At 70.8% G+C, this 97,706-nt stretch carries 76 protein-coding genes and 1 riboswitch; of the genes, 24 read left to right on the forward strand and 52 right to left on the reverse strand.

The window, feature by feature from the left end; translation table 11 throughout:
* Positions 1-3,679, reverse strand: a 3,679-nt coding sequence (locus ACFQPS_RS17960; protein WP_377360598.1) for a DUF4347 domain-containing protein, incomplete at its 3' end; no start/stop codon positions are given.
* A 758-nt stretch (positions 3,680-4,437) separates the two neighbouring features.
* Entirely contained in the window at positions 4,438-4,908 is a 471-nt protein-coding gene (locus ACFQPS_RS17965) for a hypothetical protein (RefSeq protein WP_377360599.1), read from the reverse strand.
* Positions 4,909-5,410: 502 nt separating this feature from the next.
* On the opposite strand from ACFQPS_RS17965, the gene ACFQPS_RS17970 reads away from it, so the two are divergent.
* The 3 genes from ACFQPS_RS17970 to ACFQPS_RS17980 are packed head-to-tail and all read left to right on the forward strand — an operon-like array spanning position 5,411 to position 7,076.
* Positions 5,411-6,016 (forward strand): sigma-70 family RNA polymerase sigma factor, encoded by a 606-nt coding sequence (locus ACFQPS_RS17970; protein ID WP_377360600.1) that lies wholly within the window; start codon positions 5,411-5,413, stop codon positions 6,014-6,016.
* Complete coding sequence (locus tag ACFQPS_RS17975) at positions 6,013-6,492, forward strand: hypothetical protein (RefSeq protein WP_377360601.1); 480 nt, start codon at positions 6,013-6,015, stop codon at positions 6,490-6,492. Before ACFQPS_RS17970 ends, ACFQPS_RS17975 begins: the two co-directional genes overlap by 4 nt.
* Complete coding sequence (locus ACFQPS_RS17980; RefSeq protein WP_377360602.1) at positions 6,489-7,076, forward strand: periplasmic heavy metal sensor; 588 nt, start codon at positions 6,489-6,491, stop codon at positions 7,074-7,076. Before ACFQPS_RS17975 ends, ACFQPS_RS17980 begins: the two co-directional genes overlap by 4 nt.
* A 62-nt stretch (positions 7,077-7,138) precedes the next feature.
* On the opposite strand, the gene ACFQPS_RS17985 is transcribed toward ACFQPS_RS17980, so the two are convergent.
* Positions 7,139-7,810: a TetR/AcrR family transcriptional regulator gene (locus ACFQPS_RS17985; protein WP_377360603.1), complete on the reverse strand. Its 672-nt coding sequence runs from the start codon at positions 7,808-7,810 to the stop codon at positions 7,139-7,141.
* A gap of 199 nt (positions 7,811-8,009) precedes the next feature.
* Between ACFQPS_RS17985 and ACFQPS_RS17990 the strand changes: the two genes are divergently transcribed.
* The 3 genes from ACFQPS_RS17990 to ACFQPS_RS18000 all read left to right on the forward strand — a co-directional run bounded on the left by ACFQPS_RS17990 (position 8,010) and on the right by ACFQPS_RS18000 (position 13,658).
* Positions 8,010-9,203 carry an efflux RND transporter periplasmic adaptor subunit gene (locus tag ACFQPS_RS17990; RefSeq protein WP_377360604.1) on the forward strand — a complete coding sequence of 398 codons (1,194 nt, stop codon included), beginning with the start codon at positions 8,010-8,012 and terminating at the stop codon, positions 9,201-9,203.
* 113 nt (positions 9,204-9,316) lie between these two features.
* Positions 9,317-12,460, forward strand: coding sequence for an efflux RND transporter permease subunit (locus ACFQPS_RS17995; protein WP_377360605.1), 3,144 nt, complete (start codon positions 9,317-9,319; stop codon positions 12,458-12,460).
* A gap of 211 nt (positions 12,461-12,671) precedes the next feature.
* Positions 12,672-13,658: an esterase/lipase family protein gene (locus ACFQPS_RS18000; RefSeq protein ID WP_377360606.1), complete on the forward strand. Its 987-nt coding sequence runs from the start codon at positions 12,672-12,674 to the stop codon at positions 13,656-13,658.
* A gap of 21 nt (positions 13,659-13,679) precedes the next feature.
* Here the strand turns inward: ACFQPS_RS18000 and ACFQPS_RS18005 are convergent, their stop codons facing one another.
* The 5 genes from ACFQPS_RS18005 to ACFQPS_RS18025 all read right to left on the reverse strand — a co-directional run bounded on the left by ACFQPS_RS18005 (position 13,680) and on the right by ACFQPS_RS18025 (position 20,728).
* Complete coding sequence (locus ACFQPS_RS18005) at positions 13,680-15,152, reverse strand: hypothetical protein (RefSeq protein ID WP_377360607.1); 1,473 nt, start codon at positions 15,150-15,152, stop codon at positions 13,680-13,682.
* A gap of 125 nt (positions 15,153-15,277) precedes the next feature.
* A complete protein-coding gene (locus ACFQPS_RS18010) occupies positions 15,278-16,300 on the reverse strand; it encodes an aspartyl protease family protein (protein ID WP_377360608.1) in 1,023 nt (340 codons plus the stop codon).
* A 169-nt stretch (positions 16,301-16,469) separates the two neighbouring features.
* The gene (locus tag ACFQPS_RS18015; protein WP_377360609.1) at positions 16,470-17,930 is read right to left on the reverse strand and encodes a PepSY-associated TM helix domain-containing protein; all 1,461 of its coding nucleotides are present in this window, start codon (positions 17,928-17,930) and stop codon (positions 16,470-16,472) included.
* A gap of 29 nt (positions 17,931-17,959) precedes the next feature.
* On the reverse strand, positions 17,960-18,523 hold the full coding sequence (locus tag ACFQPS_RS18020) for a hypothetical protein (protein ID WP_377360610.1): 564 nt from the start codon (positions 18,521-18,523) through the stop codon (positions 17,960-17,962).
* Between the two features lie 30 nt (positions 18,524-18,553).
* Positions 18,554-20,728: a TonB-dependent receptor gene (locus tag ACFQPS_RS18025; protein WP_377360611.1), complete on the reverse strand. Its 2,175-nt coding sequence runs from the start codon at positions 20,726-20,728 to the stop codon at positions 18,554-18,556.
* A gap of 366 nt (positions 20,729-21,094) precedes the next feature.
* Here ACFQPS_RS18025 and ACFQPS_RS18030 point away from each other — a divergent pair, with 366 nt between their 5' ends.
* The 3 genes from ACFQPS_RS18030 (at position 21,095) to ACFQPS_RS18040 (ending at position 27,993) form a co-directional block, all read left to right on the forward strand.
* A complete protein-coding gene (locus ACFQPS_RS18030; RefSeq protein WP_377360612.1) occupies positions 21,095-23,239 on the forward strand; it encodes a methyl-accepting chemotaxis protein in 2,145 nt (714 codons plus the stop codon).
* A 531-nt stretch (positions 23,240-23,770) separates the two neighbouring features.
* Positions 23,771-25,465, forward strand: coding sequence for a methyl-accepting chemotaxis protein (locus tag ACFQPS_RS18035; protein ID WP_377360613.1), 1,695 nt, complete (start codon positions 23,771-23,773; stop codon positions 25,463-25,465).
* 209 nt (positions 25,466-25,674) lie between these two features.
* The gene (locus tag ACFQPS_RS18040; RefSeq protein WP_377360614.1) at positions 25,675-27,993 is read left to right on the forward strand and encodes a glucose/quinate/shikimate family membrane-bound PQQ-dependent dehydrogenase; all 2,319 of its coding nucleotides are present in this window, start codon (positions 25,675-25,677) and stop codon (positions 27,991-27,993) included.
* 26 nt (positions 27,994-28,019) lie between these two features.
* Here ACFQPS_RS18040 and ACFQPS_RS18045 read toward each other — a convergent pair whose 3' ends face one another.
* The 3 genes from ACFQPS_RS18045 to ACFQPS_RS18055 form a co-directional block, all read right to left on the reverse strand.
* Positions 28,020-31,160: an efflux RND transporter permease subunit gene (locus ACFQPS_RS18045; protein ID WP_377360615.1), complete on the reverse strand. Its 3,141-nt coding sequence runs from the start codon at positions 31,158-31,160 to the stop codon at positions 28,020-28,022.
* A gap of 6 nt (positions 31,161-31,166) precedes the next feature.
* Positions 31,167-32,366: an efflux RND transporter periplasmic adaptor subunit gene (locus ACFQPS_RS18050; RefSeq protein WP_377360616.1), complete on the reverse strand. Its 1,200-nt coding sequence runs from the start codon at positions 32,364-32,366 to the stop codon at positions 31,167-31,169.
* A 131-nt stretch (positions 32,367-32,497) separates the two neighbouring features.
* Positions 32,498-32,965 carry a MarR family winged helix-turn-helix transcriptional regulator gene (locus ACFQPS_RS18055; protein ID WP_377360617.1) on the reverse strand — a complete coding sequence of 156 codons (468 nt, stop codon included), beginning with the start codon at positions 32,963-32,965 and terminating at the stop codon, positions 32,498-32,500.
* A 119-nt stretch (positions 32,966-33,084) separates the two neighbouring features.
* Between ACFQPS_RS18055 and ACFQPS_RS18060 the strand changes: the two genes are divergently transcribed.
* Positions 33,085-33,543: a hypothetical protein gene (locus ACFQPS_RS18060; protein WP_377360618.1), complete on the forward strand. Its 459-nt coding sequence runs from the start codon at positions 33,085-33,087 to the stop codon at positions 33,541-33,543.
* 13 nt (positions 33,544-33,556) lie between these two features.
* On the opposite strand, the gene ACFQPS_RS18065 is transcribed toward ACFQPS_RS18060, so the two are convergent.
* The 25 genes from ACFQPS_RS18065 to ACFQPS_RS18185 all read right to left on the reverse strand — a co-directional run bounded on the left by ACFQPS_RS18065 (position 33,557) and on the right by ACFQPS_RS18185 (position 66,667).
* Positions 33,557-36,505: a ligand-binding sensor domain-containing diguanylate cyclase gene (locus ACFQPS_RS18065; protein ID WP_377360619.1), complete on the reverse strand. Its 2,949-nt coding sequence runs from the start codon at positions 36,503-36,505 to the stop codon at positions 33,557-33,559.
* A 212-nt stretch (positions 36,506-36,717) separates the two neighbouring features.
* Positions 36,718-37,890 carry a hypothetical protein gene (locus tag ACFQPS_RS18070; RefSeq protein WP_377360620.1) on the reverse strand — a complete coding sequence of 391 codons (1,173 nt, stop codon included), beginning with the start codon at positions 37,888-37,890 and terminating at the stop codon, positions 36,718-36,720.
* A gap of 66 nt (positions 37,891-37,956) precedes the next feature.
* On the reverse strand, positions 37,957-38,442 hold the full coding sequence (locus ACFQPS_RS18075) for a PAS domain-containing protein (protein WP_377360621.1): 486 nt from the start codon (positions 38,440-38,442) through the stop codon (positions 37,957-37,959).
* Complete coding sequence (locus ACFQPS_RS18080; RefSeq protein ID WP_377360622.1) at positions 38,432-41,413, reverse strand: CheR family methyltransferase; 2,982 nt, start codon at positions 41,411-41,413, stop codon at positions 38,432-38,434. The genes ACFQPS_RS18075 and ACFQPS_RS18080 overlap by 11 nt, the downstream gene beginning before the upstream one ends.
* Positions 41,410-43,542: a bifunctional diguanylate cyclase/phosphodiesterase gene (locus ACFQPS_RS18085; RefSeq protein WP_377360623.1), complete on the reverse strand. Its 2,133-nt coding sequence runs from the start codon at positions 43,540-43,542 to the stop codon at positions 41,410-41,412. The genes ACFQPS_RS18080 and ACFQPS_RS18085 overlap by 4 nt, the downstream gene beginning before the upstream one ends.
* 589 nt (positions 43,543-44,131) lie before the next feature.
* Positions 44,132-44,686, reverse strand: a complete 555-nt coding sequence (locus ACFQPS_RS18090; RefSeq protein WP_377360624.1) for a hypothetical protein — start codon at positions 44,684-44,686, stop codon at positions 44,132-44,134.
* An 80-nt stretch (positions 44,687-44,766) separates the two neighbouring features.
* On the reverse strand, positions 44,767-45,819 hold the full coding sequence (gene cobD, locus ACFQPS_RS18095) for a threonine-phosphate decarboxylase CobD (RefSeq protein ID WP_377360625.1): 1,053 nt from the start codon (positions 45,817-45,819) through the stop codon (positions 44,767-44,769).
* A 108-nt stretch (positions 45,820-45,927) separates the two neighbouring features.
* Positions 45,928-46,725 (reverse strand): ABC transporter ATP-binding protein, encoded by a 798-nt coding sequence (locus tag ACFQPS_RS18100; protein WP_377360626.1) that lies wholly within the window; start codon positions 46,723-46,725, stop codon positions 45,928-45,930.
* Positions 46,722-47,774: a FecCD family ABC transporter permease gene (locus ACFQPS_RS18105; protein WP_377360627.1), complete on the reverse strand. Its 1,053-nt coding sequence runs from the start codon at positions 47,772-47,774 to the stop codon at positions 46,722-46,724. Before ACFQPS_RS18105 ends, ACFQPS_RS18100 begins: the two co-directional genes overlap by 4 nt.
* A complete protein-coding gene (locus ACFQPS_RS18110) occupies positions 47,771-48,673 on the reverse strand; it encodes an ABC transporter substrate-binding protein (protein ID WP_377360628.1) in 903 nt (300 codons plus the stop codon). The genes ACFQPS_RS18105 and ACFQPS_RS18110 overlap by 4 nt, the downstream gene beginning before the upstream one ends.
* A gap of 2 nt (positions 48,674-48,675) precedes the next feature.
* Positions 48,676-50,610: a TonB-dependent receptor plug domain-containing protein gene (locus ACFQPS_RS18115; protein ID WP_377360629.1), complete on the reverse strand. Its 1,935-nt coding sequence runs from the start codon at positions 50,608-50,610 to the stop codon at positions 48,676-48,678.
* Between the two features lie 198 nt (positions 50,611-50,808).
* Positions 50,809-51,004: riboswitch (cobalamin riboswitch) on the reverse strand.
* A 125-nt stretch (positions 51,005-51,129) separates the two neighbouring features.
* Positions 51,130-51,450: a hypothetical protein gene (locus ACFQPS_RS18120; RefSeq protein ID WP_377360630.1), complete on the reverse strand. Its 321-nt coding sequence runs from the start codon at positions 51,448-51,450 to the stop codon at positions 51,130-51,132.
* Positions 51,451-51,600: 150 nt separating this feature from the next.
* Positions 51,601-52,647 carry a sulfate/molybdate ABC transporter ATP-binding protein gene (locus tag ACFQPS_RS18125; RefSeq protein ID WP_377360631.1) on the reverse strand — a complete coding sequence of 349 codons (1,047 nt, stop codon included), beginning with the start codon at positions 52,645-52,647 and terminating at the stop codon, positions 51,601-51,603.
* Between the two features lie 10 nt (positions 52,648-52,657).
* Positions 52,658-53,638: a sulfate ABC transporter permease subunit CysW gene (gene cysW / locus ACFQPS_RS18130; RefSeq protein WP_377360632.1), complete on the reverse strand. Its 981-nt coding sequence runs from the start codon at positions 53,636-53,638 to the stop codon at positions 52,658-52,660.
* The gene (gene cysT / locus ACFQPS_RS18135; protein ID WP_377360633.1) at positions 53,623-54,471 is read right to left on the reverse strand and encodes a sulfate ABC transporter permease subunit CysT; all 849 of its coding nucleotides are present in this window, start codon (positions 54,469-54,471) and stop codon (positions 53,623-53,625) included. The genes cysW and cysT overlap by 16 nt, the downstream gene beginning before the upstream one ends.
* Positions 54,472-54,622: 151 nt before the next feature.
* On the reverse strand, positions 54,623-55,642 hold the full coding sequence (locus tag ACFQPS_RS18140) for a sulfate ABC transporter substrate-binding protein (RefSeq protein ID WP_377360634.1): 1,020 nt from the start codon (positions 55,640-55,642) through the stop codon (positions 54,623-54,625).
* 394 nt (positions 55,643-56,036) lie between these two features.
* On the reverse strand, positions 56,037-58,466 hold the full coding sequence (locus ACFQPS_RS18145; protein WP_377360635.1) for a methyl-accepting chemotaxis protein: 2,430 nt from the start codon (positions 58,464-58,466) through the stop codon (positions 56,037-56,039).
* Between the two features lie 179 nt (positions 58,467-58,645).
* Positions 58,646-59,116 carry an RrF2 family transcriptional regulator gene (locus tag ACFQPS_RS18150; protein WP_377360636.1) on the reverse strand — a complete coding sequence of 157 codons (471 nt, stop codon included), beginning with the start codon at positions 59,114-59,116 and terminating at the stop codon, positions 58,646-58,648.
* 141 nt (positions 59,117-59,257) lie between these two features.
* On the reverse strand, positions 59,258-60,070 hold the full coding sequence (locus ACFQPS_RS18155) for a heme ABC transporter ATP-binding protein (protein WP_377360637.1): 813 nt from the start codon (positions 60,068-60,070) through the stop codon (positions 59,258-59,260).
* Complete coding sequence (locus ACFQPS_RS18160; protein ID WP_377360638.1) at positions 60,067-61,158, reverse strand: FecCD family ABC transporter permease; 1,092 nt, start codon at positions 61,156-61,158, stop codon at positions 60,067-60,069. The genes ACFQPS_RS18155 and ACFQPS_RS18160 overlap by 4 nt, the downstream gene beginning before the upstream one ends.
* 2 nt (positions 61,159-61,160) lie before the next feature.
* Positions 61,161-62,078, reverse strand: coding sequence for a heme/hemin ABC transporter substrate-binding protein (locus tag ACFQPS_RS18165; protein WP_377360639.1), 918 nt, complete (start codon positions 62,076-62,078; stop codon positions 61,161-61,163).
* Complete coding sequence (locus ACFQPS_RS18170) at positions 62,075-63,169, reverse strand: hemin-degrading factor (protein WP_377360640.1); 1,095 nt, start codon at positions 63,167-63,169, stop codon at positions 62,075-62,077. Before ACFQPS_RS18170 ends, ACFQPS_RS18165 begins: the two co-directional genes overlap by 4 nt.
* A gap of 29 nt (positions 63,170-63,198) precedes the next feature.
* The gene (gene hemP / locus ACFQPS_RS18175; RefSeq protein WP_272912050.1) at positions 63,199-63,318 is read right to left on the reverse strand and encodes a hemin uptake protein HemP; all 120 of its coding nucleotides are present in this window, start codon (positions 63,316-63,318) and stop codon (positions 63,199-63,201) included.
* A gap of 99 nt (positions 63,319-63,417) precedes the next feature.
* Positions 63,418-65,532, reverse strand: a complete 2,115-nt coding sequence (locus ACFQPS_RS18180) for a TonB-dependent hemoglobin/transferrin/lactoferrin family receptor (protein ID WP_377360641.1) — start codon at positions 65,530-65,532, stop codon at positions 63,418-63,420.
* A gap of 397 nt (positions 65,533-65,929) precedes the next feature.
* On the reverse strand, positions 65,930-66,667 hold the full coding sequence (locus ACFQPS_RS18185; protein ID WP_377360642.1) for a creatininase family protein: 738 nt from the start codon (positions 66,665-66,667) through the stop codon (positions 65,930-65,932).
* 276 nt (positions 66,668-66,943) lie between these two features.
* Here ACFQPS_RS18185 and ACFQPS_RS18190 point away from each other — a divergent pair, with 276 nt between their 5' ends.
* Positions 66,944-67,948, forward strand: a complete 1,005-nt coding sequence (locus ACFQPS_RS18190; RefSeq protein ID WP_377360643.1) for an SLAC1 anion channel family protein — start codon at positions 66,944-66,946, stop codon at positions 67,946-67,948.
* A 62-nt stretch (positions 67,949-68,010) separates the two neighbouring features.
* Here ACFQPS_RS18190 and ACFQPS_RS18195 read toward each other — a convergent pair whose 3' ends face one another.
* Both ACFQPS_RS18195 and ACFQPS_RS18200 read right to left on the reverse strand, forming a co-directional pair.
* On the reverse strand, positions 68,011-68,451 hold the full coding sequence (locus ACFQPS_RS18195; protein WP_377360644.1) for an OsmC family protein: 441 nt from the start codon (positions 68,449-68,451) through the stop codon (positions 68,011-68,013).
* A gap of 114 nt (positions 68,452-68,565) precedes the next feature.
* Entirely contained in the window at positions 68,566-68,961 is a 396-nt protein-coding gene (locus ACFQPS_RS18200; protein WP_012568968.1) for a rhodanese-like domain-containing protein, read from the reverse strand.
* A 182-nt stretch (positions 68,962-69,143) separates the two neighbouring features.
* Here ACFQPS_RS18200 and ACFQPS_RS18205 point away from each other — a divergent pair, with 182 nt between their 5' ends.
* The 3 genes from ACFQPS_RS18205 to ACFQPS_RS18215 all read left to right on the forward strand — a co-directional run bounded on the left by ACFQPS_RS18205 (position 69,144) and on the right by ACFQPS_RS18215 (position 71,109).
* The gene (locus ACFQPS_RS18205; protein ID WP_012568967.1) at positions 69,144-69,851 is read left to right on the forward strand and encodes a Crp/Fnr family transcriptional regulator; all 708 of its coding nucleotides are present in this window, start codon (positions 69,144-69,146) and stop codon (positions 69,849-69,851) included.
* Positions 69,852-70,060: 209 nt separating this feature from the next.
* Entirely contained in the window at positions 70,061-70,588 is a 528-nt protein-coding gene (locus ACFQPS_RS18210) for a cytochrome b (RefSeq protein WP_377360645.1), read from the forward strand.
* 188 nt (positions 70,589-70,776) lie between these two features.
* Positions 70,777-71,109 carry a hypothetical protein gene (locus ACFQPS_RS18215; protein WP_377360646.1) on the forward strand — a complete coding sequence of 111 codons (333 nt, stop codon included), beginning with the start codon at positions 70,777-70,779 and terminating at the stop codon, positions 71,107-71,109.
* A 34-nt stretch (positions 71,110-71,143) separates the two neighbouring features.
* Here the strand turns inward: ACFQPS_RS18215 and ACFQPS_RS18220 are convergent, their stop codons facing one another.
* Together ACFQPS_RS18220 and ACFQPS_RS18225 are read right to left on the reverse strand one after the other, a co-directional pair.
* Positions 71,144-71,497 carry an RNA chaperone Hfq gene (locus ACFQPS_RS18220; RefSeq protein ID WP_377360647.1) on the reverse strand — a complete coding sequence of 118 codons (354 nt, stop codon included), beginning with the start codon at positions 71,495-71,497 and terminating at the stop codon, positions 71,144-71,146.
* A 137-nt stretch (positions 71,498-71,634) separates the two neighbouring features.
* Positions 71,635-73,461, reverse strand: coding sequence for a tetratricopeptide repeat protein (locus tag ACFQPS_RS18225; protein WP_377360648.1), 1,827 nt, complete (start codon positions 73,459-73,461; stop codon positions 71,635-71,637).
* A gap of 501 nt (positions 73,462-73,962) precedes the next feature.
* Here ACFQPS_RS18225 and ACFQPS_RS18230 point away from each other — a divergent pair.
* From ACFQPS_RS18230 to ACFQPS_RS18240, 3 genes are all read left to right on the forward strand, one after another.
* Entirely contained in the window at positions 73,963-74,466 is a 504-nt protein-coding gene (locus ACFQPS_RS18230) for an RNA polymerase sigma factor (RefSeq protein ID WP_377360649.1), read from the forward strand.
* Positions 74,467-74,562: 96 nt separating this feature from the next.
* On the forward strand, positions 74,563-76,065 hold the full coding sequence (locus ACFQPS_RS18235) for a helicase HerA domain-containing protein (protein ID WP_377360650.1): 1,503 nt from the start codon (positions 74,563-74,565) through the stop codon (positions 76,063-76,065).
* Between the two features lie 90 nt (positions 76,066-76,155).
* Entirely contained in the window at positions 76,156-77,103 is a 948-nt protein-coding gene (locus ACFQPS_RS18240; RefSeq protein WP_377360651.1) for a FecR family protein, read from the forward strand.
* Positions 77,104-77,128: 25 nt separating this feature from the next.
* Here ACFQPS_RS18240 and hutX read toward each other — a convergent pair whose 3' ends face one another.
* From hutX to ACFQPS_RS18255, 3 genes are read right to left on the reverse strand one after another with little or no spacing between them, the layout of a single operon-like run.
* Positions 77,129-77,626: a heme utilization cystosolic carrier protein HutX gene (hutX, locus tag ACFQPS_RS18245; protein ID WP_377360652.1), complete on the reverse strand. Its 498-nt coding sequence runs from the start codon at positions 77,624-77,626 to the stop codon at positions 77,129-77,131.
* A complete protein-coding gene (gene hutW, locus ACFQPS_RS18250) occupies positions 77,623-79,119 on the reverse strand; it encodes a heme anaerobic degradation radical SAM methyltransferase ChuW/HutW (RefSeq protein WP_377360653.1) in 1,497 nt (498 codons plus the stop codon). Before hutW ends, hutX begins: the two co-directional genes overlap by 4 nt.
* 31 nt (positions 79,120-79,150) lie before the next feature.
* Entirely contained in the window at positions 79,151-79,327 is a 177-nt protein-coding gene (locus tag ACFQPS_RS18255; protein ID WP_377360654.1) for a hypothetical protein, read from the reverse strand.
* A 285-nt stretch (positions 79,328-79,612) separates the two neighbouring features.
* Between ACFQPS_RS18255 and ACFQPS_RS18260 the strand changes: the two genes are divergently transcribed.
* From ACFQPS_RS18260 to ACFQPS_RS18275, 4 genes are all read left to right on the forward strand, one after another.
* Complete coding sequence (locus ACFQPS_RS18260) at positions 79,613-82,351, forward strand: TonB-dependent receptor (protein ID WP_377360655.1); 2,739 nt, start codon at positions 79,613-79,615, stop codon at positions 82,349-82,351.
* A 99-nt stretch (positions 82,352-82,450) separates the two neighbouring features.
* A complete protein-coding gene (locus ACFQPS_RS18265) occupies positions 82,451-83,338 on the forward strand; it encodes an ABC transporter ATP-binding protein (RefSeq protein WP_377360656.1) in 888 nt (295 codons plus the stop codon).
* Between the two features lie 10 nt (positions 83,339-83,348).
* Positions 83,349-84,020: a hypothetical protein gene (locus tag ACFQPS_RS18270; RefSeq protein WP_377360657.1), complete on the forward strand. Its 672-nt coding sequence runs from the start codon at positions 83,349-83,351 to the stop codon at positions 84,018-84,020.
* Complete coding sequence (locus ACFQPS_RS18275; protein WP_377360658.1) at positions 84,020-85,291, forward strand: DUF4857 domain-containing protein; 1,272 nt, start codon at positions 84,020-84,022, stop codon at positions 85,289-85,291. The genes ACFQPS_RS18270 and ACFQPS_RS18275 overlap by 1 nt, the downstream gene beginning before the upstream one ends.
* 130 nt (positions 85,292-85,421) lie before the next feature.
* Here ACFQPS_RS18275 and ACFQPS_RS18280 read toward each other — a convergent pair whose 3' ends face one another.
* Genes ACFQPS_RS18280 through exbB form a run of 3 tightly spaced genes read right to left on the reverse strand, consistent with a single transcriptional unit; the run spans position 85,422 to position 87,493 of the window.
* Positions 85,422-86,225, reverse strand: a complete 804-nt coding sequence (locus ACFQPS_RS18280; protein WP_377360659.1) for an energy transducer TonB — start codon at positions 86,223-86,225, stop codon at positions 85,422-85,424.
* The gene (gene exbD / locus ACFQPS_RS18285; protein WP_377360660.1) at positions 86,222-86,644 is read right to left on the reverse strand and encodes a TonB system transport protein ExbD; all 423 of its coding nucleotides are present in this window, start codon (positions 86,642-86,644) and stop codon (positions 86,222-86,224) included. The genes ACFQPS_RS18280 and exbD overlap by 4 nt, the downstream gene beginning before the upstream one ends.
* A 6-nt stretch (positions 86,645-86,650) precedes the next feature.
* Complete coding sequence (gene exbB, locus ACFQPS_RS18290) at positions 86,651-87,493, reverse strand: tonB-system energizer ExbB (RefSeq protein ID WP_377360661.1); 843 nt, start codon at positions 87,491-87,493, stop codon at positions 86,651-86,653.
* A 435-nt stretch (positions 87,494-87,928) separates the two neighbouring features.
* Here exbB and ACFQPS_RS18295 point away from each other — a divergent pair, with 435 nt between their 5' ends.
* Positions 87,929-89,947: a methyl-accepting chemotaxis protein gene (locus ACFQPS_RS18295; RefSeq protein WP_377360662.1), complete on the forward strand. Its 2,019-nt coding sequence runs from the start codon at positions 87,929-87,931 to the stop codon at positions 89,945-89,947.
* Between the two features lie 16 nt (positions 89,948-89,963).
* Here the strand turns inward: ACFQPS_RS18295 and ACFQPS_RS18300 are convergent, their stop codons facing one another.
* The 4 genes from ACFQPS_RS18300 to ACFQPS_RS18315 all read right to left on the reverse strand — a co-directional run bounded on the left by ACFQPS_RS18300 (position 89,964) and on the right by ACFQPS_RS18315 (position 93,166).
* A complete protein-coding gene (locus tag ACFQPS_RS18300) occupies positions 89,964-90,566 on the reverse strand; it encodes a hypothetical protein (protein WP_377360663.1) in 603 nt (200 codons plus the stop codon).
* A complete protein-coding gene (locus tag ACFQPS_RS18305; protein WP_377360664.1) occupies positions 90,563-91,087 on the reverse strand; it encodes a hypothetical protein in 525 nt (174 codons plus the stop codon). The genes ACFQPS_RS18300 and ACFQPS_RS18305 overlap by 4 nt, the downstream gene beginning before the upstream one ends.
* A complete protein-coding gene (locus ACFQPS_RS18310; protein WP_377360665.1) occupies positions 91,087-92,037 on the reverse strand; it encodes a hypothetical protein in 951 nt (316 codons plus the stop codon). Before ACFQPS_RS18310 ends, ACFQPS_RS18305 begins: the two co-directional genes overlap by 1 nt.
* A gap of 91 nt (positions 92,038-92,128) precedes the next feature.
* Positions 92,129-93,166, reverse strand: a complete 1,038-nt coding sequence (locus ACFQPS_RS18315) for a cytochrome-c peroxidase (protein WP_377360666.1) — start codon at positions 93,164-93,166, stop codon at positions 92,129-92,131.
* 383 nt (positions 93,167-93,549) lie between these two features.
* Here ACFQPS_RS18315 and ACFQPS_RS18320 point away from each other — a divergent pair, with 383 nt between their 5' ends.
* Complete coding sequence (locus ACFQPS_RS18320) at positions 93,550-94,122, forward strand: manganese efflux pump MntP (protein WP_377360667.1); 573 nt, start codon at positions 93,550-93,552, stop codon at positions 94,120-94,122.
* A 144-nt stretch (positions 94,123-94,266) separates the two neighbouring features.
* On the forward strand, positions 94,267-94,929 hold the full coding sequence (locus tag ACFQPS_RS18325) for a carbonic anhydrase (RefSeq protein ID WP_377360668.1): 663 nt from the start codon (positions 94,267-94,269) through the stop codon (positions 94,927-94,929).
* Positions 94,930-94,948: 19 nt separating this feature from the next.
* Here ACFQPS_RS18325 and ACFQPS_RS18330 read toward each other — a convergent pair whose 3' ends face one another.
* Together ACFQPS_RS18330 and ACFQPS_RS18335 are read right to left on the reverse strand one after the other, a co-directional pair.
* Complete coding sequence (locus ACFQPS_RS18330) at positions 94,949-96,958, reverse strand: protoglobin domain-containing protein (RefSeq protein ID WP_377360669.1); 2,010 nt, start codon at positions 96,956-96,958, stop codon at positions 94,949-94,951.
* A 276-nt stretch (positions 96,959-97,234) separates the two neighbouring features.
* Positions 97,235-97,706: NAD-dependent epimerase/dehydratase family protein (locus ACFQPS_RS18335; RefSeq protein WP_377360670.1), on the reverse strand; the 472-nt coding region annotated here is incomplete at its 5' end.

The raw sequence follows: 97,706 nt of genomic DNA on the forward strand, positions 1-97,706 counted from the left end.
TGCCGGTGTCGCTGGCCAGCGCCAGGGTCGGGGTGGTCGGAACCGTGTTGTCCAGGGTGTATTCGCCCCCGGAATTTACAAGGCCGTTCAACAGGGGATTGCCGGCAAGATCTGTGATACCGTGGCCAGTTTTCAACGACAGTCGCACAAAGCCATTGTAATCAGCTATATCGCCACCAGAGACCTTTACCGTGTATTCGAGGGCGTTGGCACCATTGATGAGATCGAAATCGGCAGCGACGACAGCACCGCCAATGCCGACCATCTCGAAATCATCGACCGTGACATTGGCAACTTTCTCGCTGAAATTCAGCGTGATAATCAACTCGTCGGCATTGGTGAGATCGTCGGACGGCGTGCCGCGTGATATCGTCAGTTCCGGCAAAGCGGCCCATGTATTGTCGAAATCATTTTCGTCGTACCGGTCGATGACGATCGTCGCGCCCTTTGCGGATAGGTCCGCTGGCGCACCGGAATTCCCGGCGGCGTCAATCTGTCGGACGATGATATCGGTACTGCTGTAGGTGCCGTTCTTGAGCGCGAAGCCGATCCCCGTGCCGGTGGTCCAGGACGCCCCCCCGTTGGTGGAATACTTCCAGGCGGCGCCAGCTTCCAGATTGCTGACAGTAATGACATTGTCTTTGGTAATGCCGTCGCTGTCGGACGCGCCGGTATCGGTAAAGCCCAGCGTCGGTGCCGCCGGCGCCGTGGCATCAATGGCGTCGTTCGACTGGCTGATCGGCGTCGTCCAGGCGTCGGAGATGTTGCCGGCGGCATCCTTGAGCACGATGTGGACGGGGATGTCGCCCCCTGCCGCGCGGTCGCTGTCGCCCTCGCTCACCGTGTAGATGGCGGTGTAGGTGCCGCCGCCCTTGTCCTGAAGATCGGTCAGGGCGATGCCGTTCAGGCTGCCGCCGTGCAGCGACAGCCCGGCCTCCCCGGCCGTGATGGTGACGGTGATGGTGTCGCCGATCTTATAGGTCTGGTCGGGAATGCTGACGCCGGTGATGGTCGGGCGCACGCCGTCCACCTTGACATCGGCGAGGCTGCCGATGGTGCCGAGCGGCAGGGCGGCGGCGATACCGCCGGTGGTGCCGGTCAGCGTGCCGCCATTGGTTTGCAGGCTGGTGTCGGCCAGGGTGAGGCCGTCGGCATCCGCATCGCCCGTGCCGACGGTGTAGCTGAAGGCCAGCGCGGCCGAGCCGCTGCCGGAGACATATTCGGCATATGTCGTCGTGCTGCCGACGGTCAGGGCGATGCGCGGCGTGCCGCCGCTGGTATCCACCGTCACCGCCTGGTCGAAATTGACGGTGAAGGTCAGATTGTCACCGATCTTGTAGGTGCCGTTGGGCGGCAGCGTGACCGAGGTTACGTCCGGCTGCCCCACGACACTGACGGTGGAGGTCAGGTTCAGGCTGGTGCTGTTGTCGCTGGCACCGCTGTCGGTCAGGCCGGTGATGGTCACCACCCGCGCCGTCGTGCCGGGATTGGTGCTGGTGCTGCTGAACTGAATACCCTTATTAACGAGGGAATTAAAGCTGTTGGTGCTGTAAACAAGGCCTGTGACCGTCACGGTGGCGGTGCTTCCCGCCACAGCAACGGTTCCAGTGCCGGTGGCGACAGTATAGGTGCCGTCGCTGTCGAGCGCCATATTCACGCCGGCGACCGACAAGATGTCGCCGGCGCTGACATTGCTGACGGTCAGGGTCAGGCCGGTCAGGGTCTGGCCGGCATCAATGGCGCTGGAACTGGTCCCGGTGAACAGGGTCTTAGCGCTGCCCCCTTCCGTAAAGGTGGGGTTGGCGCCGGTGGCGGTCAGGGTCGGCGCTTCATTGACGTTGGTGACCGTGACGTTGACGGTCTGGCTGTCGGCCCCGCCATTGCCGTCGGACGCCTTGACGATCACTTCATACGTATTGTTGGCGCCATTGTCGCCCGGAGCTTCAAAATCCGGGGCGGATTTGAAGGTCAGGGCGCCGGTGCTGCTGTTGATATTGAAGAGGTTCTGATCCGCGCCGCCATCGATGGAATAGGTGATGGTATCGCCGGTATCGACATCGGTCGCCACCACGGTGGTGACGGTCGTGGTGTTTTCGGCGACCGTGACAGCGGCCGTGGCGCCCCCGCCGTCGGACGTGATGACCGGCGCGTCGTTCACGGCGGTGATGTTCACCTGCACGCTGCCCAGCGCCACCGACCCGTCAGCGTCGGCGGAGGACAAGGTCAGGGTCGCCTTGTTGGAGCCGTTCGCATCGGGCGTGGCCTGGAGATAGGTCACCGTGCCGTCGACCTTGAGGAAGGTTGCGATGTCGCCCGGGGCCCCCGCCAGCGTCAGCGTGCCGGTCCCGGTGCCGCTCACGGACACCCCGCCCCCCGAACTGGCCGACAAGGTGCCGGTATCGGCCGAGATGGTGAAGATGACGCTGGGGCTGTCGCTGTCGGCGAAGCTGGCGCTGGTGAATATCGTGTGCAGGCTGCTGGCGACATCCTCGGTGATGGCGACCGTACCGGCGATCCCCGTCATGACGGGAGCATTGGCACGGACGATGTTGGAGAGGATGATACTGTCAAGAAGAGCTTCGATTCTATCAGCGTCGGTCAGCGTGAGCTGAAACGACGTTATGAAATTCATGCCGGGAGTGCTGATCGTCTGATATTTAGATGCTCCCCCCGTATCTGAATAGTTGACGGCCCCGGTGATGTCTGATCTGCCCGAGGCGGAAATGACGTAGCCAAGATCATCCCCTTCCGTGGCGGAGGGGACGCTTTCTTCATTGGACAGGTCAATGGAGCTCAGCGTGAAGAAATAGCCATCCACAAGACTGAAAGTGATCGTGGCTGTGCTCTGATCGGGCGCTTGCCCCTTGGTCAGAAGGAGTGCCGACGGCGAGCCATGGGCAAGCGCTGAAATCTCAACAGTGCCGTAACTTGCGACATCAGCGAAATCCATCTTGAGCGTATAGCCATCCTGGGTCCACAGCATGTCGCCAGGATCGGCACCCTCACCAGGATTTGTTTCGCCCGTTCCGCCATCAAACGTGAAGCTGGCATCGGCGAGCGTCCCCTGAAAAGCACTCACCTGCGCCGGAACGAGCGGGAACGGCCCAAGGCCATCGGGGCGGCCAGGGTACGCCAGCGCCCACGTTCCGCCGAAACCCTCGTTACCCGTCAGATCCACGGACGCGGCGACAGTGGCACCGGTCAGGTCGGCCAGCCGGTCCACGAAGGCCGCCCCCGTTTCCCCCTTCGCCACCTCGCAGCCATAGACCAGCAGGTCGCCGTCATCGCCCAGCGCCGCCCCCAGGGCGGCAAGGTCGGCAGCGCGGGAGGCAGCAGTGGCGCCATCCAGCACCAGCGAGCCCAGGATCAGCGTCCCGGCGGCGCCGTGGGAGAAGACATGGATGGCATCATAGCCCTGCCGTGTCCGCGCCCAGGCCGCCATTCGCGCCAGCCCGTCCCCGACCGTGTCCAGCAGCACGACCTCGATACCCGGCCTCACGCCGGCGGCCAGGGTGCGCCAGTCGGCGATACCCTGGTCGATGAAGGCCACCTCCCGCCGGTCGGCATTCCGCGATGTTTCCCATCCGGCGACGACGGGAACGGGGAAAGCCCCGGCAACGGACGGGCGGGCGGAAACCGCGTCACCGGGAATCGCGGAGGAGAAGGCGTCCAGGCTCATGGAACAGGGGCTCCGGCAGGGATGACAGGAAAGAAGGGAGGTGAGAGAACGGACCAGGAAACTGTTTCTGTGAGATGGCCCGGAGGTAGTGCCGGGCAGGAATGGACAGACCGTCCGTCCATCGGGACTTATCTTGCAATAACGTGTTAACCATGTTCGTATTTTGACTAAGAATTAGTACACCCCAGAAGGGGGTCAGGCAACCCGCTTCTCCTACTTTCGCGTCAACCAAGAATTGATGTTTCTGGGGCGCTCTTCCTGCACCGGCAGCAACGAGCGCGACCTCCTCCCCTCCCTGACCGATCCGGCCCCCTGTCTCCCGTGCGATCCCGTATCCGTCATGGCGGCGTGCCTGGCCGGGGATGGAAACACCCCGCCTGAACCTGCCCGCGCCTGTCCGTCCGGCGGCATGGAGGCCCGACATCTGACGGGTGTCCGGGCATCGGCAGGCGACGAAGGGGGACCCCGCCTTCGCCCCCCGCCCCAGGAATCCGGACAAAAAGAAACCCGCGCCGCCGGGCGTCCCCGATGGCGCGGGTCAGTTGATATTGGCAGTTGGAACAACGCGCTCACCAGGAATCGGCAAGCGCTTTCAGTAGATCAACAGACAGAACAAATATCAATCTCTATTTTCTGCCCGATTGCCTTGTTGAATATTTACCAACTCTGGAAAAATTGCAAATAAAAACCCTACACACGCTTGAATTCCGCGTGCGGTTTCTTCAGATCAGATTTTCCAGGATGAGCAGACGCCCAGGTCAGGCAGCGGGCGGTCCCCGCGGCGCCGGACGCAGTCCGGCCGACCGGGAGAGCGCGACAGAGCGACGCACCGAAGGGGCGGCCCGGAGGTGGAGCGGCGGACGCACCACCGCCGGCGCCACAGGCAGCAGGGGCTCGCCCCCGCCCGGCCCCGGCATGCTGCGCTCGATCACGCGATCCGCGCGCGCGTCCGGCAGGATCAGGGGATCGTCGGAGGTTGCGGCCAGCAACGCCGCCCCCAGCGCAGCCGGCTGGCAGGCCGGAAGCGTCGGCGGCAGGGCCGCGAAGAAGACCCAGAGGAAGACGACCAGCCAGTCGAACAGACCACGGCGCCCGCGGCCGCCCGCCGACGGCGCCTGCGCCGTCCCGGACTCCCTGCCGCGGCCATGGACCGCAGCGTGCGCCCGGTGCCATCCAGGCAGCCCAGGCACACCGTTCTCGCCAACGCTGGCCGGGGCGGTGAGCGTCACTCTCAGGGAATCCGTCGATTTCTATGACTTAAGGAGTAGGCTGCCAACAGGTCGCAGGCAAGAGCCCGCCCATGCACGCGACGCCTTCACAGCCTTGCGGAAACGCCATGCGTGACCCCGGCCCACCGACGGCAGCGGAAGCGGCCGACGGCGGCACAGGCCGGGAGATCGGGAAAGGTGGGCGGCCGCCCCCGGAGGGGAGGTCGGGGCGGCCGCCCGCGGCACAGGCGGCGGGGCATGGCCGACCGGCGCCGGGACTGATCCAGGAAGGGAAACCCGGCACCGCGGGATCGGGGCGGCGCCGGACCGACGCTGCGTCGGCACAACCTTGTACGCGCCCTCGGAGGGAAACCCGACGCGGGAAGGGGAAATTCTCCCGGCGCCGGTACCCGCCCGGCACCCCGGACCGGCGTGCCCTCGTCCGGGCGGGCGGAGCCGCCGGCGTCAGGAAGTCCGCATGCCGCCGTATAAGAGAGCGACAGGGATACGGAGGCGGTCGATCGTGGATGCGAACGTCCGGGGCGCGCCCGTCCTGGTGACGCGGGACGGGCCGACCGACGAGGAGCTGATGGAGCAGGTGTCGGCAGGCGACCGCGCGGCCTTCGCCGTGCTCGCCCGGCGGCACGCGCCCCGCGCCCTCGCCCTGGCCCGGCGCCTGGGATGCGGCGCCGGTGAAGACGAGGACGTGGTGCAGGAGGCGATGGTGCGTGTCTGGCGGGCGGCGGAGCGGTGGAACCCCGACGGCGGGGCGCGCTTCACCACCTGGTTCCACCGCATCGTGCTGAATCTCTGCCTGGACCGGCGCCGCCGTCCGGCAGGGCTGGCGCTGGAGGAGATCGCCGAGCCCGAAGCGCCCGAGCGCCCGGCGCCGCAGCGGATCGCCGAGCGCCAGACAGCCGACCTGCTGTCGCAGGCGCTGGACGGGCTGCCGGAGCGGCAGCGGGCGGCCATCGCGCTCTGCTATTACGACGATCACACCGCGGCCGAGGCGGCCGCGGTGATGGGAGTCACGACGGGCGCGGTGGAACAGATGCTGACCCGGGCGCGGCGGGCGCTGCGGGGAAAGCTCCGGATGCTGGGGGTGATGGGGGCGGAGTGGGTGCCATGACGGAAACGGAATTCGAGACGATGGCGGCACGCTACGGTGCCGACATCGACCGCTGGCCGGAGCGGGAGAGGAATCCCGCGCGGCAACTGCTGGCGCGGTCGCCGACCGCGGCCGCGCTGCTGGAGCGGGAAAGAGCGCTGGACCGGATGCTGGAGGCGGTGCGGGTTCCGGTTCCGCCCGACGCGGTGGAGCGCGTCGTGAGCGGCGCCCTGGCGGCCACATTGCCCGCCACCCTGGCCGCCACCCTGGCAGACGCGCCGACCGGCACGGTGCGCGCCCCCGCACCGCGACCGACGGGGCTGCCCTGGATGGCGGCGCCGGCCGGACGCTGGCCCCAGGCCGGGCTGCTGGCCGGGGCGCTGGCGGCGGGGCTCGTGCTGGGCGTCGTCCGGCTGGACAGCCAGACGGCGGCGGGCGGCCCTGCCCTTCTCTATCCGCCCCTCACCCTGACAGCGATGGCCGGTGACGTACAATGACCATGACGCGCAAGGACTGGGCCCTGGCGGGGTCCGTCGCCCTCAACCTGTTCCTGGCGGGGGCGCTTCTGCCACCGCTGCTGTTCGGGCCGAAGCCGCCCCATTTCCGCCCGGACCCGGAAGCCATGGCGCAGCGGATCAGCCGGGGGCTGCCCCCGGCGGATGCCGCGGTGTTGCAGACGGTGCTCCGCCCCCGCGACGGCTTCCGCGACCTGGAGAAGCTGATGGAGGCGAACATCCGCGCCACCGGGGCCGCGCTGACCGCGGAGCCGTTCGATCCGGCGGCCCTGCGGGCGGCGCTCGACCGCGGCACGCAGGAGCGGGTGCGGTTCGAACAGCGCCAGCACGAGTCCATGGTGGAGGCAGCGGCCAAGCTGTCTCCCGAGGGCCGCAGGCGGCTGGCCGAGCTTCCCTTCCTGCTGGGACCGCGGCGCAGCCCCCCGCCCCCGGACAACACGGGAAGCGCCGAAGCCCCCCCTCCCGGGAGGCCGGAACCCGCCGGCGTCGCTCCCGGCGCCCCGGACCCCCATGGTCCGGGCGATGCTCAGCCGCCCCAGGGAAGCCCCGGCGACAGCGGGCGTTGAGGCGGGGGAGCCGGGGCCGACCGGCGGACGCAGCCGCCCGGCCCCGGGATGGCTCAGAACGATCAGGCGACCCCGGCCAGGGACGGGGTCGGGCAGCCGGGGCGGAGCGGCATGTCCGCCCCCTGCCCCTTCGCCGCCTGTGGACAGCAGGCCGCCCCGGCCAGGAAAAGCCGCACGGCACGGCGGATATAGAGATCCTCCTTCTCCGGATCGATCATGCGCTGCGGATCGACCAGACGGTCGAGAAAGAGCCGCCCCACGATCATGCCCAGAAAGGCCCGGGCTGCCATCGCCGGGTCCTCGATCCGCAGCAGCCCCTTGGCGCTCAGCCCGCGCAGATAGTCCGCCACCCGCGCCGCCGTCATGTCCGGCCCCGTGGCCAGGAACGTCGCCGCGACTCCCGGCACCCGCCCGCCCTCGGCGACCAGCACGCGCAGCACCGACAGGGCGTCGTCATGCAGCATGGCACGCAGGAAACCGCGCGCAAGATGGGTCAGTCCCTCTTCCGGGCGGAGCGAAGGGTTGGCCGCCACGCAATCCAGGTTTGCCTGGAACCGTTCATGGTGTGCTTCGAGAACGGCCCGGAACAGGCCCTCCTTGTCCCCGAACTGCTCATAGAGCGTTGCCCGGGAACCGCCCGCCAAGGCGATGATATCGCTCAGCGTCGTCTTCTCGAAACCCTTCTCGACGAACAGGCGCGTCGCCGCGTCCAGCAGGGCATGACGACGCGCCACGCTGCGCGGGCCGGCACATGGACCGGCCCGGTGTTCCCCGACCATCAACTCCCCTCCCCTTGCGGCGATGCCCCATACAGGCTATTTAAGTCCCCCAAGCAATGTACTGTACGGGACAGTTCATGTCCATGGGCCGCGACGCGACAAAGCGGCAGCCTCTGGTCAGCCTGCCCGAACTCGAGACAGAACAGGTTTCCCCATGCCCCGAGTGAACAAGGCGCTGACCTCCGCAGCCGCTGCTGTGATCCTTCTGCTCGCCGCCTGCGGCGAGGCTCCACAGCAGGCCGGCGGGCCGCCCGGCATGGGGCCGCAGGGCCCGGTGGAGGTTGCCGTCGCCACCGTGGAGACGAAACCCGTCCCGGTGACGACCGAACTTCCCGGCCGCACGGCGGCGTTCCGCATCGCCGAGGTGCGGCCGCAGGTGAACGGCATCATCCAGAAGCGACTGTTCCAGGAGGGGGGCACGGTCAAGGCGGGCGACCAGCTCTACCAGATCGACCCCGCCCCCTACGAGGCGACGGTCGCCAGCGCCAAGGCCGAGCTGTCCGAGGCCGAGGCCAACCTGAAGACCCAGCGGGCCAAGGCCAAGCGCTACCGCGAGCTGGTGAAGACCAGCACCGTCAGCCAGCAGGCGCTTGACGACGCCATCGCCGCGGAAGGACAGGGGGAAGCCCGTGTCGCCGCCGCGCGCGCCTCTTTGCAGAAGGCGCAGATCGATCTCGGCTACACGAAGGTCTATGCGCCGATCTCCGGCCGGATCGGCAAGTCCTCGGTCACCGAGGGCGCGCTGGTCACGGCCAATCAGGCCGCCCCGCTGGCGACCATCCAGCAGCTCGACCCGATCTATGTCGACATCACCCAGTCCGTGTCCCAGCTCATGCGGCTGCGGCGCGACATCGCCGAAGGGCGCGTGCTCTCGACCAACGGCCGGACCCCGGTGACGCTGGAGATCGAAGGCGTCGAATACGGCACCCCCGGCGAATTGCAGTTCGCCGACGTGACCGTGGATACCGGCACCAACTCGGTGCTGCTCCGTGCCGTCGTGCCCAACCCGAACCAGGAGCTGCTGCCGGGCCTGTTCGTCCGGGCCCGGGTGCTCCAGGGCGCGCGGGAGGACGCGATCCTGATCTCGCAGCGGGCGGTGGTGCGCCAGCCGAACGGCAGCGCCATGGTCTGGGTCGTGGGCGACGACGGCATCGTCAACCCCCGGCCGGTCCAGGCGGCACAGGCCATCGGTTCCGACTGGCTGGTCACCGGCGGGTTGAAGCCGGGCGAGCGGATCGTGATGGAAGGCCTTCAGAAGATCCGTCCCGGCGCCCCGGTCAAGCCGGTTCCCGTGGCCGCCGCGCAGGTGGCGACCGGTCAGCCTGCCGCGCCGCGGCAGGCTGACTGACCCCCGGGAAAACGGCCCGACAGAGCGTCAGGCATATCCGCGCCGGCAGGCGCGCGGCAGACATCTGGGCGGCCCGTGACGTCTGACGTCCCGGGCGCGCAAAGGACACCGACATGGCCAAGTTCTTCATCGATCGCCCGATCTTCGCCTGGGTCATCGCGATCGTCATCATGCTGGCCGGCGCGCTTGCGATCCTGCGACTGCCGATCGAGCAGTACCCGACGATCGCGCCGCCGGCGGTCACCATCACCGCCTCCTACCCGGGTGCCTCCGCCAGTACGCTGGAGGACACGGTCACCCAGGTGATCGAACAGAAGCTGACCGGTATCGACTATCTCCGGTACTTCTCCTCGACCAGCGACTCGCAGGGCAATGTCAGCATCACCCTGACCTTCGAGCCGGAGGCCGATCCGGACATCGCCCAGGTCCAGGTGCAGAACAAGCTGCAACTCGCCATCCCGCAGCTCCCGCAGGAGGTGCAGCAGCGTGGCCTGACGGTGACCAAGTCGGCGCGCGACTTCCTGATGGTGGTGGGCTTCGTGTCCACCGACGACTCGATGACGGAAGGCGAGATCTCCGACTACGTGGCCTCGACCATCCAGGACCCGATGAGCCGCGTTCCCGGTGTCGGCACCGTGATCGTCTTCGGCCCCCAGAATGCCATGCGCATCTGGCTGGACCCGGAGCGGATGAATTCCTACGGGATGACGGTCACCGACGTCATCAATGCCATCGAGGCGGAGAACGCCCAGATTTCCGCCGGCCAGCTCGGCGGCGCCCCGTCGGTCCCGGGCCAGCAGCTCAACGCCACCATCGTGGCCCAGACGCGCATGCGCACGGCCGAAGAGTTCGTCGGCATCCTGCTGCGCGTGAACGCGGACGGCTCGCAGGTGCGGCTGAGCGACGTGGCGCGGGTCGAGCTGGGCCAGGACAGCTACGAGATCAAGGGCCGCTACAACGGCAAGCCGGCCTCCGGCCTCGCCATCCGTCTCGCCACGGGGGCCAATGCGCTCGATACGGCAGAGGCGGTGCGCGCCCGCGTGGCGGAACTGAAGCCCTTCTTCCCGGCGGGGCTGGAGGTGATCTATCCGCTGGACACCACCCCCTTCATCAAGCTGTCCATCGAAGGGGTGGTGCATACGCTGCTGGAAGCCATCGCCCTGGTCTTCCTGGTGATGTTCGTCTTCCTCCAGAACTTCCGGGCGACGCTGATCCCGACCATCGCCGTGCCGGTCGTGCTGCTCGGCACCTTCGGCATTCTTTCGGCCTTCGGATTTACGATCAACGTCCTGACCATGTTCGCCATGGTGCTGGCGATCGGCCTGCTGGTGGACGACGCCATCGTCGTGGTCGAGAATGTCGAGCGCGTGATGGCGGAGGAGAAACTGCCCCCGCGCGAGGCGACGCGCAAATCCATGGAGCAGATCACCGGGGCGCTGATCGGCATCGCGCTGGTGCTGTCGGCCGTGTTCGTTCCCATGGCCTTCTTCGGCGGCTCGGCGGGCGTGATCTACCGCCAGTTCTCGCTGACCATCGTCTCGGCGATGGGCCTGTCGGTGCTGGTCGCCCTGATCCTGACGCCGGCGCTGTGCGCCACCATCCTGAAGCCCCACGCCGATGGCGGCCACGCTCATACCCGCGGCCCCTTCGGCTGGTTCAACCGGGGCTTCGACCGCAGCCTGCGCGCCTATCAGGGCGGCGTCCGCGGGGCCGTCAACCGGCTGGGCCGGTATGGCATCGCCTATGTGCTGATCCTGATCGGGCTGGGCGTGCTGTTCTCCCGCATGCCGACCTCGTTCCTGCCGACGGAGGACCGCGGCCAGCTCTTCGTGCTGTGGACGGCGCCGCCGGGCGCCACCCTGGAACGCACCCTGGAGACGGCGAAGACCGTCGAGAAGCATTTCCTGGAGACGGAGAAGGACGCGGTCGAAGGTCTGTTCACGGTCAGCGGCTTCAGCTTCGCCGGCCGTGGCCAGAATGCCGGCATGGCCTTCGTCCGCCTGCGCGACTGGGAGCTGCGTGACGCCCCCGCCCTGAAGGCGGAAGCCGTCGCCGGCCGGGCCATGGGCACCCTGATGCGGGTGAAGGACGCCATGGTCTTCACGATCATGCCCCCGTCCGTGCCCGGCCTGGGCAATGCCACCGGCTTCGAGATGCAGCTCGTCGATCGCGCGGGCGTCGGGCACGAGGCGCTGATGCAGGCCCGCAACCAGCTTCTGGGCATGGCGGCACAGGACCCGCGTCTGGCCGGCGTCCGCCCGAACGGCCTGGACGATTCCCCGCAGTACCGCGTGGACGTGGACCGGGAGAAGGCGCGCGCCCTGGGCCTGTCGCTCGCCGACATCAACCGGACCCTCCAGACGGCCTGGGGATCAAGCTACGTCGACGACTTCATCGACAATGGCCGCGTGAAGCGGGTCTATGTCCAGGCGGATGCCCCCTACCGCATGCTGCCGGGGGACATCGACAACTGGTATGTGCGGAATGCGTCCGGCCAGATGGTCCCCTTCTCGGCCTTCGCAACCGGGCACTGGACCTACGGCTCGCCGCAGCTGGAACGCTACAACGGTGTGCCGTCGGTGAACATCCAGGGCTCGGCCGCACCGGGGATCAGCTCCGGCGAGGCGATGTCCGTGATGGAGGAACTGGTCGCCAGGCTCCCCCCCGGCATCGGCCTGGAATGGACCGGTCTGTCCTATGAGGAGCGGCTCACCGGGGCACAGGCGCCGGCGCTGTACGCCCTCTCCACCCTGGTCATCTTCCTCTGCCTTGCGGCGCTGTATGAAAGCTGGTCGGTGCCGGCGGCGGTGATGCTGGTCGTGCCGCTGGGCGTGTTCGGGGCCGTCGTTGCCGCCCTGGGCCGCGGTCTGCCCAGCGACGTCTATTTCCAGGTCGGCCTGCTGACGACGATCGGCCTTGCCTCGAAGAACGCCATCCTGATCGTGGAGTTCGCAAAATCGCTCTACGAGCAGGGCATGGGATTGATCGAGGCGACGATCGAGGCGGCACGGCTGCGCCTGCGACCGATCCTGATGACCTCGCTGGCCTTCATCCTGGGCGTGCTGCCGCTGGCCATCGCCAAGGGGGCCGGTGCGGAGAGCCAGAACGCCATCGGCACCGGCGTGATGGGCGGCATGATCGCGGCCACCGTGCTGGCGATCTACTTCGTGCCGGTCTTCTTCGTCGCGGTGATGAAGGTGACCACCCGCTGGCGCGGTGCCCCGACACCGCAACAGCAGCCCGGCGCGGCCGACTGAGGCCACGGGCGGACATCGGGTGACAGGGAACGGCGGCCGGCCTCCGGCCGCCGTTTCCGTTCCGGCCCTCCCCGGTGAAGAACGGAAGGACCTGTGCGGAAGGAGGGGGACGGGGACATCCACGCGGACGGGACCCGGCGGTTAAGGTCCCGGCAACGGTCCGGGCTGTAGGGAATCTGTAACACTTCCGATTTCCCGCCCCGGACCGCCGATGAACGCCGCCCTGACCAAGGCAACCCTGACGGCCCGTCGCCTCGCCCGGGTCCGCGCCCCTGCCCCGATCCCCCCGGTCGCCGGATCAGGACCCGGGCCGGAAGTGGCGCCCACCCGCGGCGAGCGCATTCCCCTGCGGCAGACGCCGCTGCGCGCCTGGCTGGCGGTGCCCGTGCTGGGCGGCGCCCATGTCTGGTCGGACGTCTTCGTCATCGGCGAATGGCGGGTACAGCACCATGCGTTGACCGGTCAGCACCGCCTGCTCGATCCCGGCCGCGGCACGGTGCTGTCCGGCAGCCGGGCGGACTGTCTGGCCGCGGTCCCGCGCGGTCTGCGGGTGCCGGCCCACGTCGTCATCCTGCTGCACGGGCTGGGCTGCGGGCATGATGCCATGGAGCCGCTGGAGTCAGCGCTGCGCCGCCACGGGCGGCACGCGGTCAATCTCGGCTATGCCAGCCTGTTCCGGGGCATGGAGGAGAACACCCGGGCCCTGGGAGAGGTGCTGGACGCCCTGGCCGACCACGGCGCCCGCGAGGTCTCCTTCATCGCCTACAGCCTGGGCGGGCTGATCCTGCGCTGTTCGCTGCGGCCCGATGCGGCGTGGCGGCGGCGGTTGGACTGCCGCCGCGCGGTGCTGCTGGGCACGCCGAACCAGGGCAGCCAGCTCGCCGCCCGGCTGGTCGCCACCTCCCTGCTGGGGGTCGCCGGCCCGGGCGGTCTTGCCACCCTGCCCCGGCATGCCCGCTCCCTGCCCGTCCCGGACTTTCCCTTCGCCGTGGTCATGGCCGGACGCGGCGACGGGCGCGGCATCAATCCCTGGCTGGACGGCGACAATGACGGCGTCGTGCGAACCGCCGAGGCCTGGCTGGACGGGGCAGAGGACGGACTGTTCGTGCGGAGCGATCACTGGAGCCTGCAACGGCGCCCGCCGGTGGCCGATGCGGTGCTGCGCTATCTCGACGGCGGACGCCTCGCCACCGCCTGACAGGGCGTGTCGCCGGCGGGTTCAGGCGTGCAGATCGCTCTCGGAGAAGCGGAGCATGTGCTCCGGTGTGGCACGGAGCGGCCCCACGGCAGGACCGTAGATGTAATCGACCCCCGCTCTGGCAAGGGCCAGGGCCGTCTCCCCGTGCCGGACACCCCCGGCATAGAGATGCAGGCCCCGCCTGTTCAGGGCGGCGAGGAGGCGCAGAACCTCGGGCAGGCGGGCCGGTGTCTGCACCGGCAGCGGCAGGTCCATGCCGACCATGGAGAGGCCGCCCGTCACCAGCGGGGCGGGATCGATCTGCCCCAGATCGAGGTGCGCCAGCACCGCCCGGCTGAAAGGCTTCAGCATCCCGACCAGTTCAGCCAGCCGCCCCGCCGGCACGCCGGGTCCCAACCCGTGCAGCCAGAACAGGATGAAGGGCGTCAGGTGGCGGGGCGTCTCCCGGCAGATGTCCATGTAGGCGCTTCGCCGCCCCGCCTGCGCCAGCGTCTCGACATGTACAGGCACGGAGATCAGGAGCCGGAAACGGTTCTCGAACAGCTCGGCCAGAACGGACCGTGCCTCCATCAGCACGAGCCCGTCCAGCGAGGCGATGGAGTCCGGCCGGTGGTCGGACAGTACCTCATAGCCGACACCATGCATCCCGCCCGACCCTTCGCGGACGGCGCGGGCCAGATAGGTGGTCACGGCACCGGCACGCACATCCCACACCGGCTCGTAGCGCAGCTCGATGGGCGGCGGCACGGGAAGCGACGATGGCTGCGGCGCGCCCGGAACCGGACGGGCCTCGCCCGCTCCTCCGGGCTGGGGCACGGCAGCCCCCGCCAGCGGTCCGGGCGCGCCCCCGCTGCCCAGGCCCCCGCTGCCCGTCGGCACCTCGCCCGCAGGGGCCTGGGCAGCGGGAATCTGGGCCGCCGGTAGACCCGGGGTCGCTGCCGGGGAAGCCGCCGCAGGGGGGACCCGTGAAGCGGGCGCCGTCTCATCCATCATGCTGTGCAGCGGCACCCGTTCGACGGCCAGCGACCGCGCATCGATGAGGACCGTCTCGAAGACAAGACCGGTGAGATCGGGCGTGCCCAGCAGGAGAGCATTCAGCCGGGCGATGAAGCGGGCACAGCGGGCCTGTGCCTCCGCCTTGTCCAGATGGGCGAAGACGACGATGTAGTGGTCGTCCTCGAAGCGGAACCAGAGATCGTCCGGCCCCGACAGCTCGACCAGCATGTGCTCGGCCAGCATCTGCACGCGGGCGGCTGCGGCCGGCCAGCGCGGCCCCAGATGGGCCTTCAGCACGTCCAGCCCGATCAGGTTGAGACAGGCGGCCGAAGCCTGGGGATGTTCCTCGATGAAATCGCGCAACCGCCGACGCAACGCCGCGGACGTCCAGAGATGCTCGTCCGGATGACGCTCATCGCCGGCGGCTTCGGTGCCGAGCACATCCTCCAGCCACGCCGTGAAGCGGCGGACGAACGGTGTCAGAACACCATAGGGCATGGGCCGCTCCCCGGTCGGAACCGATGCCGTCCCGGCCTCCCTTTCATGCCGGGCGCCATTCTCCTCAAGAGTAGCGCGCCGGCAGGCTTCTGTCGCGCCCCACGGGCCATCTCCGAAGCAGAGGATCAGGAGTCCGACGTGTCCTCCTCACCCGGCGGCGGCACCGTCTGGAGGATCGGCTTGCGGCCGTTGTGGGTGAAATAGACGCGGCGCTGTGAATTGGAGATGAGAACGCGATGCGCCAGGAACCAGTCGGCCCCGATCAGCATCTGCGGCAGGTCCTCGACCTGGACGTTCAGGCGGGAGAACCGCGGTTGGTAGCGGCTGTAGCGGTGCATCGGCACGATGCGCAGCTTGGGATTGCGGATCATCTCATCGCCGATCTGCAACGTCTCGAAGGTGGCGACATGGTTCCTGACGACCTTCTTGCCGATGCCGACCGACGCGCCGGCCTCCACCACATCGGGGCTGTCCTCCGTGACACCCAGGCGACGGGCGGCATCCGCGTCGATGACGGTCGTGCTGGCGCCGGTATCCAGGATCGCCTTCACCGGCTTTCCGTTCAGCAGGACGGTGATCTCGGCCCGGCCCTTCGTGTCGTTCAGGTCGGCCAGCATGAACTGCTGCGGCGACCAGTGGGCCAACGCCGTCCCGTCACAGTCCTGGGGAGCGTAGAACGCCATCTTGCCACCGGCGAGATCGACCTCGATGTCGAACTCGGAGAAGACATCGTAGCCCAGCAACATGCCGATCTCGGCATTGCCCAGCGCCTGCTCACCGGCAACGAGCCAGCGGCCGTCCTTCACGACATGGTCGCCGATCCGCAGCTCCTCCACCCGGGCCGCCTTGGGCCGGGTGGCGCCGCCGACCCCGTACATCATCAGGCCGTTGACCTGGGTCATCCTGAGATCGAGGCGCTCGACCAGGTCGCGCCAGAGAATCGTCTGCTGAGCGCCGGTATCCACCAGGATGCGCATGGGCGTGCCGTTGATGGCGCCATCGGTAAGGGGCTGCGGGCCGTGCATGGTGATCGGCAGATGACCGGCGGCCCGGAGCTTGCACGCCTGCGCCGGGGAGGAGACGACGGCAAGTCCGAACAGGAGAAGGACCAGGGCGGGCCGCAACGCCGCCTTCCAGACAGAACGCATTTCCACCCCCACGCCAGGATGAGGACCGGCGGGAGCGCCCGCGCGGAACGCTCCCGTTCATCCGAGCATACGCATCAGGGGCACAAAAGCAATCATGACGCGATTGCATTCAAACGCATGCTACCTTTGAGAAGTATCCCGCGGCACCGCCCCTGCGCGGCAGCCCGGGTCAGGCCCCCTGGGCGGAGACGGTGGCGGCCGCCGGCCGGCGCGCCCCGCGCAGGCGGAGCCCCGTCAGCAGCAGGCCGGCCGCGATGGCGAGCAGGGTCAGGTTGACGCCGAGCGCGGCGCCGGTCAGGGCGTCGCCCCCGAAGCGGAGCCCATGCGCCAGCACGACCAGCAGGATCGCGCTGCCGCTTGCCAGCAGCAGGCGGGCACGGGTGCGCGCCTCGTCATCCCACCACTGCGCCAGCCCGGCCGTCGCCAGCAGGGTCCCCCAGAACAGCGCGACGGAGGCGATGCCGGTGCCGAGCGACAGCAGCGCCGTCAGCGCCAGGGCCAGCGGGGCGCCCCAGACGGCGCCCGCCCAGACGTTGTTCCAGGCATCCCGGCGCCGCCGCTTGACCAGCCAGAGATTGACCCCGGTGACGGAGACGACCGTCAGCGCCAGCCCGAACAGGGCATAGACGATCTTCACCGGCAGCCCGCCGAAATGGCCGAAATGCACCCGGTAGACGGAGAACAGGACCTGCTTGCCCGCCTCCCCGTCGGCGAATCCGGCCGGCCCCAGATACGCGCCGGTGGAATCGAAACGGTACTGCTCGGCATAGATCAGCCGGTCGGGATGCTGCGCCCCGACGATCATGTACTGCTGCGGCGTGCCGACATCCTCGACCGTCACGTAGAAGGGCCGGGTGCCAGGGGCGATGGCGGGCATCGCGGCCAGCGCCCGGTCGATGCCCAGCGGGCCCGGTGGCTGCTCCAGCGCCGGCTCCGCCCCGAACACGGCCGCCATCGCCTTTTCGGTATCGCCGCCGAAATAGGTCCCGGCGAAAAGCGGCAGCAGCAGGGTGGCGACCCCGAAATAGGCCCCGGTGACCGCGATCACCAGATGGAACGGCGCGCCCCAGACGCTGAGCCGGTTGTGCAGGTCGGCCTGTTCGAGCTGGCGTGACCCGCGCAGCCGGAGCGCGAAGGCGTCCTTGAAGATGCGCGGGTGCGCCACGAAGCCGGAGACGATCAGACCGCAGAGCATCGCCCCCAACGCCCCGACGACGATCAGCCCGAGCGTGGACGGCAGGTGCAGATAGACGTGCAGATGCTCCAGCAGGTGCGTCCACTCGTGGCTGACCGCTCCGGCGATCGTACCGTCCGGGTTGACGGCCCAGCCCTCGGTATCGGAAGCGATGAGCAGGCGCGGCATCTCCTCCGTCGGCAGCAGCACGTACATGTGGTGGGTGTCCCCGACGCCCCCCGCCATCACCGTGCCATAGGCGCGCGCGACCATGGCCGGGTCGTAGGCGGTGAACTCCGGCACGTCGGGCTGCTCCCAGCGCTCGAACTCGTGCACGAAGACGATCAGCGCACCGGACAGGCAGATCAGGTACATCAGGAACCCGGCCAGCAGCCCCAGCCAGGAATGGCTCGACAGGGAGCGGCGGACCAGCGCGGGCGAGGGCGCGAAGGGCATGGGGACCTCCTTGGCCGGAGCGGTCTCGGTCAGACGACGATGGCGACGCCGCCGACCAGGGCGGCGGCCACCATCCCCAGGACAGGGCGCAGCGGCCGCGGATCGGCGGTGACCCAGTAGGCGGCACAGCCCCAGACCACCGGCATCAGCAGGGCGGACAGGGCCATGCGGTCCACGACGGTCCAGGGCAGCAGGCGGGACAGCCCGACGGTGGCGACCGCGGCGGCGGCGGCGGCGGCGGGCACCGCCAGGACGAACAGCAGCAGGTGGCGCCGGACGCCCCGGCCCGGTCCGGTCTCCGCAGCCTCGGCGCCGCCGGCGACGGCCGCCTGACGCCGGGGCCGGCGCAGTTCGGCCGCGGCCAGGACGCCGGCCCAGCCCGCACCGGTGAGGGCCAGCAGCGCGTAGGCCGTGCCGAACTCCGCCCCCGCGGCCCGGACCCAGGGCAGCAGCGACACCGCCAGCAGCAGCCAGCCCGCGGCGACCAGCCAGCCGGCGCGCGCCGGCCGGCGCCGCCAGCAGAGGTACAGCAGGCCCACCCCCGCCCCCGCCGCCGCGACGGCGGCCAGCGCCATCGGCATCGCTTCAGGCATCGTCCCTCCTCCCATGGCCGGGCCCGTCTCTTAGAAGTCCACCGCGGCGGACAGGATGAAGGTGCGCGGCGTGCCGAGCACCAGGTAGTTCGCCCCCGGATAGCCGCCGGCGGAGGCCCAGTAGTCCTTGCCGGTCACGTTCTCCACGCGGCCGCGCAGGGCGACGGCCCGGCCCGCCAGATCGACCTCGTAGCTGGCGCCCAGGTCGAAGCGGGTCCAGGACGGCAGGCTGGTGGTGTTGGCGGCGTCCGCATACTGCGACGCCGTATGGACCATCCGCGCATCCACCGTCAGGCCCGGCAGTACGGGCACGTCCCAGGCGACGTTCACGTTGAGCTGGAGGTCGGGCACGCCGATCGCCGTGTTGCCCTCGTTGACGCCGCCGGCCGTGCGGGTCAGCTCGGCATCGATCCAGGTCAGCCCGCCCAGCAGGCGCACCCCCTCGACGGGTTCCCCGAACAGGCTCAGTTCGAGGCCGCGGTTGCGCTGCTCGCCCGAAACGGCGAAGACATTGTTCTCCACGACCGAACTCGGCAGCGTGATCGTGAAGGCGCTGAGCGTAGCGCCGAAGCGCCCGGCGTCGTACTTGGCCCCGATCTCGTACTGTTCGGCCGTATAGGGGCTGAACGCCTCGCCCGCGTTCAGCACCGGGCTGCCGCCGCTGGTGGCCGGGGCGATCTCGCCTGGGCGCAGGCTCTCGGCATAATTGCCGTAGAGGGAGATCTGATCCGTCGGCTTGTAGACGAGGGCGACGGTCGGCGTGACCGCGTCGTCGTCGTAGCCGGACAGCCGCGCACCGGTATTGTAGTCGTAGGTCTTCGTCTCGATGCTCTGGTAGCGGGCGCCGACCGTCAGCAGCACCGTGCCGTCCAGGAACGACAGCATGTCGGCCAACGCCACGCTGCTGTTGTCGCTCCTCTCGGTGACGCCCGGGTCGGACAGGTCGCCGCCGACGAAGAAGTCCGGCGCCGGGGCCGCCACGGCGACCGGCCGGTAGAGATTGCCCGCGAACCCGGCGAAGCTGGAAAAGGCGTAGGCGTTGCGCGACTTCAGCGAGACCGCGGAGGCCGAGAGGATCACGCGGTGCCCGACCGGGCCGGTGGCGAAGTCGCCGCGCACGCCGGTGTCGGCGGAATAGACCGTGTCCTCGCGCGCATTGTCGAAGCGGTAGGTGCTGGTGGTGCCGTCGGCCGTCGCGGTCGGGTTGGCCAGGACGTTGTCCTCCTTGCCGTCGCGGGCGCCGAACGCGGCCCAGGCCGTGATCCGGTCGGTCAGGTCGTATTCCGCGCGGACGGCGCCGAAGAGCTGTTCCTCGTCGCTGTAGGTCCAGGGCTGGGCGAAGTTGCCGGCGGCATCGGGCGCCGCCGGAATGGCGCCCAGCGGGGTGACGCTGGGCCGCGGCGCGTCGATGTGGTGGTCCTGGTAGCCGATGTCGGCGGACAGCCGCAGCCGCTCGCCCTGATAGTCGGCGCCGAAGGCCAGCACGCTCAGCTCGCGGTCCTGCCCCTCCACCGACGTCTCGCCGTCGCGCCGCACGGCGTTCAGCCGGATGCCGGCGGCGTCGCCCTGGCCGAAGCGGCGCGCGACGTCCACGGCGGCATAGCCCTGGCCGTCATTCTCGAAGCCCAGGGTGACACGGTTCAGCGGGTCCCTCGGGGCGCGCTTCGGCACCAGATTGACCGACCCGCCGGCGGCGCTGCCGCCGGGGGCGGCACCGTTCAGGAAGGAGTTGGCGCCGCGGAAGACCTCCACCCGCTCCAGCAGTTCGGCGGCGACGTACTGGCGCGGCAGGATGCCGTAGACGCCGTTGTAGGTCATGTCGTCCGAATAGACCGGGAATCCGCGGATCACATAGAGTTCCTGGAAGTTCCCGAAGCCGCGGGCGACCCGCACCACCGGGTCGTTCTGCAACACGTCCGCCACGCTCTTGGCCTGCTGCTGCTCGATCAGCGCCGAGGTGTAGGCCGTGGTGGCGAAGGGCGCGTCCATCATGTCCAGATTGCCCAGCAGGCCGGCGCGCCCGCCGCGGGCCACCTGGCCGCCGGCATAGGCCCCGGTCAGCCCGACCTGCGAGCCGCTGCCGATGACGATGATCTCCTCGATCTCCTGGTCGTTGGCGGGCGTGGGCGTGGACTGGGCGAGAGCCGGTGCGGCGAGGCCGATCACCAGGGCCAGGGCTGCGGAACCGGAAAGGACGCGCGTCATCCGAGGGGACTCCAGGAGCGTATCGGGAACGTATCGGGCGCCGGCCGTCGGCGCCGCATGTGCGAACGCTTCTAAATTGCATACTTGAGGAGACGGCGCAACGCGCTTCTGGCTGCATCGGCCGGATAATCGGACCACCACGCGCAATCAGTCCGATCTCGTCCGTATGTTTCTTTATCCGGTCCGCACAACGCTCCGTAGTCCGGACCGCCCCCGTCCTCCATCTCCCCATCGGGATAGATAGGGGCCGAATCCGGTAGACCTAGTTTGCTCACGGAACCGATCGGGACGGCGGCATCGCGGCCGACGGCGACGGAATGACGGGGGACGCCAGTGCGCGACAATGGGCCGGTCACAGGTCGGGAAGTGGAACTGCGCGACGACGAGCTTCTGGTGTCGCGCACCGACACCGGAGGGCGCATCGTCTTCGTGAACCGGGCGTTCATCGAGATCAGCGGCTTCTCCCGGGAGGAGCTTGTCGGCGCGCCGCACAATCTCGTCCGCCATCCGCACATGCCGAAGGAAGCCTTCGCGGACCTCTGGGCCACGATCAAGGCGGGCCGCCCCTGGGAGGGGCTGGTCAAGAACCGCTGCAAGAACGGCGACCACTACTGGGTCCGCGCCAACGTCACCCCCCAGGTGGAGAACGGGCGCGTCGTCGGCTATGTCTCCATCCGCTCCCGCCCCACCCGGGAAGAGATCGCCGCGGCGGAGGAAGCCTATGCCCGCTTCCGCGAGAATCGCGCCACCGGCGAGCGCATCCGGGAAGGCGCCGTCGTCGCCGCGGGACTGGGCGCAAGGCTCCGTCGCTTCGCCCGCAGCATCACCGGGCGCCTGACCGCGATGGTCGCCATCGGCATGGTGGCGGGCGGCGTCGGCGCCTGGTCGGGTCTGTCCGGCATGGCGGACAGCAATGCCCGCCTGCACACGGTCTATCACGAGAACATGCGTCCGGCCCTTGATCTGGGCGCCGCCCTGGACCTGATGCGCGCCAATCAGGAAGCCGTCGTCGCCATCGCGCTGGCGCTGCGCACGGGATCGGCGCCCGAGACGATCGCCCGGCAGGTCGCACAGGTCCGGAGCACGTCCGAGGCGATCAACGCCGAACTGGCCGAGTTCGGAACGCACGGCTTCGGAACGACCGAGGCGGCGAAGCGCTTCGTCGAACGGCGGGCGCTCTACCGGCAGGAAGGTCTGTCACCCGCCCTGGAGCACGCGGTCCAGGGGGATGCCGATGGCGTGGACAGGTTGCTGGAGACGAAGATCAGGCCGCTGTTCGAGGTGGCGGTCCAGGACGGCCGGGCTCTCCAGGCGGAACTGGCGCAGGCCGCAGGCACGGCGTTCGACGATGCCACGGCCGCCTTCCGCAGCCGCCTCTGGGAAACGGTGGTCGTGGTCGGCCTGCTGGCCGCCCTGATGGTGGGGCTGGGAGCCGTGGTCCTGGGCGCCATCCGGCGGCCGCTCACCCGCGCGGAGGTGGATTTCGACGCCCTGGCGCGCGGCGACTTCGCCCGTGCCATCCCGAATTCCCCCGTTGCGGAGTTCACCCGCCTGAGCGCGCAGATGCGCAGCCTGCGCGCCAAGCTGGCCTACGGTCTGCAAGAACAGGCCGAACAGCGCCAGGATGCCGAGGATGCCCGGCGCGCCGCCCTGCTGCGCATGGCCGATACGGTCGAACGGGAGGCCGGCAGCGCCGTCGCCACGGTGTCCGAGCGGACCCGCCGGATGACCAGCCGTGTCGATGGCATCGCCGGCGCCGCCGGCCGGGTCACGGAAAGCTCCGGCACCGTGGCGTCCGCCGCAGCCGAGGCATTGACCAGCGCCAATACCGTCGCCGCGGCGACGGAGGAGCTGTCCGCCTCCATCCGCGAGATCACGGCGCAGATCGGTCAGGCCACCAGTGTCACGCGGGAGGCGGTGAAAGCCGGGACCGACACGCAGCAGACCATCGGCGCGCTGTCCGACGCGGTCAGCCGCATCGGTGAATTTGCCACCATCATCAACGACATCGCCGGGCAGACGAACCTGCTGGCGCTGAACGCGACCATTGAGGCCGCCCGCGCCGGTGAGGCGGGCAAGGGCTTCGCCGTCGTGGCGCACGAGGTCAAGTCGCTGGCGAGCCAGACCTCACGCTCCACGGAGGACATCCAGCGCCAGATCGACAGCATCCAGGCCGCGACCCGGCTGGCCGTCGAGTCCGTCAGCCGCATCTCCCGGCGGATCGAGGAGGTTGACGGCATCTCCACCGCCATCGCCGCGGCGATCGAGGAGCAGGCGGCGGCAACGGGGGAGATCGCCCGCAGCGTGGCAGAGGCGGCCGAAGCCGCCCGCAACGTCTCCACCCGGATCGCGGACGTGTCGGAGGAGGCGTCAGCCACCGGCAGCGACGCCGCCCGGGTCCGCGACGAAGCCTCCGAAGTGGCGACCAGCGTCGAGGATCTGCGCCAGGTGATCGTGCAGGTGGTGCGGTCGGCCACGGTTGACCGGGACAGCGCCGACCGGGCTGCCTGAAACGGGCAGCCTGAAACGGGCAGCCTTACCGCCCGCCGCTGCACCCACGGTCAGACAGCGGAGCGGACCCGCCGCCGGAAGACCGGGGGCCGAGCCATGCATCCGGGGCCCGACTGATACCAGGTCGTTTCATACATGCCGATGCATCTGCCCGACCTGCGATTGATCTGGATCAAGCGCAGAAGTCATGAGCCGACTTAATAATATCCCCACCGCAAGAGTAGATTAAGGTTAAAATTTTATTAACCCTTCCCTTGGCCATCCCTTCGGACTGGGGACGGGATCCGCCGTCATGCCTCCCCCCAGAAACGGGCCTGACACCGGGTCCGGGAAACGCAGCGTTCCGATGCCCAGTGCTCTGATCCCCAGTGTTCCGATGCTCCTGGCCCTTCAGCATCCCGCCCCGATCCATCCCCGACAGCACCGCCGATGACGACCTGACCCGGACGCTCCCCGCGCCCCCGGACGCGATGGTGCGCCCGCCGCCCTGTCCCCAGCCCCGTTCCCACGCCCCACTCCCGGAGATCCCGCATGCGCGACAACGGTCCCGTCACCGGCAAGGAAGTGCCCATGCCCGAGGGCGCCTTCATCGTGTCGAGGACGGATCTCAAAGGCCGGATCACCTTCGTGAACCAGACCTTCGTGGAGATGTCCGGCTACAGCGAGAAGGAGCTGCTCGGCGCCCCGCACAACATCCTGCGCCATCCGGACATGCCCAAGGTCGCCTTCGCCGATCTGTGGGCGACGATCCAGGCGGGCAAGCCGTGGGAGGGCGTGGTCAAGAACCGGCGCAAGAACGGCGACCATTACTGGGTCCGCGCCAATGTCACGCCCGAGGTCGAGGGCGGCAAGCTGGTGGGCTACATCTCCATCCGTCAGGCGCCGACCCGGGCCCAGATCGACGCCTGCGAGGCGCTCTACGCCGACATCCGCACCGGCCGCGCCAAAGGCATCATGCTGAAGGAGGGCGAGGTCCGGCCCACCACGCTGACCGGCCGGACCGGGCGGACGCTGCGGAGCATCAGCGGCCGCGCCCTGGTCGGCTTCTCCGCCTACGCGGCGCTGCTGCTCGCCGCCATGGCCTGGAGCGGCGAGCCGGGGGTCATCCTGCTGCTGGCGGCTGCCCTGGCGGCGGGGGCCGGCGGCATCTTCGGCGTGCTGCGGCTGACCAAGCGGGAGCTGGACCGCGCCCAGACGCACCTGGAGGCGACGGCGCGGAACGACTTCCGCCACGACGTCGAAATCCCCACCTGCCCCGACTTCATCCCCCTGGCCGGCCAGATCCGCGCCCTGCGCGCGCGGCTGGCCTACACCCATCTGGAACGGGTCGAGCTGGAGACCAGGGCGGCGCGGGACCGCGAACAGGCGCTGCGCCGCATGGCGGAGACGGTGGAGCGGGAATCCATCGAGGCTGTGAAGACCGTCGCCTCGGACACCGATGCCATGGCGAGCGACGCCACCGGCATGTCCAGCGCCGCCGACCGGGTCAGCCATGACGCCAGCGGCGTGGCCGCGGCGGCGGAGGAGGCGCTGGCGAACGCCAGCGCGGTCGCCGTGGCCACGGAGCAGCTCGGCGCGGCGATCCAGGAGATCGCCCGGCAGGTCGCCAGCGCCGGCGCCGTCACCGAAACGGCCGTGGGCGAGACGCAGGCGGCGGCCGAGGTGATCGACGGACTGTCCCAGGACATCGAACGGATCGGCACCATCGCCCAGTTGATCCGCGACATCGCCCAGCAGACGAACCTGCTGGCGCTGAACGCCACGATCGAGGCGGCCCGCGCGGGCGAGGCGGGCAAGGGCTTCGCCGTCGTTGCCGGGGAGGTGAAGAACCTGGCGCTCCAGACCGCCCGCTCCACCGAGGAGATCACGGCCAGCCTCGCCGCCATCCAGCAGCGCAGCACCGACGCCGTGGCCGCCGTCCACCAGATGACGACCAGCGTGTCGCAGATCCACGAGATCTCCGGCGCCATCGCCCTGGCGGTGGAGGAGCAGCGCAAGGCGACGCAGGAGATCAGCGACAGCGTCGGCGAGACGAGCAACGCCGCCCGCGAGGTGGCACGGCTCATCAGCGCCGTCGCCAGCACGGCGCGCGAGACCGGCAGCCAGGCGGCCCGTGTCCATGCCAAGACCACGGATGTGGCGGACAGCGTCAACGCCCTGCGTCAGAAGATCGTCACCATCGTCCGTGAGGCGACGGACGAGGTCGGGCAGCGCCGCAGCGCCTGACCACTTTCCCTCCGGCCGCCCTCCTTTGACGTCCGGCTCCAGCGGGGGCGGGAACCTTCCGCGGTTCTGCGCATTGACCAGGGCGCGGCCCTGCACCGAGCCGCGAGCGCCGGCGTGCAGCCGCCGCGCGGTCCCGTCGCGGACCGGCCGTCCCTGCCCCGCCGGAACCACAGCGACGACGAGAGCGTCCGGCACCGGAGCGAATGCCGATGATCCTCTCCCTCGTCCTGCTTGTCCTGATCGGACTTCCCCTGGCCGCCGGCGGTGTCTGGCTGATCTCGCTCGGCGGAAGCTGGTACTACCTGATCGCCGGCCTGGGGTTCCTGGCGACCGCGGCCGTGCTGCCGCGCACCGGAAACCTCGCACGGCTGCTGTTCGCCGCCGTCCTGGTCGGCACCCTTGCCTGGGCCGTGACGGAAGCCGGGCTCGACTGGTGGCCCCTGGGCACCCGCGGCGGGCTGGTCATCCTGGCGGCCGTCTGGCTGCTGACGCCCTGGGCCACCCGTGACGCGCCGGGCTGGGGCTTCGGCCGGATCGCGCTGGGCCTTGCCGTGCTGGCCTCCGTGGCGACGGCCGGCCTCGCCCTCACCCGGGACGAGCACCGCCTTGCCGGCCGGCTGGACCCGGCGCAGGCGATGCAGGCGGCGGCAGACGATCCCTCCCCGATCGACGACACCGTGCCGCCGGGCGAATGGCACCATTACGGCCGCACCCTGAAGGGTCGCCGCTATTCGCCGCTGGACCAGATCACGACCGGCAATGTCAGCCGGTTGCAGGTGGCCTGGACCTACCGCACCGGCGACGTGATGCGGCCGGGCGACGTGACGGAGACGACCTACCAGGTCACGCCGCTGATGGTGGACGGGCTGCTCTATCTCTGCACGCCGCACAACCTCGCCATCGCCGTGGACGCGGCGACCGGCGAGGAGCGGTGGCGTTTCGACCCGATGGTGGGGCTGGAGGACAACCGGCAGCACCAGACCTGCCGCGGCGTCTCCTACCACGCCGATCCGGATCTCGCCGGGCAGAGCTGCGGCGCGCGGATCTTCCTGCCGACCTCCGACGCCCGGCTGATCGCCCTTGATGCCGCCACCGGTGCCGTCTGCGCCGGGTTCGGCAAGAACGGCGCGGTCGATCTCTGGACCAACATGCCGAACCAGAAGGCCGGGTTCTATTACTCCACCTCGCCGCCCGTGGTGGCGCGCGGCCTTGTCGTCATCGGCGGCGCCGTGAACGACAACTACGCGGTCCAGGCGCCCTCCGGTGTCATCCGGGCCTACGACGTGGACACGGGCGATCTGGTCTGGAACTGGGACTCCGGCAATCCGGACCGCACCGAGCCGCTGCCGCCGGGAGAGACCTACACGCCGAACTCGCCCAACACCTGGTCGGTGATGAGCGCCGACCCGGATCTGGGGATGCTCTACGTCCCCCTGGGCAACCGGACGCCGGACCAGCTCGGCATGGGGCGCAGTCCGGCGGTCGAGCGGTTCTCCTCCTCCGTCACGGCGCTGGACCTGGAGACGGGTCAGGTGCGCTGGGTCTTCCAGACGGTCCATCACGACCTCTGGGACATGGACGTGCCGGCGCAGCCGCTGCTGCTCGATCTCGACATGCCCGGCGGCCGCGTCCCGGCCATCGTCGCGCCGACCAAGCAGGGCGACATCTACGTGCTGGACCGCCGTACCGGCGAGCCCGTCCTGCCGGTGCGGGAGGTGCCCGCCCCCGGCGGCACGATCCCGGAGGATTTCAGCGCCCCGACGCAGCCCGTCTCCGGCCTGAGCTTCATGCCCCAGCCGCTGCGGGAGGAGGACATGTGGGGCGTCAGCCTGCTCGACCAGCTCGCCTGCCGGATCCAGTTCCGGTCGCTGCGTTACGAGGGGCGCTACACCCCGCCTTCCACCCAGGGAACCCTGGTCTATCCGGGCAATTTCGGGGTCTTCAACTGGGGCTCCATCGCCGTGGACCCGGTGCGGCAGGTGATGGTCGGGATGCCGACCCATCTCGCCTTCACCTCGCAGCTCATTCCGGCCGACCGGATCGGAGCCGACCAGGAGGTGAACACCGGCGAGGCCGGCCTGAACCTGAATGTCGGCGGCCCCTACGGTGTCATCATGCAGCCCTTCCTGTCGCCCTTGGGCCTGCCCTGCCAGCAGCCGCCCTGGGGTTATGTGGCCGGTGCCGACCTGCGCACCGGCGGGATCGCCTGGATGCACAAGAACGGCACCATCCAGGACGCGGCCCCGGTTCCGGTGCCGATCCGGATCGGCGTGCCCGGTCTGGGCGGCCCGGTCATCACGGCGGGCGGCGTCTTCTTCCTGAGCGCCACCATCGACAACTACCTGCGGGCCTACGACCTGACGACGGGCCGGCAGATCTGGGAGCACCGGCTGCCCGCCGGCGGGCAGGCGACGCCGATGACCTACATGATCGACGGCCGGCAGTACGTGGTGCAGGTGGCCGGCGGTCATGGCTCCATCGGCACCGACACGGGTGACTTCGTCGTCGCCTTCACCCTGCCGCGCTGACGGGCCCCACGCCGATGGGCCCCGTCCTATTCCGCCGCCTGCCGCCGCCGGTCCTCGGCGGGGCGGCGGCGGGCCCGTAGCGCCAGCCGCTCGATCAGGACGAACAGCAGCGGCACGAAGATGATGCCCACCAACGTCGCCGCCAGCATGCCGCTGAAGACGGTGATGCCGATGGACCGGCGGCTGGCGGCCCCCGCCCCGGAGGCGACCAGCAGCGGCACGACACCGAGGATGAAGGAGAAGGCGGTCATCAGCACGGCGCGGAACCGTGTCCGCGCGCCGTCCACCGCCGCATCGATCACCGACAGGCCGTGCTCCAGGCGGGTCCGGCTGAACTCCACGATCAGGATGGCGTTCTTCGCCGCCAGCCCGACCAGCAGGACAAGGCCGATCTGGGCATAGACGTCCAGCGGCGAGGCCGTGAGCAGGAGCCCGCCCAGCGCCCCCAGCAGGGCAACGGAGACGGAGAGCACCACCGCCAGCGGCAGGGTCCAGCTCTCGAACTGGGCCACCAGGAACAGGAAGGCGAACAGGAGCGCGAGGCCGAAGACCAGGACCGCCTCGCCCCCCGCACGGATTTCCTGATAGGAGAGGCCGGACCATTCGTAGCCGAAGCCGTCGGGCAGCGTTTCCGCCAGCACGCCCTCCATCGCGGCCAGCGCCTCACCGGAAGTGCCGCCCGGCGCCGCCCCGCCATTCACCGTCGCCGCCAGAAACTGGTTGTAGCGGCTGATGGAATCGGGCCCCAGGGCGGTTTCCACCGTGACCAGACTGGACAGCGGCACCAGCGCGCCGCCCTGGGCCCTGACATGCAGGCGCTGGATGACGCTGGCGGTGTCGCGGTACTGCGGCGCATCCTGGACGCGGACCTGGAAGACCCGGCCGTACAGGTTGAAGTCGTTCACGTAGGCCGAGCCGAGATGGGCCTGCAACGTCCCGAACACATCGCCCGGGGTGACGCCCAGCGTCGCCGCCCGGGTGCGGTCCAGGTCCACGAACAGGTGCGGCACCTCCGCCGAGTAGGTCGAGAAGACCGCCTGCAACGCCGGGTTCTGGTTGGCCGCGACCAGCAGCCCGCGCAGCACCGACGCCAGTTCCTGCGGCGACTGCCCCGACAGGGCCTGGAGGCGGAGGTCGAAGCCGCCGGTCGCGCCCAGCCCGGGGATCGAGGGCGGGTTGAAGGCAACGATGTTCGCCTCCGGCATGGCCTGGAAGCGGGGCGTGAGCGCCCCGATCAGGGCCTGCACGTTCTCCTCGTCCGACCGCTCGGCCCAGGGCTCCAGCACGACGATGGCAAGGCCGGCATTGGACCCGCCGCCGCCGAGAAGGCTGAACCCGGAAACGGTGATGACATCGGAGACGCCCGGCGTCTCCTGCGCCATGGCCGCGACCCGGTCCACCACCTCCTCCGTCCGGTTGAGGGCGGCGGCGCTCGGGAGCTGGATGTTGACGAAGAAATAGCCGGCATCCTCCGCCGGCAGAAAGGCGGTCGGCACGGCCCGCAGCGACACCCAGGCGCCGGCGACCACCAGCGCCAGCGCCCCCGCCACGACGATGAGGTGCCGGCCCAACCGCCCGACCAGCGCGCCGTAGCCCGCCCTGGTCCGGTCCAGCACCCGGTTGAACAGTCCCAGCGGCCCCCGGCGCCGGGGCTGGTGCCCCGGCTTCAGGATTAGGGCGCAGAGGGCGGGGCTGAGCGTCAGGGAGACGAGGCCGGAGATCAGGAAGGCGACCGTGATCGTCACGGCGAACTGGCGGTAGAGCTGGCCGGTGATGCCGGGCAGGAAGGCGACGGGGACGAAGACCGCCGCCAGCACCAGGGTGGAGGCGACGATCGGCCCCGTCACCTCCCCCATCGCGCGGATGGCGGCGGTCCTGGAGTCCAGGTCGGGCGCATCGCCCATGACGCGGTGGACGTTCTCCACCACGACGATGGCATCGTCCACGACCAGCCCGATGGCGAGCACCAGCGCGAACAGGGTGACGGTGTTGGCGCTGTAGCCCAGCACCAGCAGCACGGCGAAAGTGGCGATCAGGGACACCGGGATCGCCAGCGTGGGGATCAGGGTCGAGCGAAAATCCTGAAGGAAGAGGAAGGTCACCCCGACCACCAGCACGAAGGTGATCGCCAGGGTGAGCGCGATCTCCTCGATGGTGGCGGAGACGAAGCGGGTGGTGTCGAACACCACCGCGTAGTCGAGGCCGGGCGGGAACTGCCCGGCCAGCCGCTCGATCTCCGCCCGCACGGAGTCCGCGACATCCAGCGCGTTGGCGTCGGGCGACTGATAGACGACCAGCGTGGCGGAGGGCTGGCCGTTCAGCCGGGCACTGGCGTTGTAGGTCTGCGCCCCCAGCTCCACGTCGGCCACGTCGCCCAGCCGGACCAGGGCGCCGGCCTCCCCGACCCGGACGACGACCTGGCGGAACTCCTCGGCGGTCTCCAGCCGGCCCTGGGCGAGGACGGTGAGCTGCTGGCGCTGGTCGGTGCCGGTCGGCGGGGCGCCGATCTGGCCGGCCGGCGCCTGCACGTTCTGCGCTTCCAGCGCCGAGACGATGTCCCCGGCGGTGACGCCCAGCGACGTCATCCGGTCCGGATACATCCAGATCCGCATGCTGTAGGTCAGGGCCCCCAGCACCTGCGCCTCGCCCACCCCTTCGATGCGGGCGACACGGTCGCGCAGGTTCAGGCTCGCATAGTTGCTGATGAAGAGGGAATCCAGCCGTTCGTCCGTGGCGAACAGGTTCACGGCCAGCAGCATGTTCGTGGACTGCTTGCGGACCGCCACCCCCTGACGCGCCACGGCCGAGGGCAGCAGGGCCGTGGCGAGCTGCACCCGGTTCTGCACGTTGATGGCGGCAAGGTCCGGGTCGGTGCCGACCTCGAACGTCACCGTCAGCGTGTAGCTGCCGGCATCGGTGCTGCTGGAGGACATGTAGAGCATGTCATCCACCCCGTTCACCTGGGCCTCGATGGGGGCGGCCACCGTTTCCGCCACCACCTGGGCGTTGGCGCCAGGATAGGTCGCGCTGACCTGCACGGCCGGCGGGGTGATCGGCGGGAACTGCGCGACCGGGATGGCGCGCAGGGCCAGCAGCCCCGCCACCACCAGGACCAGCGACAGCACGATGGCCAGGTTCGGCCGGCGGACGAAGATGTGCGAGATCATGTCGGTCTAGCCCTGCCCGCCGGAACCGTCGGCGGCGGGCGCGGCGTCACCGGCCGGAGGAGCCTCCGACGCCGTATCGGGCACGGGGCGGACCGGGGCGCCGGGGCGGGCCTTCTGCTGCCCCTCGACCACGATCACCTCGCCGGGGTCCAGTCCCTGCTCGACCGCGAACAGCCCGTCGGACTGCGCGCCCAGGGCCACCCGCCGCATCCGGGCCACGTTGTCGGCATCGATGACCAGCACGAACGGTCCCTCGCGGTCGCGCTGCACGGCGCTGACGGGAACCGCGGGGCCGCTCTCCACCGCCTGCGGCCGGACCAGCACCGTGGCGTACTGGCCGGGCAGCAGCAGCAGCCCGGGGTTGGGGAACAGGGCGCGCACGGTGACCGTGCCGGTGCCCGGATCGACCCGGTTGTCGATGAAATCGACCCGGCCGCGGTGGGGATATTCCGTCCCGGTCGCCAGCCGCAGGGTGGGCACGAAGCGATCGGCGAGCTGGGCCAGGGTCTCCGCTCCCGTCTGCTGCATGACCTGAAGCACCTGCCGGTCGGAGACGGAGAAGGTGACGCGGATCGGATCGAGATCGACGACCGTCGTCAGCACGCCCGTCTCCGGCGTCACCAGATTGCCGGCGGTGACCGCGGTGGCCCCGATGCGGCCGGCGATCGGGCTGGCGATGCGGGTGTAGGAGAGCCGCAGCTCCGTCTGCTGGAGCTGGGCCTTGGCGGCCAGCACGTCGGCCTCCGCCGAGGCGAGCGCGGCCTGGGCCTCGTCCAGGGCGGCCTCGCTGACGGTTCCCTTGGAGCGCAGCGCCTCCGCCCGGCGTGCAGCCTCCGACGCCTCGGTCAACTGCGCCTGGGCGCGGACGAGCTGGGCCTCGGCGGCGGTTTTCTCGGCCTCGTAGGAGGCCGGTTCGATGACGTAGAGAAGCTGGCCCGCCGCCACGTCCGTGCCCTCGTCGAAGGCCACCACCTCCAGGGTACCGGACACGCGCGGCCGTGCCTCGAAACTGGCGACCGCCTCGGCGCGGCCGACGAACTCGGCGGGCGGGGCGATCGGCGCCGTCCCGACCTCGGCGGTCACGACGGCGGGCGGCGGACCGCCGGCCCCGCCGGGAGCCTGTGCGAGCGCCGGACCGGGGGCGACGACAAGGAGGAAGGCAAGGGCGGCCCGGAGCGGCCGTCCGGTGCGGGCGGAATGGATCATGGGCGCGCCTTGGCTGCCAGGAAACCGGGCAGGACTCCGGGGCAGGGAACGGACCTGCGCGCCTGCAACAGCCGGAAGGGCGAATCCGCACGGACCATCGTGCGATCCGACCCGAAAAAACCGGCCTACCCTCAGCCCTCGCCGTCCGAATTATCGAAGGGGACGACCCCGTCCGCGCGCATTCCTTCCACCACCCGGGCGATCAGGTCGATGAGCTGCCGCCGTTCCGGCTCGGACAGCGGCGCCAGCGCCGCCCGGTTCACCTCCTGCGCCGCGGCCGTGGCCGGTTCGCGCAGCCGGCGGGCCGTCTCCGTCAGCCAGACCTGTTGCGCCCGTCCGTCGCCCGGATGCGGCCGGCGCACGACAAGCCCGTCGCGCTCCATGCGGGCCAGGGTCTTCGCCATGGTCGCCTGCTCCACGTCCAGGCGCTCGACGAGATCGCGCTGGGTCAGCCCGTCCTGCCGCCACAGCTCGATCAGGGTCATGAACTGCGCCGGGGCCAGCCCCAGCGGGCGGATGCGCTCCTGCAACCGGATCGCGAAGAGCCGGGCCAGATGGTTGGCGAGATAGCCCGCCGAGGTCGTCTTGTCGAAGGTCATGCGGGGACAGTGGTCTTGCATAGCAGGCCATGCAATGATATATAGCATGCTATCTATTTGGACGGACCCGTTCCCGCCGGCCGATCCCCGGTCCGGCCCCCTGCGGAAGGACCCTCGCCATGCGCGCTCTCGCCAAGATCATCCATCCCGTTGCCGGCGCCACCGCCCTGCTGCTGGTATCGGGGTTCCTCGTCGCCACCCTGCTGGCGGAGCTGGCGGGCACGCCGGCGGACATCGTCGCCGTGAAGACGGCGATCCCCTGGCTGCTGCTGGTGCTGATCCCGGCGATCGCGCTCGCCGGCGGGTCGGGCTTCCGCCTGGGGGCCGGATGGACGGCGCCCCTGGTCGCGGCGAAGCGCCGACGCATGCCGCTGATCGCGGCGAACGGGCTGCTGGTGCTGGTTCCGGCCGCCCTGTTCCTGGCGGCGAAGGCGGAGGCCGGTGCCTTCGACACCACCTTCTACGCCGTGCAGGCGGTGGAGTTGCTGGCCGGCGCCACGAACCTCGTGCTGCTGGGACTGAACGTCCGCGACGGCCTGGTCCTGGGCGGCCGGCTGCGGCGCCGGACGGCCGCATGAACGGCGGCGCGGGTCAGGCCGGACGCGCCTGATCCAGCCAGCCGGCCCCGTCCTCGGCGAAGGCCGCCTGGTTGCGGCCCCGTCCCTTCGCCGCGTACAGCGCCGAATCCGCCCGATGCAGGATGACGTTGACATTGGCATCGTCGGGGCGCAGCGAGCTGCCGCCGATGCTGGCCGACAAGGGGATGGCGGTGCCGTCGAAGGAAACGGGTTCGGTACGGATGACGTCCAGGATGCGCTGGGCCACCTGCACGGCGCCTTCATATCCGGTGTCGGGCAGCAGCACGGCGAATTCCTCGCCGCCCAGACGGCCGAAGCGGTCCACCGAGCGCAGCAGCCGGCCGACCCGGTCCGCCATCGTCTGCAAGGCGGCGTCACCGGCGGCATGGCCATAGGTGTCGTTGACGCGCTTGAAGTGGTCGAGGTCGATCTGCAACACGCTGAACACGCGGCCATAGCGGCAGGACCGGTCCCACTCCGCCTCCAGCGCTGCCCAGAAGGCCCGGTGGTTCAGGATGCCGGTGAGCGGATCGGTATTGGCAAGCTGCTCCAGCCGACGGTTCGCCAGTTCCAGCTCCCGGGTCCGCTCCGCCACCTCCTTCTGCAACTGGGCCTGACGGCGGCGCAGCACCGAGGTCCGCACCTGCACGATGGCCACCACCAGCACCACACCCAGCATCACCATCAGCGCGTGGAAGGCGTTGGTCTGATACCAGTCGGCCTCGACCCGGACATCCAGGGCGAAATCGTCCTTCCCCCAGGGTTCGCCGGGACCGACCGCCTGAATCCGCAGCACATAGTCGCCGGGCGGCAGATTGGTATAGGCGGCACTGCGGTCGGCCGGTCCCCGTTCGGTCCAGTCGCTGTCGAACCCGTCCAGCCGGACACGGTATCGCATCAGGTCGGTGGCGACATAGCCCAGGGCGGCGAAATCGGCGGAAAAGCTGCGCTGCCGGCCCGGCAGCACGAGCGGCGGGGCCATCCGGGTGCCGTTGTAAAGCCCGACCGGCTGCTCCACGCCGCCCGCCCGCAGGGCCGTCAGCCGTACCGGCGGATGTGTCCGCCGCGGCCCCAGCTCGGCCGGCTCGATCACGGTCAGGCCGCCGCCGGCACCGAACAGCATGTCCCCGGCCGGCGTGGCGGCACCGGAGCGCGCCCAGTAGGCGGGAAGCGAGACGCCCTCCGCCGCTCGGAAGGCCGTCGCCGTCAGATCGGGGGCGATGCGGCCGATACCGTCGGCGGTGCTGATCCAGAAGGCCCCGGTGCGATCCTCCAGGATCTCTCCGATGTTGTTGTTCGGCAGCCCGTCGGCCGTCGTCAGGATACGGAAGCGCGTCCCGCCCCCCGGCTCGCCGACGGCCAGACCGCTGCCCATGGTGCCGACCCAGGGGCGCCCCTGGCTGTCGAAGCGCACCACGCTCAACAGTCCCTCCGGCAGCGACGCCGGATCGGCGGGATCATGGCGCAGGACCTGAGCGGTGCAGGTCCGCGTATCCACCGCATGCAGCCCGTCGGGCGTACCGGCCCAGAGCCGCCCGTCGGGTCCGTTCAGCAGCGACATCGCATTGGCAAGACCCGCCGCGGCGTCCGTCCCGTCGGCCGCGACGCAGCGGAACCGCTCGACCGCCTTCCCCGACGCCCCCAGGACGAACAGGCCGGACCGCCCGCCCATCAGCAGCCGTCCGTCCCGCAGCAGCAGCGAGTGGACGACGCGATCAAGGTCCGGCATGGCCGGTCTTTCGACGGTGCGTCTGACCGGATCGATGATCACCAGACCGTGCTGCATGCCGACATAGTAGCGCCCTTCATGGGGCAGAACGGCCAGCACGGCCCCGTCCGGCAGCAGATCCCCCGGCGGCAGGCGGTCGATCACCCCGTCGTGCGGGTCCAGGATGTCGATACCGCCGCTGAGGTATCCCACCACCACCCGGCCCCCGGGGAGGGAGTGGACCGCCATGATGTCGGCCCCGCTCAACCCCTCGCGGCGCAAGGGCGAATAGCGGATGGAGGTCACGCTGGCGCGGGAGGCATCGACGCGGGAAAGGCCGTTGCGCGTCCCCACCCAGATCACGCCACCGGGATCCCGGAACAAAGCGAAGAGCACATCGTCGGCGAGGCTGAGATCGTCCGCCCGGTCGTGGCGGATCGGATGCGTCCGCCCCGTCTGCACTTCCAGTTCGACCAGACCGCTCCGCAGCGTGGCGATCCAGAGGCGGCCACCGCCGGCATCGACCAGTCGGACGAGGCCGCCGCGCGGGAACGTCAGATCCTGTCCGTCCACCCCTTTCACCGGCGCAAGGCCATCCGCACCGCCGCGCCAGATCTGGTCATCGTCGGAGGTCGTCACCGCGACATAGACCCGGTCGGCAGCATCCTTGCCCAGCACCCGGGCCGCCGCCCCTTCGGGCAGCCCGGAGACGGGCTGCGGGCGGTCGGCGTCCGGGGCGACCCGCGCGAGTCCCCCCTGGGTGCCGATCCAGACGGTGCCGCCAGCGTCCCGCAGCAGCGAGCTGATGCGCGGGTCCGGCACGCCGTCGATCACCGTGGTGAGCGTTCCGTCGGCGGCCCGGTGGGCGAGGCCGCCCCGGGTGGCGATCCAGAGCCCGCCCCGCCCGTCGTCGGAGAAATCCTGCACGAGCGGATGCGGCAGGATACCCTTCTCCGGCGGCAGCGGGATGAAGCGGTCGCGGGTTTCGTCATACCAGGCGGCACCGGCACCCGCCGTCCCGACCCAGAACCGACCGCCGCTGTCCAGATACAGGGCCAGGATGTAGGCGTGCGGCAGCCCCGCGGGATCGGAGGGGGAGGCAAGATAGGTCCGCAGCCGGTAGCCGTCGTACCGCACGAGCCCGCCCTGGGTCCCGGCCCAGATGAACCCCTGCGCGTCCCGGGCCACCGCGGTGACGATGGGGTGGGGCAGACCATCCCGTTGCCCCACACTCTCGAAGGCTGGGGTCGCCATGCTCTGCCATGCGTTCTCCGCGCGGGACGGTGGCGCACAGGCGAGGGCCGCAAGGATGCAAGCGACCACAGGGATGATGCGGATTTTCATGATGACGGATGCAAGGGCCGACGGGGGCGGACATAAGAGTACAGGTCCCCGGTCGTTTCCAGTCCTTCGGAACATATGGCCCTGCCCTGCGCAGAAATTTCAGGTCGTCCTCACGGGCCGTCTCAGGGCGTGACGGGGCCATCGGATCTACCGCGCGGGCGGCCCGCCGGCGGGTCATCCGGCGGCGGCCGGGTCCGTCGTTCCACAAGCCGGAAGCCGAGGGTCCGGCTGAGCGCCGTCTCGCACGACGAATCCGGGCAGAGCGCGATCAGCCGCTCCAGTCCGAACTGGAGCATCCAGTCGGGAATCCGCGGTTCCCAGGCGCCGGTCGCCTGATCCAGGCCGCGCATGTCCACCTTCAGGTAATCCGCCGCCGCCAGCGGCAGGAAGCCGGGGTCGGTGTTGCGCAGGGACAGGTGGTCGAAGGCGATGCGGCAGTCCCAGAGCCGCAGGACATCCACCGCCTCCTCCAGCCGCTCGCGGGTCAGGTCGGGGTCCGTGATCGGCAGCTCGATGATCAGATTGACGCGCTGATCGAAGCTGAGCCCGCGCATGAACTCCTGGAAGACAGGTTCGACCACGGTCCCGGCCAGCAGGTTGATGCTGTGCGGCGATTGCAGCCGTGTCGGCTCCGTCTGGAAATGCCGGATGATCCGGCGGTCCAGGATGGGGGAGATCTGCTGCAACAGCCAGGGGTCGTGGCGCAACGGCACGCCGATGGCGCGCTCCAGGCTGTCCAGGGCGACCGTGACCTCGCTGAACAGCAGCGACCAGGCCCCGTCGGCATCGTGCCGCCAGACCGGCGATTCGCGGACCACGGCGGCGATGTCGGCCCGTGAGAGCACCTGCTCATAGGCGCCCAGCCGGTGGATCGCGGCCAGCCGCTGCGCTTCGGCCGGGGTCAGGGCGCTCGGCCGGGGATCGTCCGCGGCGGGCAGCAGCCGGCGCAGGTGGGCGACGAAGCGGGCGGTATCCGCCGGCAGATGGAAGACGGTGAAGCGCGGCGCCGTCAGGTGCTGCCCGGCAAAGTCGGACGCCACCGCATGGAGCTTCTCGATGAACGGATCGGGCGATGTCCCGTGGAAGAGGAAGACCTGCGAGTAGGGACCGGTATCCACGATCTCCGGCGTGAAGCGGCCGGCGAAGCGGTCCACCAGTTCCATCACCGCCCGCCGGAACAGGGGATTCTCGGCGTGCGGGACTTCCCACAGGTCCAGGGCGACGGCGACGCCGCCGGCCTGACCGGACTGGACCTGGCGCAACAGATCCGCGGTGCCTGTGAGACCCCCTCGCATCGGCCTAGTCCAATCCAGAACGGGTGCGGCAGGCAAGGGCTTTCTCGCGCAGGTGGGCGCGCCCTGTCAGGTCCGGGCCTGGAAGATGACCGCATAGTTCATGCGGCCCAGACCCGAATGCAGCGGGACGACCCGCAGCCGGTAGGAAACCGGCGCCTGAAGGTGCAGTCCGGCGTCGATGTCGGCCACGCCGCCCTGGACCAGCGCCCGGGTCACGGACGAGCGGGTCGGGGCGTCCAGGAAGCGCACCAGCGAGCTGTCCCGGACCCGGATCAGGGCCGGCAGAGTCTCCTTCGCCGCCCGGTTGGCGTCGACGATGACCAGATGGTCATCGACGATCACCACGGGCAGCGGGAAATGATTGAACATCGTCTCGAAGCGCTGGAGCTGGGTGACGGCCCGCAGTTCCGACTCGCGCAACTGTTCGTTCTGGAGGCGCAGCTCTTCCTCGCGGACGTTCCATTCCTGGACCAGTTCCTCCTTGGACAGCTTCGTCGGGTCCATGCTGATCCGGTCGAGGCTCCGACCGGTGGTGTCCGGGTCAGGCTTCATGGGACTCGACCTCCTCCTCGTTCGCACCGACCAGCGACGTGATGTTGATATGGCTGACCACTGCGCCGCCCCCGCTGCCTTGCAGGGGCGCCGCATGCATCAGGAACCAGCGCTTCTCGGTCGGTGAATGGCAGGGATAGCGCAGGGAGAAATGGTCGATGCCGCCGCTGAGCACGGCACGCAGCCCGGCCGCCGCCTTGGCGGCGTAGCGGTCGCGGGGCACGGCGCCCACGCAGGCATCGAAATAGTTGGTACCGACGCCGACCCGATCGGCGTCTCCCTCGTTGGCCGCGGCGAACCTGGTCCAGGCGGAGTTGACGAACTGGATGTTCCCGTCGCCGTCCAGCACGGCGAGATGTTCGGGCAGGGAATCGATGAGGTTCTGGAGACTTTCAAGCTGGTTCAGCTTGGTGATGTCGATGAAGGCGACGACCGCACCCAGCACGGCGCCGTCGCCGTCGGAATAGGGCATCATGCGGATCAGATAGTCGGTGCCGTCCCGGGTCCGCCAGTAGACCTCCCGGCCGGACCGCTGCTGCACCACCGCCCCGAGATCGCGCGGTAACGTCGCATAGCCGATCTTGTTCGAGAAATCGCCGAGCGGGCGACCGATGTCGGTGTCGCGGAAATCGTAGATGAGACGGGAATCCGGGGTGAACCGGGTCAGGACGATCTCCGAATCCACGAAGATCGTCGGGATTGCCGCCGCCCGCGCCATCAGGTCCAGATCGGCGTTCGCCTTCACCAGAAGCTGGATCTTCTCCTGATACTCGCTGTTGACCGTATAGAGTTCCTCGTTGACCGACTGCAATTCCTCGTTCGTCGATTGCAGCTCCTCGTTGGAAGCCAGAAGTTCCTCGTTGGCCGCCTGCAATTCCTCGTTGGCCGCCTCCAGTTCCTCGATGGTGGACTGGAGGTGTTCCCGTGTGATCGCCAGTTCCCCTTCCAGCATCTCGATGCGGGCGCTGGGAACCTCCGGGGCGTCAGCCGGGTCCGGAACGGCGGTCGGCGCCTGCACAGGCAGGAAGGTCACGACCATCAGCTGATCCAGCGGCGCCTCGTGCGCCACCGGCGCCGCCCGGATGCGGAAGGACTCGACAGGGCCGTCGGCCGGACGCCCGAGAGCGATCGGGGCCGAGAACACGGGGGCACGGTCCCGTCTGGCCACCGCCAGGACCTGAAGCAGGGTCGCGCTGGCGCCAGGCGCCATCATGCGCGCCGGGTCCAGGGTCGCCTGCCCCTTCGGCAGCCGCAGGAAGCGGGAGACATCCCCGAACACATGCGCGATCTCCCGCGTTTCGGTCAGCAGGATGCTGGGCGGCAGCAGGGTATCGATCAGCGCATCCTTGATCCGGTCCATCGGCGTCGCCGGGTCCGCCACACCGGGAGGCCGGGAGACGACGTGCAGAGCGCGATCCATGCGCCCGATCTGCAATGCCTCCAGCGACAGGGCTCCCGGCCGCAAGGTCCGGAAGATCTTGTTCTTGGAGGAGAGGATCATGAAATCGCGCGCCGCCGGTCCCAGGCTCTCGCTGCTGCCCAGGAACAGGATGCCCCCGTCCGTCAGCGCGTACTGGAAGCGCTTGATGACCTTCTCCTGGAGGGATGCTTCGAAGTAGATCAGCGTGTTGCGGCAGACCAGCAGGTCGACCTTGGTGAACGGCGCATCGGTGATGACGTTGTGCCGGGCGAAGATCACCATGCGCCGGATCGCCGGGCTGATGCGGTACATCTCCCCCTGTCGGACGAAACAGGCCTCCAGCCGCTGCGGTGACAGTTCGGCCTCGATGGTCGCCGGATAGAGCCCGGCGGAGGCGACGTCGAGATAGTCCTGCACCACGTCGGTGGCGAAGATCTTGACCTCAAGGCTGAGGCCCGCCGCCTGCATCGCCTCATGGACCAGGATGGCCAGGGAATAGGCTTCTTCCCCCGTGGAGCACCCGGCCGACCAGATCCGTAGCGCTTCCCCCTTCGCCTTGTGCGCCAGCAGATCGGGCAGGAGCTTCGCCAGTTCGTCGAAGGCGGGACCGTCGCGGAAGAAGCGGGTGACACCGATCAGCACCTCGCGGCGCAGCGTCTGCAATTCTGCGGGATCGCCACGCAGGAGCTTCGCGTAGTCGGTCAGGCTGGCGCAGTGGCGGATGGTCATCCGGCGGTGGATGCGGCGGACGACGGTGGACTGCTTGTACTGGTCGAAGGGGATGGCCGTGCGGGTGCTCAGATCCTCCAGGATCGCACGGTATCCCTCCTGGTCGGGGCCGGACGCCCCGTCCGGGGCATGCAGCAGCACCGGTTCGGGCACCTGGCCGTGCAGGTAGTCCAGCACGCGGCGGGCAAGCTGCCGCGCATCCCCCTGCTCGTCCACGTAGCCGGTGGCGATGGCGCTGCGGGGCATCCCGTCGAACTGCGCCGAGGAGGGGGTCTGCGCCAGCGTCAGGCCCCCGACGCTGTTGATCGCCACCACGCCGCGCGTGCCGTCGCTGCCGGTGCCGGACAGCACGACGCCGATGCAGTTGTTCTTGAACACCTCGGCCATCGACGAGAACAGGATGTCGATGGGCAGGCTGACGACGCCGGGGGTCTTCGGGCGCAGCGCGAAGCGGCCGGCCGGCGTGATGCGCAGCGTGACCGAGGGCGGGATCAGAAAGACCTGTCCGGCCACGAGCGGCATGCCCTCCTCGATCACGTTGATCGGCAGGCAGGTGCTCCGGGTCAGCAGATCCGGCATCATGCTCTTGTGGTCGGGCGACAGGTGCTGCACGACGATGAAGGCCGCCGGGCGCGCCTGCTCCGGATCGAGCGCCGAGAAGAAATCCTGCAACGCCTCCAGGCCGCCGGCCGAAGCCCCCAGCGCGACGACGAAGTCCGGACGGCTGTGCAGGGAGACCGGCGCCGGCCCGCACCGGAGACGGGGCTCCGGCGCCTTGGCTGCCGTCGGCAGAGCGGGGACGGAGCGGCGGCGCGTGGTCAACCGTTCCCCCTGATCATCTGAAGGATCAACGTGCGCCCGACCGGGCGGCAGAAATGGTAGCCCTGGGCCATTTCGCAGCCGAGTTCCTTGAGCAGGCGGGCCTGTCCCGCCTCCTCCACCCCTTCGGCCAGGGCCACGGCATCGAGCCCGCGGGCGAGCGCGATGATGGACTCCACGACCCGCCGCTCGCGGCCGTTCGTCTCGATCCCGTTGATGAAGACCTTGTCGATCTTGATCTTGTCCACCTGGATGTGGGTCAGGTAGCGCAAGGACGAGTAGCCGGAACCGAAGTCGTCGAGGGCGAGACGGACGCCGCTCTGTTGCAGCATGGACTGCACGACGTCCAGCGCCTCCGACGCGGCCAGCAGGGACCGCTCGGTGATCTCGATCTCGAACTTCTCCGGGTTGAGGCCGCTCGCCTTGATGGCGGCGATGAAGTCGCGCACATGGTCCACGTCGGCGAATTCGACGGGGGAGAAGTTGATGGAGATGACCGGCAGCTCCTCGTCCGCGAGCCCCATGGCCTTGACATCGGCGATGACGAGATCGCGCACGGCGCGGCCGAGCCGCTGGGTCAGTCCCATGTCCTCGATGGTGGCGATCAACCGTTCCGTGCCGATGCCCATCTGGCCGCTGAGATCGGACCGGACCAGCGCCTCCACCCCCATGATGCGCTGATCCGCAAGCCGGACCTGGGCCTGATAGACCACCCGCAGGCTGTCCCAGAACGCCGGGCTGGAGACCAGCCGCGACAGGCGGATCTCATCCATCTGCCGCTCGGTCGCCTGCCGCTCGAAGAAGGCGAAGTGGTTGCCGCCCTGGGCACGGGCCATGTGCAGGGCGGATTCCGCCTCCTCCAGGGAGGTTTCGGGCCGCGGCCCGGAGGCGGACAGGCTGATGCCGATCCCGGCGGTCAGGAAGCCGATATCCTCATCGGGCACGGCCACGGCACGCACGGCCGAGAGCAGCTCCTCGGCGAACTGGCCGGCCTGGGCGGGGGTCAGGGCGCCGTGCCTGACAAGGCAGAACTCGTCGCCGCCGGTGCGGGCCAGGAGGTCGCCCACCTCCAGCCGCAGGGTCAGCTCGTCCGCCACCTGGCGCAACAGCCGATCGCCCGCATCCACGCCGATCTTGGCGTTGACGCTGCTGAACTTGTCGAGGTCGAGCGCGAACAGCGCGATCTGGCTGCACCCGCCGGGACTGCCCTGGATCTCCCCCAGATGATCCAGCAGGGCGGAGCGGTTGGGCAGCCGTGTCAGGGCGTCGTGGGACGCCAGCCAGCGCGCACGGTCGGACAGGCCCCGCTCGGACTCCCGGTCCAGGGCGATGCCGAGCACCTGCTGGAAGGTCCCCCGCTCGTCGCGGTCCACGCTGCCGAACAGGCTGTACCAGCGGAGCCGCCCGTCGGCCGTCGCCAGCCTCACATCGACCGACAGCGGCGCGCCGTCGGCAGCACCCTCCATGGCCGAGGCGAAGGCCGGCCTGTCCTCCGCGGCGATCAGGGCGGAAAGGTCCGGCGGCTGCGCCGGATCGTAGCCGAGCGCCATCAGGAAATCGGATGAGGGGCGGAAGGCGCCGTCGATGCCGGCCGTCCAGTCCTCGCCGCCGATCGACGCGATGCGGGCCCGCTCACGCCGCCGGTACAGGAGCGCGGCCCGCATCGCGGCGAAGACGCCGCCGACCCGTTCCAGGACGGCCATGTCTTCCGGATCGTAGGGGGCGGGCTTGTTGCCGACGCCCAGGACGAACGGGGCCGGCCCGGTCTCCAGAACGGGGACGCCGAGATGCCGCCACAGCGCGACATGGCCGGCCGGTTTCACCTGGGGGGATGTCTCGCCATTCCGGGGAAGCGCACCGGCGTCCCGCACGGCCGCGCCCACGGTGTTCTGGACAACGGCGCGGCCGCTGCGCAGGCAGTCTTCCCAGAGGCCGCCCGCGGCACGGTGGTGGACGTCCGGTGGCGGAGAGCCCGTCCCCGCGGGTCGGGACCACATCGCCGTGGTCGCCGTTCCATCCAGCGGATCGAAGAACTGTAGGTAGCTGACCCCGCTTCCTGTCAGGGCCTCGGCCCCCTCCAGGACGATCCGGTCAAGGCCGGGAAGATCCCCCCCCAGGAACGCCGCGGTCATTCTGTCCAGAAGGGAATCGAGTTGCTTCGCCATCACGTCGGCACGCTTCGCTACCCAGGATCGTTCTTCGCCTTTTCCGGCCAGCGGCAGCGCCATCCGCCCTGTCGGACATCCGGCACAGTCCCGCGGACATGAGAACAGGTTACCCCAGAAAGCTGCCACTGCCCACGACAGCCTGTGGTTAATTGAAGGGACACGACTTCTACGAGCGGCAGTGCCGGCAGGGATACCGGATTCCACAATCGGAAATAGCCAGCATCCTGCTCCGCCGCCATGTCACCCTCGACGACACATCGCCATCGTATCGGAGAGTTACCACAGGAGCGTATGCCCGTTGGCACGGATCGGCCGGTCCCGTCCGCCACATCGGGGCGGAGGGATGGAATCAGAACAGAATCAGATCGGAAATGGGAATGCCGCCCCTCACGGCGGCATGGGTACCGCCGTGGGGGAGACATGGGGGCATGAAGGGGGGATGGCATCCGACCGGCATCCTGCCCACCTGGCCCGGGGCCCGGGGCCCGCGGCCCGGGGTCCTGTCCCGGATATCCGGAACCCCCTCGCCGTCGCTGGCAGGGGGCTCGACCCGTCAGGCCCTGGTGTCGACCAGACCGCCGGAGAGGAGCTTGCTCAGATAGGCGGCCGCCGTGCCGGAATCGGTGCCCTCCTCCTCCGCATTCTGCTTCAGGAGGCTCAGCGCCGTCTCATAGACGGAGGTGGTCGCCGAACTGTCGGACTCCTCCTCCGCCCCGCCGGCAGCACCGCCTGGGGGCATCCCGCCGCCCGGAGGCGGTCCGCCCGCGCCGCCGGGGGGTGGTCCACCAGCCCCGCCGGGAGGCGGTCCGCCGGCCGGACGATCGCCCCCGCCCAGGGACTGGGCGAGTTCGTCGAACGTCTTCGCGATCAGGTCGGCATCGTCCTCGCTGAGCGTCCCGGCCTCGACATCGGCCGCGAGTCTGGCGGCCAGCTTCTCCTCGAAGGAAGTGCCCTCCGACTCCGCATCCGTTCCGGAGGTCGTGGTGACGGTGTCCGCCACGGTCGTGGTGGTCTTCTCGTCGTCGGTCGTGCTCGTGCGCTTCAGGGAGGACAGGAGCGCCTGCTGGAGCAGGGACGTGCTCCCGTAACCGGAAATGGAACTGGCCATGGGGTTCCTCGGCGTTGGTGGAGCGCGCCGGACGGCACTCCTCAGCCCTTACACGCCGCAGATCCGCCGCCCTGACGCCCTCAGGTCCGCCAGACCGTGCCGCGGACGACCTGCCGCAGCCGATCCCGCGCCGCATCGTCCGGCGGCAGGCCGAAGCGCAGCAGGTCCGGCCGGTCCGGGAAGCGACGCACCCAGAGGCCGGCGGCGGCCAGCGCCCCGCACAGGGTCGCGGCGGCCGGGGTCCGCGCCAGCCGGAACAGAGGCGTGCCGCCCACGATCTCCAGCCCGGCCGCCGCCAGGAGATCGGCATCGAGCGATGCCGCCGCGGCCTCCAGCCGGAGGCGGGTCGCCGCCGTCCAGGCATCGTCCTCCAGGGCGCGGCGGCCGATCTCCAGCGCCGGACCGGAGACGCTCCAGGGGCCGAGCGCCGCCTCGACGGCCGCCAGGAGGGCGGTGTCCGCCAGGACGAACCCGAGCCGCAGGCCCGCCAGCCCGTAGAACTTCCCGAAGCTGCGCAGCACGACCAGTCCCGGCACCCCCGCCGCCGGGGCGACGCTGGCATCGGGACAGGTGTCGGCGAACGCCTCGTCCACCACCAGCCAGCCGCCGCGCCGGGCCAGGGCCGCCGCCAGCTCCAGAAGTCGAGACGGCGGGTGCTGGCGGCCGTCGGGGTTGTTCGGGTTCACGACGACGCAGACGTCGGTGCCGTCCGGCAGGGCGTCGATGCCGGGAACGGCCGTCACCTCATGGCCGGCCGCGGCCCAGCAGTGTGCATGCTCGTTGTAGGTGGGCGACTGCACCGCGACCCTGGAGGGGGGACACAGCCGCGGCAGGAGCTGGATCAGCGCCTGGGTGCCCGGCGCCGCCGCGACCCGGCCCGCGTCCGGAACCCCGTAGCGCCGGGCCGCCGCATGGCGGAGGGCGTCCAGGGCCGCCGCACCGGGCAGACGGGTCCAGCTCTCCGGCTCCAGCGGGCCGACCGGCCAGGGCCAGGGATTGATCCCCGTGGACAGGTCGATCCAGGGCAGGGGCGCCTGCGGCCAGGTCCGGCGGGCCGTGTCCAGATCGCCGCCATGCGGCAGCGGGCCTGCGCTCTGCCCTGCGGTCGCGGTGTCGCCGCTGTCCCCGTTCATGCTTCTTCCCCGGCCGGCGGAATGCCGGCACTGCCCATAAGCCAGCGCCGCGGCGCCGTCCATACCCGGCCGCGGGCCGGCGGGCGGAACCGCGCGCGCCGCATCGTCTCAGCGTCTGGCAGCCGCCACGTCCGCCCGCCGCCAGGCGAGCGCGTAGGGCTGCCCCTCCCGGACCCCGCGCAGCAGTTCGATGGCGTACACATCCTCCAGCCGGCCACCGGCGAGCAGCGTGGCCGGATCGCTGTCCGCCACGATAGCGCCGCCCTCCGCCATGAGGCAGAGGCGGGTGCAGAAGCGCAGCGCCAGCGCCAGCTCGTGCAGCACCACCATCACCCCCATGCCCTCCGCCGCCAGCCCGGCCAACAGCTCCATGAGCTGGAGCTGGTGGTAGGGGTCGAGGCCCGCCGCCGGCTCGTCCGCCAGCAGGTAGTCGGGCTCCACCGCCAGGGCGCGGGCCAGCATCACCCGCGCCCGCTCGCCGCCCGACAGCGTCGTCACCACGCGGTCGCGCAGGCCGGCGACGCCGCAGCGGGCCATCGCCTGCTCCACGGCCGCCGCGTCCGCCCCGCCGCTGCCGCGCCAGGGATCGGCATGCGGCAGGCGGCCCAGCGTGACCACGCGCTCCACCCGCAGCGGCCAGTGACTGCCGGCCTGCTGGTCGAGGAAGGCCAGCCGCCGGGCCCGCTCCGCCGGCGGCAGCCCGGCCAGCGGGCGGCCGTCCAGGCTGACCTGCCCGCGGTCGGGGCGGGTGAGGCCGGCGAGCGTTCCCAGCAGGGTCGTCTTGCCGGCCCCGTTGGGGCCGATCAGCCCGACCAGCTCCCCCGGCCGGAGCTGCACGGAGACCCCGTCCAGCACCGTCCGGCCGCCCAGCGCGACCCCCAGGTCGCGTGCCTGAAGCCCCGTCATCGCACCTCCGCCCGCAGCCGGTTGAGCAGGAGCAGGAAGAAGGGCGCCCCGATCAGGCCGGTGACGACGCCCAGCTTCAGCTCGTCGTTGGTCGGCACCAGCCGCACCAGGATGTCCGCGGCCAGCAGCAGGGCGCCGCCGGCCAGGGCGCTGGGCAGCAGCAGGCGCCCCGGCTCGTGCCCGACGAAGGGCCGCAGCAGGTGCGGCACCACCAGCCCGATGAAGCCGATCGCACCCGTCACGGCCACCCCCGGCCCGACGGCCAGCACCGTGCCCAGCACGATGCGCCGGCGCAGCGCCGCCACGTCCACGCCCAGGCTGGCCGCCGTGCGCTCGCCCAGGCCCAGCGCGTCCAGGCTGTGCCGCTCCCGCGCCAGCATCGCCATCCCGACAAGCAGGAAGGGAGCCGCCAGCAGCACATGGTCGCGCGTCCGGTCGGTCAGCGAGCCCAGCAGCCAGAAGGCGATCTCCAGGGCCGCATGCGGGTTGGGCGCGAGGTTCAGGGCCAGCGAGGTCAGCGCCCCGGCCAGGGTCTGCACCGCCACGCCGGCGAGGATCAGGGACAGCACGCTGGCCTGCCTTCCTGCCAGCATGAGGATCAGTGCCATGCCGCAGCCTGCCCCCGCCATCCCGGCCAGCGGCATGGCGAGCGCAAGCTGGGCGGAGAGCCCGAAATAGAGCACCAGCACGGCACCGAACGAGGCGGAGGCGGACGCCCCGACAAGGCCCGGATCGGCCAGCGGGTTGCGCAGGAAGCCTTGCAGGGCCGCCCCCGCCATGCCCAGGCCGGCCCCCACCAGCGCCCCCAGCAGGGCGCGCGGCAGGCGCACCTCCTGCGCCACCAGCACCACGGCGGGATCGCCCCGCCCCGCCAGCCCCGCCAGGATCTGACCGGGCGGAACCGGAGCCGGGCCGACCAGCAGGGAGACCAGGAACAGGGCGGCGAGCAGCAGCCCCAGCCCGGCCAGCAGCAGCCCGTCCTCCCGCGGCCGGGCAGCGCCCGGCAGGTCACCGCGCAGGCGGGCGCGGTCGGCAGCGGCGGCGGTCATGACGCCCCTCCCCCGCCGCGGGCGGCCTCGCGCAGCAGCGCGACCCCGTCGATGGAACCGGGACCGGCGCAGAGCCAGTACTTCAGGGGGAAGGACACCTCCCGCATCCGCCCCGCCAGCGGGCGCAGCGCGGGATGGTCCAGCACGGACTGGCCCACGCCGGGCCGGTCCGGCCGGCGGCTGTCCACCACCAGGACGTCCGGCGGGTCGAGCGCGAGCTGTTCCACCATGACCCGGCCGTTCGGGCGGGTGGAGAGACGCCCCCCGATGTTCGTCAGACCGGCCGCGGCCATCACGTCGTTGACGATGCCGCGGGAGCCGGGAACCTCGCCGCCCGGCCGGTACAGCATGGCGGTGCCCAGGGCGGGCGCGGTGCCCGCCCCGGCCAACCGGGCCTCCAGGCTGCGCCGCAGCGCCCGGCCCCGCTCCGGCTGCCCGACCGCCGCCGCCACGGCGTCGATCTGAGGCAGGATGCCGGCCAGGGTCACGGCACCGCGCAGCCGCAGCACCGGGATGCCGAGATGCTCCAGCATGGCGACCGTGCGGCCGCGGGTGAAGCCGCCATCGACCACCAGGTCGGGCTTCAGCATCAGGATCTCCTCCGCCGTGCCGCCATGCCGGTGCAGACCCGAAGCCTGCGCCGCGGAGGGCGTCAGGTTCGGGTCCGCGGCAAGGCGGCTCAGACCGGCGATCTGCTCCCGCGCGGCGAGCGCCAGCACGAACTGGTCGGCGCAGAGCGAGAGCGAGACCACACGGCGGGGCGCCGCAGTCGCCCCTTCTGTCGCCCCGCCCGTCGCCCCGGCCGCCGGACCGGGCAGCCCCAGGACGGACAGACCCGCGACGACGGACAGGACGACAGCGAGCGGCAGGCGGAGGGCGGCGGCGATGCGCCGGCCCATGCTCAGAACGCCGCCTGGATGCCGATATAGGCGGAGCGGCCGGGCGTGTTGTAGTTCAGGACCTCCTGGTAGTCCTCGTCGAACAGGTTCTCGACCCGGCCGAACAGGCTCAGGCTGTCCGTCAGCTCCCAGCGGCCCAGCAGATTCACGACCGTATAGCCGTCCACCCGCGGCGAGGTGGCCGACGCGCGGTCGAGCTGCGAGGTGACATGGCGCAGGTCGGCGCCCAGCGTGACCGCGTCCGTCACCGTCACGTCCGCGCCCAGGTTGAACGAATGGCGCGGCCGCCGCGGCAGATCGCGGCCGTTGTCCCGGTTCTCCGTGTCCAGCAGGGTGTAGTTCGCATCCAGCGAGAGCCAGGAGACCGGCTGCACCGCCAGCGTCGTCTCCACACCCTGGGTCCGGGCGCGGCCGATGTTCACGTAGCTGGAGGTGAAGGCGATCAGGTTGCGGTAGCTGTTGCGGAACACGGACACGCCCGCGGTCACCTTGCCGTCGAAGAGGGTCTGCTCGACCCCGGCATCGGCGCCCCAGCTCTTCTCCGTCTCCAGGCGCCGGTTGCCGTAGGTCGGATCGAAGAGCTGATACAGGCTGGGGGCGCGACGGGCCGTGCCGTAGCTGGCGCGCAGCGTGGTACCCACGGGGGACAGCGCGTAGGCCGCGGTGGCGCGCCAGGTGGTGTCGCCGCCGAACTGGTCGTTATGGTCGTGGCGGGCGCCCAGGGTGACCGACAGCTCCTCGGTCAGGGCGGCGAGATACTGGCCGAAGACGCCCCAGGTCTCGACATCCGCATCGACGCCCGGCGTGGTGACGCCCCGGCTGCTGGTGGTGGTCGTCTCCGCCTTCTCGCGGTCCCAGGCGAGGCCGACGGTGGCGACATCCGCCCGGCGCAGCTTCAGGCTGGACATCAGGTCAACACTGAGCTGGTCGCTGTCGAAGGTCGAATAGCGATACCAGCCCTTGGGCTCGTCGAAGTCGCGGTCCGTCCGGCTGGCACCGACCGACAGGGTGGTCTCCAGCCGGCCGTCCAGGGCCGTGAAGAACGCACCGGCATGGCCGAACAGGGTCTCCTTCTCCTGGAAGGCGGGACCGTCGCTGCTGGTGCTGGGATCGAAGTCGGTGTCCAGCCAGTCCCAGCCGGCGGAAAGGTCGAAGCGCAGCGCCTCACTGGCGCGCCAGCCGAGCCGGCCGCGCACGGAACGCATCTCCGAACCGTCCTTCTCGTCGCCCGCACCGACACGGGAGAAGCCGTCCGTCTTGTAGTTGCTGCCCGAGAGCGAGTAGTCGATATCGCCCGAGCGGCCGGACAGGGACAGGTTCTGCCGGAAGGTGTCGTAGGCCCCGGCCTCGACCAGTCCGCGCACGGTCAACGGCCCGTCGCCGCGCCGGGTGATGATGTTGATGACGCCGGCCATGGCATCGTTGCCGTAGAGCGCGCTCTGCGGCCCGCGCAGCACCTCGATCCGCTCGATGTCGTCGCTCAGCAGGGCGTTGAAGTCGAAGTCGCGGCTGGCGCTGGAGCTGTCGTTCATCTCCACCCCGTCGACCAGCACCTTGACCATGCTGGTTTCGGAGCCACGGATCCGGACGTTGGAGGTGGCGCCGACGCCGCCGTTGCGTGAGATGCTGATGCCGGGGACGCGCTTCAGCACGTCCAGGACCTGCGACTGCTGGCTGCGCGCGATGTCGGCCGCGGTGACGACGCTGATGCTGCTGCCGACGCGGTCGATCCGGGTGGGCGTGCGGGTCGCGGTGACGACGATCTCATCGACCAGGGGGTCGCGCCCCGCGCTTCCGGTCTGGGCCTGGGCCTGCACCGCCAGACCGAGGCAGGAGGCGGCGGTCAGGCCGGCGAGCAGCGCGCGCCGGTGGCGACGGGCCGACAGGGGGGCCGACAGGGGGGCCGACAGGCGGGACGACAGGGGGGACTTGGGCACTTCTCTGGCTCCGTTCCACAAGGGTGCGAAATCGGAAGCAGGGCCCGACGGCCGGCGCGGCGGGACTGCCGCGTCGGGGGGATGACAGGCCGGTCCGGCGCCGCCATGGCATGCATGGCGGCCACACGGGCACGCTCCTTCCGAAGCGCCGGCACGAAACGGAAATCCGCCCCGCCAGGACACCCCGCCCAACGGCCGTGCGACGCATTTCCGAAGGCAGGTCTCCTGGCTTGCGGGTCACCACGCTCGTCCGGCCTTCCCAGTTTCCCAGTGGCCATGGATGGACGAGCGCTCGCCGCTCACAGTTGCGGGGGCAGCCGCGGCCTGGGGCCTTGCGACCCGCACCGCGTTCCCTTTTCACCCCTTCCGGGGCACCTTCGGCGGGCTGAGGGTTAGCCTAGTCGGGAGAGCAGGACAAGAGATGAACCGCGGTGTTCCGAAACCTGTGGCAGCGGCGACACGCATAGCCCGATATGCCCAGCACCCACGCCCCAGGACCGGGGACCGGCCGGCGGCGGATCAGCCCGGAAGACCGCCCATCGGGAACGGACCGCCCGCCGCGGGCGCGACAGAGGCGGCGTGAGCGGGCATGGCGGAGGCCGCATGCGGCGGCACGATGGCGACGAAGGGATCGCGGGCGCGCAAGGACCAGATCGCCCCGGCGGCTTCGGGGGATTCGGGGGCGGAGGCGAGCACCACCGCCGACGGCTGGGTGGCGTCGAACAGACGGACCGCGTCCTGCCAGCCGCCGGTCCCGACGACGGCAAGCCGACCGCTCTGGCACTGCGCCCGGGCGGCCGCCAGATCCTCTGCCTGTGATCCTATGATGATGACACGCACCGCACAGCCTCCGAGCGCGTTACTCCCCTAGTGAGGCGTAACTACGTTAACATGCCGCTAACGCGGTGTCTGCCGTTTGATTCGCACCTCTCGGCTCGACGGTCGTGCGCCAGGGGCAGGCGCAGGGCCTGACGGAAACGGGGCCAGTCCTCAGGCCGGGAAGATGTTGACGTGGCGCAGCCTGACGCCCACCGCGGCCCCGGGGGTCAGCGCCCCGACATCGGCCGTGCGGCGGTCCAGCAGCGCCTCCATGACCTGTCCGTCCAGATCGAGGTCGAGCCGCAGTTCCGGACCGACCGGCTGCACCGCCCGGACCCGGGCGGACAGGCTGCCCGGACCGGCGGCGGGCAGCACCTCCACATCGTGCGGCCGGACGAAGGCGATCCCGGGGCCGCGGGTCCAGGCGCCGGGCGGCAGGGCCAGGGGCAGCCCGGCGATCTCCGCATGGTCGCCCTGGATGGTGCAGGAAAGCCGGGTGCCGCCGCCCAGGAAATCGCAGACGAAGGCCGTGGCCGGCCGGTCGTAGATCGCCGCCGGGGTGCCGACCTGCTCCAGCCGCCCCTGGTGCAGGATGGCGACCCGGTCGGCCAGTTCCAGCGCCTCCTCCTGGTCATGGGTCACGAACACGGTGATGACGCCCATGCCCTTGTGGATCTCCCGCAGCCAGCGCCGCAGCTCCTTGCGTACCTTGGCGTCCAGTGCCCCGAACGGCTCGTCCAGCAGCAGCACCCGCGGCTCCGTCGCCAGCGCCCGCGCCAGCGCCACCCGCTGACGCTGGCCGCCGGAAAGCTGGTTCGGATAACGGTCGGCAAGCTGCGCGAGCTGCACCAGCTCCAGCAGCTCCAGGACCCGCCGGCGGATCTCCGCCTCCGCCAGCCTCGGGCGCCGGCGTGCGACCCGCAGGCCGAAGGCCACGTTCTCGAACACCGTCATGTGCCGGAACAGGGCGTAGTGCTGGAAGACGAAGCCGACACGCCGGGCATGCGGCTCGGTCGCCGTGGCGTCCTGACCGTCGATCAGGAGCCGGCCGGAATCGGCGAACTCAAGCCCGCCCATGATGCGCAGCAGGGTCGTCTTGCCCGACCCGGACGGACCCAGCAGCGCCACCAGCTCGCCCGGGGCGATGGTCAGGTCCACATGATCGACCGCCGTGAAACCGCCGAAGCGCTTGGTGATGCCGGACAGGACGATGCTCATGGGCAGCCTCTCAATGCCTGCGGGTGGCGGCCAGCTCGGCCCCGAACCGCCATTCCAGCAGCGACTTCGCCACCAGGGTCACGATCGCCAGCAGCGCCAGCAGCGAGGCGACGGCGAAGGCGGCCACGAAGTTGTACTCGTTGTAGAGGATCTCGACATGCAGCGGCATGGTGTTCGTCTCCCCCCGGATGTGGCCGGAGACGACGGAGACGGCGCCGAACTCCCCCATCGCCCGGGCGTTGCAGAGCAGCACGCCGTAGAGCAGACCCCACTTGATGTTCGGCAGCGTCACCCGCAGGAAGGTCTGCCAGCCGTTGGCGCCCAGGGTGACGGCCGCCTCCTCCTCGTCGGTGCCCTGCGCCTGCATCAGCGGGATCAGCTCGCGCGCCACGAACGGGAAGGTGACGAACAGGGTCGCCAGCACCAGCCCCGGCACGGCGAAGACGATCTGGATGTCGTGCTCGCGCAGCCAGCCGCCGAACCAGCCGTGCGCCCCGAACAGCAGCACGTAGACAAGGCCGGAGATCACCGGCGAGACGCTGAAGGGCAGGTCCACCAGGGTCAGCAGCAGCGACTTGCCGGGGAAGCGGTGCTTGGCGATGGCCCAGGCGGCGCAGACGCCGAACACCATGTTCGCCGGCACGGCGATGGCCGCCACCGTCAGGGTCAGGCGGACGGCGGCCAGGGCGTCGGGCTCGACCAGCGCCTCCCAGAAGGGCCCGAAGCCCCGCCGCAGCGCCTCCACGAAGACGGCGAGGAGCGGCAGCGCGATGAACAGCACAAGGAAGCCCAGGGCCGTCCCGCCGATCAGCAGCTTCACCCAGATCGGGTCTTCCAGCACGCCGCGCCGCCGCGCCGGTGGCCGTTCGATCACGACAGGATCGTCCAGGAGCGTCCCGCCCCTGGCCGCTGGCGCGGTCCGGCCCGGAATGGCGGGATCGGCATCATAGGGAGAGGTGGTCACGGGCGGTTCCTTCACAGACCGGCCCATCGCCGCGTCCAGCGTTGCAGCAGGTTGATGACCAGCAGCAGGACGAAGCTCGCCAGCAGCATGGTCACGCCGATGGCGGCCGCCCCGGCATAGTCGAACTGCTCCAGCCGGATGACGATGAGCAGCGGCGCGATCTCGCTGACCATGGGCATGTTCCCGGCGATGAAGATGACGGAGCCGTACTCCCCCACCGCGCGGGCGAAGGCGAGCGCGAAGCCGGTCAGCAGCGCCGGCAGGATGGTGGGCAGGATCACCCGCACGAAGGTCTCCACCCGGGTGGCGCCCAGGCTGGCGGCGGCTTCCTCCAGCTCCTTGTCCAGATCCTCCAGCACGGGCTGCACGGTGCGGACGACGAAGGGCAGGCCGATGAAGGTCAGGGCGACGACGACGCCCAGCGGCGTGAAGGCGACCTGTACCCCGAGCGGCGCCAGGAACTGCCCGATCCAGCCGTTGGGAGCATAGAGCGAGGTGAGCGCGATACCGGCCACCGCCGTCGGCAGGGCGAAGGGCAGGTCCACCACGGCATCCACCAGCCGCTTCAAGGGAAAATCGTAGCGGACCAGCATCCAGGCCACGGCCAGACCGAAGACGGCGTTGATGCTGGCGCCCAGGAATGCGGCCCCGAAGCTGAGCCGCAGCGCCGCCAGCACGCGCGGCTGCGTCACCTGGTCGAGGAATCCAGCGATGCCCAGTTCCCAGGGACGGGCGACCAGGGCCGCCAGCGGAACCAGGACGATCAGGGTCATGTAGAGGAGCGTGACGCCGAGCGTCAGGCCCAGCCCGGGAATGACCGACCGACGCGGCCGGGCGAAGGGCTGCCAGAGGACGGTCATCGCAAGTCTCCCGGTGGTGGGGGCTGCCCGATGACGGAAACCCCCGGCGCACCGCGGGTCGCGGTCCGCCGGGGGGTCCATTGCGTGCAGATTCCGATACCGTCCGTCAACTCTCGAATCCCGGAGCCACGGCATCCGACCGGAAACGGGCTCAGCGCCCGTCGGGTCGGTAGATCTGATCGAACACGCCGCCGTCGGCGAAATGCGTCGCCTGGGCCCGCCCCCAGCCGCCGAACTGGGAGATTTCCACCAGCTTCAGGGCGGGGAAGCGGTCCTTGTACCGGTTGGCGAGCTGCGGCAGGCGCGGCCGGTAGAAGTGCTTGGCGACCAGTTCCTGGCCTTCAGGGGTGTAGAGGAAGGCGAGATAGGCCTCGGCCACCGCGCGGGTGCCCTTACGGTCCACGTTCCGGTCGACCACCGCCACCGGCGGCTCGGCCAGGATGGAGAGGCTGGGCACCACGATCTCCACCGTGTCGGGACCCAGTTCCTCGATCGCCAGGAAGGCCTCGTTCTCCCAGGCCAGCAGCACGTCGCCGATGCCGCGCTGGACGAAGGTGGTGGTGGCGCCGCGGGCGCCGGTGTCGAGCACCGGGACGTTGCGGTAGAGACGTTCGACGAAGCTGCGGGCCGCTGCCTCGTCCCCGCCGCCATGCTCCAGGGCGTAGGCCCAGGCGGCAAGGTAGTTCCAGCGCGCCCCGCCCGAGGTCTTGGGGTTGGGGGTGATGACCTGGATGCCGGGCTTCACCAGATCGTCCCAGTCCTTGATGTTCTTCGGGTTGCCCTTGCGGACCAGGAAGACGATAGTGCTGGTGTAGGGGGTGCTGTTGTCCGGCAGCCGCGTCTGCCAGTCCTTCGGCAGCAGGTCCGTATTCTCGGCGATGGCGTCGATGTCGTAGGCCAGCGCCAGGGTGACCACGTCGGCGTTCAGACCGTCGATGACAGAGCGGGCCTGCTTGCCCGAGCCACCATGGCTGGTCTTGATGGTGACGGTGGCGCCGGTTTCCCGTTTGTAGCGCTCGGCGAAGACCTTGTTGAATTCCTTGTAAAGCTCCCGCGTCGGATCGTAGCTGACGTTCAGGATCTCATAGGATTTCGGCTGTGCCACCGCGGCAGCGGCGGCGATGCCGATGGCCAGGGCGGCGGCCGCGGCCGCGCGTGCAAACCAGCTCATGGGTCACTCCCTTGTCCGGCCAAGCGGGAGAACCGGGAGCCTCGCGGTGCCGGACGACGGGAGGGGAGATGCCGGCGGGGCCGGGCGGGGACCGCCGCCCGTGACGCCGCTGCCGGGGTGCCCTCCACAACCGGGCACCACGAACCCGCTTCGTGGCGCTTTAGCGTTTGGTGTCGCGGCGCAAGCTGCACATCAAAGGGCCGCGGCCGGTCGATGGACCGACAGGATCATGCTGACGGCCAATCCCCATCCTGTCAATAGGATTTGAGGCGAAGATTGGCCGCACGCTGCATGTGATATGTCGTCACAGCGATCAACCCGCCGCCCCCGCCGGGGTTCCGGACCCCGACGGCAGCGGCAGCGGGAGAGGCAGGGCGCCGCCTGTCCGCCGCCGTCAGGCGGCGTTGGCGTAACCGGCAAGGCGGGCCGGAACGCCGTCCGGCAGGCGCGGCTCGAAGGCGACGTGCAGGCCGGTCGCGTCGGCCGCGCGCACGGTGAAGGGCACCGGCTCCGGCAGGCCGGGCAGATGCAGCAGCCCCTCGCTGCCGATATCCGCCTGCGCCCCGGCCAGCGTGGCGCCGCCGACGGACAGGTCGCTCACGCGGACCTCCTGCCGGCTGCCACCGACCAGCCGGGCCTCGCAGGGGATGTCCACGGCGAAGCGCTGCTCGGTCCGGCGGTCCGCCTCTCGGGTGGAGGTCCGCACCACCCGCACCAGCACCTGACGCAGTTCGCGGATGCTGTCCGCGACGCTGCCGGCATTGGCCCGGACCGCCGCCGCCTGCTGCCCCGTCTCCGCGGCGTCGCGGGCCACGGTGCCGATCAGTTCCGACACCTGCCGGGCGGCCTGGGTCGTCTCCACGACGTTGCGGCTGATCTCGCGGGTGGCGGCGCTCTGTTCCTCCATGGCGGCGGCGACGGTGGTGGACACCTGATCCACCTCGCCGATGCGCTGGCCGATGCTGGAAACCGCGGTGACGGCCGCGGCGGTCGCGCGCTGGATCTCCGTGATCTGCGCCGTGATCTCGTCCGTCGCCTGCGAGGTCTGGTTGGCCAGCAACTTCACCTCCCCGGCCACGACGGCGAAACCCTTGCCCGCCTCCCCGGCGCGGGCCGCCTCGATCGTGGCGTTCAGCGCCAGCAGGTTGGTGCGGGCGGCGATGTCGTTGATCAGCCGGGCCACCTCGCCGATCCCGGCGACCTGCTCGGAAAGGGCGCGGATCGCCTCCGCCGTGTTCTGGCCCTCGGCCACGGCGCTGCGGGTGATCGTGCTGGCATGGGTGACCTGGGTCACGATCTCGTTGATCGAGGCGGACAGTTCCTCGGCCGCGCTGGCGACCGCCTGGGCGTTGGCGAGCGCCTGATCGGCGGCTGCGGCGACACCGCCGGCAGCGCTGCTGACGCGATCGGCGGAGTTCGCCATCCCGTCGGCGTCCCGGGCCATGGCGCCGGTCCGCTCGGCCACCGCCTCGACGGCGGCGTTGCTCTCGCGCTCGACCGTCTCGGCCATGGAGAGGACGGCGCGCTGGCGCTCCAGCGCGGCACGGCGGGTCTGCGTCTCCGTCTCCTCGGCGGCGAAGGCAAGCCGGGCCCGCAGCGAGCGGAGCTGGGCCGTGACCGGCCGGAACTCGGCCGCGGGCGGCAGGGCGATGGTGTGGCCCCGGTTGCCGCGCGCGATGGCCTCGAAATGCCGGCCCAGGGTGGCGAGCGGCCGGAGCACGGTGCGCAGCAGCAGGGTCGCAGCCCCGGCCGCCACCGCGGCGCCGATCAGCAGCAACGCCGCGAACAGCCAGACGACCGTGCCGAAGCGACCGCTGACCCTGGTGTATTCCTCGGCGGCGACCCGCACCTGGAGGTCCGCGAGACCGTTCAGCGCGCCGACGACCGGCGCCACCTCCTGGTACAGCCGGTCCCGGATGAACAGGTCCAGCGCAGCCCGGTTCCCCTGCCGCAGCAGGGCGAGAAGGTCGGTGATGGCACGGTCGGCCCGCAGCAGGGGGGCCTCCGCCCCGGTGACGAGCCGGGCCTCCTCCGCATCGAGGCTGGTGGCCTTGAAGGCGGTCCAGCCCGTGGCGAGGACGCCCTGGGCCCGCTCGACGGAGGCGGCTCCCTCCTCCAGGGACAGGCTGCCGCTGCGCGCCTTGTTGGCGGCGTCCACGATGGCGACGGCGACTTCGTCCGACACCTGCTTCAGGTCGCGCAGGGCGACGACCCGGTCCTCGTAGACCGTGCGCAGCCCCTCCTGCGCGTCGGAAAGACCTTGCAGACCGATCCAGCCCAGGGCGGCGACCAGCAGGACCATGGCCGCGAAGGAGGCGACGAGACGGCCGGTCAGGCTGGCCGCGGTGCGGCGGACCCAGGCGGACAGCCCCTTGCGCACGGGCTCACCGCCGACGACGGCAATGTCCTTGGCCGTGCCGGCACGGATCGCGGCATACAGGCGCTCCGCCGCCTCGACATCCGCCCGGGCGGGCCGGGTGCGGATGGAGATGTAGCCCTTCACCTCACCGCCCTCGACCACGGGGGTGACGTTGGCACGGACCCAGTAATGATCGCCGTTCTTGCAACGGTTCTTGACCAGCCCCTCCCAGGGCTGGCCAGCCTTCACCGTGGCCCAGAGGTCGGCGAAGGCCTCCTTCGGCATGTGCGGATGGCGGACGAGGTTGTGCGGCGCGCCCAGCAGTTCCTTCTCGCTGAAGCCCGATATCCTCACGAACGCATCGTTGGCGAAGGTGATCCGGCCCGCCGTGTCGGTGCGGGAGACCAGCAGATCCCCGTCGCCGAGCATCACCTCACGTCCCGTCACGGGCCCGTTGTCGCGCAAGGCGGCCTCCTGTCGTCTCTTTCAGGTGGAAAAAGTCAAAGGGTCTATAGCGGAAGGTGTTATTTCCACCTAAGCATAAGTTTGTATGTCATCCATAACCTTTGGATAGGCAGGCTGGCACAAGGTTTGCGGGTGGCGGTTTGCGGGTGACAGGACGCCCCCGGCGGCCCCCGACGCCGTCAGATCACGAAATCGAGGGGTGTGCCCAGGGTCCGCCGGCGGCGGGCGGCTTCGGCCAACGTGCAGCGGTCCAGCACCTCGGCCATGGCGTCGCGCGCCTTTACCATGGCCCAGCGGATCACGCACTCGTCCGGGTTGCCGCAGTCCTCGCAGGGCTCGAACCGGTTGCGGCTGGCGCAGCGGATCGGGGCGATGGTGCCCTCCACCACCCGGATGATGTCACCCATGGAGACGTGCTCCGGCGCCTTCGCCAGACGGTAGCCGCCATCGCGGCCGCGGACGCTCTTCAGCAGCCCCGCCTTGCGCAGGTCCAGCAGGATGGCTTCCAGGAACTTGTGCGGGATGTTCTCCGCTGCGGCGATGTCGGCGATCCGGGCGCAGCCTTCCTGCTCGGAAAGCCCGGCAAGGTGGACCGCCGCCCGCAGGGCGTACTTGCAGCGCTGTGACAGCATGGACGAGGAGGAGGCCATCGATACCGCTCCCGGAAGGCTCCCCTCTTTGTGGGGCTCCGGTGCCGTCGCATCAATGGGGGATTGCGCCATCCGCCTGCCGGGCGGCGCAGCGTTGCCGCCGCAACACAGGGTGGTGCCCAAGGCCCGCTCCCCGGGTCGCTACTCCGCCGCCTCCGCAAGTGCAGGCGGCGGGACCGGGGGGTGGATGTAGATGCGCGGCGCGCCGGTGATGCGGCAATGGTCCACCCAGGCGTCCAGCTCGAACACCGTGCGGATCGTGTCGGGGGTCAGCACGGCGGTCGGCGGGCCCAGGGCGACCAGACGGCCGTCCGCCAGCAGCATCACCCGGTCGGCGTAGCGCGCGGCGAGGTCCAGGTCGTGCAGCACGGCGGCCACCGCCATGCCCTGCCGCGCGAGATCCGCCGCCAGCCGCAGCACCAGATGCTGGTGCCGCGGGTCCAGCCCGGCCGTCGGTTCGTCCAGCAGCAGCACCGCCCGCAGGTCCGGGCGGTCGGCGGCCCAGGCCTGGGCCAGGGCACGGGCCAGATGCACCCGCCGCCGCTCGCCCCCCGACAGCCGGGTCACGGGCCGGTCGGCCAGATGGGCGGCGTCGGCCGCGGCCAGGGCGCGGGCCACCAGCGCCGCGGCCGCGGCCGGCGGCAGGTCGCCGACGCCCCAGCCCACCACCTCGCGCGCCGGGAAGGGAAAGGCGACGCTGATGTCCTGCGGCAGCACGGCCCTTCGGCGGGCCAGATCGACCGGCCCCAGGCGCCAGACATCCGCCCCGTCCAGCGTGACCCGCCCCCGCGCCGGCCTGAGGTCCCCGGACAGCGCCCGCAGCAGGGTGGACTTGCCGGCCCCGTTCGGTCCCAGGATGACCGTGAAGGCCCCGGGATCGAGGCTGACATCAATGCGGTCCAGCAGGGTCCGCCCGCCCTGCACGATGCGGAGATCGCTTGCCGTCAGGGTCATCCGCGCAGCCCTCCCTTGCGATGGAGCAGCAGTCCCAGGAAGAACGGACCGCCGATGGCGGCGGTCAGCAGGCCGATGGGCAGCTCCGCCGGTGCCACCAGCGTGCGGGCCACCGTGTCGGCCAGCAGCACCAGCAGCGCCCCGCCCAGGGCCGCGGCGGGCAGCAGGATGCGGTGGCCGGGGCCGGCCAGCAGCCGGATCAGGTGCGGCACCACCAGCCCGACGAAGCTGATCGGCCCCACCGCCGCCACCGCGGCCCCCACCATCACCGCGACGCCGAGGATGGAGACGGTCTTCATCCGGCGGATGTCGAGGCCGAGATGGCGGGCCGCCTCCTCGCCCAGGCTGAGCTGGTCGAGACCCCGCGCCATGGCCAGCAGCGGCACCAGCGGCAGCAGCAGCAACGGCACCGCCACGGCCAGGGCCTTCCAGTCGGACACGGTGAGGCTGCCCATGGTCCAGAAGGTCAGCGCCCGGAGCTGCTGGTCGTCGCTGAAGAAGGAGAGGATGCCGATGCCCGCCCCGGCGATGGCGTTGACGGCGATGCCGGCCAGCAGCAGGGTCGCCACGTCCACCTGCCCTTCCACCCGGGCAAGGCTGTGGATCAGCAGCGTCGTCGCCGTGCCGCCCACGAAGGCGGCCAGCGGCAGCGCCCAGACCCCCAGCAGGGCCGCGAGCGGCCCGCCCAGCACGATCATGGCGACAGCGGCCAGGGCGGCGCCGCTGGAAACGCCGATCAGGCCGGGATCGGCCAGGGGATTGCGGAACCAGGCTTGCAGGACGGCACCGGCCACGGCGAGCGCCGCCCCCACCGCCAGCGCCATCAGGATGCGCGGCAGGCGGATGCCGGTGACCACCGCCACCTCGTGCAGGGTGGCGGGGTCCGGTGCCACGAGGCCCAGCCGGACACCCAGCGACCCCAGCACCCGGTCCGGCGGTACCGGAAGGGCGCCGATGCCGAGCGCGAGCACGACGCCCACGACCAGCGCCACGGCCAGCCCCGGCAGCAGCAGGCTTCCCCGCCGGACCCGGGATCGCTCCCGGCCGGCGTCACCGGCGCGCGCGGCCCGCCTCGCGCCCACGGCCATGGTCACCGGGGGACCTCGGCCGCCTGCGCCGGCAGCTCCGGATGGAAGGCCGCCACCATCACCCGCACGGCCTCCCCGATGCGGGGACCGAACCCCAGCACCAGCAGCGCGTCGAGGGAGACGAGGCGGCCGTCCCGCACGGCGGGGGTCAGGGCGAGCGCGGGGTGTGCGGCGATGCCGGCGAGCCCGCCCTGGCGATCGGCAGCCTGATGCGTCACGACGATGACCTGCGGGGCCGCCAGGACGGCGGCCTCCGGGGTCAGCGGCTTCAGCCCGGTGACCCCGGCGAAGGCGTTGACGCCGCCGGCCAGCGCGATGGCCGCGTCCGCCGCCGTGTCGCGCCCGGCGGCCATCAGCCCGCCCTGGCCCGTATCCATCACGAACAGGACCCGCGGCCGCTCCCGGACCGTGGCGAGACGGGCCGCCTGGATCTCCAGGTCGGCGGCGATCCGCCCGGCCAGCGCCTCGCCCTGGGCGGGCACGCCCAGCGCCTGGGCGACGGCGCGGACCTTGGCCAGCACGCCCTCGGTCGAATGCGCGTCGGGCACCGTCACCACCGGCACCCCGGCCGCACGCATGGCGTCCAGCACCTGCGCCGGGCCGGCGGTGCTGCTGGCGAGGATCAGGTCCGGCCGCAGCGACAGCAGGCCCTCCGGCGTCAGGGAGCGCTTGTAGCCCACCTTCGGCAGGGCCGCGACCTCCGCCGGCCAGGAGCTGGTCGTATCCGTCGCCACCACCCGGCCGCCCTGACCGAGCGCGTAGACGATCTCCGTCACCGCACCATCCACGCTGACGATGCGGTGGGCGGCGGATGGATCGGCGGCAGCCGGACCGGGGGTGGACGGGTCGGCGGCCGCCGGGCCGGCGGCCAGCAGCAGACCGATCAGCGGCGCGACGGCCGCCCGCAACAGGGATCTCATGCCGCGATCTCCGGTTCCGGCAGGTCGGCCAGGATGCCGCGCCAGGTCGCCCGCTCCGGCTTGCCGCCGCGACGCTCCCCGAAGAGCTGGAGGAACTGACGGTCCTCGGCGTCGAACAGCTCCAGCGAGGTGACGACGCCCTCCCGCGTCGGCTTGCGCACGACCCAGGCGCTGGCGATGCGGTCCTGCCGGACATGCAGGTTGAAGCGCGGGTCCAGCACGTTGATCCAGGGACCCGTCGGCTCGATCCGCTCGACCGGGCCGGTATGGATCTGGATGCAGCCGGCATTGCCGGCGAAGACCATGATCGGCACCTGCCGCTGGGCGGCGAGGCGCAGGCAGAGCGCCAGCGCCTGCACCGACACGGGCCGCGCGAAATCGCTGCCGATCAGGCGGAACGCCTGGTGCCGGCCGATGCCGAATTCGCGCAGCATCGGGAAGAAGTCGTGCGCGTCCTGAAGGTTCTCCCAGTGCCGGCGGAAGCCGGCCAGATCGATCTCCGCATCGGGGCGGTCGGGCGGCGGCACCGGCAGGGGCAGCACCCCCATGCCGGGGGTCTGGTCGGGGGCGCGGAACCGTTCGACCAGCCGGTCGAACGCCGCCCGGTCCGTCGCCGCCGTCACATAGACCTTGTGGACGGCCGTGCCGTCGATGTCGAAGAACTGGAGGCTGTCGCGCAGGCCGCTCTTCACCTCCTCGCGCACGGCGAAGCCATGGCGCCAGTGGTTGAGGAAGAGGCGCAGGTCGATCTCCAGCCCCAGCACGAGGCCGCTGCCCGGCCCGATCGAGACCGTCTCGAAGGTGCCGTGCTTCTCATGCACGGCATGCTCGTTGCGGGTCAGGGTCATCACCTCGCCCAGCGTGGGCAACTGCTCGATGAGCCCGCCCCAGCCGTTGGCCGCGGTGCCGGGGTCCAGGCGGACGACGCGCGCCGCCCCCGGCCCCTCGCCCACCCGGGCGGCGACCAGTTCGCCCTCGCTCACGCCGAGCCGGGCGGCGGCGTCGCGGGCCCGCAGCCCGGGCGTCGTCTCCAGCAGCCGCAGCCATGCCGCCTTCAGGTCCGGCAGCGAGCCGGTCAGTATCTGATCCATGCGCCTCTCCCTCTCCGTCGTGTCGGCCGTTATTTCGTCAGGATCAGCTTGCCTTGGCTGGTCCTGCGCAGGCGGTACTCCTCCCCCTCGTGGACGATCACGATCTCGCGCCCGCCGCGCAGCAGGTCACGGCTGTCGATGCGCGGCATACGCGGGACCCGTCCGGGGTCCGGAGGACCGGATGGCGCCCGGGGGCCGGTCCGGGCGTCGCTCTCCGAGAGCATGGGTGTCTCCTTCTCCTGCATGCTTCAGAAGCTGACCCCCGCAGCCACCTTGAAGGTCCGGCCCCGCTCGGGGATGCTGGACAGGTGGCGGCGGTAGGCCTTGTCGAAGATGTTGTCGATGCCGAGGTCCAGCCGCAGGGCCTCCCGCGGCTGCCAGACGACGAACAGGTCGTGGATCACGTAACCGGCGGTGGGCTCGGCCGTCGCCACCCGGTCCTGTTCGTCGGCCAGGGTCGTGCGCCAGCCCGCGCTGAGGTCGTACTCCGGCAGGGTGCGCCCGGCGGTCAGCACCAGCCGGTCGGCCGGGATGGAGTCCAGCGACAGGCCGGTATCGTCGTCCTCGCCGCGCAGCAGCGAGCCCGACACGCTGCCGAACCAGGTCGGGCTGTCGTAGGTCAGCTCGACCTCCATGCCCTTGATGATGGCGTCCTGCACGTTGCGACGGGTGGTCTGGCCCTGGGAGATCAGGACCGCCTGCTCGATGAAGTCGTCCACGTCGTTGCGGAACAGGGCGGCCTTCAGCAGCAGCCGGTCGCGCGCCAGGAAGACATCGTCGAAGTCCAGATTGCCGCCGATCTCGACCGTGGCCCCGCTCTCCGGCTCCAGGTCGGGGTTCGGGACGAAGAAGTTGTTCGGGATGATGCAGGGCCGGCCCGGGATCGGGCAGACGCCGGGGAAGTGCAGGCCGCTGTTGTACAGCTCGGTCAGCGACGGCGACCGGAAGGCCGTGGCATAGCTGGCGTACAGCGTCATCCAGGGGGTCGCGTCGAACGCCGCCCGGAGGCTGGGCGAAACCTCGGAATCGGTGCGCCCCTCCTGCCCGTCCGCCGACTGGTCGAAGCGGTCGTAGCGGATGGCCGGGGTCAGGGTGAAGCGCTCGGCGAACACCGTCTCCGCCTGGGCGAACAGGCCCAGCACCTCGCTGTCGGCATCGGGGAACTGCGGCCGCGGCCCGCCGTCGCGGGTGCCGCGCTGCTCGTCCCGGTAGGCCTCGATGCCGTAGGTCAGGGCCACCGCGGCGGGGCCGGCCGTGAAGCGGCTGGTGTTGGCGAGGTCGATGCCGACGGTCTCCAGTTCCGTGTCGTCCGCCCGCCGCTGGCCGATCCTGTCCTCGTCCAGTTTCGTCCGGTTCCAGTAGACGGTGCCGCGCATGTCGAACCAGGGACCCGACTGCCCCTCATAGGCCAGGGTCGCCGTGTCCTGGCGGGTGATCCGGTCCACCAGGATGCTGAGGTCGTTGGTGTCCGGGGCGGACGGCAGTTCCTGGTCGTTGCGGTAGCCCTGCCAGGACAGCCGCAGCCGGTGGCCCGGCTGCACCGCCCAGTCCATCTTGACGAGGCCGCTGACCAGATCGTCGCCGGTGTAGGGGATGGTCAGATCGGAGCCGGAATCCACGTCGCCGCTGTTGCGGTAGGTGGCGCTGGCCAGAAGACCGACCGTGTCGCTGGGGGCGCCGTAGCCGGTCAGGCTGGCGACGAATTCGTCACCGTTGTCCTGCCAGGACAGCCGGGCCCGCCCGCCCGCCGTGTCGCCGTCCCGCAGCAGATCGGCGGGGTCCTTGGTGGTGAGGGCGATGACGCCGCCCAGCGCCCCGCTGCCGTACAGCGCCGATGCCGGCCCGCGGAGCACGTCCACCTGCTTCAGCAGCGAGGGATCGAGGAAGGTCCGCCCCTTGTGTCCGGCCTGGAAGTTCTGCCGGGCGCCGTCCAGGCGGATCAGGATGCGCTCGTCGCCCAACCCGCGGATGCTGGGCTGTTCCGCCGTCGTGCGCGGACCGCCGGCCATTTCCACGCCGGGAACGTCGCGCAGCAGGTCATCCAGGCTCTGGGCCTGACGGCGCAGGATCTCCTCCTCGTCGATGACGGTGATGGCGGCCGGCACCTCGATCGCCGGACGCGGCGTGCGGGTGGCGGTGACGGTGATCCGCTTCAGGCGGATGACCGGTTCTTCCTCGGCCGGGGAGGACGCGGCAGGATCGGCCGGCGGCGTGCCGCCGGGCTGGGCCGTGCCGCCGGACTGAGCCGTGCCGCCGGACTGAGCCGCGGCGACAGCCGGGACGAGGGCACCCGGCACGAAGGCGATGGCGAGCGTGAGCAGGGGAGCGAGGGCCGAAGACCGGCGAAGACGTCGAACCGACATGCGAGACTCCAAACGGGCTGCCCGACCGGATCGAAGGCGGGTCGGCAGGGTTCGGCGTTCTGGCTGGCGTCCGACGGGGACCATGGGGCCGGGGCCGTCTCGGCTGGCTTGAACCAGGATTTGACCGTAGTAATGCGAGTTGTTCGCATTATCAAGTACCATGTTTGCCTGTTGTCCGCCAACAGAACATGCCGCCGACGGACGCATTACCCGATCCGGGGGTCGCTGCGGGCGAAGGGGGTGGGGCAGGTACAGGCCGCACGGCCACCCCCGCCGGACGGCGGGGGTGCCGGTACAGGGAACGGCGGACAGGGCCAGGCGGTACGGGACCCGGCGGTCTGCGGGGCGGTGCCAGGGACCGGCGGGGAAGGCAGCCCCCTCCCCGCCGGCCGGACGGTCAGGCGCGCGCGGCGAAGCCGGCGTGGCGCTCCGCGAGATCGGCCACCGCCGCTTCGATCAGGGCGGCGCCGTGGGCGGGGTCGGACAGGCCGGGGTTGGAGCCGATGCGGCCGTCGGGGAAGTGGCGGCGGAAGTCGGCCGCGTCGGTCCAGGGCCGGGCCGCCGGGGCGGGGCCGAACTCGGCGCGGCGGACCTGGTCGGGATGCACCGCCCAGGTGACGGAGATTTCGCTCGCCGTGCCGTGGCTGCCGTCCTGGTCGCCGTAGAGCGTGCGGGCCAGATCCTTCACCCGGTTGCCGTCCCACCAGTTCACGATGCTGCACACGGGCGGCACCGAGCCGCCGCCGAAGGAGCTGGCGGCCGCGATCTCCTGGAACGCCATGTTCACCGTGGCGACGTTGCCGCCATGGCCGTTGACGAACAGCATGTGGGTGAAGCCGTGGCGGTGCAGGCTGGCCACCACGTCGGCCACCACGGCGGCCAGGGTGGAGGGGCGGAGCGACACCGTGCCGGCGAAGGCCAGATGGTGGTGCGCCATGCCGACCCCCAGCGTCGGGCCGACGCAGGCGCCGACCGCCTCGCCCAGCTTCCAGGCGATCGCCTCGGCCGTGATGGCGTCGGTGCCCAGCAGGCCGGTGGGGCCGTGCTGTTCGGTGGAACCGATGGGGATGATGATGTCCGTCCGGCGCTGGAGGTAGGTCTCGACCTCGGGCCAGGACATGAGTTGAAGACGCATGGATCTGCTTTCCGGTCTCAGGGGAGCCGTTCGGGTTCGATCCGGCGATTTGGCGCCGCCCGGCCGCGCTCCGCAAGCGGCGACCGTCACACCCCTGCCCTTCGCCGCGGAGGCTGCCGATCACCCCGTCCCGCCTCGATCCCGGTCTTCCCCGCGTCATTTCCGCGCCGGTCTTGCGAAACCGCAAAACGAACCGTGACCGACCCTGCCAGGATCGGCCAGTTCCTGACAAAGCCCGCCCCTCCTGCCCGCCCCCTCCTGCCCCGCGAGCGGCCCATGACCGTCCTTCCCGCCTCCCACGCGCCGGCCTCCTGGGTCGCCCATGTGCCCCTGCCCCTGTTCGCCACGGTGATGGGCGTCGGCGGACTGGGACTCGCCTGGCGCAAGGCGCACACCGTCCTGGGCCTGCCCGCCGCCGTCGGCGAAGGGCTGCTGGCCCTGGCCGCGCTGCTCTTCGTCGTGGTCGGCGTGCTCTACCTGCTGAAGGTGCTCCGCCATCCGGAGGAGGCCGCGGCGGAGTCCCGCCATCCCGTGCGGGTGAACTTCTATCCTGCCGCGACCATCGGCCTGATGATCCTGGCCGGCGGCCTGCTGCCCTACCACCCCGCGGTGGCCGAGGGGCTCTGGCTGGCCGGGGCGGTCGGGCAGATCGCGCTGGCCGGCCTGATCATCGGGCGCTGGATCACGCGGGAACAGCAGATCGCCACCGCGGGGCCGGCCTGGTTCATCCCCGTGGTCGGCAACATCCTGGCCCCCGTCGTCGGGGTCCCGCTCGGCCATACGGAGCTGTCCTGGTTCCTGTTCAGCGTCGGGCTGCTGTTCTGGCTGGTGCTGTTCCCGGTGGTGCTGAACCGCATCCTGTTCCACGGGATGATGCCGGCCCGGCTGCTGCCGACGCTGGCGATCCTGGTGGCGCCGCCGTCGGTGGGGTTCCTGTCCTGGCTGGCGCTGAACGGCGGCGTGCTGGACGCCGCGGCCCGTATCCTGCTGGGGCCGGCGGTGTTCCTGGCGGCGATCCTGCTGTCGCGGGCGCGGTCCTTCCGGAACCTGCCCTTCGCCGTGTCCTGGTGGGCCTTCACCTTCCCGTCGGCGGCGCTGGCGCTCGCCTGCCTGCGCCTGGCCGAGCTGCACGGGACGGTTCAGGGCGGGGTGCTTCAGGGACCGGCCTGGGCCGCGGGGCTGGCGGCGGTCACCCTGCTGCTGGCGACGGTCATCGTGGCCACGGTGGCGGCCCGCACGCTGATGGCGCTCCTGGGCGGCACGCTGTTCTCCCCGGAGTGATGGCCCCCGCCGGCACCGGGGCGGGACAGGAGGGCCGGTCCGCGGGGACCGGCCCGGCCCGTTCAGGCGGCCACGCCGACCGACGGCTCCAGATGGAGTTCCGCGTTCAGCGAGTTGGTGATGAGGCAGGTGCGCTCCGCCTTCGCCAGCAGGGTCGTCGCGCGCTCCGCATCGGCCTCGGCCTTCACCAGCAGGCGGGGCTTCACGGTGAAGCGGGTGAACCGGGTGACGCCCTCGACACGGTCGAGCACGCCCTCGACATCGACCTCCAGGCTCTCCCACTCCAGCTTGGAGGCGCGGGCGATGGCGCGGAAGGTCAGGATGTAGCAGTCGGCGACAGCGCCGACGAACAGGGTCTCCGGCGACCAGAAACCGTTCGGCCCGCCGAACTGCGGCGGGGCGGCGGTGTCCAGCGCCGGCACGTCGGCCTCGGCCTCCAGGCGGACATTGCCCTGGGCGGTGCCGGTGGCCTTGGTCAGATAGATGTGGGGGAGGGCTTGCATCCCTGGAACCTCGTCAGATCCGGTGGGGCGGGATTGGATGGATGGTCCATGATCGCACCGCGGCGGGGCGGCCGGATTGAGAATCCGCAAGGCCGGCGGCCCCGCCGCACGGCGTCAGGCCTTGGCCGCTTCCGGCTTCCAGACCGGGCCGCCGGTGGCGAGGTCGGTGGCGATGTAGGGCAACCCGGCCTGCTTCCAGGCCGCCATGCCGCCGACCATGTGGGCGACGCGGGTGAAGCCCGAATCGATGCAGCGCTGCGCCACAATGCGCGAGCGCATGCCCGAGCCGCAGTGGAACACGATCGGCCGGGCCCCCTCGGCGACCGGCAGGTAGCGGGGCTCCAGGAACGGCATCGGCGACAACAGGGCGCCCTGGATGTGCTCCAGCGCGTATTCGTGCGGGGTGCGGACGTCGATCAGGGTGATCTGGCCGGCCTCCAGGGCGGCGCGGACCTCCTCCGGCGTGTAGTTGGCCAGTTCGGCCATGCCGAAGGATTCGATCTGGGGCATCTTTCTCTCCCTTGCTGTGACGGCCCGCCGGCCGGCGGGCCCGGTGGCTGTTGTCCGGGCGGTCACCCGCCCGTCCCGGTGGGACCGGCCGCGACCACGGCCCGGTCGAGCGACAATGCAGGGCCTTGCCCGATGGCGGGCAGGATGCATAAGTCAGGGATGGATGGCATCGGAGATTCGCGGTGAGGGCTCCACAGATCGAGGCGGCCTGGAAGGGGCTGGCGGCGTGCCAGACATGCGGCATCCGCCATCTGGCCCTGTTCGCCGATCTCCAGGAGTCCGACTTCGCCCACATCCATACCCCGATCGAGGAGCTGCGCTACGAGGCCGGCAGCCAGATCTACGGCGTGGACGACCCGGCGGAGGCCGTCTTCACCGTGCGTCGCGGTCTGGTCAAGCTGGTCCATCTGCAACATGACGGCACCCAGCGCATCGTCCGGCTGATCCGGTCGGGCGGCGTCGCCGGGCTGGAGGCGCTGCTGCGCCCCGGCTATGCCCACAGCGCCGTGGCCCTGCAACCCGTGGAGGTCTGCCGCATTCCCGTCACCGTCGTGCAGCGCTTGCAGGCGGAGACGCCGCGCCTGCACTTCCGGCTGATGGAGAAATGGCACGAGGCCCTGAGCATCGCCGACGACTTCCTGACCGACCTGTCGGTCGGCAGCGTGCGCCAGCGGCTGGCGCGGCTGCTGCTGCTGCTCTCGGAAGAGGCGCCGCAGGCCCCGGTGCGGCTCTTCTCGCGGGAGGATCTGGGGGCGATCCTGGCGGTGACGCTGGAGACGACGAGCCGCACCATCGCCGAGTTCAAGCGCACCGGCGCCATCCGGGAGGTGGGCTACAACCTGGTCCTGTGCGACCGCCCGGCTTTGTCGGCCATCGCCGAACAGGCCTGACGGACGCCGGCCGGGACCGGGCGGGATCGGCCGGGGGCGGTGGATCAACCGCGTCTCCGCTCATGCAGAACCTGATACATCGCATCGCAGGATAGGGAGGCCGGGGCCGCTCCGCCTTGCGGAATGTCAAGGACGGCACGCCCCCGGCGGGTCTATGCCGCCCCTCGTCCGCAGCCCCGTCGATGCAGGATCGCCCCATGAACGGCCCCATGAACGACAGATACCCGACCGGCATGATCGTGATCCACTGGGTCATGGCCGCCACGATGATCGCCGCCTTCATCCTCGGCAAGGTGATGGAGGAGATGCCCGACGGGCCGGAGAAGATCGGCGCGCTGGGCTGGCACGCGCTGGCCGGCCTGCTGGTGGTGGTGCTTGCGGTTCCGCGGTTCATCGCGGTTCTGCGCGGGGCCGCCCCGCCGACCGAGGGGCCGCGGCGCGACGTGATCGTCGCCAAGGCGGTGCAGGGCGTGCTCTATCTGACGATGCTGGCCCTGCCCGTTCTGGGCGTGACCGCCGTCCTGACCAGCGGCGCCCAGGTCTCCGTCGCCGGCCTGGTCGATCTGCCGGCGGGAGCACCGTCGGAGTCGCTGCACGCTCTGGCCGGGGGCATCCACGGCGCGGTCGCCATGCTGTTCCTGCTGGCGCTGGTCCTGCATGTCGCCGGGGCGATGAAGCACGCGCTGATCCTGCGCGACGGCACGCTGGCACGGATGATCCCGTTCCTGCGGCGCTGAGCCCCGGTGAAGACGGTGGCGGGTGAAGGCGCCGGCGGGCGGCAGGTGTGACGTTCGGGCGTGACCTTTCCGGGGCGCCCGTCCCCGCTTTGCCCCCGCTTCGCCCCGGGTCCCTCCGGCCCCGGTGAAGGCCCGTTAACCAATGGCATGGCAGGGTGAGGTTCTCACGCCTCCCCCGAGCCCATCCCATGCAGGACCTTCTCACGCTGACCTATGCCGTCGGCGGCATCGCCGCGGCAGCCTTCCATGTGCCGCAATGGCTGCGGCTCTGGCGGACGCCCGCCCTGGTCGCGGGCATCTCCCCCTGGTCGTGGCTCGGCTGGTTCGGGATCAGCCTGAACAGTCTGGCCTACGCGCTGCTGGTCAACCATGACCGGGCGCTGATCGCCATGTCCGTCCTCACCATCGTCTGTCAGGCCGTGATGCTGAGCCTGATGGCCCGCGCGCATGCCAAGGTGCGGACGGCACAGCGGGCCGCGACGGACGACCCGGCCGCATCGCTGGGCGCAGCGGTTCCCTGACGGATGGTGCGGTGCCCGGAGAGAGCGCCGCCCGTCACTCCTCCGCGGCGAGCGACAGGCGCGTTCCCTGGCGGACCAGCTTGAGCTTCTTCGGGGGGTCCGCGGGACGCGCCGGGGCCGGAGCGACCGGGGCCGCAGCCGCAGTCCTGTCAGCCGAAGAGGAGGGATCGTACAGGCTGAGCGGCGACGAAGGAACCAACGTCGTCACGGCATGCTTGTAGATGAGTTGCAGGCCCCCGCCATGACCGGTCAGGGCAAGGCTGTAGGCATCGTGCGCAACGATACGCCCGACCAGTCGGACCCCCGTGACCAGGAACACGGTGACCTCTGTTCCTCCGGTCCGCAGTACATCGAGAACTTTGGACTGAAGGGCTTCCGAAAACGCCATAGACCTGATGACTCCTTGTATTCCGGGCACCCTAGGGCGATCGGACTATCGGAGCAATGCGTCACCTTTGCAACGGGTTCGCACGCGGACCGGGGCCGCGCGTACCGCGTGGACAACCGCCCGCCCCCGGAACGCCGTCATGCGTTGTCGGCGGGGACTGCCTCGAAGGCCACGGTGACGCAGGGCCCCTCTCCCGGGGCCGTCCCGTGCCAGAGGAAGGACGGGAACAGGATCAGCCGGCCGGGTCGCGGCGGCACCAGAAGGGTGGGCTCCAGCCCCGGGTCGGTCCCGAAGGGGGGGCGGCCGAAGCTCAGACCGCCGGCGCCGGCCGGCACATCGACATGGTAGACGCCGTAGAGCCACCCCTGTCCCTGGTCGAGATCGGCCGCACAGCCCCGGCGGCGGCCGCGCACCGACCAGGCGTCGGCGATGCGCAGGCGGGCCGGCCGGGAGCGCAGCACCGGATGCTCCGGATCGAGCGGAAGGGCGGCGAGATGGCGGTCGAGCGCCGCCGCGATCTGCCGGCGCAACGCCTCCAGCGGGGCGGGCAGCGCCGGCCGGGCGAACAGGTTGCCCACCGTCCGGGACTCCGCCAGCGACGACGGGCCGGCAGCGGCCTCCGACACGGCATGCAGCGGCAGGAGCGCCTCCAGCAACGCCCGCCGGAATCCGTCGGGACCACCCTGGCCGGGCGGGGGGGCCAGATCCTCCACCCGGAGCAGCGCCGCGGGATCGGCAAGGCGGCGCCAGGCCGGATCGCCCAGGCAGCGCAGGGCCGTCGCCAGCAGCGCCACGGCCCGGGGGCGGCCGGATTCCGCGGCCCGCCGCGCCAGTGCCAGCGCCGCCTGTGGCCGGCCATCCCGCAGCGCGGCCTCCGCCCCGGCCAGCAGGGCCCCGACGCAGGCCGGGTCGATCGCCAGCGCCGCCTCCGCCTGCGCCCACGCCTCGCGCGGCCGGTCCAGACGGAGGTGCAGCGCCGCCGCCCCGGCTCGGGTGGCAGCCTGCCGCACGGGGTCCCCGGTGCCGTCGGCCAGCAGCGGGCCGAGAAGGTCAAGAGCGCGCGCGGGGTCGCCGAAGGCTGCCTCCCCCTCCGCGAGCAGGCGGGCACGATCGGGGGAGGCCGGCAGCGACAGTTCCAGCTCGCGGTAACCGCGGATCGCCTCCCCCTGCCGGCCGAGGCGGCAGAGGAAGCGGCCGAGCCGGGCATGGGCCTCGGCATCCAGCGGGGCCAGCGCGGTGGCCCGGCGGAAGGCGCGCAGTGCGTCCGCGGCGGCCCCCGCCTCGGCACTGACCCGCCCCAGACCGGTCCAGAGATCCGCCCGGTCCGGCTCTAGGGCCACCGCCCGGCGCAGCCAGACGATCGCCTCTTCCGTCCGGCCGAGGGCGAGCAGGGCGAGGCCCTGGGCCTGGGCGAGCGTCGCGGAGGTCCCGCAGCATACCGACGCCCGACGCAGCACCTCCAGCGCCTCCGACGGCCGCCCGGACCGCAGGAGGAGCGCCCCCAGGTCGGCCGGGGCGCCTGGATCGGCCGGCGACAGGCACAGCGCGGTACGCAGGGCGGCCTCCGCCTCCTCCGTCCGACCGAGCGCCTCCAGGGCCCCGGCCATGGACCGGAACGGAGCCGCCCTGTCGGGCGCCAGCATGGCGGCACGGAAGAGCAGACCGAGCGCCTCCGCTGCGCGGCCCTGCACCAGCATCAGGGCGCCGAGGTCGCCGAGCGGTTCCGGATCGTCGGGCGCCGCCGCCACCGCGGCGCGCAAGAGCCGCACGGCCTCCTGCCCGTCACCGCCGTCGCGCGCCACGAGACCGAGCAGGTGCAGGGCCTGGGCATGCCCGGGTGCCAGATCAAGCACCTGCCGGCCGAGGCGCCCGGCCAGAATCAGGTCTCCCTCGCGCCGCGCCCGCAGCCCCAGCCGAAGCAGTTCCGGGAGGGAGCCGGCGGCGGTCTGTTCCGGTCGCCTCATGGCCTCACCCCGCCGAGGGACCGCCACACAGCCCGTCGCGGCCGGTCCGTCGGATCGAAGAACGGGCGCGCCGAGGAACGTGCGAACCGCAGGGTGGAAGAAACGCATGACGGAAGCATGTCTGATTTTAACAATGACCCAGAAAGACTTCAATATTCCCGGATCCCATAAGAAGCCGTTTACTGTAGAGGATCGTTAACCATAAATTCTCGCGCCAGGATTCCGGGCGACGACTTCCGCCGGACCGGGCCGGTGCAGCCCAGCGACCGCGGCATCGGGGGCGCGGATCGCCCAGGACCTTCCCAGGTCCTGCACCGACCCGGTCGATATCACGCGCGACTCCGGGGCGGCCGGCGCCCGCTGACACTGGCGCGGCCTCTGTGACTTTGCCACAGCCCTGCCCTGCGGCACCGTGCTTGCCGAAATGGCGTCGAAGTCATAATCATTCGCAAATCAACACACCGCCGTCCCCGGCGGACCGGTGCCCGCCTGCCTGCTGCGATGATCCAGACCCCCGCCCCGTTCGACACCCTGTTCCAGACCCGACGGCGCGCGCTGTATGCCCTGGCCTTCCAGCGCCTGGGCTCGGCCGCGGACGCCGAGGATGCCGTCCAGGACACCTATCTGAAGTGCCGTGACGTGGCCTGGGGCGCGGTCCAGAGTCCCGAGGCGATGCTCACCCGCATCCATCTGAACGTGATCCATGACATCCGCCGCCGCCGCCGGCGCTCGGTCGAACTGGCGGACGCCGACGGGCCGGAGGCCGTCTCCGTCCCGGCCGCGGCGCCGGACCCGGAGGAGACGCTGCTGGCCCGTCGGCGGCTGCGGGCGGCGCAGGCGGGGATCGACGCCCTGCCGCCGGTCTGCCGTCGGGTCTTCACCCTGTGCCGCATCGACGGCCTGTCGCACGCGGACATCAGTGCGGCCACCGGCCTGAGCCGGCCGGCGGTGGAGAAGCACATCGTCCGGGCCATGCAGCGTCTCCGCCGCAGCATCCGCGACTGACCGTTCCGGGAAAGCACACCCGCTTCCCGTCCATGGCCCTCCCCGTGCGCGTCCGGCTGCGCTATATCCGGCCCCTCTCGCAACGAAGGACACGGGATGAAGGTCGGCATCGACATGGGCACGGCTGCCGGCGACGGCAGGCCGGTGGAGATGGACCTGGAGGAGCTGCTGGCGACCCGGCTGCTGGTGCAGGGCAATTCCGGCTCCGGCAAGTCGCACCTGCTGCGGCGCCTGCTGGAGCAGTCGGCGCCCTGGGTGCAGCAGTGCGTCGTCGATCCCGAGGGCGACTTCGTGACCCTGGCCGACCGTTTCGGCCATGTCGTGGTGGACGCCGCGGCCCACACCGAGGGCGCCCTGCAACGGGTGGCCGCGCGGGTCCGCCAGCACCGCGTCTCCGTTGTGCTGAACCTGGAAGGGGCGGAGGTGGAGATGCAGATGCGTCTGGCCGCCGCCTTCCTGGGCGGCCTGTTCGACGCCGACCGCGACCACTGGTATCCGATGCTGGTGGTGGTGGACGAGGCGCAGCTCTTCGCCCCGGCTGCCGCCGGCGAGGTGTCGGACGAGGCGCGCAAGGCCAGCCTGGGCGCCATGACCAACCTGATGTGCCGCGGCCGCAAGCGCGGCCTGGCCGGCGTCATCGCCACCCAGCGTCTGGCGAAGCTGGCGAAGAACGTGGCGGCCGAGGCCAGCAACTTCCTCATGGGCCGCACCTTCCTGGACATCGACATGGCCCGCGCCGCCGACCTGCTTGGCATGGAGCGGCGCCAGGCGGAGATGTTCCGCGATCTGGCGCGCGGACACTTCGTGGCGCTGGGCCCCGCCGTCAGCCGCCGGCCGCTGCCGGTCCGGATCGGCGGGGTGGAGACGTCCGGGCGCGGCGGCACGCCGAAACTGATGCCGCTGCCGGAGACGCCGCAGGCCGACGCCCGCGACCTGATCCTGACGCCGGATGCGGAGGAACTGGCCTCCCCGGTGCCGCTGCCGCCGCGGCGGCCGCCGCCCCCGCCGCCGCAGGACATCAACGCGCTGCTGCGCATGGCGCGCCCCCGCCCCGCGGCGGAGAGCGCGGAGACCCAGGCCGAGGCGGACCCCGCACAGCTCGACGCCGTGCTGCGCGAGGTGCTGGCCGATCCGGACAGCGCCTTCCGCAGCGATGCGGTGCTGTACCAGGACTTCCTGGTCCGTTGCCGGATGAGCCGGGTGCGGGGGGAAAGCCTGGACCTGCCGGCGTTCCGCCGCCGGGTCAGCGTGATCCGTGCCGGCGTGGATCTGGAGTCGGCGGAAAGTCCCGACTGGGAACGGGCCGTGGCCGCCGCGGCGACCCTGCCGGAGGAGATGCAGGGCGTCTTCCTGCTGCTGGCCCGGGCGGCGATGGAGCGCGCCCCCTGCCCCTCCGACGCCCAGGTCGCCCGCGCCTGCGGCAGCCGCTCCCCGGGCCGGGCGCGACGGCTTCTCTCCTACATGGAGCAGCGCCGCGTGATCGTCCTGCGCACGGCGCTGGCGGGAGAGCGCATCGTCGCCCTGCCCGGCCTGGGCTGGCAGACCCGGCCCGGCGATCCGGCGGCGCCCGACCCGGCCGGCGATCCCGGCCCGGTCTGAGCGGCGACGGAAATCGCGGTCCGGAGTATCCGGATTCCGCCGGCTGCCGCGTCTTAGGTGTTGAAGCAAGCCCGACGGCCCACGACACCCATGCTGACCCGACTCTTCCCCTTCCTGGACCGACGCCGTGCCGCGGCCCGCGCCGAGGCCGGCCGCTGGTGGCTGCTGATGCGCGACGATGCGACCGCGCCCCAGCTTCTGGCCGCGTTCAGCGACTGGCTGGAGGCCGACCCGGCCCATCCCGCCGCCTTCGAGGAGGTCTGCCGCCGGCTCGGCCCGCCCGGACCGGCACGCTCCCCCCGGCCGGCGGCGCCCCCCCAGGCGGCGCCGCGGCGCGCGTGGCGCCCGGCCCTGGCGCTGGCGGCCGTGCTGACGGCCGCCGTCATCGCCGCCCATGGGCCGGCACCGCGGCCGGACATCGCCGTACCGCCCGGACAATGGCAGGAGGACCGGCTGGCCGACGGCAGCGTGGTCGCGTTCGGGCCCGGCTCCCGCGGCTGGCTGCGGTTCGACGAACGGCTGCGGGAGATCCGGCTGGACACCGGCAGCGTCATCGTCGAGGCCGCCCCGGACCCGCAACGGCCCCTGGTGGTGGAGACGCCACACGGCAGCGTCCGCGTCGTCGGCACCCGCTTCCTGGTGGTCGCCGACGGCTCGCGCACCGGGGTCACGGTCAGCCACGGCGCGGTGGAGACGGTGGCCGCCGCCCGGCCGGAGGAGCGGCGCATCCTGCGCCCGCCCGACCATGTGCAGCTCACCCCGACGGGGATCGTGGAACCGGCGCCGGGTGCTGTGGCGGATACCGCGGACGAGGTGCGCCAGGGCTGGCGCAGTTTCGCCGCGGCACCGCTGGCGGACGTGGCGGAGGCGCTCGCGGCGGCCAGCGGCGAACGCATCCTGGTCCTGCCGACCGCCCCGGCGGCCGCGGTCACCGGGCGCTTCCGGATGCGGGACGCCGGCCCCACCCTGGCGCTGCTGGCCGACGCCTACGGCCTGCGCCGGCTGGAGCCCTGGCCGGGCACGACGGTGATCTACTGACCGTCCGTCCCTGCCCGCCGGCCTGTCACGCCGCCACGCTCAGCAGACGGGCCTCCAGCGCGTCGAACGCGGCGATCTGTTCGGGAAGAAGCTGTCGCCTGGCGTCGCGGCCGAGATAGACCTTGAACATGCAGGCGCCCCCGGCGTCGTAGAACTGCACCGAGCGGGTCTCCGTGGAGAAGAGCCGGCGGCGCACGAAGGCGACGCGGATGCAGGCATCGACCTTCAGGTGCCCGCCGATCGGCTTGCCTTTGAAGTTGTACATGCCGTGGGCCACCGTGCCGCCCTTCAGCGGGGCCTTCACCTCAAGGATCACGGGGCCGGTATTGACGATGAGGGTGATCTCGCCCCAGCCCGCCATGTCGTCCAGCACCTCCACCATCAGGTGGCCGGGCAGGGACGTGACCTCGCCCGCGGGCAGGGCGTCGAGGACGGCGAGCGGCGTCGTGCCCGCGGCGCGGGCGATGTCTTCGAGGGCGGCGGTCGGGTTCGCGGCGAGCGCCTCGGCCAGGGTGGCGGTCATCGGAGTTCCTTCATGTCGGGGTGCTGGGCAAGCCAGCCCAGAAGCCGCCCGGTCATCGCCACCTGCCAGAAGCGGCCGGGCCGGGTGAGGCGGTGGAAACGGTGCTCCGGCGCCAGCAGGCCGGCCTCCTGCCACTGCGCCAGCAGCGGCGCGAGGTGCGCCGCCAGCGCCGTGCGCGGGGCGGGACAGAGCGCGGTGAAGGCGGCCTCGGCGCGGGACAGGTCCAGCAGCCCGCGCTCCATGCCGTACCGGATCGCATGGCCGACGGCCGACCCCGCCCCCTGCCGCATCATGCCCCGGGTGAGGCAGTCGCCCGATCCCGAGCGGGCGGCGTAATCGTCGAGATCGGTGGTGATGCGGTAGTTGCAGCCGCCCAGGAACCCGCCGGCCCCGGCGCCGAAGGGCAGGCAGTCGGCGCCGGTCTTGACGGCCAGATTGTAGACGTTGCGCTCGCGCAGGCTGCCCTGCCAGTGCGTGGTCGAGATCGACACCATGCCCTCTGCCTCGGCCGCCGCCTCGCCCGCGGCGAAGTAACGCCCCAGCTCCTCCGGCGCGGCGACGCGCTTCTTGCCCTTCTCGATGGCGCTCAGCAGCGGCGTGCCGGGGATCACGTTCAGCGAATAGAGGTCGAAGCCGTCCAGCCCCAGCGCCGCGCAGAGCCGCACGTCGGCGGCCACGTCCTCGGGCGTCTGGTCCGGCAGGCCGTAGATCAGGTCGGCGACGATGGCGCCGCGGTCGAGCGCCACGAGCCCTTCCAGCTCGGCGATGAGCTGCCGGCGCGGGGCCTTGCGGCCGAGCGGGCGGCGGATGGCGTCGGAGAAGCTCTGCACGCCGAAGGACATGCGGGTGACCCCGGCGTCGAAGGCCGCACGGGCCTTCTCCAGGCCGAAGGAATGGATGCGCCCCTCCAGCGTGATCTCGCAGTCCGGGGCGAGCGGCAGGTGGGTGTGGATGGCGCGCACCAGCCGGGCGATGTCGGGACCGGACAGCGCCGTGGGCGTGCCGCCCCCCAGATAGACCGCCTGGAGCGGCGGGCCGTCATGGGCGGGGGTGCGGGCGAAGGCGGCCATCTGGGCGATGACCGCATCGACATAGGGCGCCCCCGCCTCGGCCCGCCAGGGATTCTGGTAGAAGCCGCAGAACAGGCAGTGGTTCTCGCAGAACGGCACATGCACATAGGCGACGGCGCGGCGCGTCCGCCCGCTGGCGTACAGCCGGTGCCAGAGCGGGACGATCTCGTCCTCGGGCACGGTGTCCATGGCGCTGGCCGGATGCACCGGGCGGCGGCCGGGGAACGCGGTGGCGAGCGGGTCGCCGCCGGTCCGGGCGAAGAAGGACTCCAGCGGCGGCGCCTCCGCGGCGGCCGGCGGTCCCGCAGGATGCCTTCCGGGATGCCCCCCGGAATGCCCGGCAGGAGGTCCGGCCGGCCCGGGGGCACGCTCCGGGGTCGCGGGCGCCTGCGATGCCCGCGGATGCACTCCCGCCTGGGTCATGGTTCACCTCCTCCCGGAACGCCGCGCAGCCTCAGCCGCAGCGGTTCACTTCGATGCTCGCGTGCCGGATGCCCAGGCCGGCGGGGATGCGCGCGGTGGTGCTCGGGCGACTGCGGCGCGTGGGTGACGATGCTGAGAATGGCAAGGCCGGGCGGCCCTGACCGAAGTTGTGGCCGTGGGTCCAGCGGTCCATCGAATGGCTGTGCATGGGAACGCTCCCGGCGGTCAGCGACGGCGGCGGCGGACGGGCCGGCACCTGTCCCGGCCCCGCCCGCCCATCACGACCGCGAGGCTAAGGTCCGCGATCGGGACACGTCAACTGCTTATGCGACGCATTCGCAAGATTGAGGTGGGGCGCTCAGGACATGGCCCGCACCCCGCCCGTGCGGTCCGCCCCTCCCCCGGGTCGGGTGCAAAAAAGTATGTCCGGATTTGACGCGGCGCAGCGTCTTGGCTGCGAAGGATACGCAATTGCATAAGAAAAGGGGGTCCCATGCGCGATCGCGTTGGCCGGGTCCGGCGTCTTGCCGCCAGTGTCGTGCTGCCGATTTCACTGCTGGCCTGCCAGGGAACGGCCCTGGCGCAGGATGGCGGCGCGCAACCGGGCGCCGCCGTGCCGGAGACCGTCAGCCTGGACCTGCCGGCGCAGCCGCTGCATGAGGCGTTGCAGGCCTTCTCCCGGCAGACGGGCATTCCGCTGACGATCCTGCCGGACACGCCGTCCGACGTGCGCTCCACCGCCGTCTCCGGCCGGATGAGCCCGGACGTGGCCGTCGGCCGCCTGCTGGCCGGACGCGATGTCCCCTTCCGTTTCGCCGAGGGGGCCCTGATCGTCGGCCGCGGGGTCGCGGCGGGAGACACCACGGTGCAGGTGCTGGACCCGGTCCGGGTCGTCGGCATTCCCGAGCAGTTCAGCCTGCCGGCCGGCGAGACCGGCGCCACCGTGATCGGCCGTGAGCTGATCGGGGCGATGGGCACGCCGAACCGGGACCCGATGCGCCTGCTGCGCGCGACGCCCAACGTCGTCTTCGCCGACGACCTCTATGCCGTGGGGAACGCCGCCGGCAACGGCACGCTGACGGAGCAGGACCTGTCGCCGGCCCGCATCAGCATCTCCGGCGGCAAGGACTACGACAACAAGTACCTGATCGACGGGCTGGACAACGGCTCGATCTTCGACGTCACGGAGACGAACGAGGCGCACGCCGACCATATCGGCATCCACAACCCGCTGGCGCTGTTCACCAATGCCGACCTGCTGGACGAGATCGCCATCTACGATTCGAACGTCCCGGTCCGGTACAGCGGCTTCACCGGCGGCGTCGTCTCGATGAAGCTGCGCGCGCCGCGGGATGTCTTCGGCGGATCGGCCAGCATCTCCCACCAGCGCGATTCCTGGGTCGACTACCATTACGAATGGGAGACGCCCGACGCCACGGCCGAGGCGCCGAAGTTCAAGAAGACGTCCTATGACGCGCTGATCGACATTCCGTTGCTGCCGGGCCTGCGCAGCATGGTCGGCGCCTCCTATGTCGAGGCGGAGCAGGACCGCGTCCGCACGGCGAACTACGACGACGGCACCCGGCCGGCGACCAAGAGCACCAGCGCCACCTATCTGGCCGGGATCTCGGCCGATCTGAGCGAGGCGCTGGTGCTGGACGTGAAGGGCCTCTATTCGCCCTACACGCAGGAATACACCCGCTGGAACATGGCGAACGACCGCCAGGAGACGACGAAGGACGCCTACCAGGTCAACGGCGACCTGCGATACACCGGCAGCGCGGTCACGGCGAAGCTGACCGCCGGCTACAGCCTGAGGGAAACCGAGCGCGACGCCCCCGACACCGCCTACACCTGGCGCCGCACGGGCAGCAAGACCAGCGTCTGCGCCGGCGGGACCCAGTGCGTGGAGGGCGGCTACGGCGACATCGCCGACAGGCAGGAGAACGTCGAGATCAAGGGTGAGGCGGCAACCACCTTCCTCACGGTCGACTGGTCGGCGGGCTTCGACTTCAACTGGACCGAGGGCACCCGCAAGCGCGACGACGAGGCGGTCCATTACTTCTCGCCGACCGTCAGCAGCGCCATCGTCTGCGCGGATCCGAATGATCCGGGCTGCATCGCCGGCGAACAGGTCCTGACCCGGCGGAACTTCTATCCGCAGCGCGACTACTCGGCGGACGTGTCGACCTACGGCCTCTGGCTCCAGGCCGACAGGACGCTGGAGGTGGGCGCCGACTATCTGAAGAGCATCGACCTGCGGGCCGGCCTGCGGGCCGACTACGGCGACTTCTGGGAGAACCTGAACTGGTCGCCGCGCCTGTCCACCACCTTCAACCTGCCGGCCGATGTCGGCCTGACGCTCGCGGCCGGCCGCTACTACGGGACCGACACGCTGGTCTATGCCTTCTATGCCAGGGACCCGGCCGTCGTCAGCGAGACCCGCGTCGCGGCGAGCCGCAACGTCTACAGGAACGAATGGGTCGTCACGACGCCGTCCTACCCGTACATGGCCGCCGAGGTGGACACGCCCTATTCGGACGAGCTGACGGCCGCCCTGACCTTCCCGCTGCTGTGGGGTGAGGGGCGCGCCAAGTACATCGACCGCGACACCCGCGACGACATCGCCATGGAACTGGCCTCGGTCGATGGCCGGACCGTCCGCCGCCCCACGAACAACGGGCGCATCGACTACCGGTCGGTCAGCCTGGAATGGGTGAAGACGCTCGACAACCACGCCTTCATGATCAACGGGACGTGGTCGGACACGGACCGCAACATCCTGAACTATCTCGCCACCCCGGACGACGAAGGCACCACCAACGTCTATTACGAGGGACGGGTCGTGAGCCGCGGGGACCTGTCGCTGATCGCGGACACCTATGGCCAGCCGGTCACCATCAACGCGGTCTGGACCGCCGACTGGTTCGACGACCGGCTGTCGACGAACGTCACCGGCAAGTACCGCTTCTCCCACGATGAGATCGTCGCCACGGACAAGACCATCCGGGTCAACAACTCGACCTACTACATCTATGAGAAGCGCACGAACCACGGCACCTGGCGGTTCGACCTCAACGCCGTCTACCGGATCGAGACCTGGACGGACCAGCATCTCGATCTGACCCTGACGGTGGAGAACCTGCTGGACTCCCGCACCTACACGGCCGATGCCAGCGCCCCTTACGAACGGGGCAGGGCCTTCTGGCTGGGAGCCGGCTACCGGTTCTGATCCGCCACCGCCGCCGGTCCCTGGGCCGGCGGCGGTTCCCGTTCCGGGACCGGTCCCACGGACCGGTGATTTCCAAGGACCCACGAACGCGATGGCCGCATGAGCACGATGATCGAATGCAGACAGCTCCGGCACAGCTACGGGGACACCCCCGTGCTGCACGGGCTGGATTTCCGCGTGGAGGAAGGCGGGATCTTCGGCCTTCTGGGCAAGAACGGCGCCGGGAAGAGCACCGCCATCAACATCCTGATGGGCTTCCTGCGCCCGCAGTCGGGTGAATGCCGGGTGCTGGGCCATCCCAGCCATGCCCTGCCCCCGGCCGTGCGTCAGGACATCGGCCTGCTGCACGAGGGCTTCATCCAGTACGACTTCATGTCGATCGACGAGATCGAACGCTTCCACGCGCCCTTCTACCCGCGCTGGGACCGCAGCGCCTTCTACGATCTGGTGGACCAGTTGAACCTGCCGCGCAGCCGGCGGGTCTCGCGCATGTCCTGCGGCCAGCGCTCGCAGGTCGTGCTGGGCCTGATCATGGCGCAGAACCCGCGGCTGATGATCCTGGACGACTATTCCATGGGTCTGGATGTCGGCTACCGCCGGCTGTTCCTGGACCTGCTGCGGGACTATGTGCGCGAGCGCGGCACCACCGTGCTGCTGACCTCCCATGTGGTGCAGGAGCTGGAGAAGCTGATCGACCGCATGATCGTGCTCCAGGCGGGCCGGGTGCTCGTGGACTGCACGCGGGCGGACTTCATGGCCCGGTTCCGGCAGTACCGCCTGCCCCGCAGCGGCGCGACCGACGCCCTGCGGCGCGAGGGGCCGGTCGTCAACGTGGAGCGCAACCTGCACTCCGTCTCCGTCTTCGGCTACGCCGACCGCGACACCATGGCCGCCCACCTGTCCGCCCACGGCGTCGCCGTGGACGCCCTGGAAGAGGTGCCGATGGGCTTCGAAGACGCCTTCATCGGCCTGACCGGCCGTGCCTGAGGAAAAGCCGATGCCGCTGAAGCCCCTTCTGCTCAAGGAAACCATCAAGCTGCGCCGGCTCTTCTGGGTGCCGCCGCTGGTCGTCCTGGCCGCCCTGGTCGACATCTGGCTGACCCTGCGCGCCTTCAACAGCGCCCGCGGTCCGGGCCAGCTCTGGAACGCCCTGACCTACAAGCAGGAGATCACCTTCGACAGCCTGGCCTATGTGCTGCCGTTCGCAGGGATCTGGTACGCCTGCGTGCAGTTCCTGCCGGAATGCACCGGCCGGCGGCTGCGCCTGATGTTCCATCTGCCGGTGTCGCCGTGGCTGGGGCTCTATGTCCCGGTCGGGGTCGGGCTCGGGCTGGTGCTGCTCTGCGCCGTCCTGGCCCTGGGCGGTCTGGCCGCCGTGGCCGGGTCGCTGAACCTGCCGCCGCAGCTCTGGGGTCCGATGGTGGAGACCGCCCTGCCCTGGTGCCTCGCCGGCATGGTGGCCTATCTCGCCACCGCGGCCACGCTGGCCGATCCGGCGCTGCACCGCCGCCTCGTCATCGCGCTGGCCGGGCTGGCCTTCGTCACCCTGCTGACCCGCACAACCATCTTCGCCGGCATGTCCGGCAGCCTGGGCTGGTACGTCCTGGCCTGCCTGCCCTGGCTGCTTCCGCTGGAAGCGGCGGCCCAGCGCACCAAGGAGAGTTCGTGATGCCGTCCGTCTCCCGTCTCGCCACGCTGTTCGTGGCCGTTCTGGCCCTGTGCTGGTTCCTGCCCGACCTGTATGACCGGGCGGCCCTGCCCGAGCCGGTGCGGACCTCGGGCTATTACAGTGCCGACGCCGGTGCCTTCCTGGTCCGGGTGGATGGCCGCGACGACACCCGCTTCCTGGACGAGCAGGGCAATCCCGTGGCGGAGGAGGCGTTCCGCCGCGGGCTGCCCTTCCTCTACTTCGCCGATCTGGAGAAGCATGGCGAGTTCCCCGCCACGGTGGCCGGCGTGCCGGTCACCGTGGAGGAGGCGCGGCGGCAGTTGCAGATGCTGCGGCTGGCGCCGCGCGACTGGAATTCCGGCGGACTGAACCTGCACACCCTGATCGAATCCGCCCCCTGGGGGGCCCGGCTGTCGTTGCCGGACCACATGTTCCGGGTGAGGCCGGCCGGGCTGGAATTCCTGCGCGTGGCCGACGGCCGCGTGGACCGGGACCTGTCGGACCGCTTCACCGCCGCCATGACGGAGGCCGGGGTCGTCTGGCCGCTGGTCGCCATCGGAGGCAACCCCTCCACCCGCAAGGAATTTGACGAGGGCTATCTGCTGGTCGATTCCGCCAACCGGCTGTTCCAGCTCAAGCTGGTGAAGGGGGAGCCCGAGTGCCGGGCGACGGGGCTGACCGTTCCCGGCCGCGTGCGGGCGGCAACGGTGTCCGAACACCAGCGCCGCGAGTTCATCGGGGCCGTCGTCAGCGACGAGGCCGTCCATCTGGTGACCTATGACGACCGTCTGGTGCCGCTGCCCGCGGCCGGCTTCGATGCCGACACGGTGTCCGTCTCGCTGCGCACCGACCCGCTGAACCGGACCGTTCTGAGCACCGACCTGAGCGGCAGCACCGACACCCCCTACCACCTGACGGCGACGGACCGGGAGTACCGGCCGGTCCACAGCTTCGACCTGCCCCTGCCCGCTGACTATCTGGCGTCGCTTGAGCGGCGGAGCATGGTCGCGTCCGCCCTGTTCCCGCTGACCGTCTCGCAGTCCTCGGCGACGGACGATCTGCTCCACCTGCACCTCGCGCCGGCGGAGCATCCGGGACTGGCCGCGGCCGGCGGTCTGCTGTGCTGCGCCCTGCTCTGGCTCTGGCGCCGGCGCACCCGGGCGCCGCTGCATCCGGTGGAGCTGGTCACGACCCTGCTGACCGGGGTGGCGGGTCTTCTGGCGCTGCTGCTGCTGGGGCCGCTGACCCGGCAGCGGACTGCCGGGGCCTGACCACCCCTGGGACATCGCGCCCTGCCCGCCGCCCGTCCGGTCCCCGCGGGACCCCGGACGGGCGGCGGGTCTTCCGGCCGGCAGACGCCCCCAGAAAGACAGGCTCAGGCGGCAGGGGCAGGACGCTGCGTCAGCGGGTGCGGATGGAGAAATCGACGGGAACCACCAGCTCCACCCGATCCCCCTTGATCTCCGGCGGTGGCGGCGGGAAGGGCTGGGCCCGGTCCACCAGCGCCAGCGCCTCTTCGTCCAGGCTGTCCACCCCGCAGGGATGCTCCAGCCTGACGGAGAGCAGCCGGCCCTCGCGGTCCATGGCGAAGCGCACCATCGGCACGCCCTCCTGGCGCAGCCGGCGGGCCCGGCTGGGATAGCGCTTGTGCCGCTCCAGATGCGCGAACAGCCGGCTCTGCCAGGTCTGCACGCTGCTGGATGTCTGTGCGGCGGAGGCACCGACGGCCGGGGCGGCCGTGCGGTCGGAGACCTGGGCGGCGGCCGGCGGGGCGCTGCTCTCCGACGCCGGCGGCCGGGCCTCGGCCTGCTCGCGCGGCCGGGACGGCGCGGCGTCGGCCCGGGGCATCGCCACCTCGGCCTTGGGGCGGACGGGCAGCGGCTTCAGGACGGGCCGTTCGCGCGGCTTGGGCACCGGCACGGGCTCCGGTTCGGGAGTCGGCTCCTCCACCGGCTCGGGCGGAGGGGGCGGTGCCTCGACCGCCGGCGGGGTCGGGGCCACGTCGGACGGGGTGACGGCCGGCGCGCTGGGCAAGGGGGCCAGTTCCAGCATGATGCCGGCCGGCGGCGCCGGCGGCGCCGCGACCGGAGCCATCCAGCCCACGAGGACCGCGCCCGGCAGCAGGTGCGCGCCGAGCGCCAGGGCGAAAGCCCGGCCCCAGCGCGGACCCGTGTCCGGCGCCGGCGCCGCCATCTCAAGCGTCATTGCGGCGAACTCTCCAGCCCGACCAGGGCCACCTTCAGGTAGCCGGCTTCACGCAGCGCGTTCATGGTCTGCATGATCGTGTCGTAATCCACCGTCTTGTCGGCCCGCAGGAAGATCCGCTGTTCCTTGTCCCCGCCGGAAGCGAGGTCCAGGGCGGACGCCAGCCCCTCACGGGGCACCGTGTCCTCACCGACGGCAAGGCTGTGGTCGGCCCCCACCGTCAGGAAGATCGGCTTGTCCGGCCGCGACTGCTGTTCGGCCGAGGCCGCCGGCAGGTCCACCTTGATGTCCACCGTGGCGAGCGGCGCCACCACCATGAAGATGATGAGAAGCACCAGCATGACGTCGATGAACGGCGTGACGTTGATCTCGTGGCTTTCCCGCAGATCGTCGTCGCCATGCTCCATCTTCACCGCCATGGCGGATCACTCCGCCACGAGGCGCAGATCGGCGCGCCCGACCATGCCGCGGCTGAGATCGCGGGAAACGATGCGCATCACCGCCGCCCCGGTATCCGCGACCAGCCCGCGGTAGGCGGCGATCTGACGGGTGAAGTGGTTGTAGATCACCACCGCCGGGATGGCGGCGATCAGACCGAAGGCGGTGGCCAGCAGCGCCTCGGCGATACCGGGGGCGACGACGGCCAGATTGGTCGCCTTCGAATCGGCGATGCCGATGAAGGCGTTCATGATGCCCCAGACGGTGCCGAACAGCCCGATGAAGGGCGAGGTGGCACCGATCGTCGCCAGCAGCCCGGTGCCCACGGCGATGCGGCGGCCGGCGGTCGCCTCGATCCGTTGCAGCCGCAGGGCGACACGTTCCTTGACGCCGTCCACGTCCTGCAAGGCGTCGGCGGACAGGCGAAGCTCCAGGGAGGCCGCCGCCGTCATCTCGGCCAGCACGCCGTCCTCCCGGCTGCCCGCCTGGATCGCCTGCGCCAGACTCTGCGCCGAATCCACGCTGTCAAAGCCGGCGCGCTGCACGGCGCGGGCCCGGCGCAGCTCCACGCTCTTGGCGATCAGCACGGTCCAGGTGGCGACGGAGGCGAGCAGGAGCCCGATCATCACCGTCTTCACCACCCAGTCGGCCTGCATGAACATGCCCCAGGGCGTCAGATGCGCCGCCATCGTCATGTCCAGGGCCTGTCCGGCTGCGCCGCCGCCCCCGCCGTCTGCGGGAACCTCCTGCGCCAGGGCGGCCCCGGCCGCGAGGAGGGTGACGAGAGTGCCGCCGATGAAGCGGTGAACGGCGGAGGGCAGCAGGCGCATCGAACCGACCTTTCAGGAAAGGCGCTCCGGCCGCGCCGGACCGACGCCGGCGCGGAACCCGGATTCAAGTGCGAATGATAATCAACTTTGTCCGCCCGTCGAGAGGAACCTTGCCGCGGCAGGGCAGACTTGCATCGACGCAATGGGAGGAGCCTGCCCCGACCGTGCAGGGCCCGGTCCGCGCACAAAGTCGATGAATATGAAATGGTTCCAGAAGCGAACATTAAGAATGTTAACCCCAAGTAAAAATCTCCGAGATGCCGTTAACATTGGGTTCAAAAAGGCCACTTTTTGAGGGTCGAATTTACTTCTCTTTAAATTACGCGGCCCCTTTGACTTGCCGAAGTCTCGTAAAGGTATATTTTTGGGACATCCGACGGTGCCGGAGGTGACGACCGAGTACCGACGCCGGGCGGAGCAACGAGGGGGACAACGATGCAGGCACTGGCAAGACTTCGTATCGGCTCACGCATAACCGTCGGATTCGCCACGGTTCTGGGCCTTCTGATCGTGATCGCCGCCGTGGCGTTGACAGGTCTAGGGCAGGTCAACACCGCGTCGCAGAACTTCGCCCGGGTCAGCGCCCAGGCGTTGACGACGAAGGGCATGGAACGCGATTTCCTGGCGATGCGCCGCGAGGTGCTGTCCTTCACGTTCCAGGGCAACACCGCGGCGGCCGAGAGCCTCGCCGGTCTGAGCCAGAATCTGCAAGCCGCCGCGGGCCGGCTCCTGGCCGAGATCCGCGACCCCGAACGCCGTGCCATGATGGAGGAACTGTCCGGTCTCGCTGAAAGCTACATGGCCGGCTTCGCCCGCCTCCAGGAACTGCAACCGACCGAAACCAGGCTGACCGAGCAGGACGTCTACGGCAACGGCACCCAGGCCGGCCGCACCCTGGACGATCTGCGGGCGGGCGCCCTGGCCGGCGGCAACATGGCGTTGGCCCTGGCCGCCGGGCAGTTGCATGAAGACCTGCTGTCCGCCCGATTCGCCATCGCAGCGTTCCTGACGGATGCGCTGGATGACAAGGCGCTGGCTACGGCGCGGGACCGGCTGAAGGAGGTCGGCCGGAGCGCGGCCGCCCTGTCGCAGCAGAATTTCCCCCCCGAGCAGTCGGCCCTGGCGCGGACGGCGGTGGAACAGGCCGGCGCCATGGTCACCGGATTTGATGCCCTGGCTGCCACCGCACGCCAGATCGACGAGCTGGTCACCACCAGCATGGCCGAATCGGGCCGCAACTTCGTCGCCACGTCCGAGCGGCTCAGCCGGAACTACGCCGACTACCTGGACCGGACCCTGGCCTCCAGCAAGGCGACGGCGGCCTCCAGCACGACTCTCCTGTGGACGGCGGGCATCATCGCCCTGCTGACCGGCATCGCCGCGGCACTGCTGATTTCCCGCAGCATCGTGCGGCCGATCCAGGGCATCACCAGGATCATGGGCGTGCTCGCCGGCGGCGACACGAAGGCCGAGGTGCCGAACCGCGACGGCCGCGACGAGGTGGGCGAGATGGCCCGCGCCGTCCAGGTCTTCAAGGAGGCGATGATCGAGACCGAACGGCTCCGCGCCGCCCAGATCGAGCAGGAGCGCCGCGCCGAGCGGGAGCGCCGGGCGGCCCTGAAGCAGATGGCCGACAGTCTGGAGCAGTCGGTGAAGTCGGTGGTGGATGCCGTCTCCGCCGCCTCGACCGAGCTGAACGCCTCGGCGCAGTCCATGTCCGGCACGGCCGTGCGCTCCTCGGCCGAGGCCGGTACCGCCGCCGCCGCCGCGCAGCAGGCCAGCGCCAACGTCCAGACCGTGGCCGCCGCCACCGAGGAACTGACCAGCTCCATCAGCGAGATCGCCCGGCAGGTGCAGCGTCAGGCCGAGCTGGCGCTCGCCGCCACCCGCGATGCCGCGCAGAGCGAGGACCGGGTCAAGGAGCTGGCCGAGGACGCCCGGAACATCTCCGACGTGATCGGCCTGATCAACGCCATCGCCGGGCAGACGAACCTGCTGGCGCTGAACGCCACGATCGAGGCCGCCCGCGCCGGCGAGGCCGGCAAGGGCTTTGCCGTCGTGGCGTCGGAGGTCAAGGCGCTGGCGACCCAGACGGCACGGGCGACCGAACAGATCGCCGAGCGTATCCGCGCCGTGCAGGAGCGCACCGACGGCACGGTGGAGAGCATCGCCCAGATCGCCAGCCGGGTGGAGGAGATGAAGGAGATCGCCACCGCCGTCGCCTCCGCCGTGGAGCAGCAGACCGCGGCGACGCAGGAGATCAGCCGCAACGCCAACGAAGCGGCCAGCGGCACCGAAGCCGTCTCACGCAGCCTGGACGCCGTGAACGGCGCCGCCGGCGAAGCGGGCGCGGCCTCCAGCCAGGTCACCGCCTCGGCGGAGGATCTGGCGAAGCAGTCCGAACGCCTGCGCCAGTCCGTGGACAGCTTCATCGACCAGGTGCGCGCGGCCTGAGCCCCGGTCCGGTTCCTCACACGCTGTCGGCGGAAGCCTTCCCGGCTTCCGCCGATCTGCGTCCGGAGCCGCCGCGCAGGCGGAACGGCACGCTCTGGGTGACACGGTAGCCCAGCGAGACCGGGAAGCGGGCCGTGCAGCGGCGCGCGGCATCGTCCGAATCCAGGGCGGCGACGAGGTAGACCCGCCCCTCCATCCAGCTCTTGACCAGCGGATCGCTGGCGTTGCGCCCGGTCGAGGCTTCCAGGAACTCGGGATTGGTCACCGTCACCTCATAGAGGCCATCCTCCATCAGGGTGCGGCGGTCGAAGACGATCAGGTGGTCCTTGCGCCGTTTCGTCAGCCCGTCGATCTTCGCGCGCAGCGCGCCCGCCTCCTCGTTCATCTGCTGGCGGTCCGCCTCGGCCTCACCGAGCTGCGGCATCACGTCCTCGACATTGACGGCGATGGCCTCGATGCGCGCCTTCACGGCATCGAGCGCCGCCTTGCGCTTGGCCACCTTGGCCGTTGCCTCGCGCGCCGTGCGCGAGGCGGACATCCAGGCGTCGATCGCCTTGGCGCCGATCACGAAGGCGCCGACGACGAGCGCGAGATGCAGGACCCAGGTCAGTTCGGTCATGCGGCGGTATCGTCTGCGGAGGCCATGCGGGTGATGGTGTTGGGCCGGAACAGCGAACGCGGCGGAAAGGCGATCTCGATCTGCCGCCGCGCCGCGGCATCGTCCTCGGCATGCACGATGGCCATGTGCGTCAGGCCCTGCAAGGCCTTCGGCATCGGGCGGTCGCCCATGCCCGTCTCGAACAGCTCGGCGGCATAGGGGGTCTTGCCCTTCGCCGGTTCCCCGAGCTGGTGGATGATCTCGAAATTCTGGCTGGACAGCCGGGCGAGTTCCGCCTGCATGCCGGCGACCAGCTTGGCGTGGCGGGCGCGCTGGTCGTCGGCCAGGGCCATGCGCAGGCGCGAATCCTCCAGGAACATCTGCGTCTGGTTCAGTTCGGCCTCGGACTGCGCGATCTTCTCATTCAGTCCCTTCAGCTCCACCTGCGCCGTGCCCAGCAGCCGCTGCCGGTGCAGCACGCCCAGCATCCAGGCCACCAGCAGCAGCCCGTTCACGATGAGCAGGGAAATCGTCGTCGTCATCAGCCGGCACCGACCCAGGCAGTGGTCCGCATGTAGTTCTGCACCAGGAACCGGTAGAGACGCGAGGCCTGGACGACCCCTGCGTCATCATCGGTCCGCAGGGCGCGCCAGGTTCCCGGCACCTCGCCCCAGCGCAGCGTCTCGAAATGCAGGCTGTCGCGCCGGGCGCGCAGCACCTTCAGCGTCTGCTCGTACCGGCTGAAGGCGGCGACGGGGTCGGCGATGGTGCGGTCGATATCGTCGAAGATGGCGCGGATCTGCGCCACCGGCGCCTTGATCAGGGACAGCGCGCTGCCGAGCTGGTCCGACAGGTCGCGGTCGCGCCGGTTCGCCTTCTGCACGTCGCGCAGCTTGCGCGGCATGTCGAACAGCGGGTTCCAGTAGTCCCGCAGCGCCTCGATGAAGGCCATCTCGTTGGTCAGGGTCTCGATCCGGTCCAGCGCCTCCCAGTCGCGGGAGCGCGGCAGGCCGATCTTCTCGGCCACGTCGCCGGCCGCCTCCTTGATGCGGGACCGCACCTGGTCCGTCGCGTCGTCGCCCGGCAGTTCCGCCTGGGCGCCGCCCAGGATCTGCCGGATCACCATGTCGGCCACCTTGAGCGCGGCCAGCCGGCGGTGCCGGTCCTCGATCGGCCAGGAGGCGGTGCCGTCCAGGATCTCGTTGGGGATGCGGTCGCCGTTGCGGATCTGGTGGACATGGCGCAGCGAGCGCTCGACGATCTTCAGCAGCCGGTCGTCGGCGCTGCCGACGGCGATCTGGAAGGTTTCGGCGATGCGGGCGAGATCGATCGTCCCCTTGATGTCGCCCATGGCGATCTGCATCACCGGCTGCCGCGACCGCGGCGACAGTGTGAACGTCACGCCCTCCAGGGTCAGGGCCCGATGGCTGAAGGCGAAATGGGTGACGGCGGGCTGCCCCGCCGGCGGCGGCGGGGCCGGTTCGCTGCTCATGGCGGGACCGCTCCAGGGACGCGACGCCTGTCCAACATAGACGCCGCGGCCCCGGGTCCAAGCTATGCGAAGGTCCAGCGGCCCGGCGGGGTCACTGCGTGACCGGCCTGGGCGTCTGCGGCGTGCTGGGCGGCAGGATCGGCACCTCGATCCGCGGCTGGCGCCCGGTGAGCGAGCCGAGGAAGGCGGTGATGGCGTCGATCTCCTCCTCCGACAGCACGGTGCCGAGCTGCACGTTGCCCATCACCGCCACCGCCTCCCGCAGATCCCAGACCTTGCCCGAGTGGAAGTAGGGCGCCGTCAGGGTCACGTTGCGCAGGGTCGGCGAGCGGAAGACATATTCGTCGGTGGCCGTGTTGGTGACCTGGAAGCGGCCCTTGTCGCCGGCCGGCAGCACGTCCGCCCCCGGCTTTTCCATGACGCCGAACGGGAAATAGTCCTGGCCGCCGACATTGATGCCGTTGTGGCAGGCCGAACAGCCCTTCTCCATGAACAGGGCCAGCCCCTTCTTCTGCTGCGCCGTCATCGCCTTGGCGTCGCCGGCCAGGAAGCGGTCGAAGGGCGAGTCCGGCGTGATCAGCGTCGCCTCGAACACCTCGATGGCCTTGGCCACGTTATCGAAGCTGACGGGGTCCTTCTCTCCGGGGAACGCCTTGGCGAACAGCCCCTTGTACTCGGGCATGCTGGTCAGGACCTGGAGCACCCGGTCGGGTGTGCTGTTCATCTCCACGGCCGCCTGGATCGGCCCCTTGGCCTGGGTCTTCAGATCCTTGGCACGGCCGTCCCAGAACTGCGCCACGTTGTTGACGGCGTTCAGCACGGTCGGCGCATTGCGCGGACCCGCGGCCCAGCCGTGACCGATCGAGGTCTCCAGCCCGTCCACGCCGCCGGTCGCCACGTTGTGGCAGGAGTTGCAGGAGAACAGATGGCTGGACGACAGACGCGGTTCGAAGAACAGCATGCGCCCGAGGTCGACCTTCTCCGGAGTGGCGGGGTTGTCCTTGATCACCGGAGCCGTGGCGGGCAGCGGCTTGAACAGGCTGCGGGCCTCGTCCAGCAGCGGGTCGGCCGCCGCCGGGCCGGTGAAAAGGGCGGCGAACGCGACACCGAAGAACAGCGAACGGAGCATGGTCTGGCTCTCCCTTTCTGGTCCATGCCGGGATTTCCGATGGATGCCGGCTGGACTTGATCTGGAATAACTCTAAACAGTGCGCTCCGACCCACCTTTGATTTATCGCAATTCCCCCGCGGCGCCGGGAAAGAGCGGAGGCCTGCGGTTGACATCCGGGCAGGGCGGGTCTACGCACCCGCCCGGAGACGAGCATCGGGGCGGCCCGCCACAGCGGCGTGGCCGCCCCTGTCATGCCTGGGCCTGACGGGCGGACGCACATCCCGAGGGGCGGGGCGGAACCAGTGCCGTGACCAGCCTGCGATACGCCCAGGGGATTTCCCCCGGCAGCGTCCGCGGGCTTATGTCGCAGCCACGGAGCAGGAACCAGGGACCGATCACCGATGGCCATTGTCACGTCGCTTTCGCTCGCCTTCAGCCTGTCGATGGACGCCTTCGCGGCCTCGCTGAGCAAGGGTGCCGCCCTGCGCCGGCCCAGCCTGCTGGAGGCGGCCCGGATCGGGGCCTATTTCGGCCTCTTCGAGCTGGCGGCACCGGTCTTCGGCTGGGCCCTCGGCCTCGCCTTCGCCGGCTCGATCGAGGCCCTGGACCATTGGGTGGCCTTCTTCCTGCTGCTCTTCGTCGGGGGCCGCATGGCCTGGCTCGCCCTCTCGGAGGACGGGGAGACGGAACGGGTCCCGACGCCGGCCCGGCACGCGCCGCTGGCGCTGGTCGCCGCGGCGCTGGCGACCAGCATCGACGCCACCGCCGTGGGCGTGACGCTGCGCTTCATGGACGTGCATGTCGGCACCACGATCGTGCTGATCGGGCTGGTCACCTTCGGCATGGCCTTCATCGGGGTGCTGGCCGGCCGGGCGGCGGGCAGCCGGCTCGGCCGCTGGGCGGAGTTCGCGGGCGGGCTGGGGCTGGTCGCCATCGGCACCCTGGTGCTGCTGCGGCACACGCTGCTGGCCTGACCCGGCATTGCCGCAAGGGGGCAATGCCCTGCGGCGACTTGATCCGTTGAGGAATCCGCCGTCATTCCTACTGGTGCGCCGCGGGCCCCCGATGCCCGCCGACCGCGACCGGGTTCCCGGCCGCCCGACGAAGGATCAGGTCGAATGCATGAACTGCTGAACGGATTTCTGCGCTTCCGCACCAACGGCTTCCCGGAGCAGGAGGAGCGCTACCGCCAGCTTGCCATCACCGGCCAGCATCCCCGCGCCGCGGTGGTCGCCTGCTGCGACAGCCGGGTGGACCCGCAGTCCATCTTTTCCGCCGGGCCGGGCGACCTGTTCGTCATCCGCAACGTGGCGAATCTGGTGCCGCCCTACGCCCCCAACGCCGATTACCACGGCACCTCGGCCGCGCTGGAGTTCGCCGTGCGGCGGCTGGAGGTGCCGTATGTCGTGGTGCTGGGCCATACCGGCTGCGGCGGCATCCGGGCGCTGCTGGACGGCGACCGGAACAGCGACTTCCTGGGCAACTGGATGCGGATCGCGGAAGGCGTGCGCGACCGGGTGGTCGCCCGGCCCGACCCCTTCGCCGCGGCGGTGCGGGAAGTGGCGCGGCTGTCGCTGGGCAACCTGATGACCTTCCCCTGGGTGCGGGAGCGGGTCGCGGCGGGCCGCCTGCACCTCTACGCGGCGATCTTCGACATCACCGCCGGCGACCTGCTGCTGCTGGACGATACGGGCGGCGAGGTCACGGTCACGCCGGAACTGGCCCGGACCCTCGCCCTCACGGATACCCGTCCCCCCTCCCCCGCCGGCAGCCCGTTCTGACCGCCGCCGGCGCGACCCCTCACGCTGCTTCGGCCTGAAGGTGGCCGCGCAGGCTGGTGCATTCCTCCGCCAGGCGGTCGAGCAGGTGCATCACCGCGTCCGAGGCGTCCCGCATGTCGCGGACCGCGGCCGCGGCCTCGGCATCCCGGCCGGCCAGATGGGCCAGCAGGGCGCGACGGCCGGCGGAATGCACCCGGGCGTGCGGATCGGCCAGCGCCACGTAGGACGGCAGCGCCAGCGTGTCGGGGTCGTTCACGGCATCGTACCAGCGGCCGAGCCGGCAGGTGTGGTGGGTGGAGAGGTCGGCGGCGTCAAGCTCGACCCGGCCGGCCACGGCGGCTTCCACCTGTTCCACGAAGGCGGCGTGGTCCTTCTTGGCAAGCAGCGTGATCTGGCGGGCGGACTCCGTCGCCACCAGCTCCACCTCGGCGGCGTCGAGGCCGGGGCCGGCGAACTTCAGGTGCAGCGTGCAGGTGCCGGAGACGGCGACGACCGTGGCTTCGACCGTGCGGTCCAGGCGCGGAACGTGCAGCGTGACGGGCGACCCCGCGGGCGGCGGCGCGGCCGCGTCCAGGGCGGCGCCGTGGCAGGACAGGTCGCGGATCATGCAGGCCCGCTGCCGCCCCTCCACGGTGAGCGTGCCGTCCACCAGGACGGGGCGGCGATGGTCCACCCGGCGGTCGGCCAGCCGGGAGGAGGTGCGGATCGAGCGGACCAGGTGCCGCGGCAGGTCGTCGATCGCCTCACGCAGATGTTCGGTGCTGGCCTCGACCGTATGGACCGCCCGCTTCGCCAGGTCCGTCGAGGTGACGACGGCGTCCATCAGCTCCGTCACCGAACGGGCGGCATCCGCCACCTCGGCCACGGTGCGGGCGATCTCCCCGGTCGCGGAGGCCTGTTCCTCCACGGCGGCGGAGATGGAGGAGCCGACATCCTCGATCCGGTGCACCACCCCGGCCATCGCCTCGATGGCGGTGGCGACATGCGCCGTCTCCCCCTGGATGGCGGCGATGCGGCCGGAGATCTCGTCGGCGGCACGGGCGCTCTGGGCTGCCAGCGCCTTGACCTCGCCGGCCACGATGGCGAAGCCCTTGCCCGCCTCCCCGGCGCGGGCCGCCTCGATCGTGGCATTCAGCGCCAGCAGGTTGGTCTGGGCGGCGATGTCCCCGATCAGGGTGACGATGCCGCCGATCTCGCGCGCAGCCTCGCCCAGCGTGCGCACCGCCTCCGCCGCCTTGCCGGTGCGGTCGATGGCGTCGCGCGCGGCATGGGTGGACTGCGCCACCTGCTGCGCGATCTCCGCGATGGAAGCGTCCAGTTCCTCCGCCGCGGCGGCGACCGTCTCGGCCGCAGCCGCCGACTGCGCCGCCGCCGAGGACGCCTGGGTGGCCCGCTCCCCCACCTCGCCGCAGACCGTGGTGAGCGACCCGACGGCGCGGGCGAGGTCGTCGGTGTAGTCGTGGATGCTGTTCACCACCTCGACCGACTGGTCGCCGATGCTGTCCACCATGTGGTTGACGTCCGCCAGGGCCTTCTCCGCGTTGCCCTCCCAGTAGGTGGAGAGCGACAGCGCCATGTCGGCCATGGCGGCCGACACGACGGCGTTCTGCATCCGCACCATGTGGCGCAGAGTGGTGCGCCGGGTCAGCAGGCCGCCGCGGTCCTCGGCCAGGGCGTCCAGCAGGCCCCGGATCAGGTGCAGGTAGCCGGCCATGTAGAAGACGGGAGGGACATGGGAGGCGAGGTGCCGCCGCCCGACCCGCTGCACGGAGGCGCGGTAGTCCCCGTCCAGGTCGCCACCGACGAGGCGGGTCCAGTGGGCGAGCTGCGCCTTCTTCGCCCGCTCCATGTCCGCCGGCGTCCTGAAATGCCGGGCCAGCCGGGGGTCGGCCGCCACCTGCCGGTAGAAATCGTCCAGGATCGCGGGCAGGCGCTGCCCGATGACCGGGGCCGCCTCGCGCAGCAGCTCCAGGGTCGCGGTATCGGGCAGGATGAGGGCGTCGGCGGGGAGGCGCGGCTGTTCGGACATCAAGAGCTTCCAGGACCGTTGGCGCGGCTCCCGGCCTTCGTCGAATAGTGATGCGGGTTCCGGTTACGCTTGACGAAGAATTACCCTGACGGCAATGCGGTTTTTTATTTTCAACCCTGCCATAACGTGACGTCCGTCACTGGCAGAGGGCCGCAGTTCAGCGGATTTCCCAAGCTCTCCGCGGAGAGCAGAGCGGCACATCGGCCTGTCCGATGGCACCACCCCCGGCTGCGGCGGGTGCGCGCAGGGGCGGAGCAGCACCGGGGACCGGGCGGGTCAGGCGTAGCGGCGACCGTCGGACGCCCAGCCCACAAGGGTCCGCTCCCAGTCGAGGGCGCTGCGGACGATGGTATCGAGGTCGTCGTGGCGGGGGCGCCAGCCGTAGCGGTCGCGCAGCAGGGTGGCGTCGGCCACGATCCGGGCGGCGTCGCCCGGGCGCCGCCCGGCCTCGCGCACGGGCAGCGGCCGCCCGGCCGCCCGCTCCACCGCCCGCACCACCGCGCGCACCGAGAAACCCCGGCCGTAGCCCACGTTCAGCAGATGCCGGCCGCCGTGGCCGCGCAGATGCTCCAGCAGCAGAAGGTGCGCCGCCACCAGGTCCGTGACATGGATGTAGTCGCGCACGCAGGTCCCGTCCGGTGTCGGATAGTCCGTGCCATAGACCTCCAGGACGGGGCGCCGGCCCGCCGCCACCTCGCACGCCACCTTGACCAGATGCGTGGCGCCCCGCGTGCGCTGCCCGGCCCGG

This window comes from Rhodocista pekingensis (assembly GCF_042665545.1).
In the GTDB taxonomy this organism is placed as follows: domain Bacteria; phylum Pseudomonadota; class Alphaproteobacteria; order Azospirillales; family Azospirillaceae; genus Rhodocista; species Rhodocista pekingensis.

What these genes read in the sequence shown, in the direction of transcription:
- ACFQPS_RS17975 (WP_377360601.1), top strand. Translation starts at nt 6,013, where the DNA reads ATGACGGAAACGGAATTCGAGACGATGGCGGCACGCTACGGTGCCGAC.
- ACFQPS_RS17980 (WP_377360602.1), top strand. Translation starts at nt 6,489, where the DNA reads ATGACCATGACGCGCAAGGACTGGGCCCTGGCGGGGTCCGTCGCCCTC.
- ACFQPS_RS17990 (WP_377360604.1), top strand. Translation starts at nt 8,010, where the DNA reads ATGCCCCGAGTGAACAAGGCGCTGACCTCCGCAGCCGCTGCTGTGATC.
- ACFQPS_RS17995 (WP_377360605.1), top strand. Translation starts at nt 9,317, where the DNA reads ATGGCCAAGTTCTTCATCGATCGCCCGATCTTCGCCTGGGTCATCGCG.
- ACFQPS_RS18000 (WP_377360606.1), top strand. Translation starts at nt 12,672, where the DNA reads ATGAACGCCGCCCTGACCAAGGCAACCCTGACGGCCCGTCGCCTCGCC.
- ACFQPS_RS18005 (WP_377360607.1), bottom strand. Translation starts at nt 15,152, where the DNA reads ATGCCCTATGGTGTTCTGACACCGTTCGTCCGCCGCTTCACGGCGTGG.
- ACFQPS_RS18010 (WP_377360608.1), bottom strand. Translation starts at nt 16,300, where the DNA reads ATGCGTTCTGTCTGGAAGGCGGCGTTGCGGCCCGCCCTGGTCCTTCTC.
- ACFQPS_RS18015 (WP_377360609.1), bottom strand. Translation starts at nt 17,930, where the DNA reads ATGCCCTTCGCGCCCTCGCCCGCGCTGGTCCGCCGCTCCCTGTCGAGC.
- ACFQPS_RS18020 (WP_377360610.1), bottom strand. Translation starts at nt 18,523, where the DNA reads ATGCCTGAAGCGATGCCGATGGCGCTGGCCGCCGTCGCGGCGGCGGGG.
- ACFQPS_RS18025 (WP_377360611.1), bottom strand. Translation starts at nt 20,728, where the DNA reads ATGACGCGCGTCCTTTCCGGTTCCGCAGCCCTGGCCCTGGTGATCGGC.
- ACFQPS_RS18035 (WP_377360613.1), top strand. Translation starts at nt 23,771, where the DNA reads ATGCGCGACAACGGTCCCGTCACCGGCAAGGAAGTGCCCATGCCCGAG.
- ACFQPS_RS18040 (WP_377360614.1), top strand. Translation starts at nt 25,675, where the DNA reads ATGATCCTCTCCCTCGTCCTGCTTGTCCTGATCGGACTTCCCCTGGCC.
- ACFQPS_RS18045 (WP_377360615.1), bottom strand. Translation starts at nt 31,160, where the DNA reads ATGATCTCGCACATCTTCGTCCGCCGGCCGAACCTGGCCATCGTGCTG.
- ACFQPS_RS18050 (WP_377360616.1), bottom strand. Translation starts at nt 32,366, where the DNA reads ATGATCCATTCCGCCCGCACCGGACGGCCGCTCCGGGCCGCCCTTGCC.
- ACFQPS_RS18055 (WP_377360617.1), bottom strand. Translation starts at nt 32,965, where the DNA reads ATGACCTTCGACAAGACGACCTCGGCGGGCTATCTCGCCAACCATCTG.
- ACFQPS_RS18060 (WP_377360618.1), top strand. Translation starts at nt 33,085, where the DNA reads ATGCGCGCTCTCGCCAAGATCATCCATCCCGTTGCCGGCGCCACCGCC.
- ACFQPS_RS18065 (WP_377360619.1), bottom strand. Translation starts at nt 36,505, where the DNA reads ATGGCGACCCCAGCCTTCGAGAGTGTGGGGCAACGGGATGGTCTGCCC.
- ACFQPS_RS18070 (WP_377360620.1), bottom strand. Translation starts at nt 37,890, where the DNA reads ATGCGAGGGGGTCTCACAGGCACCGCGGATCTGTTGCGCCAGGTCCAG.
- ACFQPS_RS18075 (WP_377360621.1), bottom strand. Translation starts at nt 38,442, where the DNA reads ATGAAGCCTGACCCGGACACCACCGGTCGGAGCCTCGACCGGATCAGC.
- ACFQPS_RS18085 (WP_377360623.1), bottom strand. Translation starts at nt 43,542, where the DNA reads ATGACCGCGGCGTTCCTGGGGGGGGATCTTCCCGGCCTTGACCGGATC.
- ACFQPS_RS18090 (WP_377360624.1), bottom strand. Translation starts at nt 44,686, where the DNA reads ATGGCCAGTTCCATTTCCGGTTACGGGAGCACGTCCCTGCTCCAGCAG.
- cobD (WP_377360625.1), bottom strand. Translation starts at nt 45,819, where the DNA reads ATGAACGGGGACAGCGGCGACACCGCGACCGCAGGGCAGAGCGCAGGC.
- ACFQPS_RS18100 (WP_377360626.1), bottom strand. Translation starts at nt 46,725, where the DNA reads ATGACGGGGCTTCAGGCACGCGACCTGGGGGTCGCGCTGGGCGGCCGG.
- ACFQPS_RS18105 (WP_377360627.1), bottom strand. Translation starts at nt 47,774, where the DNA reads ATGACCGCCGCCGCTGCCGACCGCGCCCGCCTGCGCGGTGACCTGCCG.
- ACFQPS_RS18110 (WP_377360628.1), bottom strand. Translation starts at nt 48,673, where the DNA reads ATGGGCCGGCGCATCGCCGCCGCCCTCCGCCTGCCGCTCGCTGTCGTC.
- ACFQPS_RS18125 (WP_377360631.1), bottom strand. Translation starts at nt 52,647, where the DNA reads ATGAGCATCGTCCTGTCCGGCATCACCAAGCGCTTCGGCGGTTTCACG.
- cysW (WP_377360632.1), bottom strand. Translation starts at nt 53,638, where the DNA reads ATGGGCCGGTCTGTGAAGGAACCGCCCGTGACCACCTCTCCCTATGAT.
- cysT (WP_377360633.1), bottom strand. Translation starts at nt 54,471, where the DNA reads ATGACCGTCCTCTGGCAGCCCTTCGCCCGGCCGCGTCGGTCGGTCATT.
- ACFQPS_RS18140 (WP_377360634.1), bottom strand. Translation starts at nt 55,642, where the DNA reads ATGAGCTGGTTTGCACGCGCGGCCGCGGCCGCCGCCCTGGCCATCGGC.
- ACFQPS_RS18150 (WP_377360636.1), bottom strand. Translation starts at nt 59,116, where the DNA reads ATGGCCTCCTCCTCGTCCATGCTGTCACAGCGCTGCAAGTACGCCCTG.
- ACFQPS_RS18155 (WP_377360637.1), bottom strand. Translation starts at nt 60,070, where the DNA reads ATGACCCTGACGGCAAGCGATCTCCGCATCGTGCAGGGCGGGCGGACC.
- ACFQPS_RS18160 (WP_377360638.1), bottom strand. Translation starts at nt 61,158, where the DNA reads ATGGCCGTGGGCGCGAGGCGGGCCGCGCGCGCCGGTGACGCCGGCCGG.
- ACFQPS_RS18165 (WP_377360639.1), bottom strand. Translation starts at nt 62,078, where the DNA reads ATGAGATCCCTGTTGCGGGCGGCCGTCGCGCCGCTGATCGGTCTGCTG.
- ACFQPS_RS18170 (WP_377360640.1), bottom strand. Translation starts at nt 63,169, where the DNA reads ATGGATCAGATACTGACCGGCTCGCTGCCGGACCTGAAGGCGGCATGG.
- hemP (WP_272912050.1), bottom strand. Translation starts at nt 63,318, where the DNA reads ATGCCGCGCATCGACAGCCGTGACCTGCTGCGCGGCGGGCGCGAGATC.
- ACFQPS_RS18180 (WP_377360641.1), bottom strand. Translation starts at nt 65,532, where the DNA reads ATGTCGGTTCGACGTCTTCGCCGGTCTTCGGCCCTCGCTCCCCTGCTC.
- ACFQPS_RS18185 (WP_377360642.1), bottom strand. Translation starts at nt 66,667, where the DNA reads ATGCGTCTTCAACTCATGTCCTGGCCCGAGGTCGAGACCTACCTCCAG.
- ACFQPS_RS18190 (WP_377360643.1), top strand. Translation starts at nt 66,944, where the DNA reads ATGACCGTCCTTCCCGCCTCCCACGCGCCGGCCTCCTGGGTCGCCCAT.
- ACFQPS_RS18195 (WP_377360644.1), bottom strand. Translation starts at nt 68,451, where the DNA reads ATGCAAGCCCTCCCCCACATCTATCTGACCAAGGCCACCGGCACCGCC.
- ACFQPS_RS18200 (WP_012568968.1), bottom strand. Translation starts at nt 68,961, where the DNA reads ATGCCCCAGATCGAATCCTTCGGCATGGCCGAACTGGCCAACTACACG.
- ACFQPS_RS18210 (WP_377360645.1), top strand. Translation starts at nt 70,061, where the DNA reads ATGAACGACAGATACCCGACCGGCATGATCGTGATCCACTGGGTCATG.
- ACFQPS_RS18215 (WP_377360646.1), top strand. Translation starts at nt 70,777, where the DNA reads ATGCAGGACCTTCTCACGCTGACCTATGCCGTCGGCGGCATCGCCGCG.
- ACFQPS_RS18220 (WP_377360647.1), bottom strand. Translation starts at nt 71,497, where the DNA reads ATGGCGTTTTCGGAAGCCCTTCAGTCCAAAGTTCTCGATGTACTGCGG.
- ACFQPS_RS18225 (WP_377360648.1), bottom strand. Translation starts at nt 73,461, where the DNA reads ATGAGGCGACCGGAACAGACCGCCGCCGGCTCCCTCCCGGAACTGCTT.
- ACFQPS_RS18230 (WP_377360649.1), top strand. Translation starts at nt 73,963, where the DNA reads ATGATCCAGACCCCCGCCCCGTTCGACACCCTGTTCCAGACCCGACGG.
- ACFQPS_RS18235 (WP_377360650.1), top strand. Translation starts at nt 74,563, where the DNA reads ATGAAGGTCGGCATCGACATGGGCACGGCTGCCGGCGACGGCAGGCCG.
- ACFQPS_RS18240 (WP_377360651.1), top strand. Translation starts at nt 76,156, where the DNA reads ATGCTGACCCGACTCTTCCCCTTCCTGGACCGACGCCGTGCCGCGGCC.
- hutX (WP_377360652.1), bottom strand. Translation starts at nt 77,626, where the DNA reads ATGACCGCCACCCTGGCCGAGGCGCTCGCCGCGAACCCGACCGCCGCC.
- hutW (WP_377360653.1), bottom strand. Translation starts at nt 79,119, where the DNA reads ATGACCCAGGCGGGAGTGCATCCGCGGGCATCGCAGGCGCCCGCGACC.
- ACFQPS_RS18255 (WP_377360654.1), bottom strand. Translation starts at nt 79,327, where the DNA reads ATGCACAGCCATTCGATGGACCGCTGGACCCACGGCCACAACTTCGGT.
- ACFQPS_RS18260 (WP_377360655.1), top strand. Translation starts at nt 79,613, where the DNA reads ATGCGCGATCGCGTTGGCCGGGTCCGGCGTCTTGCCGCCAGTGTCGTG.
- ACFQPS_RS18265 (WP_377360656.1), top strand. Translation starts at nt 82,451, where the DNA reads ATGAGCACGATGATCGAATGCAGACAGCTCCGGCACAGCTACGGGGAC.
- ACFQPS_RS18270 (WP_377360657.1), top strand. Translation starts at nt 83,349, where the DNA reads ATGCCGCTGAAGCCCCTTCTGCTCAAGGAAACCATCAAGCTGCGCCGG.
- ACFQPS_RS18275 (WP_377360658.1), top strand. Translation starts at nt 84,020, where the DNA reads ATGCCGTCCGTCTCCCGTCTCGCCACGCTGTTCGTGGCCGTTCTGGCC.
- ACFQPS_RS18280 (WP_377360659.1), bottom strand. Translation starts at nt 86,225, where the DNA reads ATGACGCTTGAGATGGCGGCGCCGGCGCCGGACACGGGTCCGCGCTGG.
- exbD (WP_377360660.1), bottom strand. Translation starts at nt 86,644, where the DNA reads ATGGCGGTGAAGATGGAGCATGGCGACGACGATCTGCGGGAAAGCCAC.
- exbB (WP_377360661.1), bottom strand. Translation starts at nt 87,493, where the DNA reads ATGCGCCTGCTGCCCTCCGCCGTTCACCGCTTCATCGGCGGCACTCTC.
- ACFQPS_RS18295 (WP_377360662.1), top strand. Translation starts at nt 87,929, where the DNA reads ATGCAGGCACTGGCAAGACTTCGTATCGGCTCACGCATAACCGTCGGA.
- ACFQPS_RS18300 (WP_377360663.1), bottom strand. Translation starts at nt 90,566, where the DNA reads ATGACCGAACTGACCTGGGTCCTGCATCTCGCGCTCGTCGTCGGCGCC.
- ACFQPS_RS18305 (WP_377360664.1), bottom strand. Translation starts at nt 91,087, where the DNA reads ATGACGACGACGATTTCCCTGCTCATCGTGAACGGGCTGCTGCTGGTG.
- ACFQPS_RS18310 (WP_377360665.1), bottom strand. Translation starts at nt 92,037, where the DNA reads ATGAGCAGCGAACCGGCCCCGCCGCCGCCGGCGGGGCAGCCCGCCGTC.
- ACFQPS_RS18315 (WP_377360666.1), bottom strand. Translation starts at nt 93,166, where the DNA reads ATGCTCCGTTCGCTGTTCTTCGGTGTCGCGTTCGCCGCCCTTTTCACC.
- ACFQPS_RS18320 (WP_377360667.1), top strand. Translation starts at nt 93,550, where the DNA reads ATGGCCATTGTCACGTCGCTTTCGCTCGCCTTCAGCCTGTCGATGGAC.
- ACFQPS_RS18325 (WP_377360668.1), top strand. Translation starts at nt 94,267, where the DNA reads ATGCATGAACTGCTGAACGGATTTCTGCGCTTCCGCACCAACGGCTTC.
- ACFQPS_RS18330 (WP_377360669.1), bottom strand. Translation starts at nt 96,958, where the DNA reads ATGTCCGAACAGCCGCGCCTCCCCGCCGACGCCCTCATCCTGCCCGAT.